Genomic DNA, 115,343 nt, shown 5'->3' with positions numbered 1-115,343 from the left:
CTAGCCCCAATTACTACTTTAACTTTATCGCTTAATATACCTCTTAAAATCATTTTCTTGTGAGCTTTGGTAACGCTTGAGTTCCATATAATAGGCTCAAAACCGAATCGCTCTATAAAACGATTAATAATTTGTGTACTTAAAGCAATTTCAGGCAACATAACAAGCACTTGTTTGCCTTTTGCTAAGTAATCTGCTATTAGATGAAAATATATTTCTGTTTTACCTGATCCCGTAACACCTTTAACAAGTGTTGGCTTATTACTTTCATTTAAAATTGTTACTGCTTGTTTCTGCTCTTCTGACAAATCAGGTAGCACAAAGTTATTATTGACTTTCTGCTCCTTAACTTTAATCGGTTTTTCAGCAATATCTATAGGTAATACTAACTTGGCTATGCTCCCAAGCTCTGACATATAGTAGCTACTCATCCATTGAATTAATTCTAAAACTTCTGAAGTAATATTTAAATTTAACGGTACTTTCGCTCTAATAGTTTTTATTTTTTTTGCCTCGGAATTTGAAACAAGCTCCCATACTATGCCGGTTAATTCCTTATTTCTAAAAGGCACTACCACAAGATCACCTATGTTTAGCTCTAAATCTTCAGGTATTAAATAATCTAGCGGAAATAATTTTGCTACCGGTAATAATATTTTTGCTATTCGCATATATAATGTATTTTATAATTTTTTTATTATTATATACTAAACTGATAAATTATAGAAACCTAGATGAATAAAGAAACAAAAATTGTTATAGCAATTTCTGGAGCTTCAGGAGCAATATACGGTATTCGTTTGCTTGAAGTACTAAAGCAACAAAATATCGAAACTCATTTGGTTATTTCAGAGGGAGCAGCTCTTACTATAAAGCTCGAAACTAAATATTCTATAGATGAAGTTAAGCTACTGGCTAATTATTATTATGACGATAAAGATTTAGGTGCTACTATTTCAAGCGGCTCTTTTAAAACTTCAGGCATGATAATAGCCCCTTGTAGTATGAAGACCTTAGCAAGTATTGCTCACTCAATAGAAGATAATTTAATTAGTAGAGCAGCAGGTGTTGTACTTAAAGACAGAAGAAAACTTATTTTAATGACCCGTGAAACTCCTTTGCATATCGGACATTTAGAAAATATGTTAAAAGTGGCAAGTTACGGCGGCATTATATCGCCGCCTGTGCCGGCTTTTTATAATAACCCTGTAAGTATAGATGATATAGTGAATCATTCTATTACTAGAGTTTTAGATTTTTTCGATATCGAAACTAATTTAATTAAACGCTGGGATAGTTATGAGCAATAAAGTATCAACTTTACTATTAAAACTTGCATTAAAAAAAGCCCGTAATATCATTAATAAATATTTTTCACCGGAAGAAAGTTTAGTAGATAAATTAATTGCTGAACGTAGAAATGAAGCAAAGGATGAATAATGTAAAATGTTCTGTTTTGGGCTTTGTTGTGTGGATCGGTTTTAAAGTCATTGCGAGGAAATTACATAAGTAATTGACGAAGCAATCCAGTAAAAATTCTGATTTACAGAATTTTTTTTATCATTCTCCTAGATTGCCACGCAGCCTACGGCTGCTTGCAATGACTACTCGGTATCCACGCAACAATACCTCGTGGGGATGACATAAAGGGCTTCTTTTTTCAAACCATATAATAATTTAACAAACAACAATGGCACGTAATAAAATAAATAACGAAACAAATAATATATTAGCTGATAACGAAGATAATTTACCTATACCAAGGGTTTTACCTTCAAATGTTCAAGCAGAGCAAATGCTACTTGGGGCAATTTTAACCAATAACGAATTACTAAATTACGTATCAGAATTTTTACGTGACGAACATTTTTTTGAACCTATTCATCAAAAAATCTATAAGGCAATTGAGAAAATTACTGAAAAAGGGCTGACAGCTACACCTATTACTTTACGTAGTATGTTAACTCAAGATGAACTATTTCAAGCAGTAGAAGGAGTGGAGTATTTAGCAAAATTGATAACTATGTCAATGATGGTAATAAATCCAGTTGATTATGGTAAAATAATATATGATTTAGCAATAAAGCGTAATTTAATAAATATCGGTGAAGAAGTAGTAAATAATGCCTATAATTCTTCATTAGAAGTTGCAGCAAAGGAACAGATTGAACATGCCGAAGCTAAACTTTACGATTTAGCTAGCGAAGGCTTGAATGAAAAAAGTTTTACCAAAATCGGTATATCTATTTCAGAGTCACTAGCTAGTATTAATAGGGCTATGAAAAATAATGATCATGTAATCGGTATATCTACCGGTTTGATTGATCTAGATAATAAATTATGCGGCTTTCACAATTCCGATCTTATAATTCTTGCAGGACGTCCGTCGATGGGTAAAACGGCATTTGCTATAAATCTTGCATTTAATGCCTGTAATAATATGCGTCTTAAAAATATTAGAGATAATCAAGAAATTCAGTCAGTAGGTTTTTTCTCTTTAGAAATGTCCTCAGAACAGCTAACCACACGTCTACTTTCAATGTGTGCAGAAATTGATTCTACTTCTCTTCGTACGGGGATTCTAGGTGAAGAAAAATATAACCGTCTTCGCAAGGAAGCGAATACTTTATCGGAATTACAATTTTTTATCGATGATACCCCTGCTCTATCTATTTCCGCTATCAGAACAAGAGCTAGAAGAATGAAACGCAAGCATAATCTCGGTATATTATTTATTGATTATTTACAATTAATTAGAGGAGTAAGTAAATCTGAAAATAGAGTTAGCGAGATTTCAGAGATAACCCAAGGTTTAAAAGCAATAGCAAAAGAGTTAAATATTCCGGTTATTGCGTTATCTCAGCTTTCAAGAGCGGTAGAACTACGTGAGGATAAAAAACCTATGCTATCCGATCTTCGAGAATCGGGAACTATAGAACAGGATGCTGATATAGTAATGTTTATTTATCGTGAAGAATATTATTTAACTAGAAAAGAACCGGCAGCAGGCGATGCTAAACATGCCGAATGGTTAGATAAGCTCAACAAAGTATATAATATTGCCGATATAATTGTTGCAAAACATCGTAACGGACCAATTGGAAATGTTCCGCTTTATTATGATAGTCAATTTTCTAAATTTGGTAATTTGGAGACAAGAACTTTTAACTCTAACTAAATCAGAATTGCTTTACGTCATTATTGCGTGGATACCAAATCGTCATTGCGAGCGAATGTTAGTGCGCGTGGCAATCTCAGGAATTTTTCCGAGATTGCTTCGTCAGTTACTTCGTACCTTCCTTGCAATGACGATGTTTATCTTTTATTTTTTTCTGTCCATCCTATTGCTTTATCAAGCATCTCGTTATTATTGTTCCTATAAAGCCACATCTCATTATCAGGAATGAACTTACCGGGCTTTATTATTATAGTACCGTCACTTAAGGTTAAAACTTGTATCTGTTTTCCTGCATATTTCTTCCCCAGGGATATTTGTCCGTTATTTCCTATATGTTTGATTGTTTCTATATTATTTCCTATTATCATAATATTTATATTTACAAAATTCCTATTTTTCAATATTACTAGTATATTTATAAATAATAAATAGTCTTATTATTTAGTTACTATATTAACAAGTTCATAGCCCATTATAAGCATTTCGACAATTACGCATATAATAATTAGATATTGTTTTAAGATAATAAATTATTTATCTTTGCTTTATATAACAGATAAACCGGTAATAAAATTGCAATAATTACAAGAATCATACCAGCAAATCCTAAAATTGTAATAAAAGCATTAGGTACTACTACTGCTACAATATAAGCTGGTAATATAGTAACAATAGAAGCGGTCATATTACGCATTACTACATTCGGTATCGAATTCATAAACATAGTTTTAAGGGAATCACATAGCCCTACTCCTAGTATTGATGTAACGATAGCAAGAGTTGAAATTATCTAAACTAATAATTGTACGGACGGCCATTTTGCTATATTACTTAATTCCTTAATTATTAAATCTCCGACTTCTACATTACTGGTAATCATTTGTTGATAAAATGTTGTATTATTATGATGTGCTACAATAAGAATACTACAAGTCCAAATTATATATACTATTGAAGGAATTAAGCTTCCAAATAAAAACGCCGTCTTTAGCATTTTTGTTACAATAATTAGTTAAGGTATGGAAGATTACTTGGAAACCAAATGAAGTAAAAACTACCGGAGTTACTACACCCCATATAGATATTTCTTTACAATTTGGTGAGAATAACGGTAAATTATCCCACTGAATCATAGAAACAAGTCCAATAACTAAAATTGCAATTATTATAAGCAATCCGATTAAATAGTACCCGATTTATATAATCTACTAACTTTAGAGGTAATAATAATACACCATGCTCCTATATAAGTTATACTTGTATTTAAAGCTAATAACTTCTGTAATATTGAAGAGCCTCCGTATAATAAATACTGCAAGTAAAGCATATGAAAGGAGCTTAAGGCTTACCGTACTGATGATTTGAGCAGTATGTCCTGAAAAATATTTTCCCAATACCCAAGTATTAAGCCTTGACCCGCTTGAAGATCAAACTCTAGGTTAATTAAAGAAGTATAATACATTATAAACCAAATTATAAACATCAATATTATACTAGGTATTATAATACCTAATTTTGCTAATACCATGGGTAGTGCTATCATACCGCTACCTATACAAGTACCTGAAATTAACAGGATTGAGCCAATAAGTTTTTGCATAATTTAATGAAGTTTAGATTAAAGCAAAGGACTTAATTTTTGCTAAAAAGAAAATCAGCTAAAAAAAGAAGATAAGAATTTTAAAGAATAAAAAGTTTTGATAAGTAAAATTAACATTCGTATAATTTTGTTAAAACATATGTAGCGGTATAGTATAATTATATTAATAATTTATGTAAAATTATTAATATTGCTTTTTAAGGGTATTTTTATATATTCTTATTAGACCTCTTCCCAAACCAGCTTATAGAGAGGAATTTAAAGGAGACACGGAACACAGCACCACAGCGTATATAGAAACACGTGAAGATGCGAGTACCGGATCGACGTATAAATTACCTCTAGAAGCGACGCTTGGGAAGAGGTCTATTGAAATTTACTATATTTAAAAATGCATAGATTAGCTAAAATAATTAGTAATGCAGGAGTTTGTTCTAGGCGTGATGCTGAAAAGCTGATAGTTGAAGGACAGGTAAAAGTAGACGGCATTACAATTTTATCACCAGCTACAAATGTTGATATTAGTAATCAAATTGAAGTATCCGGCACATTAATCAATAATATACACACACCAAGGCTTTGGATTTATTACAAACCTGTTGGTTTAATTACCACTCATAAAGATCCTTTATCTCGTAAAACGGTGTTTGAACAGCTAACCGGTTTACCTCGTGTTATTTCAATAGGTAGGCTGGATTTAAATAGCGAAGGTTTGTTATTACTAACTAATAGCGGTGATTTAGCTCGTCAGTTTGAGCGCCCCTCAAGTAGGTTAAAGCGAGTATATCATGTTAGGGCATATGGGAAGTCTGATATTCTACTAAAAAGTAATTATAAAAATTTAGAAATTGACGGGATATTTTATAACCCTCATTCGATAAAATTACTTAAGCAAAATAAGAGTAATGCTTGGTTTGAAGTAGTTTTATTTGAAGGAAAAAATCGTGAAGTTAGAAGAATATTCGAGTATTTTGGACTAAAAGTTAACAAATTAATTAGGATTCAATATGATAGTTTTACAATAGATAATCTAAAACCCGGAGATTATAAAGAAATAAATAATAAAATACTGGAAAAATAATTAGTAATGTGTTATTACATTTTAACTAATCATATAGAATACGTATGACAAATCTTAATATATATAAATGTGAAGAAAAAGACCTAAACGATTACCTTGGTTATATAAAAGATAACCCTAGTGTCTCGCTAAATGATTTTATCAAAAATAAATATTTCGCTGAAGATAATGATAAAATTATCATTACTAGTTTAGAAAATATGGAAATTAACGCAGATTTAGCCAATGCTAATTTCCAAGGTACAATACTAACAGATGCCGTATTTAATAATTGTGACTTCACAAATACCATATTATGTGATTCAGATTTAACAAATGTAAAATTTAATGATTGTACATTTATCGGTACCGACTTTAGAGGAGCAAATCTTCATTATACAGATTTTAATTATAAAGATTATGATTATGATAACTATAAAATCCCCAATCTCAAAGATAAAATACGAGATATAAAACTATCTTTTTCAGATCTTGAAAGATTAAATCAATATATAGATAAAGATTTAGAAAAAGAACGTATCAAAGAAATAGTGATAGATGAAGCTACGAAGAAAAAGAAATATATTTTAGCTGGAGAAGACGAAAAAACTTTATGGGAAATCACATCAAAAGAGCTAAAGACTAAGCAAGAAGAGTTAGAAACTCTAAAGCAAAATTTAGATAATCCTGGGATTGCTACTAATCTTTTAAATGCTTTTTGGAATAGTGCAGAAACGATTGCTAGAAACCGACAAAATGCACTAGAAAAAATCAACAAGTTACAGTATGAAGTAAATAAATTAGAAACTGAAGTATATGCTTTAGATAATCTGAGAATGTTCTGCGGTAAGGGTTTAGATGGTATTTTTGAGCAGTTAAAAGACGAAGAAATACAAATAAAACTAGACCCATCATATATTATAGGTTCGACTGCCAAAGAGCGAGATATACCGAAAGAATATATAAAATTAACTGCTGCCGAATTTGATCTATATTTAGCTGAAGCAGCAAAACAATCCAATACAAAATTATCTCTTACCGAATTTGTTAGAAAGCAAAAAAATCTTTCAGAAGATTTAAATATAGTTCCTGATCTTTCAGCGATTAATTTATCAGGTACAACTCTTACTAATCTTAACCTGAAGAATACATTATTTGCTTCAGCCAACTTAGAGAATATCAAAATCTCAAATTGTAATTTAGATTTTACTAATTTTGAAGGAGCTAATTTACAAAATGCCGTTTTTCAAAATGTTACAGCTCGTAACGCAGGATTTCTTTTTGCTGATCTTAAAAATAGCAAAATTGAAAATAGTGATATGTCGAGAGCTTACATGCCTAAAGTAGATTTATCTGAAGTAGAGATAACAAATAGCAAATTTAATGCGGTTATGATGGTTAATGCCGATGCCGAAAAGTTAATTATTAAAGATTCAGAATGGAAAAATTCTAATCTTACCGGTATATCGCTTGCTTATGCAGATATGCAAAGAGTTCAAATGCAGGGGGTAGTTTTAAATAATGCACTTCTAGATCAAGCAAATATCGTTTCTACTGATCTTGAAAATGTTTTTATGAATAAAACACATGCATTAGAAGCAAAATTTAAAGAACAATGTAACATGCAAGGCATAACTGCAAGAAATGCCTATTTTAGCGATGCTGAATTTGAAAATATACTTTCTTTAAAAGCAGCTGACTTAAGAGAAGCTATAATGCAGCGTATTAAACTTAAGAGCGCTGATTTAACAAAAGCACAGCTTGATAAAGCAAATCTTGAATATGCCGATCTTACAAACGCTACGCTTACTAATGCAACTGCACAATTTGCTAAGTTAAGTAATGCTACTTTAGAAAAAGCAGAAGCCGAAGGATTAAATATTTCGGATGCTATTGCTCAAAATATTAATGCTAAGGAAGCTAACTTTAAAAATGCAATTATGCAGCGTGCCGACCTTACTAAAGCTGATTTCACTAAAGCAGTGTTGGAAAATGCCGATATGCAAGCAGTGGCGGCAGCCGAGGCTATATTTAAAGAAGTAAATCTAAAACAAGCGAATCTAAAAGCAGCAAATCTAGCTGGAATTAATCAAGAAGGAGCAGATTTTGATAAAGCAAAAATCAACGATGCTACAAAAATGCATGATACTAAAGGTGAGGCTAAAGGGGATTTAGATCATCAAGATAAAGACGGTAAAAAAACATCTGTCAATATTAACGAACATGCTAAATTACAAGATAAAATTCGTACAAGAGAGAAAAGCGGTTGGTTTCTGAAAACCGGAGTAGGACAGCTTTGTACAAAACTTGCTAAAAGTACTACATCAGGAATTAGCTACGTAACAAATGTTTTAGCAAGTAAAACATTTTTAGTAGGACTTGCCGTAGTAGCGGGTCTTGCATTAGCAGCTGCACCTTTCGTAGCAATGCCTGTGTTATTGGTTACCGGCACGGCCCTTACTACTAAAGCTGTCATTCTAGGAGCAGGTATTTTGGCCGGAGGGTTAGTCGCTGCCGGCACTTATAAACTTATTCAAAAACCTTTACGCAATCTTCAGAAGTTATGTGAAAACTTAACTAGTAGTATAGATAAATATATCGCACCGCCTCCTGAAAATATTGATGAATTAGTAACAGAAAAACAACAAGCAAGACAAAAAGCTGAGACAGAAAAATCTAAAGAAAGGGAAGAAAATTTAAATAATGTAAATAATAATATTAATAAAGCTAAAGAACAAGATCTTTTAAAACAAGCACAAAATAATTTAAACCAAGAAACACCAAAAGTAGAAATAAAAGAAAAAAAAGATAAAACTGTAGAAAAACAACAAGCAAAATCTAATACATTCGCAGCAAAATTTAAGCCTAACACTAAAGGCAAAGGATTTGCCACAAAAATAAAAGACGGAAAAAAAATCAAGCTTAACAAAAGAAGCATCTAACGAAATAAGTGTTAAAAATAATATCTGGTAAATATAGAAACCAAATTATACCTACCGCTAAAAATATCAAATATCGACCTTCCACCGGTAAGCTCAAAGAGGCAATATTTAGTATATTAACCTCCGGTGAGTTTACCGGTAATAAATTATTTAACGAAAATACTCACATTCTCGATTTATTTGCCGGTAGCGGTAGTCTTGCTTTTGAGAGCCTATCAAGAGGAGCAGGCTTTGCTACCTTAATTGATATTGATACATCATCATTAAAAATAGCAGAAGGATTTGCTAAATCTCTAAACATTGAAAATAATGTTAATTTCGTTAATATTAATGCTTTAAATCTACCGAAAGCTACTAGACATCTTTTTAAACCAGCTTATAGAGAGGGATCTAAAGGAGACACGGAACGCAGCACCGCAGTGTACACACTAGTACGTGAGGATGCGAGTACCGGGTCGACGTCTAAATTACCTCTAGAAGCGAAGTTTGGGAAGATGTCTAATAAATCATTTGATCTTGTCTTTATAGACCCCCCTTATCATCAAAATATAGTGCCTAAAGTAATGAAACGGCTGATAAAAAATAATTGGCTCAAAGACGGTGCTATTATAGTTATTGAGATGGCTAAAACAGATGATTATGTTTTAGATGAAAATATTGAAATGATACGTGAAAAACTATATGGTAAGAGTAAGCTGTTGGTTTTGAGCTTTACCGTCATTCCCGCTTTCGTGGGCATGACATAGAACCGCGTAACAAGACATTAAAAAACAAACATGACCAAAAAGCATTACATATGTTCTAACTGTGGAAATATTAGTCCTAAATGGTTAGGGCAGTGCTTTGATTGCGGTGTATGGGGTAGTATTGTCGAAGAGATAGTAAGTGCAAATCAAGCAATTGTTAAAGTCGGTAGCAAGCAAGACTTCGATAAACTTTCAGGGCATGTAACCGAGCAGTTACGCATCCCTACCCCTATAGGTGAATTAAATAGAGTACTAGGCGGCGGTTTAGTGCTTGGTTCTGCTATATTAATAGGAGGAGACCCTGGTATAGGCAAATCTACTTTGTTACTACAGCTAGCAGCAAGTCACTTTGCATCAAAGATGAATTGCTTATATATAACGGGCGAAGAATCGTTAGACCAAATAAAATTAAGGGCCATAAGGCTAAACCTAACTAACTATAATACCAATATTTTAGCAGCTACTAATTTGGAAGATATTATTACGAGTATAGAAGCTAATAAAAATAATATTGATTTAATAGTGATTGATTCTATTCAAACAATTACCACAAAAGAATTATCATCGCCTCCAGGCACTGTTTCGCAAATTCGTACATGTGCAAATGAGCTTGTTAATTATGCTAAGCAAAACAATATCATTATTTTCTTAAGCTGTCACGTCACTAAAGACGGACAACTAGCAGGTCCTAAGATACTTGAACATTTAGTTGATACCGTGCTATATTTTGAGGGAGATCATAATAATCATTTCCGTATTTTACGCTCATATAAAAATCGTTTTGGCGGTGTGGGTGAAATAGGAGTATTTGAGATGAGCGGCAGCGGACTTATTGAAGTAACAAATCCGTCTGAACTATTTTTAATGAAGCGAGAACAGAACGTTATAGGTACGTCTATTTTTGCAGGAATCGAAGGTTCAAGACCGTTACTTATGGAAGTACAAGCCCTTATAGTACCCTCAAATATGGTAACTCCTAGACGCTCTGCGGTGGGCTGGGATGTTAATAGGTTATCAATGATACTTGCCGTGCTTAGTAGTAGGATAGGACTTAATCTTGCTAATTATGAGGTATATTTAAGCATTGCGGGAGGACTTAAAATTGCCGATCCTGCTTCTGATTTAGCAGTAGCAGCGAGCTTAATATCTGCTACAACCGGCAAACCTGTACCCGAACATAGCGTCTTTTTCGGCGAAATAAGCTTATCGGGTGAAATAAGAAAAACCGCAAAAGCAGAAACAAGAATAAAAGAAGCCGTAAAACTTGGATTTAATAAGATTATCTGCTCTAAATTTGAAAATTTAACGTATGACTTTATATCTTCTGTCTCACATTTAAAGGACCTAAAAGAGATAATTAAATGAGTATAGTTTATGAAATAAGCAATTTGGAAGAAGCACGTAATTTTTTATCTAGTGTAGAAGAGCAGCTGATATTAACAAATCATGCCTCTAGCGTAAAATATTACGGTATGCTAGCAATTGATTACATGTTTAAAACTCTAAGTAAAGAATTTCCGGAAAAAGTTTTAGATCTTACCGTAAATGTAGGAGAGGATCACGCTGCTTTATTTACTGCAATCAAACTAGGGTATAAGAATATATCATATACAGGGAATTCTGAGGAAGCTAGGGGATTGTTGTACGGATATCAAACCGTCATTGCGAGCGACTGAAAGAAGCACGGCAATCCAGAAAATAATTAAAAAAATGCTAAAAATTAGCATTTTTACTGGATTGCTTCGTCAATTGCTATGCAATTTCCTCGCAATGACGAAAATTTAATAAAAAAAACATGAATATCAAAGATATAGGAGTAATAATTGCTAAAAAACCTTTGAAAGAAAATACATTTATTATTACGGTTTTTACTAAAAATCATGGTTTATATTCGGGAGTTGTAAAAGAATTTTCTAGAAAAAGTAAATTTATATATCAAGAAGGAAATATTGTAGATTTTCTTTGGCACGCAAGATTACATGAACATATTGGCATGGCTAAATGTGAACTCATTAAATCTTACACCGGTTATTTTATCACAAATAAAACTAAATTATATGCCTTTAATTCCGTTATATCTTTAATCAAAGAGTTACTTCATGAAAGAGAAGAACATTCTAAATTTTTTTCATTTCTAATTAACTATTTAGATAATTTATCAAAGAATTTTTGTTTTCGTGATTATATTAATTTTGAGCTAGCTTTACTTGCCGAGACGGGTTATAAGCTTGATCTTACCAAGTGCGGCGTGAGCCATGTTACAACTGATTTAATCTATGTATCACCTAAATCAGCTAGAGCATTATCATATGAAGTAGGAAAACCTTATAAAGATAAATTATTGATGTTACCAAGATTTTTACTTTCAGATAATAGTGAGATTACATTAGAAGAAAAACGGCAAGCTTTAGCTCTAACAAACTATTTTTTTAATAGATATTTATTTCATAATAATAGACAGGTTGAAGCACGCCAAACTTTTATTGAATATACTTTAAATAATTTTTAGAGACTATATTTTTACTTTTATTTTTCTTATTTTATGATATACTTACTTAAGTAATTACTTAAATAAGTATGTAATATGACTAGACTAAGCATAGATATACCAAACGAATTACATCATTTTCTTAAAGTTCACACTGCACATAAAAATGATACTATTATGCATTTTGTAAGAGAAGCGATATATCATAAAATAGAACAGGAAAAAGAATTAAGTGCAGAATCAATAAAAATATTAGAAGAATAAGCAAAAGGTTTAAATATTAATAAATATTCTTCGTATAAAGAAATGTATAAAAAGCTTAATTTAATATGATTCTGCAAACCTCTACTATTTTATTCCATGTCATTCCCGCGAATGCGGGAATCCAGTTGAGTAAAGCTTTTAAGAAGCTTTACTCAAGAAGAAAGTAATATAATAAAAAAAATCTTTGAAATCAAGATTTTTTTAGCCTGGGTTCCTGCTTTCGCAGGAATGACATAAGGACTTTTCAAAAATTTCCCGGTACGCTATATACATACCGGTACACATAGTGACTTATTCAAATAATAATCTATGAAAATACTAGCATTTGACACAGCTAATAATACTGCATCGGTAGCAATATCCGAAAATGAGAATATCCTTGCATGTATAGAAGAATTACGTCCTTCTATGCAAGCAGAAAATTTAATGCCGATGATAGAAGACGTGATGAAATCAGCTAAATGTTCATATGATGATTTAGATTATTTAGCGGTAACTAACGGACCCGGTAGCTTTACCGGCATTAGAATAGGACTTGCTAGTGCTCAAGGTATATTATTTTCCAAGGAGAATATTAAATCAGTAGCGGTTAGCAATTTTGAATATGCTTATTTTAGAGCCATAACTCAAGTTAAAGATTATGATAAAATATATGTCTTTTTAAACGCTTATCGCTCACAGCTTTATATGCAAGTTTTTTATAAATCAGGAAAAATAGAAGAGCCGTTGTTGATAGATTTCGAGTATGCTATAAAACTGCTTACAAATGAGAAAGGGAATATAGTTTGTTGCGGTAGCGGACTTGAATTTATATATCACCAAATTATGCATTTGCCGAATATAATAACCTTGCCACGTTTTGCACGAGTTAAAGCTTGGGTTACCTGTAGATATATTGCTAGTAGATTGTCGAGCGATATAAAATTAAATAGCTCTATCGAGCCACTATACATACGCCCTCCTGATGCTAAAATCGCAATCAATTATGCCATTCCTAGTTAAAAGTAGGAATCCATTTACTGGATTTCTGTAATCAACGAAATGACATAAGAGCTTTATTATACGTATACTACATCATCTTCATAATTAAAGACTCCAAAATAATTATAAGATAATTCCACCTGATAACTTATAGTAAAATCACTATTAGAGTGTTCTACTTGATTGTCTAATACTTCATCTTCACAATCAGAGAATCCGGAATCATGATCAGATACTGCACCTGATTCTTGCTTTATACATTTCTTGTCGTGTATTAAGGCTATTATTTGCCCAACTAATGATTTCGATAAATCATGATTATCCAAGTCAATAATATCAATGATTCTTACTAGACTTTCATCTGAGGCGTGAGAAATTATTGTTGCTAGCTTATCATTTGAAATATTACTCATGATTCTTACTAAATTTTTATTTGGAATAATATCAAAATTTTCTGTAAGTTTCTCTTCTCCTGCTAAAATAATTATATTTTCAAGCTGTTCATCAGAAATATCCTCATCTGATAATTTTTTTAGTTCCTGCTCGGTAAGCTCTTCTAAAGAAAGGGTAGTATCTATATATGTATTTAATTTATCTAATGGAATAAATTTCATTAATTTTTCAAAATGCTCCGGCAAAATATAATTAACTAATTTGTGTGCTTGTTCATCGGAAATATTATTAATTAATTCTACCAATTTTTTATATGTCATCTTTTCAAAAACTTCATCTAATTCATTTTCAGACGTGTTTAAAATTTCTTCTACTAACTCATTATCAGCAAGAGTTTCAAGTTGATCTAAGAGATTAAATGTTTCTTCAGCATTATTATTTAAATAAGCAAAAACTTTATTACTCACAAAATTAAAAGTTTCAGCAACTTTAGCAGAAAGAATACTAGATGTATTTTTTATAATATTAAAACTCTTTACTCCAAAATCATAAACTGTTTTTAATGATGAACTAAATGTACTGAAAAAACCTTTACTTTTAGGTGTATTAGTTACTTTTTCACCACCATCAAGCTCATTTAAAATATCTGTAAATCTGATTTGAGAGATGCCTAGAGTATCTGGCTGACCTTTTACTGCTTCTTGGAAGAGTATTTTAGAATTAAAAAAAGGATATTTAGCTTGAACTTCTACTATTTTTTTATTACACCTTGCACTTTTTTCGTCATACTGCTTAATTGAATTATCTAACGTTGCTAAAAAATCAGTATTTTCTTCTTGATTAGTAGTTTGCTTTGGAGAAGCTATAAACTCAAATTCATCGTTAGCAAGATAGGAGGCTGACTTTGGAGCAGTATTATATGGGATTAAATTTTGTAACTTATTAAAAATTGATGTTATTGCCATAATTCTTCCTCACTTCTGATTATAATAATCAACTTTGCCGCATTATAATAGAAATTATGAGGAGGTCAAGATAAAGGCTAATAATTATTAACTTTTTATTATATTTTACTTAAAATTGATTAATTTATCAAAAAGGGATATTCTACTAAATGTCATGCCTGCGAAAGCAGGGCGTTGTTGCGTGGTTCTAACTTTTCGTCATTGCGAGGAAAAATTGCAAATTTTGACGAAGCAATCTCAGGAGTTTGTTATTATTTCATGAGATTGCCCTGCAATCTACGACTACTCGCAATGACGATTTAGTAGTATCCATGCAACAACGCCGCAGTACTTGTATGATAATGTAGCCAATTTTTGAAGTTCAACGAGTATATTATAATTGTCTTTGTTCTTGAATTAGCTCAAAAACTTCAACTGTGTCTCCTTCTCTAATGTCTTCGTAATTTTCAAATGCTATACCACATTCATATCCTTCTCTCACTTCTTTAACTTCATCTTTAAAGCGTTTTACAGTTTTGAGTTTTCCTTCATGAATGACTACATTATCACGTAATAAGCGTACACCCGCTCCTTTCTTAATCATCCCTTTAGTTACATAGCTACCAGCGATTTTGCCGACTTTGGTAATATTAAATATTTGTCTAATTTCTGCGCTTCCGATATACTGCTCTCTAACGATCGGATCAAGCATACCGCTCATAATGGCTTTTATATCATCAATTAAATGATATATTATACTATAATATCGAATATCGACTTTTTCTCTTTCTGCGGCAGTTAAGGCATTTGCCCCTGCTCTAACGTTAAAGCCGACAATAATAGCCGAAGAAGCATGTGCAAGAGATACATCGGATTCCGTTATCGGACCTACGCCGCTATGAAGTATACGAAGCTTTATCTCATCACTCGGTAATTTTAATAAGCTACCTGAAATAGCTCCAACCGCCCCTTGAACATCACCTTTAATAATTAAAGGTAATTCCTTAATTTTACTATTACCGGAAGCTTTTAAAAATAAATCTTCTAAACTTGAACGCGGTGCAATAGATATTTTTTTTTCTTTAGCAAGACGCATTCTATATTCGGCTATATCTTTTGCTTGTTTCTCATTTTGTACTATGTTAAATTTATCGCCGGCACAAGGCACTCCATTTAAACCCTGAATTTCTACAGGAACAGACGGAGTTGCTTCTACTATTTCTAGTCCCTTATCATTAGTCATCTTTTTAACTTTACCGTAAGAAGTACCAGCTATTATAATATCACTGTTTCTTAAAGTACCTCGCTGAACTAATATAGTGGTTAGCGTTCCTCTTCCTTGTTCAATTTTTGACTCGATTACAACACCGGCAGCTGAACCGAAAGGATTTGCCTTTAAATCCTGCATTTCTGCAATTAATAAAATTGCTTCTTCAAGTTTATCTAAGTTAATTTTCTTTAGTGCCGAGATAGGAATAACCATAACGTCACCACCTGCCTCTTCGCCGATAATTTCGTGGACATATAATTCGTTCTTTACACGCTCAATATCAATATCAGGCTTATCAATCTTATTAATAGCTACAATTATAGGAACGCCCGCTGCTTTCGCATGATTAATTGCCTCAACCGTTTGCGTTTTGATTCCATCATCTGCTGCGACCACTATAATAACTATATCCGTTACTTTAGCACCTCTTGACCGCATTTCCGAAAAAGCTTCATGTCCCGGAGTATCAATAAAAGTAATTGCTCTACCGTCTGCAAGAGTTACTCTATAAGCCCCAATATGTTGTGTAATGCCGCCTAGCTCACCTGCAGCAATATCTGTAGACTTAAGAGCGTCAAGCAATGAGGTTTTACCATGATCGACATGACCCATTACCGTCACAACCGGAGCACGCGTTCTTAAATCCTCAACCTTATCATCACTAATTAAAACATTTTCAACATCTGACTCTTGGACTCTTTTTACCGTATGCCCTAAATTTGTTGCAACTAGTTCTGCCGTATCGGCATCTATTGTTTGGCTAGCATTTGCAAGAATACCGAGTTTCATTAATTCTTTAATTACATCAGCCACTCTTTCAGACATAGCATTTGCAAGATCGCCGACTCCGATAACTTCCGGGATCGTCACTTCTCTATATACTTTCTCAGGTGCTTGTGATACTAATTTACGCTTTTCTTTTTCTCTAGCTCTTTTTATAGACGCAAGACTTCTAGTTCTACCGCTGCCGCTTTCATCGTCACTAAGCATATTGAAAAGATCGGCTTTTTTGAATTTTTTTGGCTCTTCTAGCTTAATTTTTGGTGCGACTATTTTACTATCTGTTGTTTTATCTAATTCTTTCTCTAATTCTATACCGTAACGTGTTCGCATTCCTACTAAAGGAGACTTTACAAAAGTTTCTCCTTTCTTTTTAGGTATTTGTGACGGTATATCTTCATCATCTTGAACGATTTTAGCACTAACTTCTACTTTATTTTCTTCGGTATTTTGCTGTTTTTGTTCAACTTCTTTATCAGTTTCTAGCGGTTCTACTTTTGAGTTAGCAGACTGGTTAATACTTGCAAGTTTACTTAAAGTGCTTATTTTTGAAGGGTCATTTAATTTAGATTGCTCAGCAGCTTTTTTAAGAACAGATAAACGTCTGTTAAATTCTTCCTTATTAGCATCAATAACAGTTTGATCTAAGCTATTCCTTTCTTTATTTAATGAAAGGGTAGTAGTAGCACTACCGGTAGAGCTTTTTCTAACTTCTACTAGCGTTTTAGATTTAGCATTAACAAAGCTTTGAGCTCCTGTAAGAGAGTCAAAAGACTTATTAAGCGATAATTTTGAATTGCCAAGTGTCAACTTTTTGGGTTTGATTTCCTGGTTATCCGTCATATTTAAAACCTTTGTGTTTCTGTTTTTTCCGTCTACTACTTGATTATGTCATTCCTAGCTAAAAGCGGCGTTTGCTCGCATGGCTTGTTTATGTCATCCATCTATAAAAAAACTTGTTTTTATAGATTTATTTTTCAAGGACGCCCTAATTACTAAGCTATTTATTCTGGATGCCTGCTTTCGCAGGAATGACATACACCCTACATTCAACCAACTAACTATCCTTCAATTCACCATGCTGTCTAGCAGTTTGAATCAGCAATTTAATATTTTCATCCGTTATATTAGAATTTGGAGCTAAATTTTTAAATTCATTTACGCTCATCTCTCCTAAATCTTCTATGGTCTTTATACCATATTCGGCAAATTTTAATATTAATTCAAGCGATAATTCTAATATATCTATTAATTCTTGCTCAACTCCTAGATCCTCTAGCTTTTTGATAATCTTTTCATTCTTAAGGTCGACATAATTAATAGCTCGATTTTTAATCTCTACGGCAAGTTCTTCCTCAAAGCCTTCGACTCTTGTTAAAGTACTAATCTCACTACTAGCAATTTGTTCTACTGAATTAAATCCCGTTACCGATAAAAGCTGACCTATAACTTCTTCAACATCTAAAGCTTCCATAAATAATTCCGTAGAAGTTAAGAACTCTTCATTTCTTCTTTTTGATTCTTGCTCTTCGGTCATTATATCGATATTCCAACCTGTAAGCTGAGAAGCTAAACGAACATTCTGCCCTCTTCTACCTATTGCAATACTTTGATTTTCTTGTGAAACTACTACTTCTACCTTATGCCTATCCTCATCAATCAAAATTTTTGTGATTTCCCCAGGTGCAAGCGGTGCAAGAGCATTAACTATAAACTGTGCAAGATCATTACTCCATAATACTATATCAATTTTCTCTCCGTTTAATTCATTTGTTACGGCTTTTACTCTATTACCTCTAATACCTACGCATGAACCTACAGGATCTATACTACTATCCGAAGCAAATACCGCTATTTTTGCTTTTGAACCGGGATCACGTGCTACTGATTTTATTTGAATAATATCTTCAAAAATTTCAGGTACTTCTAGCTTAAATAGTTTAACTAGCATCTGGTTATCTACTCTAGACAAGAAAATCTGCGGTCCTTTTGTTTCTTGCCTTACATCCTGTACATATGCTTTTATACGATCATTAGGTTTAAAATTCTCACCCTTAATTAATTGATCTTTTTTTATTATTGCTTCAGCACGACTCAAGTCAACTATTATATCACCGTATTCTATTCTCTTAACTATCCCGTTTATAATTTCGCCTTTTCTATCTTTAAAGTCATGATATTGTTTTTCACGTTCAGCTTCTATAACACGTTGAGTTATAACTTGTTTTGCAGCTTGAGCCGATACTCTAGCATGATCAATCGGCGGTAAATATTCATATATCTCATCACCGATTTTAGCTTCCGGATTCTTTATTAAAGCTTCTTCAAGTGAGATTTGCGTTAAGTAATCTTCTACATCTTCCACTATTTTTAAGATCCTTAAAAGATTTATCTCACCGGTTTTCCTATTTATCTGAGCTTTAATATTATATTCATTACCGTATTTTTTTCGTCCTGCTGCTTGTACCGCTTGTTCAACCGTTGAAATCAAAATTTCTTTTGATATTCCTTTCTCACGGGCTACAGAATCTATAATTTGTAAAATTTCTACATTACCTATATTAGACATACATTATCTCTTATTGCTTTAGCAATTTTTTAAATACTTCTTCAGTTAAAACTAGATTAGCATTTTTAATTAAATCATAATCAATTAGTACTTCTTGTTCTTCACATTTTAAATATATTGTATTATTTTCGGCTTTAATTATTTTACCCTGATAACGAGTTTTGCCGTTCAATAATTCTTTAAGTTTGATTTTAACTTCTCTTTCTAAAAATCTATTATAATTTTCAAACTTTACTAACGGACGTTCAAGACCGCTTGATGCTACCTCTAAAGAATATGCAGCTTCTATTAAATCTTCAACATCTAGAATAGCGGAGATAGTCCTACTTGCTTTAGTACAATCGTCCACAGATATTCTTTCGCCGTTTAAACTATCAATCAATATCTCGACTACTTTAGGGTTAACACCTTTAAACTTAACAAGAACTAACTCAAACCCCATATCCGTCAAGGATTCTTCTATTATGTTTGTTATTTGTTGTTCAATAGTTTGCATATTTGATATTTATAACAAAAAAGGTGGGATAAACAACCCACCTATCCTATCTATAATTTTTATAATGCTTATCCGTAACGAAAATACACTAATTAGACTATATAAGCAATATTTAACTTTATATTTTTGTAAAACTACATATTTATAAATTTATAAATGGGCAAATACTCGATAATCCCTCTTGTCCGCTTAGAGATGGATCATAGTTCTCCTCCTGATGAACAAAATGCTTCTACATGAATCTGAGTATACATAACCCCCATTTTCGCTTCTAATATATGCTGCACATGATCGTTAAAAGAATGAGGACCACAAATTTCATCAGTTTCACCTTTTAAAATGCCTAATAAAAATTCTTCAGCTATTCTACCGGTATGATAATGTATATTATCGTTCTCATTAATATTATTATATATCTTGAGTATAAAATTTATCATAGTGAATTTCAGTATCGCATATTGCTGCAATATCAGTTAATTTTTTTACAGCTGTATCTAATTGAAATGTATCACTGTTTTTATTTCTAGTAGAGTGAATAATGTGCATAACGGCGGGAAGCTTAACATTTTCTTCATTTGTTATACTATTAATTCTAGAAATAGAATGGCTTTCTCCCGACCCGCCGCTGATAAGAACGAGATCTTTATTGTTTTCTATATCCGATTCAATATATGAATGGTGTACTTTTACCAGCTGATTTTCAGAATCAAATAGATAATTTGTTACAGTTCCATTAGGATTTTTCTTTATTAAGATTCATAATAATGACCTTCTTCATCATGACCGGTTTTTATAACTGTAAATTCACTGTATTTTTCTCCTACTTTAACAGTAATAATTTGCCCATGTTTGTGCGGTATTACTTTTTGTTCATTTTGTCTATAAAATTTTATTTTTGCCGTATTTTTATCAGTACTTTCTATTTCGATTTTTATTTTATGACTTTCAAAACTCTCTATATTATACTTTGCTTTTAATTCATCATATTGCTTCTTTTCAGCACTTACAAAATGCTTTCCTACTATATTTAATATTGCCGTTACCAGCCTGTTACCCTAATCTACATTTGATATAAGCTCTTCAGCAACAGGTTGATATAACGTTGAAGGAATATTACGCCCTACATGTATACCAACAATTTTTGATACTGCCCTTTTAAATTTATGATCATTCTCTAATGCTGATTGGATCACTTCTAAAAGATCTACTTCATCTGTTTTGCTATATGAACTTAAAACCTTTAGAATACTACTGCCGGTAAGATTTAAAAAATTTTTCATTGCATTTGGCTGTATTCCTTTCTCAGGTTTTTCAGTATTAAAACGATTACTATTAAACCACTACTTCATATTTAGTAGCTAAATTTCCATAAAAATTTAAAGATTTAGTAATATCAAAATTCTTAAATAGCTCAGCAGCTTTTCTTATTTCTCTCACTATAGTTGTTCTAGACATGATTACTCCTTTTTTAATAATATAACTTTTAAATATGCGTTTAAAATACATATTATAGTAACTATAACTAGACTTATATAGACGTTTTTTTTGTATATTCAAGGTAAAAATAAATAAAATTTTTATGCAGTTAACAAGTTTTACCGACTACGGATTACGTAGCCTTATATATCTTGCTTCAAAACCGGAAAGAATTTGTAGTGTAAAAGAGATATCAGAGTACTATAATAATATTTCCCTTAATCATTTGATAAAAGTGATTCATAGATTAGCACAATTAGGATATATTAATAGTAGTAAAGGAAAAGGAGGAGGAATTAAGCTAGCATTTAGCCCTTCTTCCATGAAGTTGGGAGATATAATAGAAAAATTAGAACCTAATATGGATATAGTAGAATGTTTCAATAAAAATACTAATAGCTGCAGAATTACAAATTCATGCCAATTTAAACATTTTATTAAAGAAGCAAGTGAAGCATTTATAAAAACATTGAATAATTATACATTAGAAGATGCAATGATTACTAAAACAATTCAAATTAAGGATAAATTATAGAAAAATAACCGTTTTTCTTTTTCCGCATATTAAAAACTCTTGATTCCCCTTAGCTCCTAGTATTGGACTTGCTATTACACCAAATATTTTAAAATTATGCTCTTTCTCAAGCCAATCTTTGATTTTATCGCATACTTTTTGATGTAAGAGAGGATTTTTAATAATTCCTCCCTGCTCTATTTCATGCTTTGCGACCTCAAACTGCGGTTTTATTAAAGCAATAAGCATGCAATCTTCTTTAACTAAATTTAGTGCAGTCGGTAATATAGTAGTTAAACTAATAAAGCTGGCATCGCAAACAATTAAATCAGGCTTCGTTATTATTTGTTTATCGGTTAAATATCGTGCATTAGTCTTCTCAAGCACCTTAATGTGTGGATTGTCGCGTAATTTAGGATGAAGTTCGCCATAACCGACATCTACGGCAAAAATTAATTTTGCTTTACGCTCAAGTAACACTTCTGTAAAACCGCCGGTGCTACTACCGATATCAATACAAACTAAATTTTCGGGATCAATTTTAAAATAATCCAAAGCGGCAATTAATTTTAATGCCCCTCTTGAAACATAATGATGTTTTGGTAGCTTTACCTTAATGTCGGTGTCATTTATATTAACCTGTATCCCAGGCTTAATTAACTGCTCATGCTTATTATGTACTTTACCTTGGATAATCAAGCTTCGTGCTATGGTAATATCTGTTACAAAACCTTTTTGCAGCAAATATTCATCAAGCCTTATTTTAGCCATTACGGTTTAAATTTGAATTTAACTTATGTTATAAGGGCTCATGAGATAGAAAATATACAATTTGTCTAATTGAAAGTTGCAGTTTCAATTAGACATAATATATTTGAGCCATACAATAATGCTGCAACTGAAGGGAGCATGGTAATCTAGAAAAATATTCAAACCCTAACCAATATATGTCTTTTCTTACCGGCAGAGAGCTTTATAACATTTTTATCGAGTAAGAAATTAGTGTTAATTATCATATTTTCATCTTCAACTAATCTATCATTTATCTTAGCACCATTCCCTCTTATAAGCTTGCGTGCTTCCGATTTAGAAGTAGCAAGCCCTGCTTCATGAAATAATTCATATGCACTAATACCTGCTTGTAATACTTCCTGCTCTAAAACAACGGTAGGTAAGTTCTCATTGATTTGTCCTTCTTCAAATAGCTTTACTGCAGTTTCTAGAACTGATTTTGCTGCCTGCTCCGAGTGACACAGCTTAGTTAGCTCATAAGCAAGCTGTTTTTTAGCTGCATTAATATCTTCTGCCGCTAAACTCTCAAACCTATTAAGCTCTTCTTGAGTGAACTCGCTATATAATTTGGCAAATCTAACTATGTCGGCATCTTCGCAGTTACGCCAATATTGGTAATAATCATACGGGCTTAGCAAATCTTCATTAAGCCATACCGCTCCCGCAGCAGTCTTGCCCATCTTAGCACCGGAGCTAGTCGTAAGTAGCGGTGTCGTCATACCGAATACTTCTTTGCTGCTTATTTTACGAATTAAATCCGCTCCCATTACGATATTGCCCCACTGATCACTACCGCCAAGCTGCAAGCTGCAATTGTAATGCTTGCTTAAATAGTAAAAATCATAGGCTTGCAATAACATATAGTTAAATTCTAAGAAGCTTAAATGCTGCTCACGCTCAAGCCTTAGTTTTACCGAATCCATAGTCAGCATACGGTTTACCGAGAAATAGCTACCGAAATCCCGTAGAAAATCTAGATAATTGAACGAATCTAACCACTCTGCGTTATCCAGCATAATAGCATCACTTTTACCGTCACCGAATTTGATAAACTTCGACAAAGATTTTTTAATACCTTCGGCATTTTTAGCTATATCTTCTTTGCTTAAAATTTTGCGCACTTCGTCTTTCCAAGTAGGATCACCGATTTTACTCGTACCGCCGCCGATAATTACAATAGGCTTATGCCCGTGCTGCTGAAGCAATCGCAGAATCATTATCTGCATTAAACTACCGATGTGGAGTGATGTAGCAGTACAGTCAAAACCTATATACGCAGCTATTTTTGTTTCTTTCGTTATAGCAGTTAACCGATCCAAATCGGTACATTGATGGAAATATCCTTTATTTATAAATTCTTCTATAAAACGCATATATTATTTCTTATTTTTTAAAAATTCCTTTTTTGCTTTTCTGCTAGGAAATAAAGTATTAAGGAAAATAGCATCTTTATTACCTTTTATATAGAAGTACTGCATATACTTGCGCAATCATTCGAACATATAAAATTTTTTCTTTATATTGCTCTTGATTATGATGTAATTTAATATCTAATAAATTACCGTCAGCAATCGGCTGTATTATTTCTTCAAAGCCTATACCACGCTCATGCAATAACTTAACGTTCTTTTCATGATTATATATATACTTGGTAATAATATTTAGAGTTTAGTAGCGTCTGAATGAATTAGCATATTAAGATAGGTCTGATAAGGCAAACCATGCTTAGAAGCTTTAATTTTTATTGCTGCTATGTCATGTTCTGCAATCCTAATAGTAACAGATTTTTTTTTACTAAGACGTGCTTTTGCAAATTTTTGAAGCAAAGCTATTTCACTGCTATCATCAATTTTTTGCTGCTTTTCAAAATTATCTTCAATATCTTGTTCGTAAGAATCTAGTTTGATACTCATAATACAACCATTTTCAATGTTATATTTATTATAAAGAATGTACGTACTTTGTCAATACTTGATATATTAGATTATCATGCGAATAGTTGTAAATCTGTACATTGGATTTTGTGAAAGAAATTTAATTTAATCTATTTTTTAGTTCTCTTTGCATCATAGGAAGTAAAATATAAATCAAAACAGGTAATAAAGCAAATTTAAGCAAAAGTGTAAAATTAAATAATTAGTAAATAATGCGACTACATATGCAGGAGTAAAAGTGTCTGAAGCAACATTTGAGTATTTTGCTAATGTTACAGCTCATTTTGCAAATGCTATAGAAGCTGCTGTAGGTTGTGCAACGTCTGCTGCTACAGCAGCCGGTTACGGTTATAAAGTACTTGGTAGTGCTTTTATGGGTGCCTGTGCTTATGAAGTAGTAGCCGGTAAAGTAATGACAGGACACGCTTTTGGATGGGCTCTGCCTACATTTGTAAAAGCAGAAATATCAACGGCTGCATGGAGATTTTATGCTCATCCTACAGTTGCTATGGGGATTTGTGTTGGAGCAGCTCTTGCATATTCGCCGGAGAACACATTTGAGTTATTAAAAAATACTACTTATACAGGAATAGAAGCAGCAAAATTTGCTTATGAAAATACAGCAGGGATAGTAAACGGAATAGCCGGCTTAGCTCATCTTGTGTATGATAACTTATCAAGCTACAGTGGAACTCCTCAAGTGGATCTAGCCGGTAGCATAGAAATTCCATGGGCAGATGCTGTTGCATAAATCTCTAAAATAGCCAATAACTAAAAAAGCTGATTATGTCATTCCTGCAGCAAACCAGGGGCGTTGTTGCATAAATCGGTATCATTCCCGCAAGACATTGTTGCGTGAATCAGTAAAATCCACTGTGTCATACCGTGGTTTGACCACGGTATCCAAAAAAATAACTTAAAACACTGGGGGTTCCCGCTGCTGCAGGAAGACATTGCCTGCGTAGATCGATTCCACCATTGTCACCCCGTAGCCTGTACCTGCTGGGTCCAGTTAAAAATACTAGTATTTTTTTATCATATTTATGGATCCCGTGGTCAAACCACGGTATGACAACAGGAAATCGATCCACACAGGCAATGCCCCACGAGAATGACATAGAATAAAAACTGTCCGGTTACCTTACTGATATCTGTTATATTTTATAATAATAAAATTTTATTTCGTTGTTTTGAAATGCATCTTTTTTATTCCTAAAACCCTTTTTCAAAGAGCTACAGGAAAAATTAATATTACCGGCTTGAGCCGTGTCCGGTCCTTCATGTTTTATTTTCTCTATATCCTTACTACTTAAGTACTACAACGGCAATATGCCCTGCTCTTTTTGGATTAGCATTTTTATACACGGATACAACAAAATATCCTTGATTAGCAAATTTTTGTGCTTGAATAAAACTCTCATCACGATTTCCTGCTTTAACAAAATTCCATCCGTTCTTTATTCCGTCTGTTTCAAACCACTCAGCTTGCTTATTTGATAAAGTAGGTAGGTATAAATTCTTCATCGCTTTCAGGATGAGGAAGTAGAGACTGATTTGGACGCCCCAAGGCTGCACTAGCAGCATACGCAAAACAACTACAATGAGTCAAACGCTTTAACTTAGGAGAGTTATATTTTTCTGTTTCTTCTAATAAAGTTTCTCTCGACTTACAATTTATTACATTACTTTTCTGCCACTTTTCCTCAACATTTAAAGAGTTAATTACCGCTAAATTTTTTAGCACTTTCCGATATATTGTCTGCTTGTGCAGTCATATTAATCCAAAGTAAGTAAATTATGATTAATTTTATTTTATTCATTTTTTTCTCATATCAATTTACCTCTATATACAATATATAATATGATAATTCAACTATTAATTGTAATTTTTTATATTTTATTATTCAGAGAAACATAAGAACACTCTATGTTTCTTGACAAATGCTATGCTTTTATATATGCTTCTGCGTATGTTAGCAACAAGAAATAAGGCTTAGAAATAAGTACTTCACACTTAGCACCCGTAGCTCAATTGGATAGAGTATATGACTACGGATCATAAGGTTAGGGGTTCGACTCCTCTCGGGTGCGCCATTCTTCAATTTCTTTCACTTTTATGAATAAATCAAACGGCGGACGCAGCATCAAATCAAGCTTTTCAGGTTTAAGTGTTAGGTTAGCAAAAACTAAATGTGGTAGAAAAACGATGCGGGCAGCATTATATATGGCAGCTGTTAAGTCTGTAAGATATAATTCTGCAGTTAAACCTTTTTATAAAAGACTTGTAGAAAAAGGAAAAGCCAAAAAGTTAGCTCTTATCTTGACTTCTTAAACACAATTACCTATGTAAAGGATAAAGAACTTAAAGGCTTAGTTAAATGCCGTAAGCTGGAACGGACTATATTTTGAGCGAGGTGGATTTAGCTTTACCAAGTGAGATGTAAGCAAGAAAGAAACACATTTATTCCCGGGAAATAAAGATTTTTCTTCTATATAGAGTTATCTCCCAGTTGAGATATTTCTTTTTGACTGATCGTTTAAAACTTTCTGTTGTACCATACTATTACCTTTAGTGCTTGCTCTTATGTTAATCATTCCTGTTGGAATGGCACTTCCAATATTTAAAGCTTTCTGTAGTATTTTTCTAGGTATGTGACTAAATCCTATATCATTAATGTTTTCTAAGTGTTTCTCTAAATTAACCAGATGACTAGAGCCGACACTTGCAATTACATTATATCCTTTACCACGAATCTCATTACTTACGCTCGTCATATATTGTTCATGATTCTCATTATAAAGCGGTGTATCTTTTAAGTGTTCTAGATTTTTACCTTGTAATATAGGTGTATTTTCTAGTTCTGCAGGTAGTTTTATAGGAGTATCAGGATTTTTTTCATTATACTCTAATATAGTTGTTATTTTAATGACGTCTTTCATACCGAGATTTTCGCCATATTGCTTACGTTCAATAGCTGTTACCGTATTTTTATTAATAGTACCTGCTTGTTTCAGCGATTAGTGCTTTAGTGTTATTAGATCAGTTAAATGATTATGTTCTGCTCTAATTTCTACTGAGCCTGTTTTTGCAGCTGCTTTTGTATCAATTGCTTTAAAATCTATATTTGCCGTAATTACCGCTTCCCTATCAAACTTATTCAGTAACTCCTTATTATCATTTACAGCCGCTAAACGCTCGGTTCAATTATATTTTCCATTTACATTTAGCTCTTCTTGTAATAATAAATTAGTAAGGTTTTCTTTTGTGACGCGAGTAAGATTACTAAATTTCAAGTTTTTGACTAGATCAAAAAGTATGAGCATCACCTCATCAAAGTTGCTTACTTTAAGTTTTTTACTTAACTGCTTCTTAACACTGCTATTAAGTACCTCATCTTCGCTATCACTTAGCGTTAACTCTTCATTCTCACTGGCACTATGTTTGCGTTTATTTGTATTTATGCTAGAACTTTTACGTGGCGACTCATTTATCGGTAGGTAATATGTTCCTATTAAATATTAGTTTTTCCTCACTACTGCTGCTAGATAATAAGTCTTGAGAAGCGCTAGAGCTTTTACTCTGCAACTCCTCAATACTGTTAGGTGTAGAGCTCATTTCATCACTTTCTACATCATCAGTAGCAACAGAGCTTGGCGTCTCTTGAGGTGAGCTGCCAAGTGGTTGAAAACGGGCAGAAGTAGGATTTAGGCTTTTTGAAGGGGCTGCCATAATGTTATCATAAAAATTTATAGGTTTACTGATTATACTTAGTTCTTCGTCGCTGTTATTATCTTTTTTTAGGTTTTCATTTTTTTGCTTGAGGATTTTATTTTCTGCTTTTAAATCAGCTATTGTTTCATTAGATTCAGGTGGGGGTGTAGTTTGCATATCCTCATCACTACTATTAGGACTTAACTGATGATTAGAGTCTCCTGGAGAATTTATATCCTTATTTTGTGTGTTAAGATATGGATTCGGTGTTTCTTTATCACTATTCCTAGGACTCAAATGAGAAGATAAATTGAGAGGATTTACATGTGAAGTCGGCTGGGATACACTCATTGTATATTCTGCTATTATTTCTTCTAGGGAATCGTAATTAACATTCAGAGCATCTGGTAGATTAACAACATTAGATTTATCAGCAGTTTTTAAATTTATCTTAATTTCCTCAATATTCTTTTTTTCAATATGTGATGTTAGTTTTATCAGTGTTTTAATTTCATCAGGAGTTACAGTATAACTTACTCCTTCTGTAGGCTTAGTCTCTTTTGATTCATCATATGATATACCAAGAACTTTCTCTAATTTTTCTTTTACCGACTTTGCATTGCTTATAGGAGTAGATATTTGATATTTATAGCTATACTCACCTGATTTTTCTTTTATTCCCACAAGGTCCAAATATAATTTAGGCTTATTATGTTTAGTAGTCGAGAATGTACTATCTAATATTTCACAGTTCTCCATGCCTAATATTGTTTGAATCATTTTAAGTTCTTCTTTATGGTAGTCAGAGATGTGTTTCGTTAACTGTGATTCTATCTTCTGATCAAGTAACTGATTATATGTACCAATTACATATTTTTTAGGAAATTGATCATTTCTTGCTGCTTGTGCTTCAGTCAAAGGGCAAAATCCCCAAGTTTTAAAATTTTCAATAAAATTTTTTCTTTTATTATCATTGATAATATTTTGATATATTATTTGGGCATTTTTTAAAGCATATATACCACAATTAACATCAACGCCCTTATTAGTTAAATGTCCTCCTTGTTCTTTTGAGTTATTTACAATGGGTTTTACAGTTTGACCATTAGAATACATTTCTGCCGCTTTCTGAATATCTTTTGGATAATCACCTCCCATAGAAGCTTTATAAAGTAGTACCACTTGATCATTTTTTTCATCTTTTAAAATAGCAAAGCTTGTCCAATGTCCTACAGGTATATGATAAATTCCTATTATAGGCTTTTCTTTGGTTAATTTTGGAAATGACTCTTGTATATTTTTTATGTTTTCACTCCTCGTTTCATAATCTGGATCATTTTGATCTTGGAAAAAAATTGCCAAATTATTGTTTCATCTATTAATTCCGGAGCGATTGTTTTAATATCACGAGCCTCATAAAGATATTTAGTATCATTTTTTTTGTTATAAGCATTTTCTTTGTCTTCTGCAGTAATACCGTTAGATTTACTATTTGCTCCTTTTCCTTTATTTAGCTGTTGTTTTTCTGAAATAAGAAGTTGAAGAAATTCTACCGACACATCAGGATGTCTTAACAGCTCCTGGTATAACCCATCTGCTGAAAGATTTTTTATGGTATTTTCTCGTGCATAAACAAGGTCTGCTTTTGTTTTTTCAAAAGCTAAGTTTTGACTTTTAAGTTGCTTCACTGCATCGTTTTTTTAGTTTGCAATTTCCTCCAAGTGTAGTAGGTACATTTGGTTGTAGTATTCCTAGAGCAAATTTTGCTCCTAATGTTCCAAAAACTCCGATAATAGATACAACCATGTATCTTGCAGGCAGCTGTATAGTTTCTGCTAAATATAATTCCGCACCTACTATTTCACCCATAGAAGCCATTCCTTGAATAACTCGACAAGCTGTTACTAACCATACAGCTTTAATGCTTATTACTTCATATGAGGGCAAAGTAACCATAATTAACAAGATATAGACATTAAAAAAAGGTGGTAGTAATAATTGTTGTTTTACGTCCTATAGTGTCTCCTATCCAACCAAATATTAAAGCTCCAAAAGGTCTTAATAAATATGTTGAACAAAAAGCAGATGCAGAATAAATAAAAGCTATTTTTGGATCAGCCTTTGGAAAAAACAATTCATTGAATACTACTGCCATATGTACATAAAGCATAAGGTCAAAATATTCAAGAAATGTACCAACAGATAATAAACCTATTGCTTCTTTTTGATTACGATTTAAGCTGCTTTGTTCTTTCTCATAGTCGAGCATAATGTAAAGAAACTTATACTGTTTTATATAAAAGTCAATAGGAAATTTCGCTTTATACGATAAATAAAGAAACGAAGTACAACTTAACCCACTTCATATACTAATACATTGATCTTATATGAATATGGCATAACCTCACCGATAGTGGAAAACTAAAACCTATTAAGAACCAAGTTAAATAAAACTTATATCCCAAATATTGTTTGAATAAATAATTAATACATTCAATCAAAGCTACTGAAGCAACAATTATAGCTAAATTAATAAAACGATTTAATTTTGATTGAGGAAAATCAAAATATTTATAAAACAGTCCCCCAGAAATAGTAAAACCGAGTAATCCCCACAACACCGTCCATACCCAAACAAGACAATTCACGTCAATAATTTTAAGATAAGCTACCATCGGTACGGTTAATAGCCATAAAAACGCTCCAAACATATAAGGGTATTTTTGAATAATCTCTTCTTTGGTTACACTATAATATAACAGCAATAACCATTATTCCAATTGTTATAGATGCAATAATATCAACCGGATAATGATAGCCCTTATAAATCAGCGAAAATCCCATACCGGTTAAAATTACTACTATTATTATTCTTAATAAGGAATATCTAATATTTGTAAAAAACCAACCGTAAAATACTACGCCGCTGCTCATATGACCGCTAGGGAAAGCAAAACCTTTAATATTTAGAGCAGGATTCAAAGGTATTTCAAATGTATATTTTAACAATATATTTAAAATTGTAGTGAAAAGTAATACACAAATAGCTTGTGCAAATAGTTGCCCCTTAAATATAGTAAATCCGAGTATTATGATAATCTCATAACAATATTCTTGTCCAAATAACAAAAAAAAAATTTTGTTAAATATTGAAAAAAATACCCTTATTCATTGCTTTACTTAATTTTATTTATATATAATTGAAGTTATCATAAATAATAAGCTATATATATGAAAAATATTTTCCGCAAATTTGTATTTACTATTTTCGTATGTTTAATAAATTTACAACTATTTGCTGCAAGCTTTAACGAAAAAATACCGTTATATTTTAAATTAACTAACGAAAATCTGTTAGCAGGAAAAAATGCGTTAAATATTGACCTTTGCGACTCTAGAATTAAAGAATGGTGTACAAAGCCACAAAGAGAGCTAGGGCTTAACGGAAAAAAAATAAATGATTACATATCTATTTCACCTGATATTAAAGGAGAATGGCGATTTGGCTGGTGGTATAACATAAATTTTACTCCAGAAAGCAATTTTGTAGCTCATCAAACTTATAAGATTACTATCGAAGATTATATATTCCCTAATTTTATCAGTTTAAACAGTAATAATATAAGTTTCACGACTTTACCGCTACTTCCTATTATTAAAGAAATGAATTATCTACAGGATAATATCGATATTTCCAAAAAATTCGTTCAAACTAAAATAGCTTTTAACTATCCTATCGATCCTAAAACTCTAGAGGCAAGAATAGAGTTTATAAAATCTTCAACTAAAGAAAAATTACCGTTTTCTATCAAATTCAATACCAATAATACGGAAGCTACGATTATTACTAATATACCACTGCTTACAGATAAAGAAGATACAGTGTCCGTAATTATAAAAGACGGTGTTAAACCTCTACATGGCGGAGAAGTTTTTACATATAACAATGTAGAAGATCAAAATAATAAGACGCCAAATAACATAAGATATTCTTATAAAGAAAATGTATTAATTCCAAGTCTATCCTCATATTTAAAAATCACTAATAGTACTGCTACAATTGTTAAAGATGATAAACTAAAACCGGAACAGATAATTATAATTACCACAAATACACCGGTTTCGGGTGAGGAAATAAAAAAACATTTAGAGTTATTTTTATTACCGCAAGATAAGCCGGCTTTCTTAGGAGTTGCAGGCAAAACAAATTATAAATGGCAACATCAGAAAGAAATAACCGATGATATTCTTAAATCGAGTGAAAAAATAAATTTTGAGCTTTTATCTTCCGTCCCAAGCATTACTACTATGCATAGTTTTAGAGTAGATACATTTGCCTCAAGAGCTTTGCTTGTTAAAGTAAATCAAGGTGTTAAAACATCGGATAATTTAACACTCGGCTCAGATTATTTTCAAATCGTACAAATACCGGGTAACCCTAAAGAAGTTAAGCTAATGTCCGACGGTTCTATTCTTTCATTAGCCGGCGAAAGAAAGCTTCCCGTATATTCACTTGGCATAGATAAATTATATTTAGAAATCGATAAGATTAATCAGCAAGAAGTTAATCATTTAATCAGTCAAACAAATAGATATAATATTTTCCAAAATCCGACTTTTATAAATGAATATACCTTTAATGAGTATAATATTTCCGAGGTATTTCAAGAGGAAGTAATAGTTAACTCTCAAAATTTAAATTTACCTCATTATACCGATTTAGATTTCAGTAAATATTTTAATTTAGAAGCAGCAGGCAGCTATTCCAAGGGGTTATTTCTAGCAAAAGTTTATGCTAAAGACAATAATAACATTATATCTCAAGATAAAAGATTAATTTTAGTTACTGATCTTGGTTTTATAGTAAAAACCGATAAAACCGGAACGCATCATATCTTTGTTTCTTATATCAGTAACGGTAAACCGGCTGGCGGCGTAAAAGCAGATATTATAGGACTTAACGGTGAGGTGTTAGTAAGCAGCAAAACCGATAGTAAAGGACATGCCGTTTTATCAAATATAAATGATTTTACAAAAGAAAAAACTCCAGTGGCTTATATATTAACTACTAAGGATGATTTTTCATTTATGCCGTATAGTAGAATTGATAGACAAGTTAATTATTCTCGGTTTGATGTAGCAGGAGCCGTTAGTTCTGATCAAGGGTTAAAAGCTTATTTATTTTCCGATCGTGGCATCTATAGACCAAGCGAGCAAGGTCACATAGGTATTATGCTCAAACAAACCGACTGGCAAGGAAAATTTGATGGCTTACCTTTAACAATACAAGTAACTAACCCTAGAGGAAAAGTAATAGATAAAAGTAAAATAGCTCTAGATGCAGAAGGATTCGGCGAATATTTATTCTCAACGTTTGATGATTCCTTAACCGGCTTATACAATATAAGCTTATATTTAGTAGGAGATAAAGGCAGCAATAACTATCTTAATAGCGTGTCTGTCAGGGTTGGTGATTTTCAGCCTGACCGCATGAAAATAAACATAAACTTCAATAACTCACAAGATGAGCTATGGACGAATCCAAAAGACCTTAAAGCAACCGTTAATCTCATAAATCTTTACGGCACTCCTGCAGAAAATAGAAAAGTCAGCGGCTTTATTGATATTAGACCTACCAAGTTTTTCGTACCTAGCTTTAAAGAATATAAATTTTATAGTAGCAAAGGAAATAAAGAGTTTTTTAACGAACGTTTAGGAGATATTACTACCGACTCTAAAGGTACGGCAAACTTTGACCTTAACCTCGAGAAATATTATAACGCTACTTTTAATCTAACATTTTCAGCAGAAGGATTTGAGCCTGATTCAGGAAGAAGCGTAAACGCAAGCAAATCGCTTATAGTTTCACCTCTGCCTTATATTATAGGATTTAGAAGCGATAGCGATCTAAAATATATTAAGAAAAAAACAAGCTCGGCAATAGAATTCATAGCCATATCAAATAAAGCAGAAAAAGTAGCTGCACCTAATTTAACTCTTAACTTAAAAAAGATTAATTATGTAAATAACTTAGTAGCAGATAGTAACGGTAATTATTCTTACAGTTCCGTACCTATTGAGACTAATATATCTTCTGACAAAGTTAATATCACGGCAAACGAAAGTTATATTTATAAAGTGCCTACTAAAGAAGCAGGCGATTACGTTATTTACTTAACCGATAAAGAAGATACAATCTTTGCCCAAGCTGAATTTTCGGTAATAGGTGAAGAAAATGTTACGGCTAATTTAACAGACAAAGCAAATTTAAAAGTTAAACTTGATAAAGATGATTATAAAGCCGGCGATACTATTCTTTTAAATATTATAACTCCTTATACAGGTTATGGGTTAATTACTATCGAGACCGATAAAGTACATAATTTTGAATGGTTTAAAGCTGATGAAAATAATAGCATTCAAGAAATAAAAATTCCTGACGGCTTTGAGGGTAAAGGATATGTAAATGTACAATTTATAAGAGACATAGAAGCTACGGAAATCTTTATGTCACCGTTTAGCTATGCAGTAGTACCGTTTACTGCGGGCATTTATAAACATAAACAAGATATTAAATTAACACTTCCTGCAAAAATCAAATCGGGAGAAAAGCTAGCAATTCGTTACCGTACTACAAATCCCGGTAAAATAATAATATTTGCTGTTGATGCAGGAATATTATCATTTGCCGGTTATCAGACTCCTGACCCACTTAATTACTTTATTAACGATAAAGCCTTGGAAGTCCGAACATCACAAATAATGGATTTAATATTACCTGAGCGTCCTTTATTAATGAAAGCTTATATGGCGGCTCCTGCCGGAGACGGTTTTATAAATGTCGCTCGAAACCTTAATCCGTTTAAAAGAAAAAGTCAACCTCCCGTAGCATTTTGGTCAGGAATTTTAGAAGCGGATCTTGATGAGAGAGAAGTCACATTTGATATACCAAGCTATTTTAACGGCACTTTAAGAGTGATAGGGGTAGCCTCAAGCCTTGACTCTATAGGAACTTCCAAAGCTGATTTATTAGTCCAATCCGATCTTATTATCAATCCAAATTTACCTTTATTTGTAGCTCCGAATGATGAATTTACAGTACCGGTAACAATATTTAATAACCTAAAAGATTCAGGAAATGCTCAGGTTTTGCTCAATATTGAAACAAGTGAAGGACTTAAAATATTAGATTATCCTAAAGAGATACCGATAGACGAAAATAAGGAAGCTACTATTCATGTTAAATTAAAAGCGACTGATAAACTCGGTGCGGCAGATTTAAAGGTTGTGGCTTCTATAAATCACCTAAAGCCGGATATAATATCTATGGCAGTAGTACATAGCTCCGAATTAACTAGTACTACGAGCATTCGCCCTGCTAGTCCGAGCGTTACAACAGTTGATACAGGCTTTATTACAGACAACAAGGCTAATTTAAAAATCTTACGGGATTTATATCCTGAATTTGCTAAACTGCAAATTTCCGCTTCTAAATCACCGCTAGCTATTATTTCTGGCTTTAAAGATTTCCTAGATAATTATCCGTATGGTTGTACTGAACAATTAATAAGCCAAAATTTTGCCAATATTTTATTATATAATGAACAAGAGCTAGTGCAGATTCTTAAAACTGATCGTAAAAAAATGGATGAATCATTATCAAAAATATTCCAAACTTTATCGGAACGTCAAAATTATGACGGTGGATTTAGATATTGGAACAATTTTAATGACGATTCCGATCCATTTATTTCCGTTTATGCTATGCATTTCTTAAGCGAGGGAGCAACTAGATATTTAGCCGTTCCAAGTGATACATTTAATCAAGGTATTTACTATTTAGAAAATATGGCTAACAGATCAATAAACTCCTTAGATGAAGCAAGAGAAAAGGCATATGCGGTTTATATCCTGACGCAAAACAGCGTTATTACTACAAGCTATATTGCAAATATTTTAAAATATTTAGACGAGTACCATAAAAATACATGGCAAGATGATTTGACTAGCGTTTATTTAGCAGCTAGCTATAAAATGCTGCAAATGAATGAAGAAGCGGAGAAATTATTAGACAGATTTACTCTAAATAAACCTATATCAAAAACAAACTATCAGTATTACAATCCTCTAATAAAATATAGTCAGTATTTATACTTAATTTCTATGCATTTTCCGGAACGGTTAAAAGATTTTGACCCAAAAATTGTACAGGATATCGCTCTTTTTGCTAAAGATAACTATAATAGCCTATCCGCAAGCTATGCAATTATGGCAAGTCTTGCCTATGCCGATAAAATAAATAATGTAGATGAGGCTACTATTAAAGTAACCTCTACAGATAAAGAAGTTACTTTAACAGGCGATAAAGTGATGATTGCTGAGCTGTCGGTAGAAAATAAGAATATCGACTTCACATCCTCAAGTAACGGCTTTTTCTATCAGCTTTTAACTTCAGGCTATGATAAGCAATTAACAGAAAATAAAGAGATAGTTAAAGGCATAGAAATAACAAAAAAATATCTCGATGAAAATAATAAAGAGGTTAGCAAAGTAAAATTAGGTGATAATATTACGGTGGAAATCACCATGCGTTCAGGTAGTAATAAAACCTTGAGCAATATGGTGCTACTTGATTTATTACCGGCAGGCTTCGAGCTTTTACCGGATAACAACCACGTAAATATATTAGAACGCACGCAGGAAGTAATGATATGGAAACCGATATATATATATAATCGTGATGATAGAGTTATGATTTTCGGTACTATTTCTGATCAAAAAATGACGTATCAGTATAAAATCAAAGCAGTTAATAAGGGCATATTCTCTACTCCTGCTATTTACAGTGAAGCTATGTACGACCCTCAAACTTACTATCGTGGTGTTATAGGCAATATTATTGTGGAGTAGCGTTACCCGCACGGTTTTTATGTCATTCCCGCTTTCGCAGGAATGACATTGCTCCATGCAACAATGCCAATGCCCCGCAAGAATGACATAGTAGGAGTTTATCCTACAATTACTTTCAGCTTCTCTATAGTTCTTGGATCTTTTGCAAGTTCTAAAAATATTTCCTGCTCATAGGTAAGTAGCTCTTCTTCATTCGTTTCATTATGTGTATCAATAATATCTTGAAATTTGCTAAGTACCTTATTTTGTAGATCGTTATATTTTGATGTATCTATTGCTGTTGCTAAATTTATTTTAGGCAAAATAATTTTATGCGGAATCGGTACTATCTTTTTAGGTAGGTTTAATTTTAAAGCTTCCTCTAAAATATAATGCTTGTTCATATTTATGTGTATATTCTCTACATCATAATCTGCTTTAAAGTAATCGGCTGAACTTGTTTTATTCTGCTCTATAATATTGCTGATATTTCTAATTAGTTTAGTTTTATTACCATTACTTCGAGCAAACATTTCGGTAACACCGCCCCATCCGGGTATTAAACCAACACCAAGTTCTACAAGCCCTGCGTTAAGTTCTTGATTTCCTATAATAAAGCTTGAGTGCAATAACAGCTCACATCCACCTCCAAGTGCCACACCAAGACCACAGCTAATAACATGTACAGAGGAATATTTTAAGTGGAGCATGGTTTGCTGTCCCAGTTTTAGTAAATTCTCTAGATCATGAAAATTCTTATCTTCCATATAAGAAAGAAGAAGTTTTAAATCAGCACCGGCAGAAAAATTATTTCCTTGCGGATAAATATAAAGATTTTTACCGTCATTTTCGGCTTTACTTGCTGCTTCTTGTAGTAAATAAAACACCGCATGATTTAAACAATTCATTTTTGTCGTAATAACAAAAATCAAAGCATCTTGATAAAGTATTAATTTTGCCGAGCTATTCTCTAATACTATCTGACTTTCTTGTAAAATATCTTTGTGAGAATTAAATTTTTGTTTATCGATTTTTTGATATTCTTTATTGGCTAAATATTGCGGAAGTGGGATATGCATTAAATCGACATTTTTAATTACCGCATTCCAGCCGTTTTTAGCCGCTATAGTCAATAATTCAAATGGACCGTATTTCCAGCTGTAACCAAGCTTCATAGCAGCATCGATATCATAAATATTATCCATAACCGACGGAACTAGACTTGCTAAATAAACATAAAATTCCGTGATAATTTCAGTAAAAAATTTACCGTAAACCGAATCACTTACAAGAAGCTCATCAAGATTATTAAATGAAATATCTACTTTTTGAACAGGACTATATGATAAGTTGTTTATATTGATAACTTCTTTAATCTTTTTCCCATTTGATACCGATAAACGATAAAATCCACCGTCACCTTTACGTCCAATTAACTGCTTCTCTATCATCTTATCAAGAACAGGGGTCTTTACATATATTTTATGATAAGCATCATTTGCAGGAAGAGAGGCAAGTAATGAACTTGAAATTAACTTCATTACGTCATGCCCGATTAGATCATATAAACCGAAAATTCCGGTACTCGGCAGCCCCAAACATGTAGTAAATATTTTATCTATAGTAGCAACATCAAGATTCTGACTTATCGCTTTACGGGCTACTAATTCAAGTAAAAAACACCCTACTCTATTAGCAATAAAACCAGGCGTATCATTACATTTTACTATAATTTTACCAAGCGTTTTCGTTAAGAACTCTGATACTTTTTCTATTACTGCAGCCTTTATCGTAGGGTCTATAATTAACTCAAGCAGTTCCATATATCTTGGCGGATTGAAGAAATGCGTAATAACGAATCTAGATTTAATATTATCTGGTAAATTCTCTTTGAGTCTTTTAAGCGGTAATGTAGAGGTATTAGAAGCAATAATTGCATCTTCTTTAAGATAAGGAATAATTTTATTATATAATTGGTGTTTGATTTCTAACTTCTCAACAATAACTTCAATAACTAAATCACATTCTTTAATTAAATCTAAATCATATTCTAAATTACCGATGGTAATGAAATTTGCTTTATCAGGAAAAGATAAAGGTGGAGGTTGTTGTTTATACAAATTTTCTTTAGCGGTTTTAACTATTTTATTAGGATCATCGGAATCTTTAGCGATAATATCAAGCAGCACTACTTTATGAGAGGAATTAGCAATTAACGCTGCAATCCCTGAACCCATTACTCCCGCACCGATAACACAAACTTTTTTTATTTCATTTTGCATAAGTTACCTCCTGTGTCACCCCGTGGCTTGACCATGGGGTCCAGTTAAAAATACTAAAATTTTTTATTATTTTTTGGATCCCGTGGTCAAGCCACGGGGTGACATCGAGTGTGTTTTTCGATACACACAACCACGTCCCCTTGCAATGACGTTATGTCATAGCAACACTTAAGACTTTTACCGACGCCACCCCCGCTTGTCGTAAAATTTTAGCACATTCATTTATAGTCACAGTAGTGCATCATCGACTAATAAGATTTTTTTACTTACAATATTATACTTTGTATTAAATTTGATACTACCCTTTATATTATTTTTGTGTTGTTTTCGTGAGAGAAAAGTCTGAGACTTGGTCCATTTTGCTTTAGTTAAAATATCAGCTTTTAACATTTTATCGGTCACTTTTGCAATTTCCATAGCTAAAATATGAGCAGTATTATACATTCGTAGTAACCTCTTAAATCTATTCATAGGTACAGGTATGATTAAAATCAATATCTTTTATATCCTCGCTATATCTATTATATAAAAGCTTAGCAAAGGTCTTAGCAAATATCGTCTTATCTTGATATTTAAACTGATGCACTATTTTTTTGCTATGCTCATTAAACTTAAATAAGCTGCGCGCAAACTCATAATTAGGTTTGTTGCTATAACAATTTCCACAAATGCAGTTATCAAAGATTTTTATACTAAATCTTTGTCTACATATACTACAATAGGGTCTTGCTATAAACTCTAGCTTCTTCCAATAATCGCTACAAAATTCACCGCTCCCCCCTAGTATTTCCGCACCGCTTAAACATCTCTGCGGCAAGATATAATCTATAGGATAATTATAAGTCTTTATTAACAATTAAAATCCTCTTGAAGATTCATGGTGTTTAGAAGCATTCGGTGTTGATTGTGATGATGGTGAGCTAGCACCATAACGAACCCCCTTGCCGTGTAACAAATTCTCTTGCATATGTTGTGCTTGCTCATGAGCTTTGTTTTGCTCAGGTTTTACTTTATTGCTAACATTTGGAGTTATAAAAGATTGAGATGTTTCTTCTTTTTTACGGTATATTTCTTTTAAATCACCAAATTGCGATTCAACAAAATAACCGACTACTGCTTTTACTGCCGATTTAACTTTTTCAAAATTAGTTTTTTCAGCAGGAGGAGCAAATTCAGGTCTCGCTGCAACCTTTGCTCTAGTTACATTAAAATGCTTTCTTAGCTGCCCTTCACTTAATTGATCAATGTTAGGGGGTATAGTTAAAAATTCTTCTAATGCTTTGGTATCTATTTTTGCTTGCCTTTCTTTTTCAAGCAAGTCTTTCTTATCTTCATAATTTCCTATTGATGTTTTTAAACTATTTATTTGATTTATTTTATCTTTTTTGCTCCATACGCACTAAATTAGCATCTCCTTCACCTATTACATTAGCTTCTCCTCCAAATAGCACACCTCCTTGCCCTACCAAACCGCCTATAATACTACCTACAGAGCTTGCTTGTGCTACTAAAGATACCGTCTCTAAGGTAGTATCTCGTATTACTTTTAAAATCTCTTTAGTTCTAGTTGTATTTAATTTTTCAGGTTCAACTTTTTCTTGGTAAATTTTAGGTAATTGAGTATCCAAGAAATTTTTAAGTTCAGGGCTATTTTTTGTTTTATCTATTCGAGCAGTAACTACTAACTCTGCTTGCTTCACATAATTAGCTTTAATATTTTCTAAAGTTTTTTTCTTTCTATCTAAACGCTTATCTTCTTTTACTTCTAAAGTTTCTTTTCCAACATTGTAAGCAACGGCTGATAAAGAAAGTGTAGCAAGCCCAACCCCGACGGGAGTGGGATTAAGGACTAACGATACTGCGACGCCACCAATTCTAGCCGCACGTCTTACTGCTTTACTACCTAATGTTTTATATGTTTTCTCTAGAACATTTGCTGCAGTTTCACCACCGGGTAGTATCCTGATTTTATTTAATGCTCTATAGGCTAAACCGGGACTTGGGGGACCTTTTTCTTTAATTTTTGCACCTTGCTGAAGTTTATCAACCGGATCATAAGCTTTTGCTACTTTTTCTCCAACGTTAATTACTCCTTCTACTAATATGAGTAGGACTAGTGATAACTTTACTGCCCTCCTGTACCACTTCGATTGCTACTCCACTGCAGCGATTCCGGCACGAGCAACTCTAGCACCGTAAAGTGCCGTATCCTCTTGCAGCGTTCTTTTTCCTGCTGGCTTATTTTACGATTGCCGTTCCTGTGGAGGCTCAGAAGCTTTTGTTTGTGCTGCTTCTAAAAGCTCTACTCTTTACAGGGGTATTTATTGAAGATTTAAGCTTATTATCTTCTGCTGCATTTTTTATTCCTTCTTCAGGAGTATTAATAGATGATTTACTGCTTAAATTTTCTTTACTCATGCATATCTCATAAAATTATGTTCTATGTTATTTCACATTCTATGTCATTCCCGCGAAAGTGGGAATCCAGTAATCAAGAATCGATAAAAGCATTGTTTGTTTATACTTTTTAAAAGATGGATTCCCGCTTTCGCGGGAATGATATCAGAACTAACTAGAAATGATACAAAAGAACACTCACCTCTTCCCCATCGCATAGCTAGTAATCAAGTTTTTTACAGGTTTAAAATTATTTATCACCTTAAATCCTATTTGTCTTAAACATCTTAAATTTTTGGAATAATTTGAAAAAATATTATTTAACTCATCAGTCAGCTTATACATAATAAAATTATCCTCTTGCCTTAGTTTTTGATATTCTTGTAATGTGCCATTATTACTAACTATCATACTCAAAATCTCTATATCCTTTATGCCCTGATTAAGTCCTTGTCCGGCGAGCGGATGTACTGTGTGGGCAGTGTCGGCAATAAGCACTATACAGTTATGAAAATATCTATTTGCTATACGGGCTTTTAGTGGAAAGCTACTAATCTCACTATCAATAGTAATTTTACCTAGGGCATTACCGGCATTTCTTTGAGTTAAAAATCTCACTTCTTCTACAGGCAAATTAACAATTAAAGCAGCCTGATCAGAAGAAGTTGACCATATTACGGATGAAGCATATTGATCTTTTAAAGGCAGCAAAGCAAAAGGACCAAGCGGCAGGAAATGCTCCATAGCACAATTTTCATGCGGCTTTTCATGCTTAATATTAAATGTAAGAGCAGTTTGATAAGGTTTCTCAATTTCATTAGCAAAGTAATGAGACCTCACTTTTGAATTTGCTCCGTCACATATAATTAATAAATTACACTTAATTTGTTTATCATCAAATTTTATAATCGAGTAGTCATTATGGCTTATAACCTCTTGATATTGATTATTATCAATTAATGTTATCAACGGATTATTAGTTATTTTTGACAATAGCATTTTTTTAAAGTCGCTATTCTTAACCACATATCCAAGTACAGCGTCAGTGTCATTTCGTAAGTCTAATATCTCTGAAGCCTTATTATCTACTACATATATGTCTTGCATTTCTGCTACAAACTTCTCAAGCTCTTCCCATATATCAATAGAGAATAAGAAATTTTTAGAATGTGGCGTTAAAGCAGTAGTTCTTATATCTTTAAAAAACTCTGGGCTTTTTACCGATTTACTCTCGAATATAGTAGTTTTTATACCCTTTTGTGCAAAAGAAAGTGCCGTTAGCATACCGCTAAGACCGCATCCTAAAATTACCGTATTAGACATCTTCCCAAACTCTACTTCTAGAGGTAATTTGTGCGTCGATCCGATACTCGCATCCTCACGTACGCTTGTGTACGCTACGGTGCTGCGTTTCGTGTCTCCTACAAACTCCTCTCTATAAACGCATTTGGAAAGATGTCTATCAATCTGTTTTGTTTTCATTCGATTCATTTATGAAATATTTTAAATATCCGTTTGTTGCTATAAAGCTTAGAAGAAAATAAATAATTGCTATATCCAAATATGAACTATTGCCTGAGTATAAACCTAAACAACAAATAAATAAACTCGCTAAAGTCGTGAAGCTATTTAAAATCAATAAATTTGTAAAAATATCCGTTTTGCTGATAAATAGGTATGTTATTAAGCAAATAAATAATGAAATAATAATTAAAAAGATGTTAAGCATAATTTTTAAAATCGGTTTTACTGTTGGATACACAATCGTCATCGTGATTGCGAGGAAATTACGAAGTAATTGACGAAGCAATCTCAGGAGCTTGTTATTATTTCATGAGATTGCCATGCTCCCTACGGTCGCTCACAATGACGACTTGGATATCCTACCTCTCTCATTATATATAATCATTTATAACACTACAAACTGCAAATAAAATTAATAAAATAATTTTAATATTATGTAATCTTAGCCAACCTTTACATTAAAATAGCTATTGTGACAAAAATGTTATAAAAAAAATGTTGCTTTCTTTTACATTCGGCATTAACGTATATATTTAGGTTCTTACGTACGATTTCTAAAAAGATTTAACTTTGGCGATTTTCTGCTGCAAATTATAAGGTTTTTGTTTGAAATATGAATAACTAATTCTTTCAAAAATCTTATTAATTTTCGCTAAAAAATATCGTAAAATAGTAAATCAATTAGAAATCGTACGCAAGAACCTAGTATTAATATTTTTAAGGTAAATTGTAATGTCACAACTAGATGTTTTAATAGTAGACGATGAAGAGAGTATACGAAATCTCATTGCTGCAAATTTGAAAGATGAAGGTTTTAACCCTAAGGTTGCCGCTAATAGTACTCAAGCCCTTAAAATACTTTCCGAAAAACCGGTCTCTGCAGTTATACTTGATATTTGGCTTCAAGGAAGCGAAATTGACGGGCTTGGGATTTTAGAGATAATTAAAAAACGCTATCCTTTAATGCCGGTAATAATTATTAGCGGTCACGGTACTATAGAAACAGCAGTAAATGCTATAAAAATGGGTGCTTACGATTATATAGAAAAACCATTTAATACTGATAAATTAGTTATTTTACTTACAAGAGCTTGTGAAGTAACAAAGTTAAAACGTGAAAATATAGATTTAAAATCAAAGGTTATAGATAAAACTGAATTAGTAGGTGGATGTTCGGTAACTTTAAAATATAAAATGGAAATAGAAAAGGCAGCTAGCTCTAGCAGTCGTATAATGATTCACGGTAAAGTCGGTAGCGGTAAAGAACTTGCAGCAAGATTAATTCATAAACAATCTAAAAGAGTTAATAACCCGTTCATTATTTTCAGCCCTACCTGTATGACTACGGAAAAAATCAATCAAGAATTATTCGGCAAATCGGAAAAGCAGGCAAATAATAATAAACGCCCTACTATCTTAGAATTTGCCAATAACGGTACTTTATATATAGATGAGGTCAGTAATATTCCTATTCCTATCCAAGTAAAATTATTAAAATTCCTGAAAGATCAAACTATTACAAAACCTTGCGGAAAAAATATTAAAGTTGATATAAAAATTATCACCGGTACTTCTAAAAATATCCAAGATGAAGTTAATAACGGCAAATTCCTAGAAGATCTATATTATCGCCTTAATGTATCCTCTCTAAAAGTACCTTCATTATATGAAAGAAAAGAAGATATACCGCTACTCGTTAAATATTTTGTTAAGCAACTTTCAAAATTTTCAGGTTTAAAAGAACGTAGCTTTGCCGATGAAACTATCGCTGCTCTTCAATCCTATGAATGGCCGGGCAATATTAGACAATTACGTAACGTTGTTGAATGGACTTTAATTATGAATCCGTTAACTGCAGGTAATAATGAAATTATCAAACCTTATATGATACCTTCTGAAATATTAGCAAATAGTGCTAATCTTACAAAACTTGAAGATAGCTTTGATATGTTATCTATGCCGCTTAGAGAAGCTAGAGAAGTTTTTGAGCGTCAATATCTATCGGCACAAATGAGTCGTTTTAATAATAATATTTCAAAAACATCCTCATTTGTCGGTATGGAAAGATCGGCTTTGCATCGTAAATTAAAATTATTAAGCTTACATATACCGCCTACAAATAGAATAAATGAAGAAGAATATGAGGAAGCAAATGCTTAAAGTCATATCAATAATTACTATTTATTTGTTATTAAGCAGCTGCTCCGAGTCTACTCGTGATGCGAACGGATTACTTACGGATAGCCAAAGCACGATAATTCGGAATTATATAATATCGCAAAATTCTAAAAACCTTAAAGTGAACCTTAAAGAGAAGTTCGGTTCAAATTTAAAAGGAGTAAAATTAATAGGAGTAAAGCTAATAAATGAAGATTTATCAGGAATAGATTTGACTTCCTGCGAAATATTACGTGCTGATTTTGCAGGTAGCAATTTAGAAAAAGCAATACTTACAAATGCTATAATTCAAGAAAGTAATTTTGCAGATTCGGTAATAAAAAATATTTCCGGATATAATTCTGACTTTCAAGGTTCAATGTTTCACAATATAACATTACAAAATACAAATTTTGTTCAATCAAATTTTAGCGATACTGCTTTTAATAAAACTACTATAATAAATGTCAACTTTGAAAATTCTAAATTTAGTCATGTATTATGGAGCAATAATACTATCGACGGTGTTAATTTTCAAAAAGCTAACCTAAAGAATAATAGCTTTAAAAATACTAATATAACAAATTCAATATTTTACGGTACGGATTTAGAAAAAAGTGTAATAAATAATACCAATTTTACTAATAATTATTTTGAATCTAGCGACCTAAGTCAAACTAAATTAACAGCAGTAATAATTAAGGATTCTAACTTCACACAAAGTATTTTTAATGAAGTAAATTTTAATAACGTACAAAGTAATAACTCTTTCTTTTCATACGCTTCCTTTCAAGATTCAACATTACAAAATATTAGCCTTACTAAATGTGATTTACAAAATAGTACAATTAGTAGTTCAGTTTTAAATCACTTTAAAATCGATAATGCTATATTAAATAATATGAATCTAAACGATAATAAATTTAATAATTTATCAATAAAAAATAGTAATGCTAATTTTGTAAGGATTAATAACACTAAAGGCTCAAATATTACTTTAGATAATATTAGCTATACTAATAATATCTTTAGCAATAATGATTTTAAACAATTTATAGTGATTAATACTGACTTAAACAGCAGTGAAATAATAAACTCAAATATCACTAACGGACAATTTAATAATGTAAATTTTTCTAAATCTTTAATACAAAACATAAATTTTTCAGATGTTAAAATTACTTTAGGCAATTTAAACCAAGTAGCTCTAATAAATTCCAATCTAACAAATACTGCGGTTATTAACTCTGTCCTTTCTAATTCGCAAATAAATAATATTAACTACCAAGCGTATTCCGGTTTTATTAATACTAATGTTTCTAATAATATTATTTTAAATAGTGATAATTCGAGCAAAATTCTACCAAATAATATAGTAATAAATTCGGTAAAAGATTTACAAAAAATAACTCACTTAGCAAATATGAACTTAACAAATTTTGACTTGAGCAACTTAATATTTGATAGAGTAGATTTTTCAAATAGTATCTTTAAAAATGCTAACCTAACAAATACGGTAATAAAAAATTCTATTTTAAAAGAGGCTAATTTTTCTGCAGCAATACTTACTAAAACAGATTTTTCAAACTCAATATTAACAGATAGTATATTTAAATCAGCTAAAATTGATCAGGCGGGCTTTAATAACTCCGACCTAACAAATGCCGATTTTACCGAAGCAGCAATTAAAGATACTTCGTTTGATAAAGCTAAGACAAGCGGAATGAAGTAGAATAATCTTTAAATACCTTGGTCCTTTATACGAACATTCAGTATGTCATCCCCGCGTGGCATTGTTGCGTAGATCAGTAAATGCTCTTTATGTCATTCCCACGAAGGCGGGAATCCAGTAAAACATATACAAAATTTTTTATATGCTTATTTTGTTAAAGGTATAATTTTGTCTAATATTAAGGGTTATTTTTCTAGATTCCTGCTTTCGCAGGAATGACACAGCATTTACCTTTGGTTGCTCTTGGATGAAGACCTTGCTTTATTCGTAGGAGTATTAGACGGTGTAAATGAATTATTATTTATAAAAGCAGTAGGACTTTGCTGCTTCATTCTATTAATAATTTGTTGTTGTTTAAGATTATTTATCTTTTGTTTTCCGGCTCTCCTTATAGATTTAGTAATTTTGGCAGTTTCTACAAATATTTCCTTAGGAGTTTGTAGCTGATCAATTCGCGCATAATGTTTTTTAAGAAACTCTTCTTTTATCTTTGGCTTTATTCCTTTCAAATCAACATATGTTCTATATAACTTCTTTAATTTTATTTGTTGCTTGGAAGATTTTTGAGGCAGTGCTTTAATCGAATTAACAAGACTACTACCTATTTCTTTTATAATATTAACTGCAGGCGAAGCTATTTTCTTTATTCCTTCATAAATTTTATCTAACCCACTAGCAATAACATCTAATAGTTTAGGCGCATATTCTTTAGATATAGGGGGTATATCCCTAATAATATCTCTCGCTTCAGTTAGATTATTAGCTAAATGGAGTAATGCTTGTTTCTCCTCTAACTCGGTAGAGCGATTAGCATATGCACTAGCTATATCTGCCTGAGCATCTATAGTATCGGTAATTATTGATTTAGTATCATTAAAAGAAAGATCTATAGGTGTCTTTTTTTGCGTTATAGGGCTGTCTTCTCTTAATTTATCTAGCCTATCACGTATTGCTTGGTCTTGTTGATCATTAAGGCTTTTACTTTTTTGTTCTAGTTTAAGCTCAGATTGCAACTGCTCAATTAGATCGTCTACTTCATTACCGGATTTTTTTGTGGGGATATAAGGTCTATCTTGGAGCTTTGCAAACCTTTCTTCTAATTCTTCAAGTGATGGAGGAATACCTTTAAGTTTTGCTAGTCTTTCTTCTAATTCTTTTATTATTTGATCGTCCTGCTTTTTCTTAGACATATATACCTCTATAATAATTCCTAGGTTTTGTAAAAGAAAATTAATAAGATTTTTGCAATAATAGTTATTCCTATTTCAAACAAATCTTATGATTTACAACAAAAAATAGATTAATTTAATTTTCCGCACGCAAAGCCTAGTTATTAATAACACAAACTACTAACTAAAATAAAGTATTTTTTGATATGAGTTAAGATATAATTATACAAAGCTAACATTACCCGCGTGGATCAGTTTTGCCATTTGCACCTAGTGTCTTGATCACGGGGTCTAGTTAAAAATACTAATATTATTAGTATTTTAAGTGGTTTTCTGGATACCGCACAATTCAGCTAATTCTGCACGTGCCTTATTTTCTCATATAACTTTAAACATTTTTCTTTTTTAACCATTCCCTAACTTCGTCAGTAGTGTAAGTTTTAAAATCAGGGGTATTAATTCTTTGCAAAGCAATTTTAGCATCTTCTGAATCTTCTTGTATTTCCTGTAGATAATATTCAATTGCTTTACGTACTAATATATTATACCCTTGTGATCTGTCTAAGTTTTTTGTTGACTATGCTAAACTATTATTTAGTTCGTCCGGAATAGTTAAATTCAGTCTTGCCATCTTGTGACCTATCTTTAATTAATAACACATTACGACACATAATAGCACAAACTACAAACTGAAAAAAGCTATAAATACTTATCCAACACGTCCGACATAATTTTACGAGCTACAGGGGCAGCGGCTTTACTACCGCCTCCGCCATGATCAATAAAGACGGTAACGGAATAACTAGGATCGTGATAAGGAGCGAAGCCTAGGAACAAGGCATGATTACGCCTCTCCCAAGCAATAGATTTACGGCTTAAATCATCTTTAGCATTTAGTTTGCCTTGCACCTGCGAAGTACCGGTTTTACCAGCGAGCTGCCTATTTTTGCCTAAAATTCTATTATAATACGCCGTACCTCCCGCAACATTAACGGTATTATACAAACTTTCTTGGATTATTGTGATATTTTCGGGCTTAATATTGACATTATAAAATTCCGGATCATTTTTTAATATTCTAGGCGTATACAGTTTACCGTTACTTGCAATAGCCGTAATAAACCTTGCAAGCTGTATCGGCGTTACCCCTAGAAACCCCTGTCCGATTGCTAAATTAAAACTATCTCCTATTGACCAAGGAAGCTTTAATTTTTTCTTTTTCCACTCTTTTGACGGTACAAACCCGCTACTTTCAGGAGCTAAATCAATACCGGTTTTTGAGCCGAGGCCAAATTCTCTTGCAACTTCAAGAATTTTATCCGGACCTACTGCTCTTGCTAATTCATACATATAAATATTACAAGAATGCTTTAAAGCAGACCTCATATCTAACGTTCCGTGTCCGCTATGATTCCAACATCTAAAGCTATTAGTACCAAGAGCAGCGCTACCGTCGCAAAAAACGGTTCTATTAGGATTAATGCCTACTTCAAGGGCTGCAAGTACGGTAATTATTTTAAAAACCGAGCCTGGAGGATAAGAATTTTGTATTACCTTATTAATTAAAGGCTTATAAGGATCACTCATTAAACTTTGCCAATAATTTTCCGATAATTTACTGAAATGATTTGATTCAAAACCCGGGGTGGAAGCACAAATTAGTACATTTCCAGTTTTAGTATCCATAACTATTGCCGAAGAACCTTTAGGATTTAAATATTGCTGGATATTTTGCTGAAGAGACGCATCGATATTTAAATGCAGATCTTCACCCGATTTAGTAGGGGTCCCGGCTATTTCTCTTACCTGCTTACCGTAAGCGTTTACTTCAACTTTTTTATAACCAAATGCTCCTCGTAGTTTGTTATCGTAATATTTTTCAATACCGGATTTACCGATATTAAAATCGCTTAAACTATGTATATTTAATTCCTGCTTCTCTTGCTCATTTATTTGACCAAGATAACCGATTAAATGAGAAGTAAAGCTTGAAAAAGGATAAAACCTTAAATAACCTATATCAATAAATATTGAAGCGAGTTTATGCTTTTGTTCTTCAATCATTGATACCTGCTGCCAATCAAGCTGATCAAATATTATTAAAGGAGTGTGGCGACTAGATTTTTTAATTTTGTGCTTAATATAATTATATTTTTCCGGAGATAAATTTAGAATATTACTAATTATTTCTAATTCATCCCTATAATTATTATTAATGCTCCTATCTATTACTAGCTGATAACATGGTTTATTAGTAGCTAAAATATTGCCGTCTAAATCGTAAATTCTTCCTCTAGTCGGTGGAAGTACAACGAAATTAATACGATTCTTATCCGATAAAGTCTTATATTCTTCGCTTTTAATAAGCTGTAAATAAAACATTCTTATTCCAAGCAACGATAAAAATCCGAGTTTACCTAATCCGATTATAAAGGCTCTTCGTGAAATTAACTCACCATGTAGTATTTTCTTATTTAGCATACTTTTTAAAGTAATTCATAGGAGAGGCAAGTATAAGACGAATTATACTATAAGAAAATATAGTTGTTAAAAATTGAAAGAAAATTATTAAATATCCGTCTGCTTCTAGCTTCTTGATTGTTATTAGTAAATATTTAAAATTCAATATAAATAAACAATAAACGCAAAAAATAATGAAATTTATTAAATAGTTTTTAGCTACAAAATATTTTGAAGATAATTTATAAATCGTATATGCCGATAAAAAAACTAGCGAATTTGTACCGATAGGCATACCGCTTATTTGATCTATAAATAGACCGAGAAAAAATATGCTAAAAATATTTAAGGAATATAATGACATAAAATAATAAATAAATATAATTTCCATCGCCGGAAAGATTCTGCTTTGAATACTTATTTTATAACTCACTAACGGAAATAATATTATAAAAAAACATAGCAAAGCAAGCAGCAATTTTAATATTATTTGTAAGCTATTTTTATATATTTCCTGTTTTATCTTTAACATAAATAGTTTTTTGTTATATAGTTTTGTACTGTGTCATACCGTGGCTTGATCGGCAATTAGGTTGTCATCCCACGACTTGATCGCGGGATCTATATAAACAACATTTTGTGTAGTCATTGTTACTGGACCCCGTGGTCAAGCCACGGGATGACAATAGAAAAATCGCAGCCACCCAACGCAACGACCATATCAACCGTATACAAAATATAAATTAATTTTCTATTTTGTACAGTTTTAAAAAATGAATATGGATTCTACAATAACTCACAACAACTAGGGTTAGGTCTTTTATCATTACCGCTAAGCTCTAATTCTTCTTGTTCCTCGGAACTTGTGGATATAAATAGTTGTTTTGATATAATATTATTTATTTGTTGTCGTAGGATCAAAAGACTTAAGCCGTGGGATAGGTATACTAGGTTTATCTGTTATATTTTTATTTTTTGACATAAAAACCTCCTTTTTAGCTTATAAATGCGTCATTGCCAGAAAATTTAGGCTTTTTGTTGCACAGATCGTTTTATGTCATCCCGCATAGGCGGGGATGACATAAAGTAGGTTTTACCGATCTACGCAACAATGCCTGCTCGCAATGACAAAATCTATAATTATTAGGTAATATTTTAACTTTCTTCCTCACTTTGTTCTATCGGTTCTAAACCATATAAAGATATCATACGTTCAAATACTCTACCGGCAGTAGGGGCAGCCGTCCAGCTTGCGGTTGCAAAGCCAAAGCTTTCTTTAGTCGGTTTCGGCTCATCAAATCTAATAAAAATAATATATTGCGGGTTAGATGCAGGCAGTATACCTAAAAACGATGACGCTCTACTATTTTTTAGATACTTCTTTTTTCCCCCTGCCCCTTGTGAAAGTTTTTCTGCCGTACCGGTCTTACCGCCGATAAGATAGCCTTTGACCTCTGCTCTTTTACCGTTACCTTCTTTTACTACCGATCTAAATAATTTCTTCATTTGGGTAGAGGTATTTTCACTAAAAACTTTTGTACCTATTACTTTTTCATCCTTTCTTTTTAATAAAGTAAGATCATATAAAGTACCGCCGTTAACAACCGGTAACATTGCTCTAACAAAATGCAAAGGGCTAATCGAAATGCCGTAGCCGTACGACATAGTAACACTCGTTAACTCATTCCATCTTTTCTCGGAAGGAAATAACGGAGTACCTCGTTCAGGTAATTCTATTTGTAACTGATCTAATAGACCTAATTTCTTTAGGTATTTTTTAAAATTGCTTTTACCGATTTCAAGCATAATTTGACTTGTGCCAATATTTGAAGAATATAGAAAAATCTCAGGTACACTATGCCATCCTTGCCTTGGCGTATAATCCTTAAGCTGGAATCCTCCTACTTTCATATAGCTTATATCATAAGCATCATTCATATTTATTGCACCGGTATCAAAGCCGACTGCCATAGTTAATGCCTTAAACACCGAACCCATTTCGTAAATGCCGAGACTTGCTATATTAAACAGCTCTTCCGGTTTGGCTAAACTCGGATAATGCGGATCAAAATCAGGCTTATTTACTAATGCTAAAATCTCGCCATTATTTGGATCAGCAATAATGCCTACTGCTCCTATGGCCTTAAATTGCTTTAAAGTTTTATCAAGCTCCTCACTTAAAATACTTTGTAATCTGATATCAATAGATAATTGAAGCGATTCTTTCCGATTCTTTGGTTCGTTTAATTCATAATCAGAATTAGTTAAATACTTATCATAAGCGAGCTCTAAGCCACTAAGCCCTACCAAGTCTCTACCTACATAACCGACAACATGCGACAATAAATTAGAAAAGGTATAAATTCGTTTCTGCTCTTCTTCAAATTCAAAACCAAGTAACCCAAGGCTAGTTATCTTTTCTTGCTGACTAGGTAGTAAATCCCTTTTTACCCATATAAAGCTTTTATTTGACTTAAGTTCTGCAAGTAATTTAGCTTTATTAATATCAGGTAGAATTGCTGCTAGCTTTTTTACAGAAGTTTCAGGATCAAGTACTATTTGTGGATTAGCAAATAATGAGGCAGAAGGTAGGTTCACTGCTAATAAATTACCGTTTCGATCCACTATTTCTTTTCTAAATTGATGATTTTTTTTAAAGGAATTAATATTTTTATCGTAAACATTCGTAGCAACGATTATCAATCTGTAAGATAAAGTACAAAAAAGAAAAGAAAAGCCACAAATAACCATTAATAATCGGATTTTTGTATTTTTACTACAAACATTCCAAATTATTAGACTTTTAATTGCAGGTTTCCATTTTTCCAAAATTTGTTTCATATGTTATTTATGGTGTTTCAAACACTAATATTTCCGCAATCCTTATGTCATTCCAGCGAAAGCGGGAATCCAGTACTTTAAAACCTTTTCAAAACTTGATTTGAAAAGTAAAAAATCTTTGAAATCCAGATTTTTTGAAAAGCTCGATTTATCTCGCTTGACCCTAGATTCCCGCCTACGCGGGAATGACATCGAACGCTTTTTCCAAGCCATGCAACAATCCTACCAAGATACGAAGATCAACTTCAAAAAGAGCAAGGAATCCACAAGACGAGGCATGGAGTGTATACTTAATACGTGAGTACCGCAGTACTTGTAGGATGACGTAGCCAATTTTTGAAGTTCATCGAGTATCCTTCACTCTACTCGAAACAGTCTGTATATACTTACTATTTGTAATTCTTTTGTAACGCCATTTACTACTCTTGGAAATACTAATATTATGATTAAATTTAATATTTTGATCGATATTTGGCCCTAACGGATCTTTTATCATTTGATAAGATTTAACTGTTTCTAATTTTAAATAAGCCGCCGCAAGTTTTTCCAATCTAGCTGGCAAAAGTAGATAAGCTTGCTCTGCTTTTAAAATATGAATATTATTATTCTCACTATTTATCTGTTTTACAACGCTACTTAATTGATAATCAAGAGTTGCGACTCGCTCCTTTATGCTAAACAAACTACATATTGCTATAATTGTTATCAATAATGTTAAATAGTGAAGCTTTCTTATACTCATAATTAATTACTCATATATCGCTTTTGCTGCTCGAAGTTTTGCCGATCTCGCTCTAATATTTAGCCCTACTTCTTTATCTGACGGTGCTAGAGCTTTGTTAGTAATAATCTTAAGCCATTTATTTGGATCAATCGTCATGTCGTCTTTAGCATATTTTGATCTTACTACCGGCTTTTCCGAATTTTCTTTAAAGAAATTCTTAACTATCCTATCTTCTAAAGAGTGAAAAGACACCACAACTAAACGTCCGTCTTTCTTTAATATATTTTTTACATTCACTAAAAACTGCTCTAACTCCCCAAGCTCATCGTTTACATAAATCCTAATGGCTTGAAAGGTTTTAGTTGCAGGATCAATTTTGCCTTTTCTAAATCCTATACTACTTCTAACAATCTCGGCTAACTTGCCTGTACTATCAATTCTCGCCGTTTTTCTATATTCTACAATTCTCTTAGCAATTCTTCGTGAAAAGCTCTCATCTCCGTATTTGTAAATTACGTCAGCTAGCTCTTTTTCTTCTGCCGTATTGACAAACTCCTCGGCACTAAGTCCTTGCCTGCTCATACGCATATCGAGTGGTCCGTCATGCAAAAATGAAAATCCTCTATCTGCTATATCTAACTGCATTGATGAAACGCCTAAATCCAGCACTATCCCATCAAATTTTTTTTCCTTAAGCTTTGCAAAACTATCCGCAAAATTCGTTTCTACAAAATCAAATCTCTCACCATAATTTTGCTGAATTTCTTCGGCTCTTTTAATCACGTTTGGATCACGATCCAAGGCTGTGACATAACAGTTACAGCTTTCTAATATTGCTTTGCTATATCCTCCTGCTCCAAACGTACAATCTAAATAAGACTCACCGTCTTTTGGGCTTAAGGCCTCTAACATTTCATTTAGCATTACAGGCACGTGAGATTGCATCATTAATGAGCATTCCTTAGAGTTAACCGCTTTTCATGAGCAATTTTTTGAGCGGCATTTAAATATTTCTCAAAATTCTGCGGCTGCCAAATCTCAAAAATCACCCCTTTACCTACAAAACATGCTTGCTCTTCAATTCCTGCATGCTTCATTAAAGATTGCGGCAATATAACTCTTCCCTCCCCATCAAAGGCAAGTTGTACAGCTTCCCCGAATATCATAGTCTCAAACGCATCACGCTCCTCGGAATAAGGATCAAGCGTCTCTATCATCTGCCTTAATTTCTCGATATGCGAAATACCGCACGCCTCTATACAATTATTCCTAATCGACGGATAAGCAATTACACCGTTAAATAATTCTTTCCCTAGTACCGCACGGTAATTCGCCGGCACCGACACCCTACTCTTTTTATCAACACCATTTACATACTTAGATAAAAATACATTCATTGGTATAATTTGGGTTAATTTGGGATTTAATGGAAAATTATAGGATATTATAGGAATATCAAGGAGTCAAGGGTTTTTAACAAGGATGAGTTAAATATATTATTAGTATTTTAGAATGGATTCCGCGATCAAGTTGCAGGATGACACAGGGGAAATTGATCCACACAACAACGCCATACAGGAATGACATCGCACCACACAACAAAGCTTAATCCAATGATTTTATGGATTTTTTTTAAGTGATTTTCACCTTGAAAATTCATATTATTTAATATATTAATTTAAGGTAAATGATTATAGTAATTTTATGGCTAAAGTTAGAGAAATAGAAGCGAACATGGCTACTCTAATAACAGAACAAACATCTTCTTATGATACAGGTATGGTGTCTGGATGTTACCTTACTAGAGCAGACGACACCCTAACTCCTATTTACTTCTTCCAATTTTATTCCTAGCATTAGTTTATCGGCCATTCAAGAAGTAGTACTGATATCTTCATCTTCTGCACAAGACTCCGGCTACATTACACTAGATAAACTATTCGAACAGTTTCACATCACTTACGGAGCATATTCTTTTTACCAATCCAAGTGTTTTCAAACCGCTCAACTAAAACATCTTATAACAAAGGCTTTAGATCAAGGTGATGATATCAATATTCAAGATTCGTTTAATCATACAGTTATACATAAGGCTATTTACTGCAAACTTTATGATATAGCTGAATTTTTACTAGAAAAAGGAGCTTCAACAGAGTTAAAAGATTTAGATGGATATACACCTCTTCAATTAGTTATTCATGAAGGCTACACAGAAATGGTTAAATTACTAATAATATATGGAGCAGATCATCGAGATAAAAAACTAATAGAATTAGTACTCGATGATAAACCTGAATTAAAAAGCTTTTTTAAGCCTTGCAATAGCGTCTCAAAATAATAATTCCTAGCACAATAGATAATTCTCTTGTTACCACTACAGATATAGAAAAATTAAATGATACTACAAATTTCTATACCGGTTCAAGAATATCTAAAATTGTTGTAGTTGCTGATGAAAATCCTGAAGAGTTGGGACTTGAATTAGCTGGTGAAGTACATGAATAGGTTTCTTAAACATATTCAATAATGACCTATAGAACTATTTTAATATAGGTTAATTTAAAAAATATTGACTTATTAATTTTTATTATGTTTTATTGGAAATAATTATTGATTAATGTTAATAATGATTTTTTTTACATAAATAAAGGTTAATTATGCCACAACTTAAAATAGGTATTTTTAAAATACATAAATATTGTAAAAATATAAAAACTACAACTCAATCAAACGCTAACTATCCCCTAAAGAAAAAAACTACTGAAAAAAAATTAAACTCCACGGTAAAATATATAAATATGATCCCAACCAAGATATTTGGACACCGGATACTGAACTTCTTGGAACAGATTATGACACATAATTATAAATCTAGCATTCTTGACTAAATATATATTGTGAACAAATTATAAGTTTGAGCTTTAAAATCTAATTTATGTTTAATTTACCTATTGATAATATTATCGTATTCATATACCTAATATCTATTCTACTTATTGGTATATATTACCGAGCTAAACATAGTAGTTTTAAGAACTATGCAAATGTTGAAAGGAAAGCGCAAAATAGTAAGCTGTTATTAATAGCTACGATATTTGCAAGTTCTGTCGGAGGCGCTACCACTTTCGGCATTATGGAAAAGGCTTTTTTGGGGCATGAATATTATGCTTACGCTCTTATACTTACAATACCTATAGATATATTAATTGCAATCTATATAGTGCCTTTAATTGCCAAACATTACGGAGCTGAAAGCATCGGCGATATCCTGAGTACATATTATGGTAATATAGGTCGTTTTATCGGAGGGGTTAGTTCGGTTATCGTTTCAGTGGGGTTTTTGGCTGCTCAAATAAGCGTAAGTGGCTATATTTTTCAATATATCTTAGAAATAAATTATATAAATGGGGTAATTTTAAGTTATAGTATAGTACTTATATATACTACAATAGGCGGTTTACAATCTATTGTTTTTACTAATTTACTACAATTTTTGGCGATGATAATCGCTATACCAACCATAACTTTTATCAGTTTAAATAAAATCGGTTTTGTAGATTTTATTAATAACCTACCTACGGAAAATGCAAATTTTGATCAGAGCAACCTACTTTCTTATACAATTGCAGCAGCTTTAAGCTTTAGCGTCATGAATCTATATCCTACATTTATTCAAAGAGCTTTAATTAATAAAAATCCTACGCAAACAACTAAAGCAATATATGCAAAGTCCGCTATATATTTTTTCTTCTTGATTTGCATTACTTTAAATGGTTTAATTGCTTATAAGCTTTATCCAAACCAACCGTCAAATTTAGTATTACCTTATTTAATCAACCAAATCATCCCGACTTTAATTCAAGGGATAGTAATGAGCGGACTCTTAGCTGCCGTTATGTCTACTGCTGATTCTGATTTAAACGTTACTTCTATAGCTATTGTTAAAGATATAATCAATCCTATTTTTAAGGTTAAAAATCAGCAAAAATTATTATTAATTGCTCGAATTATTAACGTTATAATAGGAAGTTTTGCAATAATTGTAGCTTTAAAATTTAGTAATGTAATTGACTTAGTAGTATTCTTCACTGGTTTCTGGGGACCGGTAATATTAGTACCGTTAATAACAACGCTTTTTGGTATCAGAACATCTAAAACTATAATGGTCTTATCATCACTTGGCGGAGCAGCTACCTTCTTAATATGGGAATATTATTCTTTATCGTTGCAATATTTTAACCTTAGAGGAGTGTTTATAGGGATGATAATGAGTCTTGTGATATTTATTCTAGGATGGTGGTATTCTAATTTCATTACGAGGAAAGTCATATAAAATATATTATATATTTACTTGAAGTTTTAAATAATTTAATATATTAACTCAAGGTTAATAATTGAATTATGAGGATTTTATGTCTAAGCAAAATAGTATTGAAGGAAAATATAGCATAATAATTCCTATGTGAGGACGAGAATGGGAGAATAAAATTTAAGCTTAGTTCACGTGATGACGTTAATGGCAGCACTTTAGCTGATATAGCTACGTATTCAGAAAATATGCGTAATATGTATTACTCTACTAAGCAAAAAAATGATGCTGTTAACTCTTTAATGACATGAGCTTTAAATTATTCTATTCATGGTACAATGACTCCATATTATCCTGACTTAACTAAATTTAATATTAATGATTTATCTCAGAATAATGAACCTAAATTAATGGGCGAAGCATGCCAAGAACTTAAAGATCCTATTGAGGATATAAAAAGCTAGCCTTATTGCATAAATCCAGAAACCTGCTCGATATCATTCCTGCAGAAGCGGGAATTCAGTGACAAGTAGGATAAATCGAGCTTTTAATTTTTAAAATTTAGTATGTCTAGACTTTTTAGTAACTGGATTCCCGCCTCCGCGGGAATGACATCGCGACTCATACAACTAGGTTTTTCATGAGTTATAATATTAATTTTTGCTGTGCAAAACATTAAAAATCATCTCAGCAAGCGACTTGTTAATACCATTTACTTTAGCAAGCTCATCTATGGTTGCGTCGCATACTGCTTTATACGAACCGAAATAATGCAGTAATGCTTTTTTACGAGTTTCACCTACGCCCTCTATATCGTCAAGGCTTGATATTTTTATAGCACGTGATCTACCTAGTCTATGATTCTTTATGGCAAAATTATGTGCCTCATCTCGCAAGATTTGTAAATATTTCATAACCGGCAAATTCTTATCTAGAGTAAATACTTCCTTACCTATCACATGGAACCGTTCAAGACCGGCATTTCTCTCTACTCCTTTTAACATACAAACAAAAGGAATATTCATTTCAAATTTATCCATCACCTCTTTAACGACGCCTAAATGCCCTTTGCCGCCGTCTATAATCATTAAGCTTGGCAATTTATGCGGCTCTTGCCTTAACCTTGTAAGCCGCCTTGTTAGGACTTGCCGGAGCATCTCATAATCATCACCTTTTATGTCACCCCCGCAGTTCTTTATGCCATTCCCGCGAAAGCGGGAATCCATTAACCTTTTTGGATCCCCGCTTTCGCGGGGATGACATACGAGAGAGGGAGCATTGACATTAAAAACCCGATATTCTTTTTTATCAAAACCGACTTTACCAGCAACTACCATCACTCCAACCGCAAACTTACCTTGAATATGGCTATTATCATAAATCTCAATTCTTTCAGGAATTTCAGAAAGACCAAATAGCTCTTTAATTTCAAACATAATCTCTTGATTTTTTGCAAATTTCTTCAAATACTGCTCTAGAGAAAATAAAGCATTTGTCTCGGCATTTTGAACTAATTTAGCCTTACCACCTTTATTAGGTACCGTAATATTAAGCTGAAGTATATTGTTGATTTTCTTAATCGCCTCTATCACATTCTCTTTATCATTAATTTCATGATTAATTATAATTGCCGCAGGTACGTGTTGTTTTTGGTAAAATTGTAATAAAAAATATTCTAATACTTCTTCTTTGGTACTATTTGCGGTAGAAGTAGGAAAATAAGGAATATTACCGCATGCTTGCCCTGCCCTATATAAAAACACTTCCACGCAATAATGCCCGTTCTTTTCCACAATAGCGATTATATCTGCGTCTTTAACGACATCTGAAACCCCTGCCTTAAGCTGCACATAACTAAGTGCTTTAATGCGATCTCTAATTTCTGCCGCCTCTTCAAAACGCATCTGACTACTGAGCTCTTCCATCTTTCTAGATAGGTTCTCTTGGAGTTCTTGAGTGCAACCTTGTAAGAAATCTTTAACCTGAGTTACTAAGTCTCTATAGTCTTCCTTGTTTATTTTACCGACGCAAGGAGCATAACAACGTTTTATTTCATATTGTAAGCAAGGGCGAGTACGTGAATTAAAGCAATTATCTGTGCAGGAACGTAATTTAAAAATTTTTTGTAGTTCGGTCAAAGTAGTATTAACTTCCGCACTCGAGGCAAAAGGACCAAAAAACTTCCCGTCACTTAGAGTTTTACCTCGATATTTTAGTAATTGCGGAAAATCATGATCTAAACGTAACTTAATGAAAGGAAAAGACTTGTAGTCCTTAAGAAGAATATTAAATTTCGGCTGAAATTTCTTGATTAGCTGTGCTTCTAAAAGTAGTGCTTCAACTTCGGAATTAGTAATGCTATACTCTAAAAAACAAGTATTTGCAATCATCCGAAGCGTCTTATTATCTAAATCACTTTTAATGTAATTAGTAAGGCGTTTCTTTAAATTTTTAGCTTTACCGACATAGATAACTTGCTTGTTAACGTCAAACATTCGATAAACCCCTGAACGTTCAGGAGCATCTATAAGTTTAGATTTAATTAACTCACTTCCGGTAATTTCTAGGGTCATGTGTATAGTTTCCTATGTCATTCTTAGCTAAAAGCCGGAATCCAGAAAAAATAACCGTAATATTGATATAAAAATTACACATTAAACCTAAAACAACAAGTTTTTTATAGGTTTTACTGGATTCCCGCCTTTGCGGGCATGACATATAAGAGTGAACCATGCAACAATAACCTTCAATTCCCCATTTTATTATACGGATTGTCATTTGCGACTTTAACATTCACTATTTTTCGTGTATTGTCATCAAAGAAAAAGGTTATTTTAAACTCATCTCCTACATTTAAATCTACTTTTGGGTCATAAAGCATAATATGCATGCCACCGGGCTTAAAATCAACATTAATATTACCGGCAATTAAAAATGGATAATCCACTTTTACCATTTTACTAACCCCTTGATCATTAATTGTTTGATGAATTTCTATTCCGCTTATCTTATCTGAAGATATATTCACTAAATTATAACTCTTACTTCTACTATTTATTAATGTAAAATACATAGCAGAATTGCTAACTTTACCTTGCACATTTGTTGTAGGTCTTGCCCAAGGCTGTGCAAAGTGAACGGCTGCCTCTGCAGGTAAATCATCGGACTGATCAGAAGAAGAATTTGTAGAACTAGGATTTTGAGCTGTTTGGTTATCAGCATAGCTTACTGCACACATTAAAGTTATAAAACTAATTAGTAATGTTTTTAGCATAATAATACCCTTAATAAATTAAAATGAAATATTAGCATAAATATAAATCTAGTTTTTTAAAAGATATTTTTTGTACAATTCTTGTGCTAATCTCTCTATAGTATAACGAACTGCGGTTCTGGGCATTTGTAAAGTATAGCGATCCAAAAAATCTATTAATTGTTTTTCATCTTTTTTTCCTGCTTCACGTAGCATCCAACCTACTGCTTTATGCATTAAATCATGTTTATCGTTTAAGAGTAATTTTGCTATTTCAAAAGTCGTATCTAATGTATTATTTTTGATAAAATAACAAGTAGCAACTATAGCTATTCGTCTTTCCCACAGAATTTCCAATTTTTTTAGTGTAAAGAGATAATCCTTTTCTTTATCCTATAAATACCGATTATATGATGAGCTGATGCATCCACTAAATTCCAATTATTTACGTGTTTTATATTGTTTAAATAAAAATTATACAAAAACTCTTTAATCTTATGCTGTCTGATATTGCATAATCAAAATAGCTAACACTAAAAATCTCTCTTCATTAAATTCTGAAGTAATAAGTCGGCTTTAATCATCCATATCCAAATTATAATAACTTTTAGCTATTGTACGTAAAGTCGGCACGGTAACACCAATAAATCGGTCATGCTCTCCATAATCTCCTTCTCTAGTTTTCAAGAATAGCGTTCTACGTTCTACAGGAATAGTAGCATTCTCAAGTAAAATATTTCTAATTTGTTGTACATTTTCTCTCATGTTCAATAAGCCATTTTTTACGATGTAATCCCCCGCCATATCCTCCAAGTTCGCCATTGCTATTAATCATACGATGACAAGGAATAATGATTGCTAACTGATTCATACCGTTAGAATTTGCAACAGCTCTATAAGAAGTAGGGTTGCCCAAAGCTTTAGCCTGATTTAAATAGCTTCGTGTTTCACCGTAAGGTATATTAATTAATTCTTGCCAAACCATTTTTTGAAATGGGCTTCCTAAAAGCTATATAGGCGTATTAAATTTTTGTAAAGTACCGTTAAAGTACAATTGAAGATCCTCTTTAATCATTAAAATCGGTTCAGTGCTTCCAGGAATAATAGCAGATCCTGTCTTAATCCTTAGCCTCTCAATTTCACGCTCCAAACCGCTTCTATCAACAAACTCTAGCAAATAAAGCAATTTTTCATCACTAATTGCCAGCATAGAACCAAGAGGTGTATCTAGCCAAGCCGCTTTTAAAATGCCGGTTAAATTTTGTCGGCGGTCCTCCCATTATTTTAGAGACAGCATCTCGAAAACCGCTACTTGACTCATAACCCATATCAATTTGTGTATTAATGACCGATTCACCCATGCGAATTTGCTTCATCGCAATACCCACATACGCCTTGCTCTCGCATATTCTACAAACGTCATACCGAAACGTTTTTTAAATTGGCGACGTACTGTAGAAGCATCTACTGATAGCTCATCACAATCACTATCTTGCCATCTTTTAGCAGGATTAAGCTCAATAGCATTAACACAAGGGTACAAACTAAATCTGAAGCTTAGCAAGGATGTGAAAGAGGCTTGCACCGCTGACAAGGTCTATATGAAGCATGCAAAGCTTCCTTAGCAGTTTTATAAAATTCACAATTTTCAAATTTAGGTTTCCGTGCAGGACAAGTTGGTCTACAAAATACTCTTGTTGTTTTAACCGCTACAAAAAAGATATTTTCATATCTGTCATCTTTATTAATTAATGTCTGATAATAATATTCTTGTCTTTGAAAGCTTATTAAACATATTAATTTATCCTATAATATAAATTTATAATTATATTATATGAACTTTTTAAAACTCCTGTAACCGAAATTCAGGCATTGATTTTTTATTTAATACTTCTGTCTCTCATGCTCGATAAGCCATTTTTTGCGATCTAGCCCTGAACCATAACCGCCAAGCTCACCGTTATTATTGATGATGCGGTGACACGGAATAATTATAGCAAATTTATTTGCTCCGTTAGCATTTGCAACGGCTCTATAAGATCTTTCCATACCTATTAATTTAGCTTGGGTACAGTAACTTCTTGTTTCACCGTAAGGTACATTCATTAGCTCTTGCCATACTAATTTTTGAAATTCGCTTCCTAAAAGATATATAGGAGTATTAAATTTTTGCAAAGTACCGCTAAAGTAAGATTTAAGCTCCTTTTCAATTGATATAATAGGTCTAGTGCAATCTTCAGTAATAGCCGATTTTGTGTTAATCTTAAGTCTTTTAATTTTATACTCTAATCCTTTACTTTCAACAAAATCGAACAAATAAAGCCTCTCTGTATCACTAATTGCCAGCATAGAACCAAGAGGCGTATCAAGCCAAGCGGATTTTAAACTCATTATTTTACCCTAAATATGATTGCTTAATATTTATAATATTGATTTTTTTATTTAACAATTTTATTTTTTTAAAACTAACAATTTATAGGTAATCACTATGATAAAAGCTCATGTTTTTAAATATTCTCAGGTAATTTTAACCAAGAGGGAACTCGCTATAATAAAATTTAGCGAATACAGCAGACTAAATATATCGGATATTGCTACTATGGCAAAAGAAGAAGAAAAACCTAACGGAATAATAGATCAGTATAAAACCGGTAAAATAACTACCGCAAAATTTCGTAAGAAAATGAATGAGCTTATACAAGAAAAAAACGGTAATCCTATACGAGATAATGAGGTATTTGATAAAGGCTGGAATGCTATGTGAAAAATAGAACCTGAAAAGCTAACAGAGCTATATAACTTACAACAGACGCATAAATTTCATATCCACATTATAGGTAATACAAACGAGTTACAGCATAATTATATTCAACAAAAAATAGAAAAAGCTCCAAATCAATCTACCATTTCTTATACACTTTCATACAAACTTGGTAACTCAGGTGAGAGAGAATTAAAACATTATACAAAACATTTTTTAGCAGCTCGCGATTATGAACCGGTATGGCATATGGAAGCTCAAAATGACTATGACCAAAACGCTTTAGACATATTAGGAAAATATTACGATAATACGACTACAGATATTATATAAATATTGATAGCTTAAAAATTCTACAATAGCGCATTATGCAATAATTCGCTATTTGTGTTATTTAAGCCAGATCATTTAGCTTCATGATCTTTAGCAAAATCAATTAGGCTTTCCACAACATCACTTAAATTTTCATTATTAAAGTCAATCCTTATTTCTTTTTTAACAACATCAAAAAAAAATAATCATCAAGTGAATTTCTCATTTCATTTAAAATGAAAGTGTTTTTTGTCCAATGAACAATTATTTTCTGCTTAATGATGTCATAGGTATCAAGAGCAATTTGAATGGCATTTTCACGCTGATTTTGATCTTTTCGATTCTGTAGAAGCTAAGTGATTTGCTATAAAAAGCTATTATTGTTTTGTTAGTGCCGAGTTCACTTGGCACATCATTTTTAAATTCAGCTCTTATTTTTTTAACTCTATTTACAAGATCACTATCCGATAAACGTTTATTACGATGCTGTATTATTTATAAGGGTAGAAAATTTTTGATAAAAGGCAGGATCGATATTGATATAATCCTTAATAGTATCTTGTATTTGATTAGCCATATCCATGACCGTGATATCTGTCCTTTTGATAAATTGTTCAAACATTTCATTGTCAAAAATGTTAACCGCTTCAGTTTTAGTAATATGACCGGCAATAACATGCTCATCAAGCAACTTCATGATTTGAGCGGTATATATTTTTTTATCCGGTTTTTCTTTATAACGCTTTTCCACTATCTATTTAAGCTTATTAAATTTTATTCATATTGTAAATTAACTCGTTCTTTTTCGTCATAAAATTCATAAGAATTAGAAGCTATAGACATCAGATTTTTAAATTTATTCAACAAGAAATAAAACTTATTGCGTATAGCTTCATCGGCTAAATGCTGTTCGAGCTGTTCAGAATCCAAATCGTTAGGCACATTTATAAAAATATTTTTAATTTCTTGTAGTAACGGAAAAAGTACTTTCAATTTATCATCTACAAAAAATATAGCATCTTCTAAATCTTCTCTATCAAAATTGTTTAAACCATAATTTTCATAAAATTGATGTGTTTGTTTTAATTGATTCGATAACCCTACATAGTCAATTATGTAACCGTATTCTTTAGTTTTCCCTTTTTCTTCAAATAGACGATTCGCACGAGCAATTACTTGTAAAAGATTATGCTCTCTTAATTCTTTGCATATGTAAATAACGACATTACGCGGTTCATCAAAACCGGTTAGTAATTTTGAAACTACAATTAAAATTTCAGGATCATCAGAACTTTTAAATTTTTTAATAATTCTATTATTGAATTTTGCTCCATATTGTTCCCTCATGTTTTTTATAAATTTATCTACTTCATTTTTGCTTTCAATATCTTTATAACCGTCCCGGTCATCAGTAGAAGATATAACAACTTCAGAACTTATTTGTCCTATATCATCTAAAATTTTTTTTAAACGAACGGCAATTAATCTAGAAGGAGCTATTAACATACCTTTTAAACCCGTGCCTTTAAACGTTTTTAAATAGTGCGTTAAAATATCAAATGCTTTGGCATAAATAGCTTCCTTTGTTTGAACAAGCATCTTTGAGCGCCTGAATCTTGTTTTCAAAGCTGCTTTTTCTTCTTTATTTAATCCATTAGTAATCATATCAAAATATTTATCAAGCAATGATTCATCTTCAAGATATTGCCGAATAATACGCCCTTCATAAAAAACGGTATAATCATGTTATCTTTTAACGCATCTTTTATAGTATATTTATGAATTAGCCCACCAAACTTTCTCATAGTGTTTTGTTGCTCTTTTAAAAGCGGGGTACCGATAATACTATATAACAAGTGTTAGGCAAAATAGTTCGCATGTTATCTGCTAAATCACCGTATTGAGTACGATGACCTTCGTCAATAAGAGCCAAGATCGTATCGTTAGAATCTTTACAATAATCTTCAAGAACTATTTTAAATTTATTAATTACCGTAGTTATAATAGATACCTGCTAATTAATTTAATTAGCTCTGCCGATGTAGTTGCAAGTTTAGGTTCAAGTCCACAAGCTTTAAAAGTACTTTCGATTTGTCCGTCAAGTTCAATTCTACCAGTTATAATTATGATACGTGGACTCGCAAGATTAGCGGATTTTAGTAGACATTTGGCAATCATTACCATTGTTAAAGATTTGCCCGTACCTTGCGTGTGCCATATTACCCCACCTTTTCTAATGTTATGCTTTTCACGTTCTCCTATCCTTTTGATAGTTGCATGCGTACCGAAAAATTGATGATGACGAGCTATGTTTCTTACATCATTATCAAAAACACAAAAATTTTTAACTAAATCAAGTCATCTTTCAGGACGACATAGAGCATAAAGTACTTTATCTTGCTCGGTAGTTTCTACGCTACCTGCTAATTGTTGTTTATCAAAATAATTTCTACAAGTAGCAAAATCACCGGCCTAAAGAAGATTAGTTATATTATCACCTACAGTAACGCCAAGCCAACTATCAAGACCCATGCTTGCTGCTCCCTTTGCATTTATATTTTTTGTTGTACCACTCATATTATGTCCTTATTTTTTTGTTAATTTATAAGAAAATAATATTAATAAGTAATAAGTTGTATTTAATAATTTATTATTCTCTTCACTGCTATCATTACTGAGTGCTAGCAAAGCTTCGTGTATTTCTTTCTCAAGTAAATAGTAACCTAAGCTTTTGAGTATGTAGATTATTGTTTTTGCCTAGATTCTGTTGTTGTACTTCCTATAACCAATAGTAGGTACAGAATATTTTTTTAGCAAGACATGGAGCGAAAATTAAAACAACAGGAACATTCAAAGTTTTTACTAAATTTCAAAAAGCCTTGAAATCCTTATCGGAAGTGGTGGAGGCAAAGGGAATCGAACCCTTGACCCTCTGCGTGCAAAGCAGATGCTCTACCCCTAAGCTATGCCCCCGATTATTTATTGGCAAGGTTTTTGGAAGTGAAAATATTAAGATAAGCTTTTAACTAATCCCCAAGGTAATGGCTGACCATTGCTCCCTGCGACTAAATCTCCGGAAGATTCATATTCGGCAGCTAGAAAAGACTTTTGAGCAGCAATAAACTTGACCGGTTTGATTTTCTGACCGTTATGAAAATATTCTTTAGCCTGTTCCCTAGAAGTCGGGTTATTTTTAGAAGCTGTTTTTGCTTTAGACATATACTATTAACTTTTTCTTAAACTTGTGGAGAATATAAAACTTTTTCCTAAACTTGTCAATAACTACCGTATCGATAAATAGACATTGCCTAGCAAAAGTTGATAATTTGAAGTTTACGTCATTGCGAGGAAATTGCATAGCAATTGACGAAGCAATCTAGTAAAATGCGTAGCATTTTTATTATTTTTCTGGATTGCCACGCTCCTTTCAGTCGCTCGCAATGACGATTTGGTATCCATGCAACAGGAGCCTACAGCCGCTTACAATGACGGTATCAACGATTTCTAGGTCAATGCCTATAAATATGTTAAGATATCTCAAAACATCATTATTCTTCCGTTATTACTTCACTTTCACCGACGAATGCTGTTTTAAATTCTACTATTTCTGATATCGTTTTTCCATCATATATACTAAACCCTACTCCTTTAAATTCTACTTTTGCGTTGATATCAGCACCATAGATACTAACAGCTTATATATTTCATCATCCTTATTAATATCTTTAGAAGTACATCGAACGTTTTGAGCAACCGCATGCAAAGGTATTCCTCCGGATTTTCTTTGATCCACCTCAGCTCCGTTCTTAAGTAATAGTTTTGCTACATTAAAGTGCTTACTACTTCATATAAAGGTGATCCTAGCCAAACTCCATCGTTCCCGTTTACTGCAGCGCCTTTTGATATTAGATATTCTGCTACTTTCCGTGACGTGCGGCTGAATTTCAAGGAGTATCCTTCAAAATATCACTACACATATTAACATTTGCTTTTTTTTCTTCAACTAACCATTTAGCAACTTTTAGTGCATTATTTGTAGATGCCGAAAATAGTTCAGTAGTAGATACTGCACGTAATTCATTAAAACTCCTTACTACGCCCACTTTATCAAGAAAAATAGACTCTTTTAAAACATTTTCAAAGCTACATCTACATTGTTTTACATAATGTGCTATATCTTGCACTACTCTATTTGACTTTAGCAACAGAGTTACATTACTATTTAATAGTTCTTTTATCATATTCTACTTATTTATACTTTGTATTTCTTAAAGGTGATAAAGATCTCATGGTCATTCCTGCAAAAGGCTTGCTTGGATACCCAAATCGTCATTGAGAGCAGCCGTAGGCTGCGTAGCAATCTTATGAAATAATAACAAACTCCTGAGATTGCTTTGTCAATTGCTATGCAATTTCCTCGCAATGACGATTAGGAAGTCACGCAGACAATACTGAGAACTCCTACTGATTAATCCTTGCCGTGCAGATTCTTTCGGTGATTGCTTTCAACTTTTCTACTCTATCGATTAAATAAAGCAGCTGTTCTTTTGTAATTTTATAGTTTTTATCATATCTTGCGTCAACATAAGCTTTTTGAAGTAACTCAAAACATTCTTTTTGCTCAGGAGTTGCTATAGGAAATACCTGCAATAGCTCACTATTATAATTTTCTGCCATACTCCCTAATTCTTCTATATCATGCAATTTAGGTTTGTAATTGGCAAAAACTAACAAGATGCTACTGTAAAAACTCTCCGTAGCTTGATGAAGATAAAAAGCACTTTTATTTAATTCGCCTCTTTCAAATGGATATTTGCAATCAATCAAAAACCCGAATCCACTTCTAAACCATTCTTCATAGTAATCTTTAGCAATTTCTTGCATCTCGCTCCAAGGAAAATCTTTAGCTTCGCTAAGTGTACATTCCTTGCTATCATATAAAAGCATGTTTTCTTTTTTTATATCCGTATAAAAATAACGCCCTTTTTCTAACTGCCTGTTTACTTCATCTATTAATTCAAGAATTATTGATATTCGTGAGTCATATGGGATAATTTGAGGCTTTATTACTCCTGTCTTTTTTAATTTGGTATAATTATTGTATCTTTTAATCTTAAAGCAGTATATCCTTTATATTTACCTTTCTTCAGAATTATCAAAATATCGGTATCGCTATGGTAACCGTTAGGTAGATCACGCACCCAATCACCTCTTGCAAAAACGCCATACAAGATAATCATAGCGATTTTATCTTGTGCAATATCTAGAATTTGCTGCACTATAAAATTAAGCCTAGCTTGGATTTTTAGAGAACGCTGAGGTAAAGTGGTTTTCATTATAATACCCTACAATTTTTAAAAAGGTTGTATTGTCTTAAGAATTAATGGCTCGTTTTATGTCATTCCGCGAAGGCAGGAATCCAGAAAATATAAAAATCTCGAAGAATTTTTACTTTTTCTAAAAATGTAAAGAAATTTTAAGAAATAGCTATAACCTTTTGATTTTTGAGTTTTGCTGGATTCCCGCCTTCGCGGGAATGACATAGAGTGAAAATCGTAGGATATTATAGGTTTTCATCTATTCATTTGCACCATGACAATATTTATATTTCTTGCCTGAACCACACGGGCATAGCTCATTACGAGATACCCTACCCCAACTAGCAGGATCGTCAGGGTTTCTATCTTTTGGGTCAATGCGTGATACGACTGGTTTAAGGTCAGTCTCAAGGCTACTTCCTGCGTTATATTTACTAAATGCCGGATCTTCCCGACTCTCACGCATATTTTTCTGAAGTTTTTTATACTCAAGCGAAACATCTTCTTTGTGAACATGTTTTAAGTCAATATGGAAATGGTATACGGTTTGAATAAATAATTCTTTTAAATTATTAAGCATCTGCTCGAATAAGTTAAATGCTTCTCTTTTATACTCACTAAGAGGGTCTTTTTGGGCATAAGCTCGAAGAGATATGCCTTGTCTTAAATGATCTAAGCTATATAAATGATCTTTCCAAACTTGATCAAGGGTAGTTAGTAAAATATATTTCACGGCATTATGCATTAACTCACTACTATAGGCTTCTTCTTTTGACTTATATATATCATGAGCCATTTGTATAACGGTCTTCGTGATTTCTTCTTCCGTTACATCATTTTTACTTACTACATTATGATCAAATTTTATAGAAAAAACACGATGTAATTCTACGCTTAAATTCTCTATATCCCAATCTTCTCTATAAGAGCCTACCGGCATGAAAGTTAATACTATCTTTTTGGCGAGTTCCTCAGTAGTACTATTTAAGAAACCGTGACTATCTTCAGATTTAATAATTTCAGTACGTTGCTCGTATATTATCTTACGTTGGTCATTCATTACATCATCAAAACGTAATAAATTTTTACGCATTTCGTAGTTATGTCCTTCCACTTTTTGCTGCGCTTTCTCAAGTGAACGACTAATCATCGGATGGTGGATAGCCTCTCCGTCTTTCAATCCAAGTGTTCTAAGGACTCCTGATATACGATCTGATGCAAAAATACGCATTAAATCGTCATCAAGCGATAGGAAAAACTTAGTTTTACCAGGATCACCTTGTCTACCTGATCTTCCTCTTAGCTGATTATCTATCCTACGGCTTTCATGCCTTTCCGTACCTATTACAAATAAGCCGCCTGCTTCAATAACCTGCTTCTTTTCTTCGGCAATTTGAGCTTTTATTTCAGCTATTTTAGCTTCATAATTATGTTCTTTATCCAGCTGTGCTATTAACATTTCAGGATTACCGCCAAGCATAATATCAGTACCGCGCCCTGCCATATTAGTTGCAATCGTTACTGCCTTAAACCTACCTGCTTGAGCAATAATAAAAGCTTCCTGCTCATGAAATTTGGCGTTTAATACTTTATGAGGGATTTTTTCTTTATTTAAAACGCTTGAAAGTTCTTCTGACTTTTCTATGCTTATCGTACCGACAAGTATAGGCTGTCCACGGTCGTAACAATCCTTAATGAGCTTTAAGATAGCATCATATTTTTCTTTTTTACTGCCGTAAATTTCGTCATCAAGGTCAAGCCTTGTAACTTTATTATGGGTTGGGACTGCGACCACATCGAGATTATATATATCTTTTAGTTCCGGTGCTTCGGTCATAGCCGTACCGGTCATACCCGATAATTTAGGATAATTACGAAAATAATTTTGGAAAGTAATAGATGCTAAAGTTTGGTTCTCATTTTGAATTTTCACATTTTCTTTTGCTTCTAATGCTTGATGTAACCCTTCCGAATATCTACGCCCTTCCATTACACGACCGGTAAACTCATCAATAATCATTACTTTACCTTCACGCACCAAATAATCTACATTAACAGTAAACATATTATGAGCTCTTAAGGCTTGGTTAACATAATGTACTAAAGTTAAATTCTCAAAATCATATAAACCGGTATCCGGTTTTATAATATTTTCTTTACTTAAAAGCGATTCTATATGTGTAATGCCGGTTTCCGTTAAATTGATAGTTTTTAATTTTTCGTCTTTTTCAAAATCACTTACATTAAGCAGACGTACTATTTTATCAATTTTACCGTATAATTCTGAATTATCATTAACCGGACCCGAGATAACGAGCGGAGTTCTTGCTTCATCTATCAAAATCGAATCAACTTCATCGATGATAGCAAAATTAAAAGGACGAAGTACCCGCTCCTGCAAGTTATACTTCATATTATCCCTTAAATAATCGAAACCGAGTTCATTATTTGTTGCATGAGTAATATCGGCGTTATAGGCGGCTCGTTTTATCTCATCAGGCATACCGCCAACAATACATCCAACCGATAAACCTAAAAAATTGTAAATTTTACCCATGGAAGCAGCATCACGGCTTGCTAGATAATCATTTACGGTTACAACATGTACACCTTTTTCGGTTAAAGCATTTAAGTAAGCAGGAAGCGTTGCAACTAAGGTCTTACCCTCACCGGTACGCATCTCGGTAATCATGCCTCGATGTAATATCAGGCCGCCTATAAGCTGAACGTCAAAATGACGCATACCGCAAACTCTTCTAGCTGCTTCCCTAACTACCGCAAACGCCTCATATACTATATCGTTTAAAGTAGCGCCGTTTTTAAGCTTTGCTTTAAACTCCACAGTTTTATTCTTCAACTCCTCATCTGATAATTTTTGTATAGCAGGTTCAAGCGAGTTAATTTTTGTAATTTCGGACAATAGTTTTTTTACAGTACGATCATTTGCAGTACCGAAAAGTTTTTTTAAAATAGAAAGCATTAAAGTCCTTATGATATTTTTAGTATTTTAGTACTTAAATATAGGTATATTTTATAAAATTATCAAATGTTATAATTTTATTTAAATAAATAATTTTTTATTGAAAGGCATTTTTTTACTACAAATATTTGTAAATATATTATTATTAATAAATAAAATATTCTCAAATAGCTGTTGACGGTTATATATTATTTTTATAAAATTTAAGCTTATTTAAACACAATTATGAGTCATAAATGAAAAAATTATCTGTTATATTTTTATCAGTTAGCATGCTTTCTGGTATTGCTTTTGCTGATAAAGACAAGGTAGTTGCTACCTATAAAGGCGGTGCAGTAAAAGAATCGCAAATTATGAAAGAATTTAAGCCTCAGCTTAATCTTCAATCAGGTGAAACAATCAAAAATTTTGATGATTTTCCACCACAAGATCAGGAAAAACTAATAAAAATTTATGTTAATAATCTTTTGTTAAAAGAAGAAGTTGCTAAGTCAAATATTACTTCTTCTAAAGAATTCCAAGAAAAACTTGAAAATGCAAAAAATCAATTAGCTCAACAAGAATTACTAGCAAACTACATAAAATCTAACATTACAGATAAGATGTTTGATGACGAATATAATAAATATGTCGGTAATCTTAAAGGTAAAGAACAAATAAAAGTTGCTCATATTTTAGTTAAATCTCAAAAAGAAGCTAATGATATAAAAACCAAATTAAGCAAAGGCGGAAACTTTACTAAGCTTGCAGAAGAGTTATCTCTTGATAAAGCTTCAGCTTCAAACGGCGGCGTTATCGGTTACATTCTACTAAATCAACCTGGGCAGTTAGTACCGGAATTTGAAAAGAAAGCTTTTGCTTTAAAAGTAAATGAAGTTTCAACTCCTGTAAAAACCGATTTCGGTTGGCATATTATCAAAGTGCTTGAGAAAAAACCTGTGCCTATTCCAACAAAAGAAGAAGCAAAAGTAACTATTGATAATATATTAGCTGCAGAAGTACTAAAGAAATATATTTCTGATTTAGAAGCTAAAGCTGATTTAAAAATCATGTTACCTAAAGCAGACAGCAAAGCTGGATCGTAATTTATATTTTGTCATTGCGAGAGCGGGCATTCCCCACATACCAAGTCGTCATTACGAGGAAAAACTGTAAGTTTTGACGAGGCAATCTCAGGAGTTTGTTACTGCATGAGATTGCCACGTCGCTTTGCTCCTTGCAATGACGGTTTGGGTATCCATACAACAATGCCTCCGCAAGAATGACAGGGTTCACACAGTAACGCCTCTCTACCCAAGAATAACATTATAACTACTCTCAATCACAGCAAATGCTACGCATACAGGGTAATCATCAGCAAGAGAAAGGTGAATATTAAAAGGAGAGAGTTTGTTTGTATAGTTTGAGCTAACTTCTACTATAGGCTTACCTAAATCATTATTTAGTATAGTAATATCTTTAAAATTTATACCTTGACCTATACCGACTCCAAAGGCTTTACTAACAGCCTCTTTAGCAGCAAAACGCTTGGCTAAAAAAGCAGCATGGTTTATTTTCCCTAACGAAGCAAACTGTTTTAATTCCTTTGAAGTTAGAATTTTTTTAGCAAAAAGTTCCGGATATAAATGTAATATTTTTTCGATTCTAGGAATTTGTACTATATCAGTACCAACACCGATAAGCATTTACTTATCAGTTTCACAATCTTCGCCATTCTCATCAATAAGGATTTGATCATCTAAATCAGAATAATCTTCCCCGATATAAACTTCAGGTAAATACTCAAATTTTTCTTCTACATCTTCTGATTCATCTTGATTAACAAGCGGCTCTATCATAGTTCTTGTACGCAGACTATTTATTAAATCTTGTTCTAACTGAGCTACCGATACTTTTCCGGCAGCAATTCTACGTAATGCGATAACAGGAGGCTTATCACGCTTTTCTTTTTTGATTTGATTAGTTTCTACTTGATAATTTAATAATTTAGCATACCTTGTTGCTAGGACAACAAGCCGAAACCTATCCGGTATAATTTTATTACAATCTTCTGCTGTAATTCTTGCCATAATTTTGCTCCGTTAAAAATAGTATACTACAAATAAATAGGGAACGAGTATACGAAGATCAACTTCAAAAATTGGCTACGTCGTTCTACAAGAGCTGCGGTACTCACGTATTAAGTATACGCTGCGTTCCTCGCCTTGTGAACTTCTTGCTCTTTTTGAAGTTGATCGAGTATATTATACCCTTTTTATATCTGCACCGCAATTACTTAATTTTTTTTCTAAATCTTGGAAGCCACGATCTAAATGATATATTCGGTGTAATACGGTTTTGCTATTAGTACTGAGACCGGCGAGTATTAGCGATACCGAAGCTCTAAGATCACTGGCCATAACTTCTGCGCCTTTTAACATTTCTACACCTCGAACAACCGCCTTATTACCTCGTACTACTATATCTGCTCCCATTCTACATAATTCAGGGACATGCATGAAACGATTTTCAAAAATATTCTCGGTGATCATTGAAACACCGCTACTAAGCGTCATAAGGCTCATAAATTGTGCTTGCAAATCAGTAGCAAAGCCAGGATAGGGATTAGTTTCTAAATCAACTGAATTTAACTTCCCTTCATAAGTTACTTGAACTCCATTATTGATCGGCACGACTTTTATACCCGTTTCGATAAGTTTTAAAGCTATATTTTCTACAATATGGTAATCAATCCCACAAATCTTTACATCACCTTTAGTAATAGCTGCCGCAAACATATAAGTACCGGCTTCAATACGGTCAGAAAGTACTTTATAGCTTGCTTTATTTAAAGAATCCTTGCCTTTAATTGTTATTTCGTTAGTGCCGATACCTGCAATATCGGCTCCCATTGTGATAAGACAATTACATAAATCAACTATTTCCGGCTCTCGACCGCAATTAAAAAGCACAGTTTCCCCCTCTGCTAAAACAGCTGCAAGTATTGCATTAATCGTAGCACCTACGGAAACTTTATCAAAAACAAAATGAGTACCTTTTAAGCGTCCTTTACTTGAAGAGTTAATATAACCGTCTTCTATTTCAATCGTAGCTCCCATAGCTTTTAATACAGCAATATGCAAATCTACTTGCCTTGCTCCAATAGCACAACCACCCGGAAGCGATACTTTTGCTTTACCGTATTTGGTAAGCAAAGAACCAAGCACCCAAATCGATGCTCTCATTTTACGGACTATTTCATAATCTGCAGTAAAGTTATTTATATTTTCGGTATTAATTATAAGCTCAAATTCATCTTGATGTTCTATTATTTCAATATCTGCCCCGTGACTTCGGAGCAAATCTTTCATAGTACTAACATCCGTTAACTTTGGAACATTAGTAATATGCAGTTTATCGGTAAGAATAGACGCTACCATAATAGGTAGCACGGCATTTTTAGCACCGCTAATATTAATACTACCTTTAAGAGGTTTACCACCATGAATAATTAATTTGTGCATAAATTATTTTGATAAAATTGTAACGTCATTGCGAGGAGCAACTGATTAAATTGTCATCCCGCGACTTGATCGCGGGATCCTAAAAATACTAATAATATTAGTATTTTTAGTTATTTTCTGGATACCGTGGTCAAGCCACGGTATGACACCGATTATACTACACATCCAAATTCACGACATTCAACGCATTTGCTTGGATAAATAACCTGCGAGGTTCAACAATGTCACCCATTAAAGTAGAGAAAATGTCTTCTGCTTCATCAATTTCTGCAACTCTTACCTGAAGCAAAGTTCTTTTTGTAGGGTCAAGAGTAGTTTCCCATAGCTGGTCAGAATTCATCTCACCAAGACCCTTAAAACGCTGAATATTTATACCTCTTTTTCCGCATTCTATAATGGTATTTAACAACTGACTCGGTGTTAAAATATCGAATTCCTGACTTTTCACTATAAGCTTTAATTGCTTACTAAATATATCAAAAAGCGTTAAAGCAAGCTTTGATATCTGTACAAACTCAAATGATTCTAACTGCTCTTTCAATAATATTTTACTTTCTTTTAAACCCCTACTAAAGCGGAAGAACTCTATTTTATTTTCATGTTTTAAAACTTCCCAATTAGTCTTATCAGGCGAATCTTCTAAGCTATTTAAAACATCTAAAGCTTTTTTAAGTCTTAAATCACTTTCAGGCTCAAATATTTTGTTATTAAGTAAGTCATTAATAGCAAGAATTTCGGTAATTGAGCGATTAAATTTTTTGCTAGCATGGTCAAGTAAGCCGTTAAACTTAACTACTTTATTAATTAGCTCTTCTAAATTATCACCCACTAACTGCTCTTTACCGTCTAGAATTAAGGTTGCATCATTAATAGTTGATTTGATCAAATAATCTTGCAGCGCTTGCTCATTCTTTAAATAAAGCTCGTCTGCTCCTTTCTTTACTTTATAAAGCGGTGGCTGAGCTATATATAGATAGCCTTTATTTATTAGCTCAGGCATATGACGATAGAAAAACGTGAGTAATAAAGTTCTAATGTGCGAGCCGTCAACATCAGCATCGGTCATAATAATAACTTTATGGTATCTAAGCTTTTCTAAGGAAAATGCTCGTTCAACACTAATTCCAAGAGCTGTAATTAACGTACCGATTTGGTCCGAACCGAGCATTTTATCAAATCTTGCACGTTCAACGTTCAAAATTTTACCACGCAAAGGCAATATAGCCTGAATTTTGCTATCCCTACCCTGCTTTGCAGTACCGCCCGCAGAGTCCCCCTCAACAATAAATAATTCTGAAATAGCAGGATCTTTTGCATGGCAATCTGCAAGTTTACCTGGTAAATTCGAGACTTCTAAAGCTGATTTTCTTCGAGTGAGTTCCCGTGCTTTTCTAGCAGCCTCACGAGCATTCGCAGCTTCCATAATCTTAGCTATAATTGCCTTAGCTTCTGCTGGATGCTCTTCAAACCACTCAAGAACCTTGGTATAAACAGCATTCTCAACAACCGGTCGTACTTCGGAGCTTACTAGCTTATCTTTTGTTTGAGAAGAAAATTTAGGATCAGGAACTTTAACTGAAAGCACACAACATAGCCCTTCCCTAGTATCTTCACCGCTAAAGTCATTTTTAGCTTTTTTATTAAGACCCGTAGTATCAAGATACGAGGTAATAACACGTGTTATCGCTGATTTGAAAGCACTAAGATGAGTTCCGCCATCACGCTGCCTAATATTATTAGTAAAGCATAAAATATTTTCATGATAAGAATCGTTCCAATGCATCGCAAGCTCAAGGCTTATACCGGACTCAGCATTCTCCGTATTAACTACTATACATGGATGGATAGCGTGCTTCGCTCTGTCTATATATTTTACATAAGCTTCTATACCGCCCGTATAATAAAACTCTACTTCTTTAACTTCTTCAAAGCGGTTATCGACGAGTAAAATCTTTACGCCTGAATTTAAAAAAGCAAGCTCACGAAGACGATGCTCTATAGTGCCGAAATCAAATTCTATATTAGTAAACGTTTCTACAGACGGAAAAAAAGTAACTTCCGTACCTTTTTTATCAATATTTTCTTTGACAACCGCAAGCGGAGCTTCCGTTATACCGTTATTAAATCTAATCAAATATTCCTTATTATTACGCCAAATACGCAGCTCAAGCCATTCAGAAAGAGCATTTACAACCGATACACCGACACCGTGTAGACCGCCTGCAACCTTATAAGCGTTCTGGTCAAACTTACCGCCGGCGTGAAGTTGCGTCATAATAACTTCAGCTGCCGATATTCCTTCTTCTTCATGAATTTCAACGGGTATACCTCGCCCATTATCGGATACGGTTACTGAACCGTTTTTATTTAATGTCACTCGTACTAGATCACAATAACCGGCAAGCGACTCGTCGATAGCGTTGTCGACTACTTCATAAATCATATGATGTAAACCCGACCCGTCTCCAACATCCCCGATATACATTCCCGGTCTTTTTCTTACGGCTTCAAGACCTTTTAAAACCTTTATAGAATCAGCACCGTATGATGATTCGTTAAATTTTTCTTCAATTTCCGACATATTATATATTTGGCTCTATTACTTGTTGCTAGAAACAATAAAAATGACTATAACGTAACTTATTAAAATAGTAAAGTTTCTTGATTTTAAATTAGCGAGATAACAAAATAAAGATTGATAATTTAAAAAGTTTACGTCATTGCAAGAAAATTACGAAGTAATTGTACGTCCGCAATCTCAGGATATTTGTGGGATTGCCACGCAGCCTACGGCTGCTCGCAATGACGATATCAATTGATTCTAGTCAATACCAAATTAGCGAGATAACAATGAATATATTAAAGTTAAAAAATATTTTCGACGTAATTAATGATTATGACGTGTTTTTATTCGATCTTTGGGGGGTAATAATTGAAGGGGGACGTACCTATCCGGGCGTCGTACAAAATATCAATAAGATTATTGAACGAAAAAAAGTATATTTTGTCACTAATGCTCCACGAAATATTTTTGCACTGCATCAAACAATTAAATCTTGGGGATTAAATGCAGAACCGGAAATGATCATTAGCTCAGGCGAAATAGCAGTAGAAATGATACTAGAAAGTAAAGAGCGGTTCGGTATAGAAAAACCAGTAATATATCATTTAGGACATTTAGAAAATGATATAATAAACAGAATTCAATGTCCTATCACTGATGATATTAACAAAGCTAATATTCTCTTAATGACTATTTACAGAGACGAAAACGAAAATTTAGATTTAAACGAATTCGATGAATTATTTAAAATTGTTGTACAACGTAAAATGGTCAATATTTGTGCTAATCCTGACCTTGGAATAAATCAGCACGGTGTTTATAGATATTGTAGCGGCTATTATGCCGAAACAATAAAGCAGCTTGGCGGAAAAGTAATTTATAGCGGTAAGCCATATGAAGAAATATATAGCAAAATTTTAAAAGAATGTCATAATACCCCTAAGAATCGCATGTTAATGATTGGGGACACTGTTTACACCGATATACTTGCAGCAAATCGCCTTGGTATAGACTCTGCCCTAGTGTTAACCGGAAATGCTAGAGAATATCATATTGATTGTGATAATATTGATGAAAAACTAGATAGTTTAATGAAAGCTGCTGTTAAGCAATCGATTACACCGAGTTTTGTTGTTGATTTATCTTGAATAGCTTTGCCGTCATTGCGAACGACTAAAGGTGTTGTCGCATGGCTAGTTTATGTCATTCCCGCGTAAGCGGGAATGACATAGAAAGGTGGAAATGACATCAAAAGAACTCTATATGATATTTTACTCATAATCTGCTATAGAGTAAAACTTAAGCGGTCGTGGCGAAATTGGTAGACGCGCAGCATTGAGGGTGCTGTTCTGTAAAAAGATTGGAAGTTCAAGTCTTCTCGACCGCACCATTCGCCGGTTTTTCACAAAGTCAAATTTTTGTCTGTTTCAACACTTCAGATTTTATATTTACTTCTAAGTTCTTCTTGTTAGCAAATGCTTGTGCTAATTGTATACTCCTGATAAATGAAAAGAAGTTGAAATAAAAACTATTGCTTATTTGTACTCTGTGATCTATATTGATTAGCAAATTGTACACAATTCTGTGCCAAGTCTAGCTAACCAGCTTTAAATAATTATAATAAGTCTATAGTAAACTATTAGGTCAATAGGCTATGCCTAATTTCAATATATTTAAAAGCATCTTACCAGATCATCACGATCAATTTGCTGAAATTTTTGATCACATTAACGATCTGATCGAAGATCACAATTATGATGCTGCTGCAAGCAGGCTGGCCAAGCTTCATTATGCCGATTTAGCAGATTTCTTAGATAATCTTAACAATAAAACATATAAAATAATTATTCCTTTATTACAGGATGAAATTAAGCCTGAAACGTTAGTATCATTAAATGCTTATAGTAAACCTTTAATAATAGAAACTTTAGGCATAAAAAAATCTGCAGAATTAATCAATAAGCTAGTTATAGAAGATGCTATTGAAGTAGTAATCGATCTAGACGATGATATAAAAGACCTTATCCTAAGTAATCTCACTAAAGAAAAAAAACACCAAATTACCGTAGGTTGTACATATCCCGAAAATACGGTAGGTAGGGTAATGGAGCGAGATTTTATTAATCTTCAAGAAGGATGGACGGTCGAGGAATCATTAAATTTTATCAAGAACGTAAAGAATGACTTTTATGCAGCAATCGTTACGGATAATAAATTACGCCCTATCGGTATTATTTCTCTTAGCACGCTAATTAAAGGCAAAAAAAATGAATTGATAAAAGATTTGATGAGCAAAGATTTTAAGCTTGCAGATGCTTTTACCGACTTAAATGAACTAAGCTTCATTTTTAGACAATATGCTTTAACTATTGTACCGGTAGTAAATAAAAGCGGTAAGTTAGTAGGTAGCGTGTCAATCGATAATATAATTTATATTATCGAAGAACAAGCCGGAAAAGATATATTATCATTAAGTGGGGTACACACTCAAGATACTTTCTTCAATGTATTTTATACCGTTAAACATCGTTTTCCTTGGCTCTTTGTTAATCTAATCACTGCCTGCATGACCTCACTTATCATTAACCATTTTAACGATACTATTGCAAAACTTGTAACGCTTGCAGCCACCATGCCTATTGTAGCTTCAATGGGCGGAAATGCCGGAACACAAGCCATGACCGTTACGGTTAGAGCCCTTGCTAATAAAGATATTCATTATAATAATGTCAATAAAGTTATATTAAAAGAAATAGCCGTATCGGCTTTTAACGGTTTTGTACTTGCAATTATCGGAGCAGGACTTAGCTTTGTGATGTTGCTTGACTTAAATCTTAGCGTTATTTTTGCTATTGCAGTTATTTTAAATTTTTTAGTAGCCGGATTATTCGGCTCTGCTATTCCTATCATACTGCATTATTTTGATATAGACCCCGCTACAGGCTCCGGTGTATTTCTAACAACCATAACCGATGCTCTAGGTTTCCTAACTTTCTTAAGCCTTGCTCATATTTTTTTAGTGTAAAATTTGGTGTTTATTCAAATAAAAATACATACACATTATAGCAAACAATAGCTATAGCTCCAAGACATTTACATATACCACAACTTGTATCCTGATTTTCAAAGTCGGTAATATTATTCTCATAAGATATATTATTATCTCTTTGTATATTCTGATTATTATTAATATTTGACTCTTTGAACAATAAATTTGCAACAGTTAGTATTCACTAACCCTGTGATGCAGTTAGATTAGTATTATTTTAAGGCGCTAGCTTGTGCGTACTCTTGTACTTCTAAACTATTACGGTTTGACATAGTTATATTTTGACTTTAGGATTAATATTTAAAATAATATAACAATAATCTTTAGGTTCTATAAAGGAAAATTAAATTATTTATATTTTCAGATATTTTTTAGCGACAATTAATAAGATTTTTGCAGTAATAGTTGTTCCCATTTCAAAAAAATCTTATGATTTACAGCAAACAATAGCAGAAATAGATTAATTTAATTTTCCTTCATAGAACCTAATCTGCAGCTATTTATTACTGCAATTTTTGGCATTTCCTCGAAACGGTTGATATCGTCATGAGCTAAGCGACTGCAAAGAGCGTGGCAATGATGTAAACTTTTCAAATTATCAACTTTTTTTAGGCAATGCCTAATTTTTTAATTAATAGCCTACAAATTATAATGAAATAAGAAATAACTTTTATGGAAGATATAAGCTCTTGGAAAGAAAAGTTTGAAATTTGTGTTTATAGTAAAAAATTACTTGATAAACTCGAATATTTAAATACTAAAGTAGAAAATCCGATAGATATCCTTGAAATCAAAAAAGGTATCTACTATGCACGTAACACGGTTCTCAAATGCATCAATCAGGCGATCCTTATTATCCGCACCCGATTTGGGTAACAATTATGCTTGCTGAATTTGTAGCTGAAGAAGCACCTAAGCTTTATAACATTATTATGCTGTCAGCCGCTTTACTTCATGATACTATTGAAGACACTGAATTAACTGAAGAAGCAATTACCGAAATTTTTGGACCGGAAGTAGCAAAACACGTAGAAGGTCTAACTAGAATTAAATCTTACGGAAAGATAAGTAGCGGAGAAAGCCTAAACTTATTAATTAAAGAGAAAAGATACAATACGGCATTAATAAAATTATTTGACTGAATTCATAATGTGCAAACTTTGGGAGTTAAATCACCTAAGAAAGCTAGAAAAATTATTGAAGAGACTTTAATAAATTTTCTTTTGGTCGCTGCTAATATAAATTATAAACTAGAACGAGAATTTGCTGAGTTATGCCTAAAAGTTTTTAATATTGAACTTGAAAGACAAAAAGCTTTTTCTAATAATAACTCTCTGCTTCTTCCTGTAACTTTATAAAATGATTTACTCCAAATGTATAACCAGTTAGAATTGGAATAATCAAGAATAATAATCCCTAGTGATTAAAATAATCTATCAAGTACATTATTTCAAAAGAAGAAACTGCAAACATTAAAGCTCGTGATAAAGCAAATATAAAACTACCGCATGTAAAACGTTTTAATACTGGAAATCTTGCATAAAACACTGCACCTGCTGGAAAAGTAGTAGGGGCAAATACTACAATAAATAATTGGAATAAAAGTAATGCTATAGTATTTGAAATATTATTTAGTAAGATAGGAGACATAATGGCTACAATAGAAAATATTATTAATCTTACTTTAAGGACTTTTAAAAGATGTATTTTACAAACCAAATAAGTCACAATTATTGTACCTATTAATTCTGTACCACAAACAATAAAATTTTGATGAATTACTTAAGCAGCACTGTAATTCAATGAGTTTTTAGCATATTACCGCAATAAATATAAACAATATAAATAACGGGGCTCCACAATGTATAAAAAAGAAAGCTATTACTGTTGGTTTATTAATTTTTTCACTCCAAATAGGGCTTGATTTTAGCCGATTACTATCTATCCCCGCTTGTGCTACAGTGTTCTTTATTCGTCTTTTTGCATCGATGAAATCTGAAATCTCCCTAAGATTTGTCCTTACAACAGCACCAACTATAGCAATAGCTGCTCCAAACCAAAATGCAATACGCCAATCAAGTCCAAAAGAAGTAACAAGTGTTCCTACCGCCAATGCTACGGTTGCACCTAAAGTTACAAAAACAACAAGCGAAGTCACAACCCAATAACGTTGAGGAATTTTTGTCATTTCAGTTAGATAAAGTTCGGCACCTACTACCTCCCCTATAGAGGACATCCCCTGAGCGATACAACACGCAGTTACTACAAAAGTCGCCATAATACCAATTTTGGCATAAGTTTTTATAATTAGCCATTATAAGACAACACAGCGACATTAAAAAAGTTGTAATAATGACCGTTGCCTTACGACCTATAGTATCTCCTATCCAACCGAATATTAAAGCACTGATAGGTCTAAATACATATGTTGCACAATATGCAATGGCAGAATATAGAGAAGCCGCTCGTGCATCGACTTCAGGAACAAATAGCTCGGACCGCCATGTGTACATAGAGCATGAGATCAAAATATTCAAGAAACGTACCTATCGATAGTAGCCCTATTGCTTCTTTTTGATTACGGGCTAAACTTTTTTGTTCTTTTGCATAACTTCACATACTTTATTTACAGATCAGTTAAAATTAATAAAGAACTATACTGTTTTATATAAAAATAAAAGTCAATTTAACAAAATTAGATTTTATAGCATGGCTAACTCAAGACAGGTGCGTAATGAGCTGCGCGACTGAAAGGAGCGTATCAATCTAAAAAAATAATAAAAAAAAATTCTAGTTTACAGAGTTTTAACTAGATTGCTTAGTCAATATGCTTTGTAATTTCCTTGCAATGGCGTTAATTTATTAAATAATCTATCTTTATTTAGCAATGCCAATAAATTTCTAATTTAATACTTGCAATTTATCTTATAATTACTTATATTCAGATCCGCTTAGATTAAAAAGCACTAAGGCGTTTTATATGTAATTAATTTTCATCCCCTTAAACTTTTTACATTAAAACGCCGTTATTTTATTTAAGCGGGTGTAGCTCAGGGGTAGAGCGCTACCTTGCCAAGGTCGAAGTCGAGGGTTCGAATCCCTTCACCCGCTCCAGTGATTTTTTCCGTTTTATGTCATTCCCGCGTAGGCGGGAATGACATAGAGCATGTTTTTCGAGCTAAGCAACAACGTCATTTTGCAAATGACATCAGTAAGTTTATCATAAAATCTTCCAAACCATATTTTTTCTTAATATCTTCTAATGAAATTACTTCTTCTCCTTTTCTATATGAGACAAAGCAATTAATAAATCTGCTTTTTCTTCTATATAACTTTCTATTGCTTTACGTATAATATATCCTTTTGGTCTATCGATTTCCTTAGCAACATTAGAAAGTATAATATCTAGTTCATTAGAAATTCTAGTAGTTATAACTGTCATAAAAATAGCCATTTATCGGTTTTGTAATAACTTATATTAGTATAAAATATATTTAATATTATTATTTTACCCTTGCATTAAAACTATTAGGTAGCTATTTTTATTTTATTAGACTTAGTGCATAACCTATCTTATAAAGAGAAATTTTAAGGAAACACGGCACGCAGCACCGCAGGGTACAAAAAGGTACGTGAGATGCAAGTACTGGGTTGATGTATACCACAGATACTTCAAAAGTTGGAAGCCAAATAAGTGGTGAGCCTGCGGAACGTAGAAAACTACGTGAGCAAAGGCGAAGCCCAAAATTTGACGTACCAAATCTTGAAATATCAAAGGTATACCAACTACTTTTAGAAAGAGGTTATACAGGAAGACTATTGCAACAATTAGGAAATTACATATGTCAGCAAATACGCAAGATAATCAGGCAAATAATAACGACACTATAGAAATACAGGAAACTGAGGTAGTGCCTGTAGAAACAAATTCTTTACAATCGGGGTTAACAAGCTTAATACCGATGGTTTTAATTTTTGCTGTATTTTACTTCTTATTATTACGTCCGCAAGAAACACGACGCAAAGAAAGAGAGAAATTAGTAAGTGAAGTTAAAAAAGGCGAAGAAGTTCTAACAAATAGCGGCATTTACGGTATTGTGACTAAAGTAAGTGAAAATGACAATAATATTGAAATCGAAATAGCGAAAGACGTACGTATTAAAGCTTTAAAAAGTGCTATTATCGATATAACTAGTCGTACAAAAGAAGTAGCAGTAAAAAAAGAAAACAATAAAAAAGATAAGAAGGTAAGCGGTGCAAAATCTTCCTAAGTGGAAAATTTTTCTTGCAATTATATGTACGGTTTTTGCGGTTATTTGTGCCTTACCTAATTTCATGCAGGTAAACTCTAAGTTTCTGCCTCATGATTCAGTCAATCTAGGACTTGACCTTAAAGGAGGAGCCCATTTATTACTCGATGTTGATTTTGACACTTACTTAAATGATTCAATGGAAAATCTTGCCGACACTTTACGCAAAAATTTTCGTGAGGATAAAATCGGCTATAAAAATCTGTTAGTTAGACAAAATAGCATTCAATTAGAAGTAAGATCGCCTGAGAAATTAAAGCAGTTAAAGAAAATAATTAATAAAATCGATTCAGAAATTATCGCTGAAGTAAATGAAAATAAAATAAAGCTTAGCTACAGCAAGTCTAGATTAAATGACTTACTTAATAAGGTAGTAGACCAATCTATTGAGATCGTTCGCATGAGAGTTGATAGTACCGGCACTAAAGAGCCGACCCTACAGAAACAAGGCGATAAGCATATATTACTGCAAGTTCCCGGTGAAGAAAATCCCTCTTACCTGAAGAATATATTAGGGAAAACTGCAAAGCTAACTTTTCATTTAGTTGATGAAAATGCCAATATCGAAGAAGCGTTAAAAGGACATGTTCCAGTAGGTTCAATGCTAGTTAAGGGAGATAGCGAAAGTCATGGGGCGTATTATGTCGTTATAAAGAAAAAAGTTGTTTTGGGTGGGGATCAGCTTACAACCGCTTCAGCTTCTTTTGACCAAAATTCGCAAGCGGTAGTTGCGTTTTCTTTCAACAATTTAGGTAGTAAAATATTTGGTGAAATAACCAAAAATAATACCGGTAAACGCCTTGCTATAGTTTTAGACAATAAATTACTAAGTGCTCCAACGATAAACGGAGCGATTATGGGCGGAAGCGGTATAATAACAGGAAATTTTACCGTTGAGTCGGCAAATGAGCTTGCACTATTATTGCGAGCCGGTTCGCTTCCTGCCCCACTTAAAATTATTGAAGAGAGAAGTATAGGTCCAAATTTGGGTGCTGATTCTATAGAGTCGGGCAAAAAGGCAGGACTTATAGGATTTATAGCAGTGTGTATATTTATGATTTGGTCTTACGGTGTGCTTGGTTTATTTGCCAATATAGCATTAAGCCTTGCATTGTTATATATTTTAGCTTTACTTTCACTTTTCCAAGCTACTTTAACTCTGCCGGGAATTGCAGGAATAATACTCACTATGGGTATGGCTGTTGATGCTAATGTATTGATTTACGAAAGAATTAAAGAGGAGCTGCATAAAGGAGTTTCTAATCTTTATGCTATTAGAACCGGTTTTGAATCTGCGTTTGCCACTATCCTTGATGCTAACCTAACTACTTTAATCGTTGCTTTTTTACTTTATATATTTGGAGTAGGTGCAATCAAAGGTTTTGCCGTTGCATTAACGATCGGGATTATATCTTCAATGTTTTCCGCGATTATCATTACTAAATTGTTAATAGATATTTGGGTAAAATATTTTAAACCTAAAAAATTAGGGCTTGTGTAAAAGAGTAGACTTTGTTGTATGGCTCTGATGTCATTTCCACGAAAGCGGGAATCCAGTAACCTTTAATGTCGTCCCGCAACTTGATTGCGGGATCTCAGGACACGGTGTGATACAAGATACCGTAGTCAAGCCACGGGATGACATTTTCACTTTTCTCTGGATTCCTGCTTTCGCAGGCATGACATCAGAGCCATACAGCAGGACCAGCTAGGATGACAACACAAAAATGGATAATATCTTATGAAAATACAGTCAAATGTTATAAAAATAATTATCGTAATTAGCTTATTAATAGGAGTAGGAGCATTATATTTGTTGTTATCTTTAAGAACGCCTGAAAAACCGCTTGCCGGTCAAGTTAATATCTATGAAGATAACGTAAAAATCGGCGGTGATTTTGAACTAATAGACCAAAATGGAGAGATATTTAATAGTGATAAGTTGAAAGGCAACTTAAGCCTCATTTACTTTGGATTTACTAGTTGTCCTGATATATGTCCAACCTCTCTAAATAAAATGACGGAGATGGTAGAAATTTTAAATAAACATAAAATAGATATTCTACCTGTGTTTATCACTATTGACCCAAAACGTGATACTCCTATAGCACTTAAAGAATATCTAAAACATTTTCATCCGAAATTTATAGGTCTTACCGGTAACGAGCAGCAAATAAAAGATGTTACTGATAAATTCAAGGTTTTCTATGCTCGTGTGCATGGTGATGATGACAACCCGAACTATATGCTTGATCATTCATCTTTTACATATTTAATCGATGCAAACGGAAAATATCTGAAACATTTCTATTTCGATTCTTCACCTAAGGAAATTATGGAATTTTTAAGAAATGAATAATTATATATCGGTAGCGTATTTATTTACCTTTTTAACCTTAGCGATATTGTTAATTGTAAGTTTTTTAAATTACAATTCATTGAAAAATAAACAGAACTTTAATGCAAAAGAGAGTAAGAAATAGATTAATAACAATAATTATTTGTTTCTGCTCAGCATGTTTAGGAATTAGTATAATACTTTACAATTTAGAGAAAAATATAGTATTTTTTTTGCCGCCGTCAAAAATTAATGAAATAGAACAAGGCCAAGAGTTAAGAGTCGGTGGGCTTGTTAAAACAGACTCAATAAATAAAATTGCTGATGATAAGATAAGTTTTGTTATTACCGATAATATTAAGGATTTAGAGATATTATATCAAGGAGCCCTTCCGGCTCTATTTCGTAAAGGACAAGGAATTATTGCCATCGGGCAATTGTCGAACGGGAAATTTATAGCAAGACAATTACTTGCAAAGCATGATGAGAATTACAGACCTCCGAAATAACAACGTCATTGCGAGGAGCGGCGCGACGCGGCAATCTAATAAAATAGGCCTGAGATTGCTTCGTCGAATTACGTTGTAATTCTCCTCGCAATGACGAAAAATAACTAAACCAAATAAATAAAAACATGTTTATAGATAAAATCAAAGCAAAAGCAAATAATTACGAAATAAACGTAATTATCGAAATTCCGATGAATAGCGGTCCAATCAAATACGAATTTGACAAAGAATCAGGAGCAGTTTTTGTTGATCGCTTTATGCAAACTACCATGAGCTATCCATGCAATTACGGTTTTATTCCTAATACTCTTTCAAATGACGGTGATCCGGTAGATGTACTTGTCGTAGCTCATCATCCGGTAGTGCCTGGGTCGGTTATAAAATGCCGAGCAGTCGGCGTATTGATGATGGAAGACGAATCAGGGTTTGATGAGAAAATAATCGCAGTACCGACTTCTAAGCTCGATATTACTTTCGATCATATTAAAGAACTAGATGATTTATGTGACATACTCAAGAAACGTATCGTGCATTTCTTTGAGCATTATAAAGATTTAGAAAAAGGTAAATGGGTTAAAGTTACTGGATGGGAAAATAAATCAAAAGCAGACGCTTTAATCAATGAAGGAATAGATAGGGTCAGCTAGGGATAAAAATTCATGATGTTGCTTGCATGGTGCTTGATGTCATTCCCGCCTCCGCGGGAATCCAGAAAAAGTAGCCTTAATCCCGATCTCAACAATTACACATTAATTAACAAAATAAACCTATAAAAACTTGTTTTTATAAGTTTTACTGGATTCCCGCCTCCCCGCGGGAATGACATCAGAAAAATAAGATAAAAAACAACAGTGACCGACTTCTTGCATAACGTAGCTAATAAAGAGGAATTTGAAGGAAACACGGAACGCAGCACCGCAACGTACACTTTAGTACGTGAGGATGCGAGTACCGGATTGACGCACAAATTACCTTTAGAAGCAAGTTATGCAAGAAGTCGATTATTTCGTTCAGGAATCGTAGTAGCTTTTTTCACATTAATTTCTCGCATATTTGGCTTAGTGCGTGAACAGTTTATCGCATCATTATTCGGTTCTACGCCTATGGGTGATAGCATTAATGTTGCTTTTAAACTACCGAATCTATTTAGAAGAATTTTTGCAGAAGGAGCATTATCAAGCGTATTCATTCCTATTTATAATGAAAAAATGCTTATTTCTAAGAAAGCCGCTAATAATTTTTCAGGTGAGGTTTTTACCCTTTTACTTCTGACATTAATAGTAATAATAGCATTAATGCAAATCTTCATGCCACAATTAATGCTGTTTATTGCTCCTGGATTTCACGGTAAAAAAGAAAAGTTTGAGCTTACGGTATTTTTATGCCGAATTACAATACCTTATTTAATATTTGTTTCATTAACGGCTCTACTTGGCGGAATATTAAACTCTGTAAAAAAATTCGCTGCATTTGCTTTTGCACCGGTTATTTTAAGTATATGCGTAATAATTTTTACTTTAACATTTGATCATTATATAGAGTCTACTATCTCAATTAGCTTATCTTTAATAATGGCCGGAATATTACAAGTTTCTTTTATGTTTGTCTGTGTGAAAAGAGCGGATTTAAACTTTCCGATAATTTTTAACCCAAGCGATCCCGATGTAAAAAAGCTTTTGATTAATATGGGACCGGCAACCATTAGCTCCGGCATACAGCAATTAAACCTTTTCATATCCCAATCTATTGCTAGCTTTATTGAAGGTGCTATTTCTATATTATCTTATGCCGACCGGATATATCAATTTCCTCTATCAATAATAGGTACTAGCTTCTCTACTATATTGCTACCTGAGCTGTCAAAAATCTATAAATCAAATGATATAGTAGCTGCAAAAAAAATACAGAATAATGCTATTAGAATGGGATTATTATTATCGTTGCCTGCTACATTCGGTATTATAATTCTATCTCATCCGATTATTAATATAATTTATGAAAGAGGAATATTCACGAGCCAAGATACTACAAATACAGCTGAGGCTATTTCTGCGTTTGCACTTGGGCTTCCTGCTTTTATTTTGGCAAAAATTTTAACTCCTATTTTTTATGCTAACGGAGATACTAAAGCACCGCTCAAAATAACCTTATTTTCAATAATAATTAATACCGGCATGAACCTATTATTAATGGATTCTTTGAAACATATCGGTATTGCAGTCGGTACATCTATTGCAGCTTGGTATAATCTAGGTTTATTATATAGCTATACTACAAAACAAAATAAGCTTCATATAGAAGCCGGTATAAAACTTTTCTGCGGTAAAATTTTGTTATGCTGTACATTAATGTCTATTATAATTGCTTTAATAAAGCATTATTATTTAGAGTATTTTTATTCGGAATATTTACTGATTAAAGTCTGTATGCTAGGTAGTACAATTGCAGTTGGAATGGGAGCATTTTTCGGCACGGCATATTTATTAAAAGCGGTTAATTATGATAATAACAAGAAATAAGCACCAATCAAATTATCAGGATTGGCTAAAAGCCTTAGCTATTATAGCCATGATCATTGATCATGTAGGTTTATATCTATATCCTGAATTAACGATTATGCGAATCATAGGTCGTACAGCTATGCCAGTATTTTGCTTTTTTGCCGGTTATAATTTTCATGATAAACCAAAAACCCATATAATAATATTCGGTATTTTATTACAAATATATACCACTGTACTATTTAAACAGTTGCTTACTACAAATATTCTAATCTCTATCTATTTAGGGCAATGGTATATTTATTATTTTCGTAATGCTTTAACTCGCTTTTTCTATAGCGGTTATTGTCATGCAATTATAATGGTACTATTGTGGTATATTAGCTGGGCTTTGATTGATTACGGGACTCTTGTAATTGCTACAATGATACTTGGATTTATTTCAAAACATGAGCAGGCAAACTTAAAACTTTGCTGTTTTATAGCAATTTTTGCTTCTTTTGTGCATTCAACTCTTTTTACTCTTGCGATTTCCTTTAATGAGTTTAATTTTTCAAATACTGACTTAATTTTAAACCTCACTTCCTTAACAATTACCTATATATTAATGATCCTAAGCGATTATTCACAAAAAATAGCTATAAATCTAAAATGGATAAGTCGCAATGTTTTATATATTTACTGCATACACATTATGATCTTACAATTCATATTCATCTATAAATACACATATGGTTTTAAAAATTGATAATTAAATAAATATTATAGATCGTTTAATTTTGGATAATGAACAATATTAAAGAGCAATTAAAAAAAACAAACTATTTAAAATTAAGTTAGAGAGTACGCTATGAAAAAATAAATTTCTTAAACATTTTCGGATTTGGTCAGACGAATTTCAAAAAATGATATTAGCAAGAGTAGTGTCTTCTGAAACAAAAGAATTTCAACAACTTGCATGGGAGCATCTTACCGATGAATTTGGACATAATATAGAATTATTCCAAAATCTAGAAAATAATGAAGAAACTACAGATTCTATTTTTGAGGCCTTAGATTCTTAGTTTACGCTAAAAATGATGACCCTTGGAGATAGTGAAAAAAGCCGTCCTTGTACATTTAGTAATAGAGTCTTGTGCTACTATATTTTATGAAAAACTAGGATCAATATTTTTAAATCATAAAGCAGCAAAACATTTCAAAACACATATGCATCTTGATCCTGAACAAATGGGAATAGATTTATTAAAACAAATAAACATTAATGATTCTTCTTTACTCACTATTCAAAAAAAAAGCTAGATATGATTGACGCTCTATTTACTAGACTTGCTGAAATCACACAGGATTAGCTTTAACTTATAGTATTCTAGATTTTTATTTTATAAAAAAGCTTGCTTACACGGTGCGGTTTTTCGTCATTGCGAGCGACTAAAAGGAGCACGGCAATCTCAGGACTTTGGCACGAGATTGCTTCGTCGAATTACTACGTAATTCTTCTCGCAATGACGGTAAAAATCGCACCACGCAACAACGCCAATGCTATGACAATTAATAATCAAAATCAACCAAAAGATAATCACAATATTGCAAATCTTACTAAAACTAATTGGAATCTTCAATTATCTCCCATATCTGTCACATTAATACCATATCAGCAAGAAGAAAATATCATTAACTCGAAGATCACAAATTATACTGATATAATTAAGTATAAATTAGAATTACAAGAAGCAAATAATAAATTGAAAGAGTCCGAGTTATTTAAAAGAGATGTGGTGCAAAATATAATACATGGATTAAAGATTCCATGTAACGGGATTTTTTCATTAGTAACAGCTCTTTATGAAATAGAAGATAATCCTGAAAAAAAGGATTATTTAGCTAGTGTAGTAAATTGTGCTGAAGAATTACTAGATTATTATAACAATATACTTAGTTATCTACAGAGTAATTCTGGTTTGCCTCCTATAGTTTTAAATAAGTTTGATCCAAAACAGCTAGTAAATAAGATTATTGATAAAGCAATGCCAATAGCTCAGCGTAAAGGGTTAAATTTATCTTGTAATTTTCAGTATGATTTAACAAATACTATAATTAGTGATACTTATCGAATAGGAGCAATATTAGAGCAGTTAATAGATAATGCTATTAAGTTTACTAAAGAAGGTAAAGTTATAGTAACAGTGAACATGTTTGCTATTAGTCCTGCATTATCAGAATCAGAACAACAAAATAGAGAAATGGTATGCCAATTTATAGTGCATGATAGTGGCATAGGTCTATCTAAAGAAATCAGGCAACATCTTCATGAAAAGATTGATAAATTTGATGTTGCTATGCAATATAATAGACGCGAATCAGGATTAAGTTTTGTAAAACGCCTAATTGGTGAATTGGGTGGAGAGATTGAAGTAACCAGCGAAAAAGGTAAAAGTACTACTATTGTCTGTAACATACCAGTTAAATTACCTCTTCTTGACGATCTGATTTATGATAAATAATGTTTATAAGGTTTTGATGATTATGTATTACTAAATAATAATGATTTTCTTGATTATTGTGATTGACTTGCTACACTTAAATAAAATAGTTAAGTGTAGAATATGGTAGGTATATGGCAAGAAATCAAGAAAATCATCAAAAAACTATAGGTCCTATTATAGCAAAGCTAAATTTACCTGAAGGTATAGATCTTGAGCTAGGAAAAGTAAAAATGAACGATCTATCAAATTGCCGATGCAGCAAAAGACTATTAACTAAGCTCCTATTCACAAGTAAGATTTCTAAGAACAAAGTTGATCTTAATAAAATTAAAAAAGCAATTTATTTTGCTAAAAAATATCATGGCAAGCAAAAGCGAGAAACAGGAGAATTCTATTACTCACATCCTTTAGAAGTAGCATATATGGTTTCAGATTATTCATGTCGCACTGATATAATTATTACTGCAATATTGCATGACTGTATCGAAGATACGCTACTTACTAAAGAAATGATAGTAAAAGAGTTTGGCAATAAAATCGCAGGTCAAGTTGAAGATTTAACACGAGTTAAAAAGGATAAAAAAATTAGTGCAGCAGAAGTGGTTAAAATATTGTATCGGTAGAAGAAAAAAGAGTTACTATTAATTAAGTTATTTGACCTGCTACATAATGTACAAACAATAGGAGCTAAAACCCATACAAAAGGACAGAAAACAATTTTAGAAACTTTACAGGTCTTCTTAGCTCTTGCTACTTATCTCAAAACCAAAAGTTGCAAGACAATTACACACACATTGTTTAAATATAACTACAAGTTACAAAAAATTAAATTTATATAACACAGTCCCATTCCCTCCTCTTACTCCACAATAACGGTAAATTGTTATTACGCAATAAATATCTTTAATACTCTTTATTATACCTAATTGCATTTACTTAACTATAGAATGCTATTCAATTTTATTGCAGTGATGCTTTAATAGTTTTCTCTTGATTGTTAAGATAATTTAATTTATTGTTAAGATGTAATGTCTCTGCTTTTTGTTTAGCTTTACCACAATATTCCAAAGCTTTGTTGAAATCGCCTTTGCTAAAATAAACATCTGAATAAGTTATATAAAAAAGCATTTTTATCATGTCATCAGATATTTCAATTAAGTTATTGTATTTATTAAACTCTATTATTACTTTATCCACTTGGTTAGTTAAAATAAGTAGTTGTCCATACAATCTAATTGATAATAAAAAACCTCTAGTTCTATTAGCTGCCTTAAATAAAATCATTGCTTCTTGAATTGATTTAATAGTAATCTCTATTTCTAGTGTATTTATATTAGTTTTATCTGTTTTTTTACTTTTCTCTAAGACAAGATAGGCTTTATGATACAATAATCTTGCCTTCAATATTTTCATATCATTGTCTTTTTCGGAATTATTTATTTTTATATTATTGTACTCATCAAATGCTTTATTTAGTTTTTCTTCAGCCTCATGATAATTACCGATTTTATAAAAATATGCTGAATATAAGGCTAGCATTTCACATTTTAACATTTCTAAGCCGTCAATTTTCTGCAAATATGCATTAACCTGATCAAGTATCTTTAGAAAATCTTTATACTTTCCTTGATAATAGTAGATTGTAGCCACCATCAAATCCATTGTCACAAGATTTTCATTATATTTATCCTGAAATTGAGTTTTAAAGTGCTGACTAGTTTCAATAATTTGTTGAAAAGAATTAGTTAGTTTAAATTCTTGCTCATTATCTATAAAAAATTGTAATAGGGATTCAAACCACCTGAAATTTAAGGTAGGATACATATTATTGTTTTGATTTAGTATCTGATTGAACTGATGACGTAAAACTGTTTGTACTAGACGATGGACGGAAATATTATTATAGTCATCATAATTGATCATGGAATATTGCCATAATATAGCAATATGTTTATTTAATGTTAATTCTGGCGATGATAAATCAGGATGAGCAGTTTGCAGCCATGTAAGCAATAGTTTTCGAGAGATTTTGTCTGGTGCTAAGTAAGCACATACTATTAAAAGTTCAATAGCTATTGGTGGTTCATTGTTAATTCTAGTATCTCTAACAATTTCATCTAAGGTAATGTTCCAGGTTACTGCCACTGGGTAGCTATAATTATTTGTCTCTTCTAAAAAAGAATTATCTGATAATAATTCTGATTCATACTTCTTGTAAAGGCCTAAATATTCTGGAATAGTAATATGTTTTTGCTTAATATAAGCACTAGCTTGTACTAGTGCTAAGGGTAAATAGCCTAAAATTTCTACTAATTCCCTTATAGCATTTTCTTCTTCTAATGCCACATTTCGCTGTATTAAAGTCTTTATTGTTTTAATAGCTTCTTCTTCTGTCATAACGTCAATGGGCAATATTGAAAATTTTGTTGGCCAATGACGTTGACGAGTTGTTAAAATTACATGTCCCCCAGTTTCTGGTAAAAATGGTGCAATTTCACGATAGTTATTTACGTTATCATAAACTAAAAGCCATCCTGGATTATCAACTAGCCATTGTTTAACATAAGCGATAATGTTTTCTTTTGTATAGATGTTTTCTGTATATCCTAATAGCTTACTGAGTTCAATATATTTATTATACAAATCATCAATGTTCTCTGCAGGAAACCAAGCTTTAAATGTATACGGATGTTTTGTGTGCGTGACATATTGCAAAGTTAATTGTGTTTTTCCAATTCCTCCAAGTCCAGCACATGCACTAATTGCCAAATTACTTATGCCTTCTGGTGTATGATTCTGACGTAATTTATTGTGTAAACTATTCAATAATTTTTCTCTACCAATAAAAACATTATCTTGTCTAGGTATATTCCAAGTAGTCAAATTCTTAGGAAATATTATTGATTCTTGTGGTTTAAGGTAGGGCATTTCTGCTTCTTGACTTTTAACCGTTGTTCTAACAGCTGGGTCAAATATTAAAAGATAAGTACTACAAATAATCAAAACCAATACACCAACTATTGGTAAATAAATATTCCTAACTTTAGCTTGAATATTTTTGTCTGTCAAATAGGCTTGAGTGGCAACTGAACTAGTCTGATTTGACATAATATTATTATATCTTTCCCTGAACTTAACAATAATATTCTCTACATTTGTATTAGAAAAAACTTTTGTGATAATTTCTAAAAAAACAAAATGATATTGTTTGGATAGAGAAAGATTAATATATTCAAAATTAGTTCGTTTAGGTAAAAATTCTAAACCTTGTTCTTCCTGTGTTGTAAGGAAAAATACTTTAGATATATCCTGATCATTAGACATAACAATAGATTGTCGTTTAGGTATATTAGTTTTATTTACAGATAAAACATAGATAGTACATTGCTTTTTATCTTCGCCATGTGTCCCCTTATGCATGAGAACTATAGGAACATTATCAGAATATTCTCGCAGTTCTATAAAAACTGTTATGCCTACAAGTTGTAAATCCCTACGTATCTTACAAATCACCCAGTTTAAATCATTGGTTCCTAGCATCTGCAAAACAATAAAAAAAGATATATTATAAGGCTTTGTTAATATTAAAATTTCCTTTAAGTTTTTTTTAAATTCTTGTTGAATTAATAAACTTAAATAGTAACTTTGTATTAGTTTATATTTATCGGACTTTTCCATAAAGTTTATAATGCCCTCTCGGACATTTGTTCCTATTTTCCGTTTGATGTTAGAAATATGACTTTCAATAGTTCTTGTCTCAACCTGTTTATCCTCATTTGATAAAAAATTAGCTACTCCTTTTATGTTCTTCCCATGCATAATGCATGCTATTACATCTATTTCTCTTGATGTAAATCTAATATTGTTAATTACGCGTAAATGTTTTGCATATATTTCTTGCGGACACATAGCCTTTATCTTCCATAAAATCTCATTTATTTAAACTATTATTATTCTAATGGATTAGTCAAAAATGCCTTCTCTCACATGATCGCTTCTCTTATCAATTACCAGTTACTACCTAACAAACCGTCTATCGACTCTTCCCTTAATTCTTGACTTAATTTTAATTCGCTATTCACGTTAAATTATATAATTGTTAATGGAATACATTTAAATAACAATCACTCGCTATAACCAACCCTGCCTAAGTGGCTGTCTTGAAAGTGGATTGATAACAACAATAATACACTAATTCATAACAAGCAGTTTAAAATCTATATAAAAAAACAGTAATTTTAAAACTTGTAAATTTTTTAGACATAAAATAGTACTAAAGTAACATGTTGAAGTACTATGTAATTAAATAATTAGTCTTTCAAGACAGGCTCTAAGTCAGATCTCAGTTTACTGTTCTTTAAATAATTACTTACTTGATTCCAGTTAATTATTTGTTCTAACTTAAGTACGTTATCTTTACTTAATCTGTCTCTTCCAGCAACTGTAAATATATCCATTCTAATAATTCTTAATGATTACTCTTCATTAATATCTACTTTCTTATTATTGACTACTTAATTCACTTATTTTCAGAGGTCTTTAATAGATAAATTTTTACATTAATATCTATGTGTTTTTTACTTATGTATAATACTTACTGTTTTTGTAAGAGTTGTAATAATTCTAATTTAAGTTTTAATACATTCTGCCAGATTAGTAAGGTCAGGGAGTGAAATTGCACTTAAGTTACTGTAAAATAATCAGCTTTTTCCCTCCATAAATTTAAAAGTAAAGTTCCAAGAGTTATATCTCTTTATGGAGTTTAGTGTACTAATGTGGAGTTAATAGTTAATTACAGGGATCAAAAGCTGATTATCTTATAACAAATGTATTATAATTTATTATAAATGTTAATTATGCAAGGTATAAATACTAATGATTTACATAATATCATAGCTGCTATTAGCACTAAACTATATAAAGCTAATATAGCTGCTGAAATACATTACAGATTAAAATCCCCTTGTTCTGTTTTAAAGAAGATATTAAAAAAAGCTATCGCTGTGAAAGAATTGAAGGACCTAATTGCTTTTAGGATTATAGTTAATAAAAAAGAAGACTGTTATAAAGTATTAGATATTATTTACAATATTTATTCTGTTGATGTAAAGAAGTTTAAAGACTATATTACTAATCCTAAGGATAATGGATACCGTGCCTTACATGTCATAATTAATATCTATAAACGTAATATAGAAATACAAATACGTAGCAGAGAGATGCATAATACAGCAGAATTTGGTACAGCAAACCACGATGAATATAAAAAGACACAGGAAATAAGATTAAGAAAGTTACTCTCTAATGATAGGTTTAATACAGCTTATATTAATACTAACATCAAGAATGCCTATAATATTTTGAGTCGGTTTAATTGGACTATGTCACAACTCCTTGCATATGAGCAGATACTTGAGGATCTTTGTCATAATTTGAATTGCCGTAACGGAACATGCGAAAAGCGAAAAGTGGACTATCCATCGGGTGGCTCTAGCCTCTACCTTCATGTGGAGAAACTTTAGTTTGAGAAAGTCATAGTCATCCTATAAAATTAGGAAAAAGGAAAGCATATATACATAGATATTATATAGATACAAGATTCTAACAAGAGCTATAAAAGAAAAGGTTCGTGAAATAATAGACCTCCTGCGAAAGAGATTGGATTGAATTAAGTTAAAGGAAAATAGATAATGTGAACAAAAGCTTAAATTATCTAAAGTTGAGTAAATACCCAAAAAATTTGGTACAACTAGCTGGTGTAAATTTAAAGATTTAGAGAGATAGTAGAACGGATTAGACCTGAATTTAAAAAGATTGAACTCAAGAAAAGATGTCATGGTAGAATATCACATTTACCTTTAATAGAAGATAAAGTGTTATGTGTATTAATATCAGCGAACTGTTGAAAAAGTATTTTTGTAGTCATTTTGTTTGTATAAACCACTGTAGTTTTGATAAATAAGCGTATATAGTATAACTTTTAATTTATTTTACTATAATGTATTTTAATTACTTAAAACTTTTTCAACAGTCCCATTAAGATTAATGGACGTTAATTGTTTAATTTTTGATCAAAAATATTTTTACCGATTTGAGTCCACTGATCTTGGACATTAGGATGTTGTATTAATTCTTTTTTCAAAGAAATCAAAGCCCCAAATAAGCTGTTAGATGGTAAATCATCAAGTTTAGCTTTAGCAATTAATCCTCCCATTGCTATTAAGTGGCGAGTACGCATTTTCCTTTCTTGAATTTTAAGTTTAGCCTCTTCTGTAATAATTTTTGCTTTTTTCTGTTGCAATTTTAGTCTTTGTTTTATGATATGCCCCATATGAGTATAATATTTAAATATTATTGTCACATGTCATGGATCCTCAAAAAATTAGAGCAGTCAAATCTATTTTAATTATTGATAAAAAATTCTGCAAAATTTTCTTTTGCAGCGGCTAATTAGATTTATATATGATTAATATTTGTGAGCGATATTTAATACAAAATCCTAAATCTAAGATTTACCATTAATATACCCGATGATATTTTACAATGGTCAGGAGAAATACAATGTTGCAAGGAATTTGTGGGATTGATTTACCAATAACAAATTAGCAAAAGAATTATGGATTAATGATTACCAGTTAGTGAATGTCCATGAAATTCCTGATGAAGAGTTTAAACAAAGAATATGGTCGGGGATATTAGAATTTTTTCTCAAGCATATACATGAGAGAGAATTATTAAAAAGATGGCAAGAAATATCAGATATATTACCAGAATTAACAAAAATAACGATAGGCTATGATTATCTAGAAATGATATTATATTATACTTTGACAAAGATAGAGCAAGATGATAAAGTAGAGCTAGAGAATTTATTATCAACACAGTTGAATCCAGAAATAGGAACAAGGCTTATGAGCAGTTTAGCATAGCATTGGCAACAAGAAGGGAAAGCTGAAGGGAAATATAATAAAGTAGTAGAGGTAGCACAGAAAATGTTAGCTCAAGGTTGTAATGTTTCTTTAATTTCTAGTGTAACCGGTTTTGATGAGGTTTTTATTCGCTCTTTAGAGTAAATATGTTTCTTGTAAAATTTACTCTATAAAAATTCTGAAATAACAAAAAAGTTTTTTATACACGTCTTACCTCTAAAATGCATAGTACTAAATTGGCGATTTAAAGGGGTATTATAATAGGATTTTCTTTATAAGGTATCCCCTATCAAACAATTGAAATCTTTCAAAAATGCCATTAAAATGGCTTTGATGTTTTTGGATTTAAATCAAGTTTGTAAATTCATTTGTAATTTAGTGGTAGGAAAATTACCCGCAAGTTTTACATAACAGGTAAGATCTGATAGATTCATGATTTCAGAAGGCATTACTAATAATTTCCTTTTCTCTAAGTTGTGCATATTTACTCCATCACGCATGGAGTTAGCACCATAAGAGAGATTCTCTTGAGTTTCAATAATTTCTTGCTCACCAAGCATTAAAGCAGATTTATGTGCTGTTTGTTGATCACTTACTCGAAAAATAAATTTGCTACCCAATAGATCAAGCATTGAAGCTGCTCCTGCATGACCATATATCTCCTCTAATTGGTGAATGTTTTGCATACCTGCAACAACGCGGCCACCATATTTCCTGCTTTCAGCTAAAGCTATTCCTAAAGAAGATATCTTTTGCAGTGCTGGTAATTCATCAATGACAAACCACATATTACTATTAACATTATTGATATTCCTATTCATTAATGCTTTTATCGCTATGCTAACTCATGCAGCAATGAGTGGTCTCAGCATTACTCTTTGATTAGGAGTAGCGGTGATAAATAACCAACCTTCTCTACTGCTAAACCACTTTCTAATGCTAGAACTACCTTAAATGTTGCAACACTTCAATATTTTTACTAATAGTTGCTTGAATACCTGAAGAAGTCTCAGGTGCACTACTGCTAATTATACCGGACACTGCACTATTTTTAAAGATCCTAACAAATTCTTTATTATTTGCATAGAGAATAGTATTTATTAGCGTTTTGATGTCTTTGCTATCATGATATAATCTTAATCCTTCAGCTAACACTAACTCAGCACTTTTAGCAAAAAAATCATCTAATTTTGGATTATAATTACTAAAACTACTGGCTATATCATTATAATCCCAAATTTCATGACAATCATTCCACGGTAGCCAATGCTCAGTACCATCTTGTAAAGGATTTAGTAATTTATCACATTTGGGATCAAAAAATCGATCAGTAAAGCTACCTGTTAAATCAACAATTATTGCTCTATCTTGCTCTTTTCTAATCTGAGGTAATAGCTCATTTAACATATTAGTTTTACCACTACCTGTAGTACTAGTAATAAGAATATGCCTCCTTTCGCTATTTTTAACTAATGGCAATCCAGAACAACAAATATTAGCAGCTTGTTTGCTTTTATAAAGCATTTTTGCTAAAATACCTGCTTCTACAAAATCTGTTCCCCTAATCTTATCTTGAATAACAGCTTTTTTACCGCGATACATAAAAAAGATGATAGTAGTAAACATACCCACAATAAAAGTAATAATACTTTCTTGCCAAGCTGAATGCAATAAAAATTGCTCAAATTGATTGATATTATGCGAATGCGGTGTAACATGCCAAAATTTATAAACAAATTCTTCAGCATTACGGTAAACCCAAGCTTTTTGCTCTAAATAATAGAATTTAATACCTATTTGATCTATAGGATAAAAATATTTTCCTATAGCAAGTTTTAACCCCACATATCTTTCTATAATAAAATAATATAAGCTTACTAAGGATAATGTCTGATATGTACGCCACATTAATCAAACTATAGTAAATATTAGCCCGGCTATTAAAGCATTTATACTTCCTTGACTAAGTATTCGTAGCTGATGAGCAAAAATTTGTGAACCACGAGAAAATTATTTTGATTTTGTTGCATCCAATTACAAATTATCTTGCATTATCTTTAATTTTTCTTCAAACTCACCAGCCATAAGATCATTACCTAAATTGCCTTAAAGCTTTAATTATTGCTTCATATTCTTCTATCAGATTAGATTTGTATTTAAGAGCTAAGTTAAAATTTTCTTTTGCTTCTTTATGTTTATTTAAATTCACTAAAGTAATAGCTTTTTCTAAATAACTCTCAGCATAATCAGCTTTACGATTAATCGCTAAATCGCAGCTCTTAATGGCTTCTTGGTATTTACCTAATTTTCTAAGAGCTATTCCTTTTTCTAAGTATGATGCTGTATAAGTATGATCATATTTGATTGCTAAATCGCAATTTTCTATTGCTTCATGATGTTTTTTTAATATGTTTAAAGAGATAGCATTGTTATAGTATGCTTCTACACAATTAGGCTGATATTTAATAGCTATATCACAAGTATCAATTGCTTCTGTATATTTTCCTAAGTTTATTAAAGTTGCACCTTTGTTATTATAAGCATCTGCATAATCTGGTTTATATTTAATAGCTAAATCATAGTTTTCTATCGCTTCCTGATGTTGCCATAAAGACATTAAAGATACTCCCTTATTATAATATTCCACGATGTCAACACCGGTCGAAAAATGATACAGAATTTTAATATGTGCCGACGGCTCTGTCCAAGTGATTGTGTAAATTGTATTGAGCCATTAAATTCTACCATCAAATTTGATCATAAAATGAGCCATAGCTTCGTTCCAATTTGGGATAGGCATGGACCATTTTTTGGTAATATAATCAATTGTCAGAGATAAAACCTTAAATACCGCATCATCATTTGGAAATTATTTTTGGTCACTTTCCTCAATTGGCTATTCAGCGATTCTATCACATTTGTAGTGTAAATGATCTTACGCATCTCCTTCGGATATTGCAAGAACATTAAAATTCTCCCAATTATTATGCCAGGATTTAGCTATATGCGGATATTGTTTACTCCATTTTTTATCAAATGACTCAAGTGCTAATTCTGCTTCTTTTTCAGTAGTAGAAGTATAGATTAGCTTTAGGTCCGCAGCTAATAACTTCCTATCCTTATATGACACGTATATCAGGTTATTCCTGATTTGATGGACAATACAAATTTGGTGTTCCATTTGCGGATATACTGCTGCAATAGCATCAGACATTCCACTTAGATTATCACTACAAGCAATTAAGATATCTTTTACTCCTCGATTTTGCATTTCAGTAAAATTACCAAGCCAAAATTTAGCTCCTTCGTTCTCGCTTATCCACAATCCTAAAATATCCTTTCTTCCAGATAAATCTATACCTAAAGCTACATATACTGATTTATTAATGATAAGTTTATCTTGTCTTACTTAACTACCAAACAGTCAAAATATACTATAGGGTATACTGATCCAAGAGGTCTACTCTGCCAAATCCTGACCTCATCTATTACTTCATCTGTAATCCTACTGATGAAGCTCTCACTGATTTTAGTTCCATATAATTCCTGCAATTGAGTTTTAATATTAGATAAACTCATGCCTTTTGCGTATAAGGATATTATCTTTTGGTCTAAACCATCTATTCTTGTTTGTTTCTTTGAGACTATTATAGGTTCGAACTTATCTTGTCTATCTCTTGGTATATTTAGCTCTATAGAACCATTCTCGCTAATCAAATTCTTACTGAAACTACCATTCCTCGTATTCTCAGTTGCAGCTCTATCATATTTGCTATAACCTAAATGCTCTGACATCTCAGCTTGCAGAGCTCTTTCTAGAATACCCTTGGTTAATTCCTTAATTAATCCATTCTGACTAAGCACTGTCTTTAAATCTACTCCTCCTTCTATCAGTAAATCTATTGCTTCATTTATTTTTTTATTCTTGTCTATCTGCATTTCTGTTACCTATATTTTTAATTACTTCTTAATATAGGCTCAACAATAATTTACACAATCATTGCAACAGACTCGTGCCGACTGAAAATTGGTATCTTGATATTGTCTTTAGTTAAAAACTAGGAGATAGTTAATTTTAATATTTTTAAAGATAAATTTTTTAATTACTTTTTATTTTTAATATGGTACTTTAAATAAATAATTAAAAATGCTCAAAGTCAATATGTCTAACCTAAATATAGATAATATTATAGTTATTATATTTCTAATAATAACATTAGTTATTGCTCTTCGAGCAAGTAGAAACATCAAAGATATAGCAGAATATGCTATAGGTAATAAAGTATTTGGTAGTGGAATACTTACAATTACTATATTGGCCACATATATTACAGGTTCTAAAGGGATAGGATATGCGGGTTATGTGTTTGATGATGGTATTTTGCCAATATTATCAACAATTTTGTGTGGTGTGATATTTTGCTTCTCATTTATCATTTTCTTTATTTTACCACGTATTAAATATTTTGACGGTTGTTTAACTACCGCTGAATTAATGGGACAAATTTATGGTATAAAAACCCGTTTTACTATAGGTGTTCTTGGTAGTTTCTATACTATTACCTTAGTAACTCTACAAATTATATGGCTTGGTAACGTTGCTGAATTATTGGGGATACCAAAATTATGGGGGGTAATATTTGGAGGAACATTTTTAATAATCTACTCTTCTATAGGTGGTATAAAATCTATTACTATTACTGATCTTATACAATTTATAGCAGTAACGATAATGATACCAATTATAGCCTATATAGTACTGAATAAAGTTGGCGGTATAAAATCTTTAATTGCCAAAATGCCTATACAGCATTTCGATATTTTGCATCACCCTAATTTAAAAGATTATCTTATCTATTGTGTATGGTATATTTTTCCAGCTTTTCCTTTAAGTTTTCCTTTTATACAAAGAATGCTTATGGCTAGAAATAATAAGCAACTTATCAATAGTTATTATATTAGTATGTTTTTTCTGATTATATTCTTTGTGCTACTTACCTTAACTGGCTTGTCTGCTACAGTTTTGAAAGAAACTGAAGATGTAAATATGCCTTCTAAAGGAAGTGAAGTCATTACTTATCTAATAAATAATTATTTCTTTGCTGGTGCTAAAGGCATTCTAGCTATTGGATTAATTGGTGCGGTTATGTCTACTGCTGACTCCTTTTTAAATTCAGGAGCATTATTGCTTGCTCATGATGTAATAAAACCAGTGTGTGATAAAAAAAATATTAATATTGATGAGCTAAAATTGGCACGTTATATTACGTTTGGACTCGGGGTAATTGCAGTATTTACGGCATCAGTGAATAATGTTTTGCCTAGGATACAATATGCAGGAATAGTGGATTTAGCTAAAGGGATAAATATAGCATCTGAGATTGTAGCATTAATTTTTACAATTCCTTTAATTGCAGGTATTATAGGTCTTAAAGGTAACTCTCTTTCTTTTTTTGTACCAACGATAATTACTACAGTAACTTTTATTATTGGTAAATTATTTTTTGATAATGAGCTACTAATTCCTATAAGTATTGCTATAAATTTAATTAGCTTTTTTACTAGCCATTTGATTCTAAATAAAGGATTTATAATGGTCAAAAGAGATGATAGCTTTGTAAGCAATTCACCTATAAAACCTAGTTATTCCAGCAAATTATTTATATCACTAAAATCTTTTTCTAAGCAATTCATAAATTACTCACAGCTTGAAATAGAAAGTTATGGTGTTAGTGCAAATATATTTGCGTTATTCATGATTTTTAATTACATGCTACCTTTATTTATGTATAGTTATGCAGAACCTAATTTATACCACTGGATTTTATTACTTAGAATAATAGGTGGTTTAATGTGCATAGGGCTACTGTTAGGGCCTTATTGGCCATCTATTTTAAAAATATATTTTCCAGCATATTATCATTTAACGCTATGTATTTGTTTGCCCTTCTCTACTACTTTTATTTTTCTTCTAGAAAAGGGCAATGTGGAATGGTTTATAAATATTACATTTGCAATAATGTTATTAATTGTGCTGGTAAATTGGATAGTATTTACAGTTTTATCTATTACCGGTACATTGCTTGCCCTTACTATATACTACTCAATATTTGATGGTTTTATGATACCAAACACCAATGTTATTTATACATTGGCTTATACATGTTTTTTTTCTGTTATGATCGGCATAATTTTCGTACGTAGAAGGCAACAATATGTACATAGGCTATTCAATAATCAGCAAGAGTTAAGAGAGTTATATTGCTCTACTACTGATCAATTAATAGATGCTTTAAATTACCAAGAAAAATTAGCTCATGGTCTTGGTAAAGAAGGATTAGAGATATTAAAACAAGCACAAAAAGTCACAGATAACTTACGCAAACAAATGATAGTAGATTCTAGTGAAGTATTTACTAAAGCCTACAATAAGCTAACTTCTGTTACAAAATATCTAGAAGAGGTGGCAACTCAGGCTAAAGATTATATCAGACTTGAAATAAAAAGTATTGATATAAACTTATTACTAAACGAGGTTAAAGCAAAAATATCGAAGTTAGAGAATGCACCAATTCTAGCTTTTTTTAATACAGCAAATTACAAAACTATAGAATGTGATATAAATTTAACAACAAAATTACTTATAAATTCTATAATGCAAGTACAAGAATATAATTTAAACAATAATTATATCCAGATTCTTATAGATTCTACCGAGTTATGGTACAGAATTGATTCCATAAAAAACTATACCAAGAAAATTCCAGCTATAAGATTTGTAGTAACAACATTAGACAAAATTGATGAGTTACCAAATTTTTATATGGGTGATACAACAAAAGCTGCTTTTACCTTAAATAGTCCAAAAGATTTATATAAGGCAGAAAGTGTAAAGATAATAAATGCTCATTATGGAGCACTACATTATATTGGATTCAATAATGAATATAGTATAATTTTTGTTATTCCGTTACGTGTAGGTGATATTAGACCAAAAGTTATGGATTTAAAAGAAAACAACTCAATTTTACAGGAGATTATTGTTGATTCCTTAGATGCCAAAAAAATAGAAACTAAATTGATTCAGGATATTAATAAGAAAAACCCGAATATAGATATAAAACAAATTAAAAAAGCCATAAATCTAATAAAAAAATATCATGCGAAACAAACACGTAAATCTGGCGAACATTTTTATATACATCCACTAATTGTAACTGATATATTATTACAATTTACTTCTGATGAAGATGCATTATTATCATCGCTGCTTCATGACATTGTTGAGGATACCTCAATGAGTTTATCAACAATAGAAGCGATTTTTAATCCAACAGTGGCGAAATTAGTGAATGGAGTAACGAAATTTGAACAAGGTAGAAAAAAATTAAATTTATCCCAGTATGAAAATATACAAAAATTAATCGCACAAGAAGATACAAGGGTTTTAATGATAAAAATTGCAGATCGTATTCATAATATGCGTACAATTACTTATCATAGCTCATATGAAAAACAAAAAAAGATAGCTGAACAAACTTTGCTATTCTATATTCCTATAGCTAAACAATTAAGGTTATCTCAAGCAGTAGTAGAACTACAAAACTTAGTATTTGAAGTATTAAACAAACAGCAGATAGCAACATAATTCTAATTTTTTAGATACAGATTATTTGTAGAAGTCAAGACGGACTGTTGAAAAAGTCATAAGCAGGAGTGGCAGAAAGTTAAGATAAGAAATAAGCTGTATTGTTATACTTAAATGAAGGTGTAAAGATGCAGGGTTATAAATCTAATCAAGAAGGTGTAAGATGTGATAGAGTGAGCTTAAGGTGCATGATATCTGATGATCATTCATGAGTGAGAATTCATGAGAGTAAAGAATTAGACCTTTCTTTTATCTATGGAAGTGTTATGGTGTATCATCCTTCTATCTGGCTCTATGGCTGGAATTGATAGCCATCGCTCTTCTTTACTAAAAACTTTTATCGTGCTAAGTACGCAACTAAACGAAAGGAGCAATGCAATAAGCAATAATCGCTTATTATATTTAACTAATTCCTGTATTGAGCTTTGCTTAAGTAAATGATCCATCGCTTTGTTGCCCCATTACTTTCCCACATTTTGACCAAGAAGATTTGGATAAGAAGTAGGGGCAGGTAGCAATTTCTTAGCTACCAAATAACTCTTTAGTACAAAATACTCTGATACTTAAATTTTTTAAATATATAACATAGTAAAATACTACATATCATGCAGCATGCCCCAAGTTTTGCATGACCGCTATTAAGTAAAAATATTCCAGGTACTATTCCAAGTAATACTACAAACCACTCATCCAAACTTAATCCCATATATTTTAGTGGTGTAGATAATGACCAGTATAATCTTTGATCCAAATTATTGTGCATATTAATAAACTTAATAGATATTATAGATCATGACATTAACATCCTAATTTTTACATTGCCAATGAAGTTTTCTATCAATGACAAAACAAGATATTATTGAACTTAAAACTGCGTTAATTCGGAGATGGAATTTTGAGTTTTCCCAATTAATTGTGTAAATTTTTTCAAAGTCTTAGATTCTCCCTTCAAATTTGACTAAAAAATGCGCCATAACCGCATTCCAATTTTGGATAGGCATGGACCATTGTTTAGTCATATTAATCAATTGCTAAATATAGGCTTTTAAAATAGCATTATCATTTGAAAAAATTTACACAATTAATTGGGAAAACTCGGAATTTATTACTTGCTGATAAAAAGATTTTTGTTTCTTTGAAAATTTTTTATGCTGAAAGTAAAAATATATTAGCTATAAACTGAAGGATGAGAGTGTTCATATAAGATATACTTATAAATCGTGAATGATTTTATGACTATCTTTTTCTTATAACTTACTGATATGTCTTATCTCGTTGCGAGGGCAACTTCATTATATATTTGTTCTTCCTTAATAGGATATCTCTCTTATCCCCTACAAAGGAAGAAATTAATCTTTCTTAGTAAGATTGTTATTGACGTGTTCTCTAGATAGCCAATTTTGCAAATATTGTCTTGCTACTATTGGATCATTGATAATAATTACATTTTCTGCATTTTTATAATCTGCATTTTTACTGAAATTAAAGCTACCAGTAATTACTATATTCTCATCAATAATCATAACTTTGTTATGGGCAATACCAGGTACGTTATCAATTAATACATCAATGCCTGCTGATTTAATTTTAGAAAGCTTTGAGTATTTAGAGTGTAGATTACTTTTGTCTAGTAGGATTTTAACTTTTACACCTCGATTATGGGCTGCAATTAAGGAATCTGCTATATCAACATCAGTAAAACCATATGCCTGAACATATATAGATGTGCTCGCCTTATCTATTATCGCAGTGATAACTTTGCTACAACCGGATGGGGGAGTAAAGCATGTATCAATTTTAATAGAAGAAATTGAAATGTCTTGTGAATCTTCTACTATAATTGTACTTGATATATTCCTCTCATCCTTAGTAGAGTGAACAGTTTGGACATTGGGACTAACTAATGGGTTTAATATACTATGATCAATTGTTATACCTACAGTAACACCTATAATTAGTGAAATAACTATATTACGGATATTTCGCGATTTATTAGCCAATTTTACTTTATTCTCAAACATAAAATCTGAAACTCCCATCATTATTGAACTGTGGGGATCATTGCATTAATGGCTCTTTGCATGTATTTTCGAGCAGTATCATTGGCCAAGTCTAGTATAAACTGCAGTTGATCCTGAATCCTTATTATTTAGTAGTTGCCCTATCACATATTGATTTGCTCCTGTCATTGCCATCCAGCTTGGTATTGTTCTTCTTAAATCATGTATCCTTAAATTTTCTATGCATGCTTTTTTACAAATTCTACTTCATGCATTCTTGGGTTCTTGCAAGTGACCAGTACTACTTGTCTCACTTGGAAATACCCACTCACTAGTAGCTTTATTTTTTCTGGCTTGCAATATTTCTATTGCCTGATCTAATAAAGGTAAACGGTGAGGATCACCATTCTTAGTCTCTGGAAGATATAATTGTTTGTCAGTAAAATTCACTTGTTCCCAACGCATAGTAAGCAAATTATCTTTACGAACTGATGTATATAATGCTATTAAGAAAAAATCCTTCATTACTTGATTTTTCTCTTCTGCTATTGCTGTAAAAAACTGTGGTATTTCCTCTCTAGTTAAATAACGGTCTCTAGATTGTTCCTGGTGTTTTTTTATTCCAGTAACTGGATTCACTTTTAGTAGTTCCCATTCTATTGCTTTGCTAGATATAGGACTTAATATCTCAAGAAATCTATTAGCTCCATACTTACCAGTTTTAGTTAAGTTATTAAATAACTCTTGAATATCTGCTTTTTGAATGGTTGATATTTTTCTAGGATATAAATGTTTGGCATATCTATCTACAGAAGCAGCATAGTCTTTCCATCTTTTATTATTAATTTTACTGTATTCATTTGAGATATCTTTCATAAAACTCTTTAAAATTAGGCTCTTTAGATAATCTAACTTTTTCTTCTACTGGATTATCTCCTTTTGCAATCTGCACCTTTAACTCTGATGCTTTGACTCTAGCGTCAGTAATAGATAGATAAGGAAATACTCCTATTTTAATTCTATGATACTTTAGTAATGATTTAACTAGCATAATATTATACCTACCACAGGTTAACTAAATATCCAAACTTACGCTATGTTGGACAATAAATCCGTAAATTAGGGGATTATATAAATAACATTCACTATAAATACCTTGGTCTCAGAATTCTCAGCATATTTGCTATAATATAGCGTAAGTGTTCTATACTTAAACTGTATTATGTTTTGATTGTAATAGCAAATTCTATATTAAATACAATTGTCAAAACTGAACTTATCTATATTTTTTAATATATACAACCAATGATTATCATTATTTATTAGAAAATTCAAATGGTCTAAGTATTTTTTTGTAAATTTCTAATATTTTTTAAAGATTGACAAATTATTGCAACTCTACTAAAGTTAGGGCATACTCCATTTTTCGGTATTTCAAACGGCGAACGCTAAAGTAGAGGCTTTTCAGCGTTCAAAGAAAGGTTAGAGAATATCAATGAGATAGATAAGTGATAAGTCAATTCAGGGTAAAATTTATAAACCTTCGATAGGGCAAATCTCCAAATGGTGACCGTTAATAAATACTTCAGCTTCTTTATGGTTGGTCTCATAATCAAAATTTATTAATAACTCTTTTCGTGTGTTTTCATAAATTTTATTCGTTAATATACGTTTACCGGCGTTAATTTTTATTTCAACAGCATTCTCCTTCAAAAATTTAACTCCATTTATTCCATATTGATGATGTATTATTCCTTTCTCCATAGCTTTCTCAAACCGTGGCAGTAAAGAATCAACAGCTTTCTTTATTTTTTCATCAATAATACTATAACAATCTTGACCTTTATATTTACCTATATAAGTAGCTTCAGTATTTTTTAATATACCCTTTCTCTGGAATATTCCATGAAGTGATATAATGAGTAATTTTATGACTTAATATATGAAGCTGTTGTTTTTTTTAAGCTGATAATACTGATGAATTTTTTTGCATCATATTGCTTAAATAATTGATCTAAATCCTCTGTGTCATTAACCTCTCCAAAATCATTTGTAAAAATTTCTTCTTGTTTTTCCTTACTGAATTGGTTTGCATATTCCTGAGATTAAGTAAAGCAGCATTTATTCCAATTTCTAAAGTTTCTTCATTTTGAGGGGCGTCTTCTAAAACTTTCTCTACATTTTGTAAAACTTTTTGAATTTTTAGAAACAAATTCTTTTGCACCGTCTGCCATTAGCGAGATGCTGGCAGCATTAAGGACTTCTGTTATTTCTTCTTTTTTAATGTATTTGCATTATAAATTATAGAATTTGGATCAGGAAAAGCTGCTAAAGTAGATAAATTTGAACTTTTATAAATAGCAATATCGTTGTTAGGAATGTTATTTAATATATTACGTGCTATATCCAATTGTTTTGTATAAATGGCAATCGAAAGTACAAGTAACTCATCAGTATTATTGACATCAGTTTTTTTTAATTATTGTATTTAAATCCTTTGCTAAACGTATTTTTTGTGCAATTTTTCTCTCATCTGAAAGAGCATTATATTTAGCAGTATATTTATAAAGCTCAAACCTTTGAACGTGGTAAGGTAATAAATTTTTAGAATTCATTGTCTCTAATTTTTCATTGATGATATTATTTAAGTCTCGACCTAATTTTAGTAAAGCTTTAAGGCTACCTTCAGGCATTTTATTTAGTAAATTTCTATATTTTTTGAATCAAGAGTGATAACCATAGATAGTCCATAAATTATATATGATTTCTTCCTCTTTAGGCAACCTATCTATTGCACTATTATAATATTTTATCGCAAGTTCTAACTGACCAGTTTTATAATAAACAACCCCTAAGTTATACTGACACCAACCTATATCTTTGGAGTAATATTGCTAAGTGCTGCCGTAAGCAATTCTTTAGCTTCATCTAAGTGATTATTATTAATTAACATGGTAGAGAGCATATATGTAATATTGTAATAATGCTTTATATGAGGTGTTAAATCTTTAATAATTTTATCTCCATACTCTCCATTGATATAAACTGATTGACTCAAATAAAGTATTGGTATAAGCTTTATGAATTTGAAATTCGTATTGGGAATATATTAATTTAAATCTATATTTGCTTTTGACAATATATCTATAAATAATTTTCTACTTCTACATGGTTATTCATTATACTGCAATGTATAGCAGTGATCATCCCTTGAAGTTGAAGAAAAATATTTATAAAATTAATAGTTTCGGGTTTTTTATTTACAATAGGAGTACTATAAGAGGCTTATAAAATGCTAATTTCTTTATTCGCTTTTAATGCAACATGATATTTGCTTAAGGCTTCTTTCAGCACTTTATGTTCTTGAATATTGTTATATTCATAATTATCAAATAAAGTTTTTAGTGTATTAAGTTTTAGGCTTGTTACGTGTGGAATACCCAATTTTTTGTTGTTTTACTATCTAAAGAGTTTAAAAGAGTTGTTGCTATTTCTGCACTGGTATCTATAACTGTTTACATTTTTTAATGGTTCTATTCATTCCCCCGCTACAATTAAAGACTTTTTTGATTTAAACTCTATTATTTTATTGTGTGACAATGCTATAGGATTAGGATTAAATTTTGAGATTGCTGAAGATTTAGGATTTTTATCATAATAAATACTTATTAATAAATAGGCATGTATTATAAAGAGGCATGTATTATAAAGTAAACCCACTATTTTGTAAAGAAAATACTAATTTTTTAATTAAAGTTAATAACTTGAAGTATTTCTATTGGTATTTCACCTCTGCTATATTAACTCTTAATAAACACCAATTCGTTATTGGATGAGTGTTTAGTACTAAATGCATAACCTAAATATAAGCAATTCTTAAGTAGCTCAGGTGAGTCAATTAGGTTGTTAGCAATAACCTTGACCATCGCCCCTCGAGCTTTTTTAGCATGTATACCGATTGTTGATAATTTACCGTTCCTATTTACTTTAAAATGAACGTTAACTAATTGATATTTAAGTTTATTACAGATGAATATTCTTGTGATGCTAGGTTGAGTAAATATTTATTTTCCTGTTTAGCAAGAATTTTATTAATATAATTAGTGACTTCATCTTGCCAAAAGTTTAAAATTTATTTCATTTAATTTTGTTGCCATTTCTAATCTATACGGCTTAATAGTATCTAGTGGTTTTAAGACTCCGTAAAGTCCTGATATAATAAGCAAATGTGATTGCAGGAAATTTAATTCATGATTAGTT

103 protein-coding genes, 4 tRNA genes and 26 pseudogenes (2 of these 133 only partly in view) are annotated in these 115,343 nt (G+C 32.0%); 46 read left to right on the top strand and 87 right to left on the bottom strand.

The features are described 5' to 3' along the window. On the bottom strand, nt 1-671 hold the 5' end (the start) of the coding sequence (locus A3305_RS07630; RefSeq protein ID WP_014392414.1) for a primosomal protein N'. Its footprint begins 1,276 nt before the window's first position; the window shows 671 of its 1,947 coding nt (coding positions 1-671); the start codon lies at nt 669-671; its stop codon lies beyond the left edge, outside the window. A 63-nt stretch (nt 672-734) separates the two neighbouring features. On the opposite strand from A3305_RS07630, the gene A3305_RS07625 reads away from it, so the two are divergent. The 3 genes from A3305_RS07625 to A3305_RS07615 all read left to right on the top strand — a co-directional run bounded on the left by A3305_RS07625 (nt 735) and on the right by A3305_RS07615 (nt 3,178). After that, a complete protein-coding gene (locus A3305_RS07625; protein WP_014392413.1) occupies nt 735-1,310 on the top strand; it encodes a UbiX family flavin prenyltransferase in 576 nt (191 codons plus the stop codon). Continuing rightward, nucleotides 1,300-1,440, top strand: coding sequence for a hypothetical protein (locus A3305_RS09695; RefSeq protein WP_014392412.1), 141 nt, complete (start codon nt 1,300-1,302; stop codon nt 1,438-1,440). Before A3305_RS07625 ends, A3305_RS09695 begins: the two co-directional genes overlap by 11 nt. A gap of 250 nt (nt 1,441-1,690) precedes the next feature. After that, a complete protein-coding gene (locus A3305_RS07615) occupies nt 1,691-3,178 on the top strand; it encodes a replicative DNA helicase (protein WP_014392411.1) in 1,488 nt (495 codons plus the stop codon). Nucleotides 3,179-3,315: 137 nt separating this feature from the next. On the opposite strand, the gene A3305_RS07610 is transcribed toward A3305_RS07615, so the two are convergent. The 4 genes from A3305_RS07610 to A3305_RS07590 all read right to left on the bottom strand — a co-directional run bounded on the left by A3305_RS07610 (nt 3,316) and on the right by A3305_RS07590 (nt 4,778). After that, nucleotides 3,316-3,546 carry a hypothetical protein gene (locus A3305_RS07610; RefSeq protein WP_014392410.1) on the bottom strand — a complete coding sequence of 77 codons (231 nt, stop codon included), beginning with the start codon at nt 3,544-3,546 and terminating at the stop codon, nt 3,316-3,318. Between the two features lie 149 nt (nt 3,547-3,695). Next, nucleotides 3,696-3,902 carry an aromatic amino acid transport family protein gene (locus A3305_RS07605; RefSeq protein ID WP_014392409.1) on the bottom strand — a complete coding sequence of 69 codons (207 nt, stop codon included), beginning with the start codon at nt 3,900-3,902 and terminating at the stop codon, nt 3,696-3,698. A gap of 202 nt (nt 3,903-4,104) precedes the next feature. Beyond that, nucleotides 4,105-4,353, bottom strand: coding sequence for an aromatic amino acid transport family protein (locus tag A3305_RS10915; RefSeq protein WP_226983921.1), 249 nt, complete (start codon nt 4,351-4,353; stop codon nt 4,105-4,107). Nucleotides 4,354-4,523: 170 nt separating this feature from the next. Next, on the bottom strand, nt 4,524-4,778 hold the full coding sequence (locus tag A3305_RS07590; protein ID WP_014392408.1) for an aromatic amino acid transport family protein: 255 nt from the start codon (nt 4,776-4,778) through the stop codon (nt 4,524-4,526). A gap of 221 nt (nt 4,779-4,999) precedes the next feature. Here A3305_RS07590 and A3305_RS07585 point away from each other — a divergent pair. The 9 genes and pseudogenes from A3305_RS07585 to tsaB all read left to right on the top strand — a co-directional run. After that, nucleotides 5,000-5,152: pseudogene (locus A3305_RS07585) on the top strand (palindromic element RPE1 domain-containing protein); the annotation flags it as partial. A 17-nt stretch (nt 5,153-5,169) separates the two neighbouring features. Beyond that, nucleotides 5,170-5,859, top strand: coding sequence for a pseudouridine synthase (locus A3305_RS07580; protein WP_014392407.1), 690 nt, complete (start codon nt 5,170-5,172; stop codon nt 5,857-5,859). Nucleotides 5,860-5,903: 44 nt separating this feature from the next. Continuing rightward, nucleotides 5,904-8,811 (top strand): annotated as a pseudogene (locus A3305_RS07575) (pentapeptide repeat-containing protein). Continuing rightward, complete coding sequence (locus A3305_RS07570) at nt 8,789-9,526, top strand: RsmD family RNA methyltransferase (RefSeq protein WP_014392405.1); 738 nt, start codon at nt 8,789-8,791, stop codon at nt 9,524-9,526. Before A3305_RS07575 ends, A3305_RS07570 begins: the two are co-directional and overlap by 23 nt. Before the next feature lie 30 nt (nt 9,527-9,556). Then, the gene (gene radA / locus A3305_RS07565) at nt 9,557-10,891 is read left to right on the top strand and encodes a DNA repair protein RadA (RefSeq protein WP_014392404.1); all 1,335 of its coding nucleotides are present in this window, start codon (nt 9,557-9,559) and stop codon (nt 10,889-10,891) included. Beyond that, on the top strand, nt 10,888-11,202 hold the full coding sequence (locus tag A3305_RS07560) for a hypothetical protein (RefSeq protein ID WP_014392403.1): 315 nt from the start codon (nt 10,888-10,890) through the stop codon (nt 11,200-11,202). The genes radA and A3305_RS07560 overlap by 4 nt, the downstream gene beginning before the upstream one ends. A gap of 119 nt (nt 11,203-11,321) precedes the next feature. Next, entirely contained in the window at nt 11,322-12,035 is a 714-nt protein-coding gene (gene recO, locus A3305_RS07555; protein ID WP_014392402.1) for a DNA repair protein RecO, read from the top strand. 75 nt (nt 12,036-12,110) lie between these two features. Further along, a pseudogene (locus A3305_RS07550) lies at nt 12,111-12,347 on the top strand (hypothetical protein). Between the two features lie 240 nt (nt 12,348-12,587). Further along, a complete protein-coding gene (tsaB, locus tag A3305_RS07545; RefSeq protein WP_014392400.1) occupies nt 12,588-13,280 on the top strand; it encodes a tRNA (adenosine(37)-N6)-threonylcarbamoyltransferase complex dimerization subunit type 1 TsaB in 693 nt (230 codons plus the stop codon). Between the two features lie 56 nt (nt 13,281-13,336). On the opposite strand, the gene A3305_RS07540 is transcribed toward tsaB, so the two are convergent. The 7 genes and pseudogenes from A3305_RS07540 to A3305_RS11315 form a co-directional block, all read right to left on the bottom strand. Beyond that, nucleotides 13,337-14,617, bottom strand: a complete 1,281-nt coding sequence (locus A3305_RS07540) for a hypothetical protein (RefSeq protein ID WP_045799440.1) — start codon at nt 14,615-14,617, stop codon at nt 13,337-13,339. A gap of 373 nt (nt 14,618-14,990) precedes the next feature. Then, nucleotides 14,991-17,489: a translation initiation factor IF-2 gene (infB, locus tag A3305_RS07530; RefSeq protein ID WP_014392398.1), complete on the bottom strand. Its 2,499-nt coding sequence runs from the start codon at nt 17,487-17,489 to the stop codon at nt 14,991-14,993. Between the two features lie 214 nt (nt 17,490-17,703). Then, nucleotides 17,704-19,215 carry a transcription termination factor NusA gene (gene nusA, locus A3305_RS07525; RefSeq protein WP_014392397.1) on the bottom strand — a complete coding sequence of 504 codons (1,512 nt, stop codon included), beginning with the start codon at nt 19,213-19,215 and terminating at the stop codon, nt 17,704-17,706. Nucleotides 19,216-19,225: 10 nt separating this feature from the next. Further along, on the bottom strand, nt 19,226-19,711 hold the full coding sequence (gene rimP / locus A3305_RS07520; protein ID WP_014392396.1) for a ribosome maturation factor RimP: 486 nt from the start codon (nt 19,709-19,711) through the stop codon (nt 19,226-19,228). Between the two features lie 232 nt (nt 19,712-19,943). Further along, nucleotides 19,944-20,257, bottom strand: a pseudogene (locus tag A3305_RS07515) (hypothetical protein). Nucleotides 20,258-20,766: 509 nt separating this feature from the next. Then, nucleotides 20,767-20,991 (bottom strand): hypothetical protein, encoded by a 225-nt coding sequence (locus A3305_RS10910; protein WP_226983919.1) that lies wholly within the window; start codon nt 20,989-20,991, stop codon nt 20,767-20,769. Between the two features lie 52 nt (nt 20,992-21,043). Further along, a complete protein-coding gene (locus tag A3305_RS11315; RefSeq protein ID WP_264357818.1) occupies nt 21,044-21,166 on the bottom strand; it encodes a hypothetical protein in 123 nt (40 codons plus the stop codon). A 124-nt stretch (nt 21,167-21,290) separates the two neighbouring features. On the opposite strand from A3305_RS11315, the gene A3305_RS07505 reads away from it, so the two are divergent. Continuing rightward, entirely contained in the window at nt 21,291-21,722 is a 432-nt protein-coding gene (locus tag A3305_RS07505; RefSeq protein WP_014392395.1) for an Rrf2 family transcriptional regulator, read from the top strand. On the opposite strand, the gene A3305_RS07500 is transcribed toward A3305_RS07505, so the two are convergent. From A3305_RS07500 to A3305_RS07485, 4 genes and pseudogenes are all read right to left on the bottom strand, one after another. Then, nucleotides 21,717-22,472, bottom strand: coding sequence for a TlyA family RNA methyltransferase (locus tag A3305_RS07500; protein ID WP_014392394.1), 756 nt, complete (start codon nt 22,470-22,472; stop codon nt 21,717-21,719). The two genes, A3305_RS07505 and A3305_RS07500, sit on opposite strands and share 6 nt — an antisense overlap. 158 nt (nt 22,473-22,630) lie before the next feature. Continuing rightward, on the bottom strand, nt 22,631-23,866 hold the full coding sequence (gene tyrS, locus A3305_RS07495; protein ID WP_014392393.1) for a tyrosine--tRNA ligase: 1,236 nt from the start codon (nt 23,864-23,866) through the stop codon (nt 22,631-22,633). Between the two features lie 3 nt (nt 23,867-23,869). Beyond that, nucleotides 23,870-24,149 (bottom strand): annotated as a pseudogene (locus tag A3305_RS07490) (hypothetical protein). Between the two features lie 5 nt (nt 24,150-24,154). Continuing rightward, the gene (locus tag A3305_RS07485) at nt 24,155-24,406 is read right to left on the bottom strand and encodes a CopG family antitoxin (protein ID WP_014392391.1); all 252 of its coding nucleotides are present in this window, start codon (nt 24,404-24,406) and stop codon (nt 24,155-24,157) included. A gap of 460 nt (nt 24,407-24,866) precedes the next feature. Here A3305_RS07485 and A3305_RS07480 point away from each other — a divergent pair, with 460 nt between their 5' ends. Continuing rightward, nucleotides 24,867-25,178 carry a hypothetical protein gene (locus A3305_RS07480; RefSeq protein ID WP_041860607.1) on the top strand — a complete coding sequence of 104 codons (312 nt, stop codon included), beginning with the start codon at nt 24,867-24,869 and terminating at the stop codon, nt 25,176-25,178. Between the two features lie 554 nt (nt 25,179-25,732). On the opposite strand, the gene A3305_RS10905 is transcribed toward A3305_RS07480, so the two are convergent. Further along, entirely contained in the window at nt 25,733-25,951 is a 219-nt protein-coding gene (locus A3305_RS10905) for a hypothetical protein (protein ID WP_226983918.1), read from the bottom strand. Beyond that, nucleotides 25,917-26,171, bottom strand: coding sequence for a hypothetical protein (locus A3305_RS10900; RefSeq protein WP_226983917.1), 255 nt, complete (start codon nt 26,169-26,171; stop codon nt 25,917-25,919). Before A3305_RS10900 ends, A3305_RS10905 begins: the two co-directional genes overlap by 35 nt. A 273-nt stretch (nt 26,172-26,444) precedes the next feature. Here A3305_RS10900 and A3305_RS07465 point away from each other — a divergent pair. Both A3305_RS07465 and A3305_RS07460 read left to right on the top strand, forming a co-directional pair. Continuing rightward, a tRNA-Arg gene (locus A3305_RS07465) sits at nt 26,445-26,521 on the top strand. Between the two features lie 22 nt (nt 26,522-26,543). Beyond that, nucleotides 26,544-26,759: a transposase gene (locus tag A3305_RS07460; RefSeq protein ID WP_014392387.1), complete on the top strand. Its 216-nt coding sequence runs from the start codon at nt 26,544-26,546 to the stop codon at nt 26,757-26,759. 167 nt (nt 26,760-26,926) lie between these two features. On the opposite strand, the gene A3305_RS07455 is transcribed toward A3305_RS07460, so the two are convergent. The 7 genes and pseudogenes from A3305_RS07455 to A3305_RS10885 all read right to left on the bottom strand — a co-directional run bounded on the left by A3305_RS07455 (nt 26,927) and on the right by A3305_RS10885 (nt 31,268). Further along, nucleotides 26,927-27,367 carry a hypothetical protein gene (locus A3305_RS07455; RefSeq protein ID WP_014392386.1) on the bottom strand — a complete coding sequence of 147 codons (441 nt, stop codon included), beginning with the start codon at nt 27,365-27,367 and terminating at the stop codon, nt 26,927-26,929. A 544-nt stretch (nt 27,368-27,911) separates the two neighbouring features. Then, on the bottom strand, nt 27,912-29,501 hold the full coding sequence (locus A3305_RS10895) for a hypothetical protein (protein WP_014392385.1): 1,590 nt from the start codon (nt 29,499-29,501) through the stop codon (nt 27,912-27,914). After that, nucleotides 29,441-29,827: a hypothetical protein gene (locus A3305_RS07445; protein WP_014392384.1), complete on the bottom strand. Its 387-nt coding sequence runs from the start codon at nt 29,825-29,827 to the stop codon at nt 29,441-29,443. Before A3305_RS07445 ends, A3305_RS10895 begins: the two co-directional genes overlap by 61 nt. Continuing rightward, the gene (locus A3305_RS07440) at nt 29,814-30,086 is read right to left on the bottom strand and encodes a hypothetical protein (RefSeq protein ID WP_373604502.1); all 273 of its coding nucleotides are present in this window, start codon (nt 30,084-30,086) and stop codon (nt 29,814-29,816) included. Before A3305_RS07440 ends, A3305_RS07445 begins: the two co-directional genes overlap by 14 nt. Before the next feature lie 97 nt (nt 30,087-30,183). Continuing rightward, nucleotides 30,184-30,408: pseudogene (locus A3305_RS07435) on the bottom strand (hypothetical protein); the annotation flags it as partial. 100 nt (nt 30,409-30,508) lie between these two features. Beyond that, complete coding sequence (locus A3305_RS10890) at nt 30,509-30,904, bottom strand: hypothetical protein (RefSeq protein ID WP_226983916.1); 396 nt, start codon at nt 30,902-30,904, stop codon at nt 30,509-30,511. Next, nucleotides 30,888-31,268 carry a phosphatase PAP2 family protein gene (locus tag A3305_RS10885; RefSeq protein ID WP_226983915.1) on the bottom strand — a complete coding sequence of 127 codons (381 nt, stop codon included), beginning with the start codon at nt 31,266-31,268 and terminating at the stop codon, nt 30,888-30,890. Before A3305_RS10885 ends, A3305_RS10890 begins: the two co-directional genes overlap by 17 nt. Before the next feature lie 102 nt (nt 31,269-31,370). On the opposite strand from A3305_RS10885, the gene A3305_RS07425 reads away from it, so the two are divergent. Continuing rightward, a complete protein-coding gene (locus A3305_RS07425; protein ID WP_014392383.1) occupies nt 31,371-37,049 on the top strand; it encodes an alpha-2-macroglobulin family protein in 5,679 nt (1,892 codons plus the stop codon). Nucleotides 37,050-37,147: 98 nt separating this feature from the next. On the opposite strand, the gene A3305_RS07420 is transcribed toward A3305_RS07425, so the two are convergent. From A3305_RS07420 to A3305_RS07380, 9 genes and pseudogenes are all read right to left on the bottom strand, one after another. Next, nucleotides 37,148-39,310, bottom strand: coding sequence for a 3-hydroxyacyl-CoA dehydrogenase/enoyl-CoA hydratase family protein (locus A3305_RS07420; protein WP_014392382.1), 2,163 nt, complete (start codon nt 39,308-39,310; stop codon nt 37,148-37,150). Nucleotides 39,311-39,538: 228 nt separating this feature from the next. Then, on the bottom strand, nt 39,539-39,754 hold the full coding sequence (locus A3305_RS07415) for a ComF family protein (RefSeq protein ID WP_045799437.1): 216 nt from the start codon (nt 39,752-39,754) through the stop codon (nt 39,539-39,541). A 19-nt stretch (nt 39,755-39,773) separates the two neighbouring features. Then, the gene (locus A3305_RS07410; protein WP_014392380.1) at nt 39,774-40,166 is read right to left on the bottom strand and encodes a double zinc ribbon domain-containing protein; all 393 of its coding nucleotides are present in this window, start codon (nt 40,164-40,166) and stop codon (nt 39,774-39,776) included. Continuing rightward, complete coding sequence (locus A3305_RS07405; protein WP_014392379.1) at nt 40,167-40,628, bottom strand: hypothetical protein; 462 nt, start codon at nt 40,626-40,628, stop codon at nt 40,167-40,169. Between the two features lie 58 nt (nt 40,629-40,686). Beyond that, nucleotides 40,687-41,010 carry a hypothetical protein gene (locus A3305_RS07400; protein WP_014392378.1) on the bottom strand — a complete coding sequence of 108 codons (324 nt, stop codon included), beginning with the start codon at nt 41,008-41,010 and terminating at the stop codon, nt 40,687-40,689. 27 nt (nt 41,011-41,037) lie between these two features. Continuing rightward, nucleotides 41,038-41,271 (bottom strand): annotated as a pseudogene (locus A3305_RS11670) (hypothetical protein); the annotation flags it as partial. Nucleotides 41,272-41,435: 164 nt separating this feature from the next. Beyond that, a pseudogene (locus tag A3305_RS09685) lies at nt 41,436-41,728 on the bottom strand (hypothetical protein). 177 nt (nt 41,729-41,905) lie between these two features. Next, complete coding sequence (gene ubiH / locus A3305_RS07385; RefSeq protein WP_014392376.1) at nt 41,906-43,189, bottom strand: 2-octaprenyl-6-methoxyphenyl hydroxylase; 1,284 nt, start codon at nt 43,187-43,189, stop codon at nt 41,906-41,908. Beyond that, nucleotides 43,170-43,436, bottom strand: coding sequence for a monovalent cation/H+ antiporter complex subunit F (locus A3305_RS07380; RefSeq protein WP_014392375.1), 267 nt, complete (start codon nt 43,434-43,436; stop codon nt 43,170-43,172). The genes ubiH and A3305_RS07380 overlap by 20 nt, the downstream gene beginning before the upstream one ends. A 527-nt stretch (nt 43,437-43,963) precedes the next feature. Here A3305_RS07380 and A3305_RS07375 point away from each other — a divergent pair. Both A3305_RS07375 and A3305_RS07370 read left to right on the top strand, forming a co-directional pair. Continuing rightward, nucleotides 43,964-45,391, top strand: a complete 1,428-nt coding sequence (locus A3305_RS07375) for a sigma-54-dependent transcriptional regulator (RefSeq protein ID WP_014392374.1) — start codon at nt 43,964-43,966, stop codon at nt 45,389-45,391. Further along, a complete protein-coding gene (locus tag A3305_RS07370; RefSeq protein ID WP_041860515.1) occupies nt 45,384-47,120 on the top strand; it encodes a pentapeptide repeat-containing protein in 1,737 nt (578 codons plus the stop codon). Before A3305_RS07375 ends, A3305_RS07370 begins: the two co-directional genes overlap by 8 nt. A gap of 227 nt (nt 47,121-47,347) precedes the next feature. On the opposite strand, the gene A3305_RS07365 is transcribed toward A3305_RS07370, so the two are convergent. The 8 genes and pseudogenes from A3305_RS07365 to mraZ form a co-directional block, all read right to left on the bottom strand. Further along, complete coding sequence (locus A3305_RS07365) at nt 47,348-48,310, bottom strand: hypothetical protein (RefSeq protein WP_014392372.1); 963 nt, start codon at nt 48,308-48,310, stop codon at nt 47,348-47,350. A gap of 678 nt (nt 48,311-48,988) precedes the next feature. Further along, nucleotides 48,989-50,770, bottom strand: a complete 1,782-nt coding sequence (gene mrdA / locus A3305_RS07360; RefSeq protein WP_014392371.1) for a penicillin-binding protein 2 — start codon at nt 50,768-50,770, stop codon at nt 48,989-48,991. After that, on the bottom strand, nt 50,760-51,281 hold the full coding sequence (locus tag A3305_RS07355) for a hypothetical protein (protein ID WP_014392370.1): 522 nt from the start codon (nt 51,279-51,281) through the stop codon (nt 50,760-50,762). Before A3305_RS07355 ends, mrdA begins: the two co-directional genes overlap by 11 nt. A gap of 254 nt (nt 51,282-51,535) precedes the next feature. Then, nucleotides 51,536-51,731 (bottom strand): annotated as a pseudogene (locus A3305_RS11665) (hypothetical protein). Nucleotides 51,732-51,904: 173 nt separating this feature from the next. Further along, complete coding sequence (locus tag A3305_RS07345) at nt 51,905-53,590, bottom strand: peptidoglycan D,D-transpeptidase FtsI family protein (protein WP_014392369.1); 1,686 nt, start codon at nt 53,588-53,590, stop codon at nt 51,905-51,907. Between the two features lie 343 nt (nt 53,591-53,933). Beyond that, a complete protein-coding gene (locus tag A3305_RS07340) occupies nt 53,934-54,332 on the bottom strand; it encodes a hypothetical protein (RefSeq protein WP_014392368.1) in 399 nt (132 codons plus the stop codon). A gap of 6 nt (nt 54,333-54,338) precedes the next feature. Beyond that, nucleotides 54,339-55,262 carry a 16S rRNA (cytosine(1402)-N(4))-methyltransferase RsmH gene (rsmH, locus tag A3305_RS07335; RefSeq protein ID WP_014392367.1) on the bottom strand — a complete coding sequence of 308 codons (924 nt, stop codon included), beginning with the start codon at nt 55,260-55,262 and terminating at the stop codon, nt 54,339-54,341. Next, nucleotides 55,262-55,711, bottom strand: coding sequence for a division/cell wall cluster transcriptional repressor MraZ (gene mraZ / locus A3305_RS07330; protein WP_014392366.1), 450 nt, complete (start codon nt 55,709-55,711; stop codon nt 55,262-55,264). Before mraZ ends, rsmH begins: the two co-directional genes overlap by 1 nt. 307 nt (nt 55,712-56,018) lie before the next feature. Between mraZ and A3305_RS10880 the strand changes: the two genes are divergently transcribed. The 5 genes and pseudogenes from A3305_RS10880 (at nt 56,019) to A3305_RS11305 (ending at nt 59,087) form a co-directional block, all read left to right on the top strand. Continuing rightward, nucleotides 56,019-56,168 carry a hypothetical protein gene (locus A3305_RS10880; protein WP_226983914.1) on the top strand — a complete coding sequence of 50 codons (150 nt, stop codon included), beginning with the start codon at nt 56,019-56,021 and terminating at the stop codon, nt 56,166-56,168. Further along, nucleotides 56,161-56,526 (top strand): annotated as a pseudogene (locus tag A3305_RS11660) (ankyrin repeat domain-containing protein); the annotation flags it as partial. The gene A3305_RS10880 and the pseudogene A3305_RS11660, both read left to right, overlap by 8 nt. Nucleotides 56,527-56,529: 3 nt before the next feature. Next, on the top strand, nt 56,530-56,652 hold the full coding sequence (locus tag A3305_RS11310; protein WP_264357816.1) for a hypothetical protein: 123 nt from the start codon (nt 56,530-56,532) through the stop codon (nt 56,650-56,652). Nucleotides 56,653-57,249: 597 nt separating this feature from the next. Beyond that, entirely contained in the window at nt 57,250-58,647 is a 1,398-nt protein-coding gene (locus A3305_RS07315; RefSeq protein ID WP_014392364.1) for a sodium:solute symporter, read from the top strand. Nucleotides 58,648-58,961: 314 nt separating this feature from the next. Further along, nucleotides 58,962-59,087 (top strand): hypothetical protein, encoded by a 126-nt coding sequence (locus A3305_RS11305; protein WP_014392363.1) that lies wholly within the window; start codon nt 58,962-58,964, stop codon nt 59,085-59,087. Nucleotides 59,088-59,276: 189 nt separating this feature from the next. On the opposite strand, the gene uvrC is transcribed toward A3305_RS11305, so the two are convergent. The 9 genes and pseudogenes from uvrC to A3305_RS07270 all read right to left on the bottom strand — a co-directional run bounded on the left by uvrC (nt 59,277) and on the right by A3305_RS07270 (nt 64,267). Next, the gene (uvrC, locus tag A3305_RS07305; protein WP_014392362.1) at nt 59,277-61,196 is read right to left on the bottom strand and encodes an excinuclease ABC subunit UvrC; all 1,920 of its coding nucleotides are present in this window, start codon (nt 61,194-61,196) and stop codon (nt 59,277-59,279) included. A 173-nt stretch (nt 61,197-61,369) separates the two neighbouring features. Then, on the bottom strand, nt 61,370-61,897 hold the full coding sequence (locus tag A3305_RS07300) for a copper chaperone PCu(A)C (protein ID WP_014392361.1): 528 nt from the start codon (nt 61,895-61,897) through the stop codon (nt 61,370-61,372). A 48-nt stretch (nt 61,898-61,945) separates the two neighbouring features. Then, nucleotides 61,946-62,443 (bottom strand): annotated as a pseudogene (locus A3305_RS07295) (DNA alkylation repair protein). A gap of 9 nt (nt 62,444-62,452) precedes the next feature. Next, the gene (locus A3305_RS07290; RefSeq protein ID WP_014392359.1) at nt 62,453-62,641 is read right to left on the bottom strand and encodes a DNA alkylation repair protein; all 189 of its coding nucleotides are present in this window, start codon (nt 62,639-62,641) and stop codon (nt 62,453-62,455) included. Then, nucleotides 62,616-63,086: pseudogene (locus A3305_RS07285) on the bottom strand (methylated-DNA--[protein]-cysteine S-methyltransferase). Before A3305_RS07285 ends, A3305_RS07290 begins: the two are co-directional and overlap by 26 nt. Further along, on the bottom strand, nt 63,073-63,252 hold the full coding sequence (locus tag A3305_RS10870) for a hypothetical protein (protein WP_226983913.1): 180 nt from the start codon (nt 63,250-63,252) through the stop codon (nt 63,073-63,075). The pseudogene A3305_RS07285 and the gene A3305_RS10870 overlap by 14 nt, the downstream one beginning before the upstream one ends. Next, nucleotides 63,249-63,419, bottom strand: coding sequence for a hypothetical protein (locus A3305_RS09085; RefSeq protein WP_155845525.1), 171 nt, complete (start codon nt 63,417-63,419; stop codon nt 63,249-63,251). The genes A3305_RS10870 and A3305_RS09085 overlap by 4 nt, the downstream gene beginning before the upstream one ends. Before the next feature lie 14 nt (nt 63,420-63,433). Next, nucleotides 63,434-63,598: an Ada metal-binding domain-containing protein gene (locus A3305_RS07275; protein ID WP_231289130.1), complete on the bottom strand. Its 165-nt coding sequence runs from the start codon at nt 63,596-63,598 to the stop codon at nt 63,434-63,436. Between the two features lie 162 nt (nt 63,599-63,760). Continuing rightward, a complete protein-coding gene (locus A3305_RS07270) occupies nt 63,761-64,267 on the bottom strand; it encodes a methylated-DNA--[protein]-cysteine S-methyltransferase (RefSeq protein WP_014392358.1) in 507 nt (168 codons plus the stop codon). Nucleotides 64,268-64,559: 292 nt separating this feature from the next. Between A3305_RS07270 and A3305_RS11655 the strand changes: the two are divergent. Further along, nucleotides 64,560-64,748: pseudogene (locus tag A3305_RS11655) on the top strand (hypothetical protein); the annotation flags it as partial. 679 nt (nt 64,749-65,427) lie between these two features. Here A3305_RS11655 and A3305_RS10860 read toward each other — a convergent pair. The 12 genes and pseudogenes from A3305_RS10860 to secA form a co-directional block, all read right to left on the bottom strand. Continuing rightward, nucleotides 65,428-65,700 carry a hypothetical protein gene (locus tag A3305_RS10860; RefSeq protein WP_226983912.1) on the bottom strand — a complete coding sequence of 91 codons (273 nt, stop codon included), beginning with the start codon at nt 65,698-65,700 and terminating at the stop codon, nt 65,428-65,430. Between the two features lie 23 nt (nt 65,701-65,723). Beyond that, nucleotides 65,724-66,614: a UvrB domain 3-containing protein gene (locus tag A3305_RS11905; RefSeq protein ID WP_226983911.1), complete on the bottom strand. Its 891-nt coding sequence runs from the start codon at nt 66,612-66,614 to the stop codon at nt 65,724-65,726. Continuing rightward, nucleotides 66,611-66,754 carry a hypothetical protein gene (locus A3305_RS11900; protein ID WP_156138022.1) on the bottom strand — a complete coding sequence of 48 codons (144 nt, stop codon included), beginning with the start codon at nt 66,752-66,754 and terminating at the stop codon, nt 66,611-66,613. Before A3305_RS11900 ends, A3305_RS11905 begins: the two co-directional genes overlap by 4 nt. A 17-nt stretch (nt 66,755-66,771) precedes the next feature. Next, nucleotides 66,772-66,924 (bottom strand): hypothetical protein, encoded by a 153-nt coding sequence (locus tag A3305_RS11895; RefSeq protein ID WP_373604503.1) that lies wholly within the window; start codon nt 66,922-66,924, stop codon nt 66,772-66,774. Nucleotides 66,925-66,947: 23 nt separating this feature from the next. Further along, the gene (locus A3305_RS07245; RefSeq protein ID WP_081120936.1) at nt 66,948-67,259 is read right to left on the bottom strand and encodes a DEAD/DEAH box helicase family protein; all 312 of its coding nucleotides are present in this window, start codon (nt 67,257-67,259) and stop codon (nt 66,948-66,950) included. Between the two features lie 588 nt (nt 67,260-67,847). Then, nucleotides 67,848-67,922 (bottom strand) — tRNA-Ala (locus tag A3305_RS07240). A gap of 36 nt (nt 67,923-67,958) precedes the next feature. Then, complete coding sequence (locus A3305_RS07235) at nt 67,959-68,168, bottom strand: hypothetical protein (protein WP_014392353.1); 210 nt, start codon at nt 68,166-68,168, stop codon at nt 67,959-67,961. A 329-nt stretch (nt 68,169-68,497) separates the two neighbouring features. Continuing rightward, nucleotides 68,498-68,742 (bottom strand): annotated as a pseudogene (locus A3305_RS11645) (hypothetical protein). Between the two features lie 151 nt (nt 68,743-68,893). Next, entirely contained in the window at nt 68,894-69,190 is a 297-nt protein-coding gene (locus A3305_RS07225; RefSeq protein WP_014392350.1) for a hypothetical protein, read from the bottom strand. A gap of 220 nt (nt 69,191-69,410) precedes the next feature. Next, entirely contained in the window at nt 69,411-69,896 is a 486-nt protein-coding gene (locus A3305_RS09675) for a HEPN domain-containing protein (protein WP_226983910.1), read from the bottom strand. Between the two features lie 134 nt (nt 69,897-70,030). After that, complete coding sequence (locus tag A3305_RS09670; protein WP_196796007.1) at nt 70,031-70,285, bottom strand: hypothetical protein; 255 nt, start codon at nt 70,283-70,285, stop codon at nt 70,031-70,033. A 241-nt stretch (nt 70,286-70,526) separates the two neighbouring features. Further along, a complete protein-coding gene (secA, locus tag A3305_RS07205) occupies nt 70,527-73,247 on the bottom strand; it encodes a preprotein translocase subunit SecA (RefSeq protein ID WP_014392349.1) in 2,721 nt (906 codons plus the stop codon). A 236-nt stretch (nt 73,248-73,483) separates the two neighbouring features. On the opposite strand from secA, the gene A3305_RS07200 reads away from it, so the two are divergent. After that, a complete protein-coding gene (locus A3305_RS07200) occupies nt 73,484-74,332 on the top strand; it encodes a peptidylprolyl isomerase (protein WP_014392348.1) in 849 nt (282 codons plus the stop codon). 204 nt (nt 74,333-74,536) lie between these two features. Here A3305_RS07200 and acpS read toward each other — a convergent pair whose 3' ends face one another. From acpS to gyrB, 4 genes are all read right to left on the bottom strand, one after another. Next, on the bottom strand, nt 74,537-74,932 hold the full coding sequence (acpS, locus tag A3305_RS07195) for a holo-ACP synthase (RefSeq protein ID WP_014392347.1): 396 nt from the start codon (nt 74,930-74,932) through the stop codon (nt 74,537-74,539). Next, nucleotides 74,933-75,316 (bottom strand): DNA-directed RNA polymerase subunit omega, encoded by a 384-nt coding sequence (rpoZ, locus tag A3305_RS07190; RefSeq protein ID WP_014392346.1) that lies wholly within the window; start codon nt 75,314-75,316, stop codon nt 74,933-74,935. 174 nt (nt 75,317-75,490) lie between these two features. Further along, nucleotides 75,491-76,750 (bottom strand): UDP-N-acetylglucosamine 1-carboxyvinyltransferase, encoded by a 1,260-nt coding sequence (gene murA / locus A3305_RS07180; protein WP_014392345.1) that lies wholly within the window; start codon nt 76,748-76,750, stop codon nt 75,491-75,493. Nucleotides 76,751-76,907: 157 nt separating this feature from the next. Next, nucleotides 76,908-79,331, bottom strand: a complete 2,424-nt coding sequence (gyrB, locus tag A3305_RS07170) for a DNA topoisomerase (ATP-hydrolyzing) subunit B (RefSeq protein ID WP_014392344.1) — start codon at nt 79,329-79,331, stop codon at nt 76,908-76,910. Between the two features lie 269 nt (nt 79,332-79,600). On the opposite strand from gyrB, the gene A3305_RS07165 reads away from it, so the two are divergent. The 3 genes from A3305_RS07165 to mgtE all read left to right on the top strand — a co-directional run bounded on the left by A3305_RS07165 (nt 79,601) and on the right by mgtE (nt 82,338). Beyond that, the gene (locus A3305_RS07165) at nt 79,601-80,461 is read left to right on the top strand and encodes a TIGR01459 family HAD-type hydrolase (protein ID WP_014392343.1); all 861 of its coding nucleotides are present in this window, start codon (nt 79,601-79,603) and stop codon (nt 80,459-80,461) included. 155 nt (nt 80,462-80,616) lie between these two features. Next, nucleotides 80,617-80,703 (top strand) — tRNA-Leu (locus tag A3305_RS07160). A 264-nt stretch (nt 80,704-80,967) separates the two neighbouring features. Then, nucleotides 80,968-82,338 carry a magnesium transporter gene (gene mgtE, locus A3305_RS07155; RefSeq protein ID WP_014392342.1) on the top strand — a complete coding sequence of 457 codons (1,371 nt, stop codon included), beginning with the start codon at nt 80,968-80,970 and terminating at the stop codon, nt 82,336-82,338. Between the two features lie 10 nt (nt 82,339-82,348). Here the strand turns inward: mgtE and A3305_RS10850 are convergent. Beyond that, nucleotides 82,349-82,634 (bottom strand): annotated as a pseudogene (locus A3305_RS10850) (hypothetical protein). A gap of 400 nt (nt 82,635-83,034) precedes the next feature. Here A3305_RS10850 and A3305_RS07150 point away from each other — a divergent pair. Then, nucleotides 83,035-83,720 (top strand): annotated as a pseudogene (locus tag A3305_RS07150) (HD domain-containing protein). Here the strand turns inward: A3305_RS07150 and A3305_RS10845 are convergent. The 3 genes and pseudogenes from A3305_RS10845 to A3305_RS10835 all read right to left on the bottom strand — a co-directional run bounded on the left by A3305_RS10845 (nt 83,683) and on the right by A3305_RS10835 (nt 84,806). Further along, nucleotides 83,683-84,024 (bottom strand): annotated as a pseudogene (locus A3305_RS10845) (proline/betaine transporter). The pseudogenes A3305_RS07150 and A3305_RS10845 sit on opposite strands and share 38 nt — an antisense overlap. Before the next feature lie 148 nt (nt 84,025-84,172). Next, nucleotides 84,173-84,640: a hypothetical protein gene (locus A3305_RS10840; protein ID WP_014392338.1), complete on the bottom strand. Its 468-nt coding sequence runs from the start codon at nt 84,638-84,640 to the stop codon at nt 84,173-84,175. Continuing rightward, complete coding sequence (locus tag A3305_RS10835; RefSeq protein ID WP_226984073.1) at nt 84,552-84,806, bottom strand: MFS transporter; 255 nt, start codon at nt 84,804-84,806, stop codon at nt 84,552-84,554. The genes A3305_RS10840 and A3305_RS10835 overlap by 89 nt, the downstream gene beginning before the upstream one ends. Between A3305_RS10835 and A3305_RS10830 the strand changes: the two genes are divergently transcribed. Further along, nucleotides 84,715-84,918, top strand: a complete 204-nt coding sequence (locus tag A3305_RS10830; protein ID WP_014392337.1) for a hypothetical protein — start codon at nt 84,715-84,717, stop codon at nt 84,916-84,918. The genes A3305_RS10835 and A3305_RS10830 overlap by 92 nt on opposite strands. A gap of 483 nt (nt 84,919-85,401) precedes the next feature. Beyond that, a tRNA-Gly gene (locus tag A3305_RS07130) sits at nt 85,402-85,476 on the top strand. Nucleotides 85,477-85,553: 77 nt separating this feature from the next. Here A3305_RS07130 and A3305_RS07125 read toward each other — a convergent pair. Beyond that, nucleotides 85,554-85,816 (bottom strand): annotated as a pseudogene (locus tag A3305_RS07125) (DUF6290 family protein). A gap of 197 nt (nt 85,817-86,013) precedes the next feature. Between A3305_RS07125 and A3305_RS07120 the strand changes: the two are divergent. The 11 genes and pseudogenes from A3305_RS07120 (at nt 86,014) to A3305_RS07070 (ending at nt 95,379) form a co-directional block, all read left to right on the top strand. Beyond that, nucleotides 86,014-86,253 carry a palindromic element RPE5 domain-containing protein gene (locus A3305_RS07120; RefSeq protein WP_014392335.1) on the top strand — a complete coding sequence of 80 codons (240 nt, stop codon included), beginning with the start codon at nt 86,014-86,016 and terminating at the stop codon, nt 86,251-86,253. Beyond that, on the top strand, nt 86,205-86,633 hold the full coding sequence (gene yajC, locus A3305_RS07115; protein WP_014392334.1) for a preprotein translocase subunit YajC: 429 nt from the start codon (nt 86,205-86,207) through the stop codon (nt 86,631-86,633). The genes A3305_RS07120 and yajC overlap by 49 nt, the downstream gene beginning before the upstream one ends. Next, a complete protein-coding gene (gene secD, locus A3305_RS07110) occupies nt 86,617-88,173 on the top strand; it encodes a protein translocase subunit SecD (protein ID WP_014392333.1) in 1,557 nt (518 codons plus the stop codon). Before yajC ends, secD begins: the two co-directional genes overlap by 17 nt. Nucleotides 88,174-88,413: 240 nt before the next feature. Continuing rightward, the gene (locus A3305_RS07105; protein ID WP_014392332.1) at nt 88,414-89,031 is read left to right on the top strand and encodes an SCO family protein; all 618 of its coding nucleotides are present in this window, start codon (nt 88,414-88,416) and stop codon (nt 89,029-89,031) included. Between the two features lie 101 nt (nt 89,032-89,132). Continuing rightward, nucleotides 89,133-89,519, top strand: coding sequence for a cytochrome c maturation protein CcmE (gene ccmE, locus A3305_RS07100; RefSeq protein ID WP_014392331.1), 387 nt, complete (start codon nt 89,133-89,135; stop codon nt 89,517-89,519). 125 nt (nt 89,520-89,644) lie between these two features. Then, nucleotides 89,645-90,166: an inorganic diphosphatase gene (gene ppa, locus A3305_RS07095; protein WP_014392330.1), complete on the top strand. Its 522-nt coding sequence runs from the start codon at nt 89,645-89,647 to the stop codon at nt 90,164-90,166. Nucleotides 90,167-90,475: 309 nt separating this feature from the next. Further along, nucleotides 90,476-92,038: a murein biosynthesis integral membrane protein MurJ gene (murJ, locus tag A3305_RS07090; RefSeq protein ID WP_410524385.1), complete on the top strand. Its 1,563-nt coding sequence runs from the start codon at nt 90,476-90,478 to the stop codon at nt 92,036-92,038. Beyond that, complete coding sequence (locus A3305_RS07085; RefSeq protein WP_014392328.1) at nt 92,019-92,768, top strand: TraX family protein; 750 nt, start codon at nt 92,019-92,021, stop codon at nt 92,766-92,768. The genes murJ and A3305_RS07085 overlap by 20 nt, the downstream gene beginning before the upstream one ends. Nucleotides 92,769-92,826: 58 nt before the next feature. Next, a pseudogene (locus A3305_RS07080) lies at nt 92,827-93,372 on the top strand (hypothetical protein). Nucleotides 93,373-93,564: 192 nt separating this feature from the next. Further along, entirely contained in the window at nt 93,565-94,524 is a 960-nt protein-coding gene (locus A3305_RS07075; protein ID WP_014392327.1) for a sensor histidine kinase, read from the top strand. A 113-nt stretch (nt 94,525-94,637) separates the two neighbouring features. After that, nucleotides 94,638-95,379 (top strand): annotated as a pseudogene (locus tag A3305_RS07070) (HD domain-containing protein). A gap of 87 nt (nt 95,380-95,466) precedes the next feature. On the opposite strand, the gene A3305_RS07065 reads toward A3305_RS07070, so the two are convergent. Next, nucleotides 95,467-98,415: an NB-ARC domain-containing protein gene (locus tag A3305_RS07065; protein WP_014392325.1), complete on the bottom strand. Its 2,949-nt coding sequence runs from the start codon at nt 98,413-98,415 to the stop codon at nt 95,467-95,469. A 947-nt stretch (nt 98,416-99,362) separates the two neighbouring features. Between A3305_RS07065 and A3305_RS07060 the strand changes: the two genes are divergently transcribed. Beyond that, nucleotides 99,363-100,028 carry a bifunctional (p)ppGpp synthetase/guanosine-3',5'-bis(diphosphate) 3'-pyrophosphohydrolase gene (locus tag A3305_RS07060; protein ID WP_226983907.1) on the top strand — a complete coding sequence of 222 codons (666 nt, stop codon included), beginning with the start codon at nt 99,363-99,365 and terminating at the stop codon, nt 100,026-100,028. A gap of 530 nt (nt 100,029-100,558) precedes the next feature. Here A3305_RS07060 and A3305_RS07055 read toward each other — a convergent pair. Next, nucleotides 100,559-100,837, bottom strand: coding sequence for a conjugal transfer protein TraD (locus tag A3305_RS07055; protein ID WP_041860514.1), 279 nt, complete (start codon nt 100,835-100,837; stop codon nt 100,559-100,561). 128 nt (nt 100,838-100,965) lie between these two features. On the opposite strand from A3305_RS07055, the pseudogene A3305_RS07050 reads away from it, so the two are divergent. Beyond that, nucleotides 100,966-101,579 (top strand): annotated as a pseudogene (locus A3305_RS07050) (Rpn family recombination-promoting nuclease/putative transposase); the annotation flags it as partial. 206 nt (nt 101,580-101,785) lie between these two features. Here A3305_RS07050 and A3305_RS11640 read toward each other — a convergent pair. The 4 genes and pseudogenes from A3305_RS11640 to A3305_RS07035 form a co-directional block, all read right to left on the bottom strand. Continuing rightward, a pseudogene (locus A3305_RS11640) lies at nt 101,786-102,334 on the bottom strand (type IV secretion system DNA-binding domain-containing protein). 46 nt (nt 102,335-102,380) lie between these two features. After that, a complete protein-coding gene (locus A3305_RS11635; RefSeq protein WP_319424467.1) occupies nt 102,381-103,343 on the bottom strand; it encodes a type IV secretion system DNA-binding domain-containing protein in 963 nt (320 codons plus the stop codon). Nucleotides 103,344-103,527: 184 nt separating this feature from the next. Next, nucleotides 103,528-104,052, bottom strand: a complete 525-nt coding sequence (locus A3305_RS07040; RefSeq protein WP_014392320.1) for a tetratricopeptide repeat protein — start codon at nt 104,050-104,052, stop codon at nt 103,528-103,530. A gap of 117 nt (nt 104,053-104,169) precedes the next feature. Next, nucleotides 104,170-105,374, bottom strand: a pseudogene (locus A3305_RS07035) (IS256 family transposase). A 223-nt stretch (nt 105,375-105,597) separates the two neighbouring features. Here A3305_RS07035 and A3305_RS07030 point away from each other — a divergent pair. Beyond that, nucleotides 105,598-109,083 (top strand): sodium:solute symporter family transporter, encoded by a 3,486-nt coding sequence (locus A3305_RS07030; RefSeq protein ID WP_050982623.1) that lies wholly within the window; start codon nt 105,598-105,600, stop codon nt 109,081-109,083. Nucleotides 109,084-109,544: 461 nt separating this feature from the next. On the opposite strand, the pseudogene A3305_RS07020 reads toward A3305_RS07030, so the two are convergent. The 9 genes and pseudogenes from A3305_RS07020 to A3305_RS06975 all read right to left on the bottom strand — a co-directional run. Next, nucleotides 109,545-109,846: pseudogene (locus A3305_RS07020) on the bottom strand (hypothetical protein). A 586-nt stretch (nt 109,847-110,432) separates the two neighbouring features. Beyond that, on the bottom strand, nt 110,433-111,104 hold the full coding sequence (locus A3305_RS07015) for a phospholipase D family protein (protein ID WP_014392316.1): 672 nt from the start codon (nt 111,102-111,104) through the stop codon (nt 110,433-110,435). Nucleotides 111,105-111,124: 20 nt separating this feature from the next. Continuing rightward, nucleotides 111,125-112,113: pseudogene (locus A3305_RS07010) on the bottom strand (tyrosine-type recombinase/integrase); the annotation flags it as partial. Nucleotides 112,114-112,616: 503 nt separating this feature from the next. Next, complete coding sequence (locus tag A3305_RS07005) at nt 112,617-112,796, bottom strand: hypothetical protein (protein ID WP_226983905.1); 180 nt, start codon at nt 112,794-112,796, stop codon at nt 112,617-112,619. A 752-nt stretch (nt 112,797-113,548) separates the two neighbouring features. Then, nucleotides 113,549-113,776, bottom strand: a complete 228-nt coding sequence (locus tag A3305_RS06995) for a hypothetical protein (RefSeq protein ID WP_041860512.1) — start codon at nt 113,774-113,776, stop codon at nt 113,549-113,551. A gap of 30 nt (nt 113,777-113,806) precedes the next feature. Continuing rightward, nucleotides 113,807-113,959 carry a tetratricopeptide repeat protein gene (locus A3305_RS06990; protein WP_081121017.1) on the bottom strand — a complete coding sequence of 51 codons (153 nt, stop codon included), beginning with the start codon at nt 113,957-113,959 and terminating at the stop codon, nt 113,807-113,809. After that, nucleotides 113,956-114,141 (bottom strand): hypothetical protein, encoded by a 186-nt coding sequence (locus tag A3305_RS09660; protein WP_045799316.1) that lies wholly within the window; start codon nt 114,139-114,141, stop codon nt 113,956-113,958. The genes A3305_RS06990 and A3305_RS09660 overlap by 4 nt, the downstream gene beginning before the upstream one ends. A gap of 227 nt (nt 114,142-114,368) precedes the next feature. Continuing rightward, entirely contained in the window at nt 114,369-114,527 is a 159-nt protein-coding gene (locus tag A3305_RS09655) for a hypothetical protein (RefSeq protein ID WP_157752272.1), read from the bottom strand. A 356-nt stretch (nt 114,528-114,883) separates the two neighbouring features. Next, nucleotides 114,884-115,343 (bottom strand): annotated as a pseudogene (locus A3305_RS06975) (YaaA family protein) (it continues 250 nt past the right edge of the window).

This window comes from Rickettsia amblyommatis (assembly GCF_002078335.1).
GTDB lineage: Bacteria > Pseudomonadota > Alphaproteobacteria > Rickettsiales > Rickettsiaceae > Rickettsia > Rickettsia rickettsii.
This window is presented reverse-complemented; position numbering and strand designations above follow the sequence as displayed.

Coding starts and splice junctions, on each gene's coding strand:
- A3305_RS07625 (WP_014392413.1), top strand. CDS start 735: ATGAATAAAGAAACAAAAATTGTTATAGCAATTTCTGGAGCTTCAGGA.
- A3305_RS09695 (WP_014392412.1), top strand. CDS start 1,300: ATGAGCAATAAAGTATCAACTTTACTATTAAAACTTGCATTAAAAAAA.
- A3305_RS07615 (WP_014392411.1), top strand. CDS start 1,691: ATGGCACGTAATAAAATAAATAACGAAACAAATAATATATTAGCTGAT.
- A3305_RS07610 (WP_014392410.1), bottom strand. CDS start 3,546: ATGATAATAGGAAATAATATAGAAACAATCAAACATATAGGAAATAAC.
- A3305_RS07605 (WP_014392409.1), bottom strand. CDS start 3,902: ATGTTTATGAATTCGATACCGAATGTAGTAATGCGTAATATGACCGCT.
- A3305_RS07590 (WP_014392408.1), bottom strand. CDS start 4,778: ATGCAAAAACTTATTGGCTCAATCCTGTTAATTTCAGGTACTTGTATA.
- A3305_RS07580 (WP_014392407.1), top strand. CDS start 5,170: ATGCATAGATTAGCTAAAATAATTAGTAATGCAGGAGTTTGTTCTAGG.
- radA (WP_014392404.1), top strand. CDS start 9,557: ATGACCAAAAAGCATTACATATGTTCTAACTGTGGAAATATTAGTCCT.
- A3305_RS07560 (WP_014392403.1), top strand. CDS start 10,888: ATGAGTATAGTTTATGAAATAAGCAATTTGGAAGAAGCACGTAATTTT.
- recO (WP_014392402.1), top strand. CDS start 11,322: ATGAATATCAAAGATATAGGAGTAATAATTGCTAAAAAACCTTTGAAA.
- tsaB (WP_014392400.1), top strand. CDS start 12,588: ATGAAAATACTAGCATTTGACACAGCTAATAATACTGCATCGGTAGCA.
- A3305_RS07540 (WP_045799440.1), bottom strand. CDS start 14,617: ATGGCAATAACATCAATTTTTAATAAGTTACAAAATTTAATCCCATAT.
- infB (WP_014392398.1), bottom strand. CDS start 17,489: ATGACGGATAACCAGGAAATCAAACCCAAAAAGTTGACACTTGGCAAT.
- nusA (WP_014392397.1), bottom strand. CDS start 19,215: ATGTCTAATATAGGTAATGTAGAAATTTTACAAATTATAGATTCTGTA.
- rimP (WP_014392396.1), bottom strand. CDS start 19,711: ATGCAAACTATTGAACAACAAATAACAAACATAATAGAAGAATCCTTG.
- A3305_RS10910 (WP_226983919.1), bottom strand. CDS start 20,991: ATGAAAAATTTTTTAAATCTTACCGGCAGTAGTATTCTAAAGGTTTTA.
- A3305_RS11315 (WP_264357818.1), bottom strand. CDS start 21,166: ATGTCTAGAACAACTATAGTGAGAGAAATAAGAAAAGCTGCTGAGCTA.
- A3305_RS07505 (WP_014392395.1), top strand. CDS start 21,291: ATGCAGTTAACAAGTTTTACCGACTACGGATTACGTAGCCTTATATAT.
- A3305_RS07500 (WP_014392394.1), bottom strand. CDS start 22,472: ATGGCTAAAATAAGGCTTGATGAATATTTGCTGCAAAAAGGTTTTGTA.
- tyrS (WP_014392393.1), bottom strand. CDS start 23,866: ATGCGTTTTATAGAAGAATTTATAAATAAAGGATATTTCCATCAATGT.
- A3305_RS07485 (WP_014392391.1), bottom strand. CDS start 24,406: ATGAGTATCAAACTAGATTCTTACGAACAAGATATTGAAGATAATTTT.
- A3305_RS10905 (WP_226983918.1), bottom strand. CDS start 25,951: ATGAAGAATTTATACCTACCTACTTTATCAAATAAGCAAGCTGAGTGG.
- A3305_RS07460 (WP_014392387.1), top strand. CDS start 26,544: ATGAATAAATCAAACGGCGGACGCAGCATCAAATCAAGCTTTTCAGGT.
- A3305_RS07455 (WP_014392386.1), bottom strand. CDS start 27,367: ATGAAAGACGTCATTAAAATAACAACTATATTAGAGTATAATGAAAAA.
- A3305_RS07425 (WP_014392383.1), top strand. CDS start 31,371: ATGAAAAATATTTTCCGCAAATTTGTATTTACTATTTTCGTATGTTTA.
- A3305_RS07420 (WP_014392382.1), bottom strand. CDS start 39,310: ATGCAAAATGAAATAAAAAAAGTTTGTGTTATCGGTGCGGGAGTAATG.
- A3305_RS07415 (WP_045799437.1), bottom strand. CDS start 39,754: ATGTATAATACTGCTCATATTTTAGCTATGGAAATTGCAAAAGTGACC.
- ubiH (WP_014392376.1), bottom strand. CDS start 43,189: ATGAAAACAAAACAGATTGATAGACATCTTTCCAAATGCGTTTATAGA.
- A3305_RS07380 (WP_014392375.1), bottom strand. CDS start 43,436: ATGCTTAACATCTTTTTAATTATTATTTCATTATTTATTTGCTTAATA.
- A3305_RS07375 (WP_014392374.1), top strand. CDS start 43,964: ATGTCACAACTAGATGTTTTAATAGTAGACGATGAAGAGAGTATACGA.
- A3305_RS07370 (WP_041860515.1), top strand. CDS start 45,384: ATGCTTAAAGTCATATCAATAATTACTATTTATTTGTTATTAAGCAGC.
- A3305_RS07365 (WP_014392372.1), bottom strand. CDS start 48,310: ATGTCTAAGAAAAAGCAGGACGATCAAATAATAAAAGAATTAGAAGAA.
- mrdA (WP_014392371.1), bottom strand. CDS start 50,770: ATGCTAAATAAGAAAATACTACATGGTGAGTTAATTTCACGAAGAGCC.
- A3305_RS07355 (WP_014392370.1), bottom strand. CDS start 51,281: ATGTTAAAGATAAAACAGGAAATATATAAAAATAGCTTACAAATAATA.
- A3305_RS07345 (WP_014392369.1), bottom strand. CDS start 53,590: ATGAAACAAATTTTGGAAAAATGGAAACCTGCAATTAAAAGTCTAATA.
- A3305_RS07340 (WP_014392368.1), bottom strand. CDS start 54,332: ATGAGTATAAGAAAGCTTCACTATTTAACATTATTGATAACAATTATA.
- rsmH (WP_014392367.1), bottom strand. CDS start 55,262: ATGATGCAATCTCACGTGCCTGTAATGCTAAATGAAATGTTAGAGGCC.
- mraZ (WP_014392366.1), bottom strand. CDS start 55,711: ATGAATGTATTTTTATCTAAGTATGTAAATGGTGTTGATAAAAAGAGT.
- A3305_RS10880 (WP_226983914.1), top strand. CDS start 56,019: ATGGCTAAAGTTAGAGAAATAGAAGCGAACATGGCTACTCTAATAACA.
- A3305_RS11310 (WP_264357816.1), top strand. CDS start 56,530: ATGGTTAAATTACTAATAATATATGGAGCAGATCATCGAGATAAAAAA.
- A3305_RS07315 (WP_014392364.1), top strand. CDS start 57,250: ATGTTTAATTTACCTATTGATAATATTATCGTATTCATATACCTAATA.
- A3305_RS11305 (WP_014392363.1), top strand. CDS start 58,962: ATGACTCCATATTATCCTGACTTAACTAAATTTAATATTAATGATTTA.
- uvrC (WP_014392362.1), bottom strand. CDS start 61,196: ATGACCCTAGAAATTACCGGAAGTGAGTTAATTAAATCTAAACTTATA.
- A3305_RS07300 (WP_014392361.1), bottom strand. CDS start 61,897: ATGCTAAAAACATTACTAATTAGTTTTATAACTTTAATGTGTGCAGTA.
- A3305_RS07290 (WP_014392359.1), bottom strand. CDS start 62,641: ATGAGAGAAAATGTACAACAAATTAGAAATATTTTACTTGAGAATGCT.
- A3305_RS10870 (WP_226983913.1), bottom strand. CDS start 63,252: ATGAAGCAAATTCGCATGGGTGAATCGGTCATTAATACACAAATTGAT.
- A3305_RS07270 (WP_014392358.1), bottom strand. CDS start 64,267: ATGAGTTTAAAATCCGCTTGGCTTGATACGCCTCTTGGTTCTATGCTG.
- A3305_RS11905 (WP_226983911.1), bottom strand. CDS start 66,614: ATGATTACTAATGGATTAAATAAAGAAGAAAAAGCAGCTTTGAAAACA.
- A3305_RS11900 (WP_156138022.1), bottom strand. CDS start 66,754: ATGAGAAAGTTTGGTGGGCTAATTCATAAATATACTATAAAAGATGCG.
- A3305_RS07235 (WP_014392353.1), bottom strand. CDS start 68,168: ATGTCTAAAGCAAAAACAGCTTCTAAAAATAACCCGACTTCTAGGGAA.
- A3305_RS07225 (WP_014392350.1), bottom strand. CDS start 69,190: ATGATAAAAGAACTATTAAATAGTAATGTAACTCTGTTGCTAAAGTCA.
- A3305_RS09675 (WP_226983910.1), bottom strand. CDS start 69,896: ATGCTTTTATATGATAGCAAGGAATGTACACTTAGCGAAGCTAAAGAT.
- A3305_RS09670 (WP_196796007.1), bottom strand. CDS start 70,285: ATGAAAACCACTTTACCTCAGCGTTCTCTAAAAATCCAAGCTAGGCTT.
- secA (WP_014392349.1), bottom strand. CDS start 73,247: ATGCTTTCTATTTTAAAAAAACTTTTCGGTACTGCAAATGATCGTACT.
- A3305_RS07200 (WP_014392348.1), top strand. CDS start 73,484: ATGAAAAAATTATCTGTTATATTTTTATCAGTTAGCATGCTTTCTGGT.
- acpS (WP_014392347.1), bottom strand. CDS start 74,932: ATGCTTATCGGTGTTGGTACTGATATAGTACAAATTCCTAGAATCGAA.
- rpoZ (WP_014392346.1), bottom strand. CDS start 75,316: ATGGCAAGAATTACAGCAGAAGATTGTAATAAAATTATACCGGATAGG.
- murA (WP_014392345.1), bottom strand. CDS start 76,750: ATGCACAAATTAATTATTCATGGTGGTAAACCTCTTAAAGGTAGTATT.
- gyrB (WP_014392344.1), bottom strand. CDS start 79,331: ATGTCGGAAATTGAAGAAAAATTTAACGAATCATCATACGGTGCTGAT.
- A3305_RS07165 (WP_014392343.1), top strand. CDS start 79,601: ATGAATATATTAAAGTTAAAAAATATTTTCGACGTAATTAATGATTAT.
- mgtE (WP_014392342.1), top strand. CDS start 80,968: ATGCCTAATTTCAATATATTTAAAAGCATCTTACCAGATCATCACGAT.
- A3305_RS10840 (WP_014392338.1), bottom strand. CDS start 84,640: ATGGCGACTTTTGTAGTAACTGCGTGTTGTATCGCTCAGGGGATGTCC.
- A3305_RS10830 (WP_014392337.1), top strand. CDS start 84,715: ATGACCGTTGCCTTACGACCTATAGTATCTCCTATCCAACCGAATATT.
- yajC (WP_014392334.1), top strand. CDS start 86,205: ATGTCAGCAAATACGCAAGATAATCAGGCAAATAATAACGACACTATA.
- A3305_RS07105 (WP_014392332.1), top strand. CDS start 88,414: ATGAAAATACAGTCAAATGTTATAAAAATAATTATCGTAATTAGCTTA.
- ccmE (WP_014392331.1), top strand. CDS start 89,133: ATGCAAAAGAGAGTAAGAAATAGATTAATAACAATAATTATTTGTTTC.
- ppa (WP_014392330.1), top strand. CDS start 89,645: ATGTTTATAGATAAAATCAAAGCAAAAGCAAATAATTACGAAATAAAC.
- A3305_RS07085 (WP_014392328.1), top strand. CDS start 92,019: ATGATAATAACAAGAAATAAGCACCAATCAAATTATCAGGATTGGCTA.
- A3305_RS07075 (WP_014392327.1), top strand. CDS start 93,565: ATGACAATTAATAATCAAAATCAACCAAAAGATAATCACAATATTGCA.
- A3305_RS07065 (WP_014392325.1), bottom strand. CDS start 98,415: ATGTGTCCGCAAGAAATATATGCAAAACATTTACGCGTAATTAACAAT.
- A3305_RS07060 (WP_226983907.1), top strand. CDS start 99,363: ATGCAAGGTATAAATACTAATGATTTACATAATATCATAGCTGCTATT.
- A3305_RS07055 (WP_041860514.1), bottom strand. CDS start 100,837: ATGGGGCATATCATAAAACAAAGACTAAAATTGCAACAGAAAAAAGCA.
- A3305_RS11635 (WP_319424467.1), bottom strand. CDS start 103,343: ATGTGGCGTACATATCAGACATTATCCTTAGTAAGCTTATATTATTTT.
- A3305_RS07040 (WP_014392320.1), bottom strand. CDS start 104,052: ATGTCTTTATGGCAACATCAGGAAGCGATAGAAAACTATGATTTAGCT.
- A3305_RS07030 (WP_050982623.1), top strand. CDS start 105,598: ATGTCTAACCTAAATATAGATAATATTATAGTTATTATATTTCTAATA.
- A3305_RS07015 (WP_014392316.1), bottom strand. CDS start 111,104: ATGTTTGAGAATAAAGTAAAATTGGCTAATAAATCGCGAAATATCCGT.
- A3305_RS06995 (WP_041860512.1), bottom strand. CDS start 113,776: ATGCCTGAAGGTAGCCTTAAAGCTTTACTAAAATTAGGTCGAGACTTA.